The sequence below is a fragment of the Amycolatopsis sacchari genome (assembly GCF_900114035.1).
Classification (GTDB): Bacteria; Actinomycetota; Actinomycetes; order Mycobacteriales; family Pseudonocardiaceae; genus Amycolatopsis_E; species Amycolatopsis_E sacchari.
On the sequence record NZ_FORP01000022.1, the window covers coordinates 1 to 111,683 of the forward strand.

The window sequence follows — 111,683 nt, forward strand, 5'->3', positions numbered from 1 at the left end:
CCACCCGATACGACAAACTCGCCACCGTCTACCGAGCAGCCATCCTCCTGCACGCCGTCATCACCTGGACCACAACATTGTCAGACATGACCTAGCCCGCTGAGACCTCGCGGAGGTCCTTGCCCGCACCTTCGCGGTAGAACTCGGCGAAGGATCCCCCGAGCGCGGCTTCGAGCTTGTCGCGCACGGACTGCTCCTCGAGGAACTCGTCCGGGTCGAGGACGAGGTTCGCGGCGGCCAGGAAGCTGTCGATCGCGCCCAGAATCCTTGCGGCACGGGCGAATTCGCCGTCCAGGGTGGCGACGGCGGCGACGCCGAGCGCGAGTTCGGGCACCAACTCGTCGGCACCGGCTTTCGCGGCGTTCTCGCGGGCGCTCGCGAACAGTTCGCGCGCCCGGTCGACCTGGCCGTCGTGCAGTTCGAGGTGCCCGAGGTTGTGCTGCTCGATCGCGAGCATGCGGAGGTCTCCGAGCGCTTCGTGGGCCGCGATGGCTTCCGCCGCCAGGGGACGCGCCCGGTCGAGGTCCCCGGCCAGCCGGGCGACGCCGGCGAGCAGGTGCAGCGGCTGCTGTGCGAGGCCCTTCTCCCCGGTTCGCCGGGCCACCGCCAGCGCCTGCTCCGCGTGCGCCCGGCCTTCGTCGAGGTGCCCGAGGCGGATGGCGACGCGCGCGAGCATGTCCAGCGCCTAGCCGGTTCGCCCTGCGCGGAACGCCTGCCGGAAAGCGCTTCCCGGGCGTAGCGTCAGTAGCGATGTAATCGTGTAATCAACGGAGGTCACGATGCGAGGGCACAGAGGCTGGAAGGGCCGGGGCGGCTGGCAGCAGGGTGAGGTCCCGTCGGCGGCGGACGCGGCGGGCTGGTTCGCCGGGCGGCTGCCCGACGGCTGGTTCACCGGCGCGCCGGAGCTGACGGTCGACCGGGAGGAGATCCTGGTCGTGGGCGAGCTGCCGCCGCTGACCGAGGAGTTCGCCGACGACGCGGCCCGCGCGGCGGCCGAAGCCGGGCGGATCAGCCGGTTCCGGGAGGAGACGCGCGAGCAGCGCATCGAGATCGCCCGGCAGGCCGAACACCGCTACCAGCGCAAGGTCGCGTGGGGCGCCCGGATCGGCGGAACCGAGGAGTTGTTCACCACACTCTCCGTGCCCGTGATGACGCGGCTGCGCCAGCCGGAGCGGCAGGTGCTCGACACGCTCGTCGACGCCGGGGTCGCGCGCTCGCGTTCCGACGCGCTGGCCTGGGCCGTTCGGCTCGTCGGGCAGCACGCGGACAGCTGGCTGGCCGAGCTGCGCGAGGCGATGTCCCACGTGGACGATCTCCGCGCGAAGGGGCCTGACCTGGGCTGAGCGCTGCGAAGATCCGCTGTCTGGGTGAAGCTTGGGAGATGAAGCCCGATGCGTTGACGGTCGTTCTGGATGGACAGTGGGCGGCACTGCGGCGTGACGTCCGGGAGAAGATGGCGGAGAACGCCTACGAGGAGCCTCGTGACCTGAGTACCGAGGAGTACCGGGAGTGGGTGCTCGACCAGCTGCACGTGCTGGCGAAGACCGGGCACCCGCGGCTCGGCTTCGCCCGGGAGTACGGCGGCGGTGGGGACATCGGCGGCTCCGTGGTGTCGTTCGAGATCCTCGGCTACGGCGACCTGTCGCTGATGGTCAAGTCCGGGGTGCAGTGGGGGCTGTTCGGCGGGGCGGTGCAGCTCCTGGGCACCGAGCAGCACCACCGGCGCTACCTCTCGCGGATCATGGACCTGGACCTGCCCGGCTGCTTCGCGATGACCGAGACCGGGCACGGCTCGGACGTGCAGCACCTGCGCACGACCGCGACGTACGACCCCGGGACGCGCCAGTTCATCATCGACACCCCGGATGAGCTGGCGCGCAAGGACTACATCGGCAACGCGGCGCGTGACGGCCGGATGGCGGTCGTGTTCGCGCAGCTGATCACGCGGGGCGAAGGCCGTGGCGTGCACGCGTTCCTGGTGCCGATCCGCAACGAGCTCGGCGAGCCGATGCCGGGCGTGGAGATCGGCGACTGCGGCCGCAAGGCCGGGCTCAACGGCGTCGACAACGGGCGGCTGACGTTCCGTTCGGTCCGGGTGCCGCGCGAGGCGCTGCTCAACCGGTACGGCGACGTCGCCGAGGACGGCACGTATTCGAGCCCGATCGAAAGCGACGGCCGCCGGTTCTTCACGATGCTCGGCACGCTCATCCGCGGCCGGATCAGCGTCGCCGGCGCGGCGATCAGCGCGACGGAACGGGCGCTGGCGCTGGCCGTCCGGTACGGCGAGCGGCGCCGGCAGTTCGAGCGGCCGGATGGCTCCGGCGAGGTGGTCCTGCTGGATTACCTCGCGCACCAACGGAAACTGCTGCCCGCGCTGGCGCGGACGTACGCGCTGCACTTCGCGCAGGAGGAGCTCGTCCGCACGCTGCACGAGATCCAGGGCGCCGATGACGTCGACGACCACACGCAGCGGGAGCTGGAGTCGCGTGCGGCGGGTATCAAGGCGACGGCGACGTGGAACGCGACCCGCACGATCCAGACGACGCGGGAAGCCTGTGGAGGCGCGGGGTACCTCGCCGCGAACGTGCTCGCCGGGCTCAAGGCCGACACCGACGTGTTCACCACGTTCGAGGGTGACAACACGGTGCTGCTGCAGCTCGTCGCGAAGGGCTTGCTCACCAACTACCGCGACCACTTCGCCGACCTGAGCCCGCTCGGCACCGCCCGGTTCGTCGCCGAGCAGGTCGTGGGGACGGTGATCGAGCGGACGGCCGCGCGGAAGGTGATCGACCGCCTCGCCGACGCGGCGCCGGGCCGGGACGACGAGGGCGTGCTGTTCGACCGGGCGTGGCAGGTGACGTTGTTCGAGGACCGGGAGAAGCACGTGCTGGAAGGCGCGGCCCGGCGGTTGCGGGCGGCGGCGGACGGCGATCCGTTCGAGGCGTTCAACTCCGCGCAGGACCACATCCTGCGGGCGGCGCAGGTCCACGTGGACCGGGTGGTGCTGGAGGCGTTCGTCGCGGCGATCGAACGGTGTGGCGACGCCGAGGCGCGGGAGTTGCTGAGCAGCCTGTGCGACCTGTACGTGCTGTCGAACATCGAGGAGGACCGCGCGTGGTTCCTCGAACACGGCAGGCTCACCGCGGCGCGGGCGAAGCAGGTCGTCGCCGCGGTCAACGACCTGTGCGGCCGGCTGCGCCCGCACGCCCGGCTCCTGGTGGACGCGTTCGCGATCCCGGAGGCGTTCCTGAAGGCGGAAATGCTGGAACCATGAACGATTTCCACGCGTTCCGGTCGATCGTGCGGCGGCTCGGCGTGCGGACCGATCCGGCCAAGACGGCGCTGGCCGTCGCGGCGGAACGCGTCGAGCGCCTCAAACCGAACGGGCGTCTGCTGTCCTACTCGCCGCTGAGCCGGTTCCTGGAGCTCGAAATCCTGGTCATGGGCGTCGACCGCAATGTGTACGACGCTGCGGGACCTCGCGGATTTCGGGACCCCGCTGCCGGACGTGGACTTCGACGAGCTGATCGAGCGGGCCGCGCGGCAGCGGGCGGAGCTGGAGCCGTTCCGGGTGCGGGCGGGGACCGAAGCGTTCAGCTGAGGGCGGCGGAAGCGACCCTCAGCTCCTCCAGCGCCTCGCGCGCGAGTTCGGCGTACGGGCGGTTGTTGTCCGGGGCGATCCAGCGGGCGAAGCCCGTCGTGAAGGCGAGGCTGCCGACTTCCGCCGTCAGGCGCGCCACGGGCCCGGGCAGGCCGCGTTCGCCGAGCGCGGCCGCCATCACCGTGGTGACGGTGGCGAGCTTGAGCAACTCGCGTTCCTGCAGGTCGGTGTTGGCCGCGATGATCGCCTGCCGGCGCCGGACCAGCTCCAGCCGTTCGGGTGGGAAGAGCACCGACACGGCGTCCAGTCCCGCCGCCATGACTTCGATCGGTGTCGCGGACTCCGGTGCGCCCTCGATCGCGTCCGTGAACAGCTGGGAAAGCGCTTCCTGGCCGGAGAACAGGACCTCGCGCTTGTCGGCGAAGTAGCGGAAGAACGTCCGCTTCGTCACCCCCGCCCGCTCAGTGATCTCGGCGACCGTCGTGCTCTCGTACCCGCGCTCGGCGAACAGCTCGAGCGCGGCCAGCTCCAGCCGCTGACGCGTGTTCGGCTCCCATCGGCCCATGTGCCCAGCCTAGGTCATGACACCTGGTGTCGTCGCGTGCTATAGTCATGTCACCAGGTGTCATCACTGCTCGGAAGGATTTGTGTCATGCGTGTTTTCGTCACCGGAGCGACCGGACACCTCGGCTCGGCGGTCGTACCCGAACTCCTGCGGGCCGGGCACGAGGTCGTCGGCCTGGCGCGGTCGGACGCCTCGGCCGCCAAGCTGGAGGCGGCCGGTGCGTCGGCGCGCCGCGGCGACCTGTTCGACCTGGACGGTCTGCGGGAGGCGGCGGTGGAAGCCGACGGTGTCATCCACCTCGCGTTCAACCATGAAGCGATGGTGGCCGGGGACTACGAGAAGGCGGTCGCCGACGATCTCGCCGCGGTCCGGGCGATCGCAGACGGCCTCGGCAGCAGCGGCAAGCCGCTGGTCGGCACGTCGGGGACGCTGATGCTGACCTACGCCGGGCTGGACCGCGCCGGCACCGAGGACGACGTGGTGCCCGCGGGACCGCGCGTGGACGCGGAGAACCTCGTGATCGGGCTCACCGAGCACGGGGTGCGGTCGTCGGTCGTCCGGCTGCCGCCCGTGGTGCACAGCGAGTTCGACAAGCACGGCTTCATCCCGACCCTGATCGGCATCGCGCGGGCGAAGGGCGTGTCCGGCTACGTCGGCGACGGCTCGAACCGGTGGCCCGCGGGGCACACGCTCGACGCCGCGCACGTCTACCGGCTGGCGCTGGAGAAGGCCCCGGCGGGCTCGCGCCTGCACCCGCTGGGTGACGAGGGGATCCCCGTGCGGGAGATCGCGGAGGCCATCGGGCGCCGCCTGGACGTCCCGGTGAAGCCCATCCCGGCCGACGAGGTGCAGTCGCACTTCGGCTTCCTGGCCGGCGCGGTCACCCTCGACAACCCGACGTCCGCCGAGCGGACCCGGCAGGCGCTGGACTGGAAGCCGGCGCACCCGGGCCTGCTCGAGGACCTCGAACAGGGGCACTACTTCGGCTAGTATCCGCCGGTGGTAGCCAGCCGGGACCTGGCGCGGATCGACGAGCACTCCGTGACGGTCGGCGCGCCGCCGTAAGCCGTGTGGGACGCGCTGTCGCGCGTTGTGGAGCAGTCGTTTTCGTCTTTCGGGTCGTTGGTGGTCCGCGCGCTCGGCTGTCGTGATGTCGTCGCGCGCGGGCCACGTCCGCTCGCCGCCGGGTCGGCGTTCCCGGGTTTTCACGACTGCGCGCGGCCGTGGAACGACAGGCCGAGGCAGTTTCCGGCTAGCCGAACACCGCCAGGCAGATCGCGATATAGTGGGACATCGCGGCCAGCACGGTGCACGCGTGGAAGAACTCGTGGTAGCCGAAGGTGTTGGGCCAGTGGTTGGGCCAGCGGACGCCGTAGAACACCGCGCCCACGGTGTAGAACAGGCCGCCGACCAGGAGCAGCACCAGCGCGGCGATCCCCGCGCTGCGCGCCAGTTCCGGCAGCACGAAGATCGCCACCCAGCCGAGCGCGATGTAGATCGGCACGCCCAGCCAGCGCGGCGCCGTCGGCCACAGCATCTTCAGCGCCACGCCCGCGACCGCACCGCCCCACACCACGCCGAGGATCACCCAGCCCGTCGGCTTCGACATGGACAGCACGGTGAACGGTGTGTACGTCCCGGCGATGAACAGGAAGATCATCGAGTGGTCCGCGCGCTTCATCCACTGGTAGGCGCGCGGGCTCCACAACCGGCGGTGGTACAGGGCGCTCACGCCGAACACCCCCATCACCGTCAGTCCGTAGACGGCGGTGGCGGCCGCGGCCACCCCGGACACCGCCACCGCCGCGCACACGACGAGCGCCACGGCCGCCGCGAACGCGACGAAGAACGACCAGAAGTGGAGATGGCCGCGCAGGCGCGGACGGGTGTCGACGAACTCGGAATCGGTTGCTGCGGTCACGTTCTCAGGTTACGCAAGCGTAGGTTGAGCGCCAGTCCCCGTGGTCGGGACCACGTCCGGGGCGCGTACGCTCGATCCACGTGAGTCTTCGCTCCATCGGGTCGCGCCTCGTCTACAGCATCTACAGCAAGCGGCTGATCCAGCAGGCCGCCGGGCGGCATCCGCGGCACATCGCGATCATGCTCGACGGAAACCGCAGGTGGGCGCGGGAAGCGGGCTTCACCGACGTCGCCGACGGGCACCGCGCCGGGGCGAAGAAGATCGCCGACTTCCTGTGCTGGTGCCGCGAAGCGGACGTCGAGGTGGTCACGCTGTGGCTGCTGTCGACGGACAACCTCGGCCGCGCGCACGAGGAGGTCGAAGCGCTCCTGAAGATCATCGTCGACGTGGTCGACGAGCTCGCCGCGCCCGAGAACCCGTGGCGGCTGCGGATGGTCGGCGCGCTGGAGCTGCTGCCCGCGGACATGGCCCGCAGCCTCAAGGCCGCCGCGGCCCGCACCGAGGACCGCCGCGGCATGGAGGTCAACATCGCGGTCGGCTACGGCGGCCGCCAGGAGATCGCCGACGCGGTCAAGAAACTCCTGCTGCAGCACGCCGACGAGGGCACCTCGATCCGCGAGCTGGCGAAGATCCTCGACGTCGACCACATCTCCGAGCACCTCTACACCTCCGGCCAGCCGGACCCGGATCTCATCATCCGGACGTCGGGCGAGCAACGCCTGTCCGGGTTCCTGCTCTGGCAGTCCGCGCACTCAGAGTTCTGGTTCACGGAGGCCTACTGGCCCGCGTTCCGCCGGGTGGATTTCCTGCGCGCGCTGCGTGATTACGCGTGGCGGCACCGCCGGTTCGGTACTTGACATCACCGCTCGTGATCGAACGCGGGTTGTCGATCTACCGTCGGTGAAACGACCATTCGGCGAATCACCTGCCTGGCTGCCTGCACGATTCCCGATTCGCAGGTAACTTCCGAAGTGATGGTCCGTGACCTTGCGGGCCATCCCGGGAGGCCCTGGACGTGGCGGTAGTTGAGGGAACGACGGCGGTACCAGCCGTGACGTCGTTCGCGCAACGCACGAGGGGGCCGGCACCCGGCCCTCGTGGCCGTACCCGCTGAACAGCGGGAACGACCAGCCAGGGCGGTGCCCGGCCCAGCGAGTGCGGGCGTGGTGCCACGCCCACGAGGGAGATGCCGTCGTGACTGCGCAGCGTTCGCCCCGAATGGCCTCGAACGGTGCCGAAAGCACCGGAGACTCAGCGGCTGGTCCGCTATCCCCCGACTCCCAGCGGCACACCTACGTGCTCGACACCTCGGTCCTGCTCTCGGACCCGTGGGCGGTCACCAGGTTCGCCGAGCACGCCGTCGTGCTGCCGCTGGTCGTGATCAGCGAACTGGAGGCGAAACGGCACCACCCCGAACTGGGCTGGTTCGCGCGGGAGTCCCTGCGCCTGCTCGATGACCTGCGCCGCACCCACGGCCGCCTGGACGCGCCCGTGCCGATCGGCGACGCCGGGGGCACCCTGCACGTCGAGCTGAACCACTCCGACCCGACCGTCCTGCCGCCCGGCTTCCGCACGGACTCCAACGACCACCGGATACTGGCGTGCGCGCTCAACCTCGCCGTGGAGCGCACGACGGTCACCCTGGTCACCAAGGACATCCCGCTGCGGGTGAAGGCCGGTGCCGTCGGACTGGACGCCGACGAGTACCGCGCACAGGAGGTCACCCCGTCCGGCTGGACCGGGATGGCGGACGTCGAGGTGCCGGTGGAGGCCATCGACGCGCTGTTCCAGCACGGCAGCATGGACCTCGCGGACTTCGGCCTGCCGGAGATCGGTGAACTGCCCTGCCACACCGGCTTGCGGCTCCTCGGCGGCGGTTCCGCGGCACTGGGCCGCGTCACCGCCGAGAAGCAGGTGCGGCTGGTCCGGGGCGATCGCGAGGCGTTCGGCCTGCACGGGCGGTCCGCCGAGCAGCGCATCGCGCTGGACCTGCTGCTCGACCCCGAGGTCGGCATCGTGTCGCTCGGCGGCCGGGCCGGTACCGGCAAGTCGGCGCTCGCGTTGTGCGCCGGCCTGGAGTCGGTGATGGAGCGGCGCGAGCACCGCAAGGTGGTCGTGTTCCGGCCGGTCTACGCCGTCGGCGGGCAGGACCTCGGCTACCTGCCCGGCTCCGAGAGCGAGAAGATGCAGCCCTGGGCGCAGGCGGTGTTCGACACCCTCGGCGCGCTGGTGAGCCAGGAGGTGCTCGACGAGGTCTTCGACCGCGGGATGCTGGAAGTCCTGCCGTTGACGCACATCCGCGGCCGCTCGCTGCACGACGCGTTCGTCATCGTCGACGAGGCGCAGTCCCTGGAGCGCAACGTGCTGCTCACCGTGCTCTCGCGGCTGGGCACCGCGTCACGTGTGGTGCTGACGCACGACGTGGCGCAGCGCGACAACCTGCGGGTCGGGCGGCACGACGGCGTCTCGGCGGTGATCGAGAAGCTCAAGGGCCACCCGCTGTTCGCGCACGTCACGCTGACGCGGTCCGAGCGGTCCCCGATCGCCGCGCTCGTCACCGAGATGCTGGAGGACCACGGCTGACGGCCGGGGCCGTCCCCTGCTCACCAGCCGGCGGGCAGGGGGCGGCCCTCCGCGAAGCCCGCGGCGGACTGGATGCCCAGTGTCGCGCGCTCGTAGAACTCCTCGACGTTGCGCGCGCCCGCGTACGTGAACGAGGAGCGCACGCCGGAGCAGATCGAGTCCAGCAGGTCCTCCACGCCGGGGCGGGCCGGGTCGAGCAGCATCCGCGACGACGAGATGCCCTCCTCGAACAGGGCCTTGCGGGCCCGGTCGAAGACGTTGTCGGTGCGCGTCCGGCCCGCGACGGCCCGCTTCGACGCCATGCCGAACGACTCCTTGTACGGGCGGCCCTGCTCGTCGTAGCGGAGGTCGCCGGGGGACTCGTGGGTGCCGGCGAACCAGGAGCCCACCATCGCGGCGGAGGCACCGGCGGCCAGCGCCAGCGCGACGTCACGCGGGTGCCTGATCCCGCCGTCGGCCCACACGTGCTTGCCCAGCTCACGCGCGGCGGCCGCGCATTCGGCGACGGCGGAGAACTGCGGGCGGCCCACGCCGGTCATCATCCGCGTGGTGCACATCGCGCCGGGGCCGACGCCGACCTTCACCACGTCCGCCCCGGCCTCGATGAGGTCGCGGGTGCCCTCGGCGGTGACCACGTTGCCCGCGACGACCGGCACCTGCGGCGAAACCGACCGCACGGCCTTGAGCGCCGCGATCATCTTCTCCTGGTGCCCGTGTGCGGTGTCCACGACGAGCACGTCGACCCCGGCGTTCAGCACGGCCTCGGCCTTGGCGGCGACGTCCCCGTTCACCCCGATGGCGGCGGCGACCCGCAGCCGGTTCCGGTCGTCCACGGCAGGCGTGTAGATCTCGGCGCGCAGGGCCGCGGTCTGGGTGAGGACGCCGACGAGCTTCCCGTCACCGTCCACGCCGAGCGCGAGCCGCGCACCCGCGGCGTGCAGGCGCTCGAAGACCTCGCGAGCGGGGGTGTCCAGCGGCAGCGTGACGGCGGGCGGCTCGGCCACCTCGGACAGCCGGGAGAACCGGTCGACACCGGCGCAAGCGTTTTCGTCCACGATCCCGACGGGCCGGTTCTCCTCGTCGACCACGACGACGGCGCCGTGCGCGCGCTTGCCGACGAGGTTCAGCGCGTCCGCGACCGCGTCCCCGCCGGTGAGCACGAGCGGCGTGTCCCAGACGGTGTGGCGGCTCTTCACCCAGCCGACGATCTCCGCGACGGCGGCCGGGTCGACGTCCTGGGGCAGGACGACGAGCCCGCCGCGGCGGGCGACGGTCTCGGCCATCCGGCGGCCGGCGACGGCGGTCATGTTGGCCACGACGATCGGGATGGTCGCGCCCGTGCCGTCCACGGTCGAGAGGTCGACGTCGAAGCGGGATTCCACGTCCGACCGGTTGGGGACGAGGAAGACGTCGTCGTAGGTCAGGTCGTGGGCGGGCCGGTGGCCATCGAGGAAGCGCACGAGTCCCCAGATTACGTCATGCGACAGTGGGGGCATGTCTGACCGGGATCGTGACACCGAAGGCCGTGCCCGCAACGCCCGTCCGCGTGACGGGCTCGGCAGGCCGTTGCCGTATGGCGCGCCGGGCGTACCGAGGCAGCCGGAAGGCGTCGTGCGCACCCCGGACGAGACGATCGCCGAGGCCCAGAGGCTGCTGGACGAGGGCAAACCGTTCCACGCGCACGAGGTGTTCGAGGACGCGTGGAAGTCCGCCGACGGCCCCGAGCGGGACCTGTGGAAGGGGCTCGCGCAGGTGGCGGTCGGCCTCACCCACCGGGCGCGCGGCAACGCGAAGGGCGCGGAGGCGCTGCTGGCCCGCGGCGCCGAGGCAATCGAGCCGTTCGCCTCGGACGCGCCCCACGGCCTCGATGTCCGCGGGCTGGTGGCGTGGGTGCGTGCGGGCGCCGCCGAGGGGGACCGGCCGCGGCTGCGGTGAGCCCCCCTCGGCGCCTACGCCTCGTCCGGGACGTTCGCCTTCTCGGCGCCGATCGTCGTCGAGGGGCCGTGCCCGGTGTTGACCACGGTCTCGTCGGGCAGCTCGAACAGCTTCCGGCGGATCGACCGCACGATCGTCGGGTGGTCGGAGTACGACCGGCCCGTCGCGCCGGGACCGCCCTGGAACAGGGTGTCGCCGGTGAAGACGACCCCCAGGTCCCGGGAGTACAGGCACACCGCGCCTGGTGCGTGCCCCGGCGTGTGCAGCACCGTCAGGTCCGTGCCGGCGATGGTCAGGATCTGCCCGTCCGCCAGCTCGGCGTCCGGCACGATGCCGGAGTGCGTGAGGTCCCACAGCACGCGGTCGTCGGGGTGCAGCAGGATCGGCGCACCCGTCCGCTCCGACAGCGCCGGCGCGGCGTTGACGTGGTCGTTGTGGGCGTGGGTGCAGATGATCCCGCGCACGGTCCGGCCGCCCACCGCCTCCGCGATCGCGTCCGCGTCGTGCGCCGCGTCGATCACCAGGACCTCGCTGTCGTCCCCGACCAGCCACACGTTGTTGTCGACGTCCCACTTGCCGCCGTCGAGTTCGAACACGCCCGACGTGACCACGTTCCGCACCGTTGCCGTCATGCTCCGACCCTACGACTCACTGGAGCGCGCCCACAGGTTCAGACCCGCGTCGGTGGCGTACTCGTCGATCTCGGTCAGCTCGTCGTCGGTCAGTGCCGGGCCCCGCAGTGCGCCCACGTTCTGCTCCAGCTGGCGCACGGAGGACGCGCCGATGAGCGCGGAGGTGACCCGCGAGTCGCGCAGCAGCCAGCTCAGCGCCAGCTGTGCCAGGGACTGGCCCCGCCGCTGGGCGATCTCGTTGAGCTTGCGCAGTTTGTCCACGTTCTGCTCGACCGCGGCCGGGTCGAGCGACTTGCCCTGCGTGGCGCGGGAACCCTCGGGGATGCCGTTGAGGTACCGGTCGGTGAGCAGCCCCTGCGCGAGCGGCGCGAAGCCGATGCAGCCCACGCCCTCCTCCGCGAGGACGTCGAGCAGGCCGTCCTCCTCGACCCAGCGGTTGAGCATGGAGTACGACGGCTGGTGGATCAGCAGCGGCACGCCCTGCTGGCGCAGCAACGCGGCGGCCTCCCTGGTGCGGCGCGCGTTGTAGGAGGAGATGCCGACGTAGAGCGCTTTTCCTTGCTGCACGGCGGAAGCGAGCGCGCCCATCGTCTCTTCGAGCGGGGTCTCGGGGTCGAAGCGGTGCGAGTAGAAGATGTCGACGTAGTCCAGGCCCATGCGGGTCAGCGACTGGTCAAGGCTCGCCAGGAGGTACTTGCGGGAGCCCCATTCGCCGTACGGGCCCGGCCACATGTCGTAACCGGCCTTGGTGGAGATGACCAGTTCGTCCCGGTACGGCAGGAAGTCCTGCTTCAGCAGCTTCCCGAAGTTCGCCTCCGCGGAGCCGTAGGGCGGGCCGTAGTTGTTGGCGAGGTCGAAGTGCGTGATGCCCAGGTCGAACGCGCGGCGCAGGATCGCGCGCTGTGTCTCGAGGGGACGGTCGTCGCCGAAGTTGTGCCACAGGCCCAGGGAGATTTCGGGCAGCTTCAGCCCGCTACGGCCGGTCCGGCGGTAGCGCATCTCGTCGTAGCGGTTCTCGGCCGCGGTGTACGTCACGTGGCGAGCGTAGCTCTGAAGGTTCAACTCGCCGTCACTCGCTGGACGGCTGCGGATGAAAACGTGCGGGCATGTGCATGAATTGCGGGGAAGGTCTGTCGCGCCGTGGTTTTCTGGCGGCGGCGGGAGCGGGTGCGGGGATGGCGCTCGCGCCGGTGAGCTTCGCGGAGGCCGCCGAGGGCAGCCAGACCAAGGTGATCACAGGGCACCTGGAGCCGGGCGTGCCGGACTTCGTGTACCTGCCCGTGCAGGTGCCGCCGGGCGTGCGGGAGATCTCGGTCGTCTACAGCTACGACAAGCCGGCCGTGCCCGCGGGGACGCCGGGGAACTCGTGTGACATCGGGGTGTTCGACGCACGCGGCACCGGGCTCGGCGGTGCCGGGTTCCGCGGCTGGTCCGGCGGGTTCCGCGACCGGTTCTCGATCAGCCGCACCGAGGCGACGCCGGGGTACCTGCCCGGCGACGTCATGCCGGGGACGTGGAACATCGTGCTCGGGCCGTACCAGGTGGCGCCGCAGGGGATGAACTACCACGTCGAGGTGACGCTGACCTTCGGCGCGCCGGGCGAGCCGTTCAAGCCGGCTTATCCGCCGAAGCGGGCGCGGGGCCGTGGGCGCGCCTGGTACCGCGGGGACTGCCACCTGCACACCGTGTACTCGGACGGGAAACGCCTGCCGGAGGAGGTCGCCGCGGGCGCGCGTGAGGCGAAGCTGGACTTCATCACGTCGACGGACCACAACACGTCGTCCTCGCACGGGGTGTGGGGCCGGTTCGCCGGGCCGGATCTGCTGATCATGCTGGGCGAGGAGGTCACGACCCGCAACGGGCACTGGCTCGCGCTCGGGCTGGAGCCGGGGCAGTTCATCGACTGGCGGTACCGCGCGACGGACAACAAGATCGACGACTACCAGCGCGCGATCCGCCGCGTGGGCGGGCTTTCGGTCGCCGCGCACCCGTACTGCCCGTGGGTCGCGTGCAACTTCAAGTTCGGTTACGAGGAGTTCGACGCCGTCGAGGTGTGGAACGGCCCATGGACGTGGGACGACGACGCGACAGTGTCCACTTGGGACAACCTGCTCGTGGATTCGGTGCGGGGCAAGGGACGTTGGCTGCCGGCGATGGGCAACAGCGACGCGCACAACCCGGGCAACGTGATCGGGCTGCCGCAGAACGTCGTACTGGCCGACGATCTCAGTCGTGACGCGATCCTGGCTGGGATCAAGGCGGGGCGGAACTGGCTCGCCGAGTCCGCCGACGTCGAGCTGTCCTTCAGCGCGTCGGGTCCGCGCGGCCAGTCGGCGGGTATCGGCGAGCGGCTGGCGGTCGCGGACGGGGACAAGGTCGCGGTGCGGCTGGACGTGCGCGGCGTGCCGAACGGCACGGTCCGGTTGATCACCGATGAGGGGCAGATCCTGCAGCAGAGCCTGCCCGCGAGCGGCACCGGAACCGTCACCTGGCTGACGACGCCCGCGGTGTCGAAGTACGTGCGCGCCGAGGTGCGACACCCACTCGCGGACGGCACGGCGGGCGCGCCGGCGCTCTCGCCGGGCCTGAACTTCGGCCCCATGGCGGCGATGACGAACCCGATCTTCCTCGGGAGGTAGGGGGTTCGGGGTGGCCGCCTGCCCTGGGGGAGGCGGCCTGCCCTGGCGGCCGCTGAGGCTGCGGGCGCCGGGACGGTGTCAGGGCACGGCGAAGCGCGCGACCACCGTGTGGTGGCCGCGGGGCGGCGAGGTGGGGGCGCGGTGGCATGCGCGACCGCCGGACGGTGGCCGCGTGTGCCTGTGGCTGCGCCGCGGTGCCGGTTCGGGCGCGAGGCGAGGCCAGGCCACGCCCCGGGCGGGGACGACGCCGCGCCCCAGCCCGCGGACGACGCCGTGCCTCGGCCGCGGATCACGCCGCGCTCCGGTGGCGGGCCGTCCCGCGCTCTGGTGGCGGCCGTGTCACGTCCGGATCCCGCCGCTGCGGCCTGCTCCGGTGGCGGGCCGTGCCACGTCCGGACCCGCGCTGCGGCGCGCTCCGGCGGCGAGCCATGCCATGTCCGGACCCGCGCTGCGCCCCGCTCCGGTGGCGGGCCGTGCCACGCGCGGACCCGCGCTGCGGCGCGCTCCGGCGGCGGGCCCCGCCACGTCCGGAGCCCGCGCTGCGCCTCGCTCCGGCGGCGAGCCGTGCCGCGCTCCACTGGCGGGCCGTGCCACGTCCCGGCCGCTGGCCACGCCACGTCCCCGCGCGGGCGACATAGGGCCCCTGCGTGCCGACGCGCCAGCCGTTGCCCACGCTGCAGGGCCCCCACGAACCCCCTCATGCACCTCCGACGAAAGCCATCGCCTCCTCTGCCAGGGCACGCCACGGCAGGGCCGAGTCCGGGTGCAGCGCCAGCCACTCCTTCATCGGCGTGCCCTTGTTCGCGTCGAAGCGGGCGCCTTCGCCTGCGGCGACGAGGTCGTCCACGCGGGACTTCGGCAGCTTGAGCACCAGCTGCCCACGCACGTACATCGCGAAGATCCTGTTCCGCACCCGCAGCGCCTGCGTGCCGAAGCGCCCGTCCGCTGCTCCGGGTGAGGTGACCTCCGGGAGCCCGGACAGCTCGCCCACCAGCTCCTCGAACCGTTCCTCCGGCCTCATGCACCCCCTTTCAGCGTCGCGCGGACGGCGTCGATCGTGTCGGCGTCGGCCGGTTCCTTGTCCGGCCGGTACCGCACCACCCTGGCGAACCGCAGCGCCACGCCACCGGGATAGCGAGGACTGACCTGCGCGCCGTCCAGCTCGATCTCGACCACCAGCTCCGGGCGCACGTACACGGTCCAGTCGTCACGCCGGGCCTCGATCTCCTGCAACCGCTTCGTCTGCCACGCCAGCAGCTCGTCGGTGAGCCCCTTGAACGTCTTGCCCACCATGATCGGCGGCCCGCCGTCCGGATCACGGGCACCGAGGTGCAGGTTCGACAGGTACCCGGTGCGCCGCCCGTGCCCCCACTCCGCGCCCAGCACCACGAGGTCCAGCGTGTGCACGGGCTTCACCTTGAGCCAGGCCCGCCCTCGCCGGCCCGCCGCGTACACCGAGTCCAGCGACTTCACCATGACGCCCTCGTGCCCGGCGTCGAGCGCCGCGTCCAGGATCGCCGACGCGTCCTCCGGTTCCACCTCGCCGGGGATCAGGTGCTCGCCGACCACCGACCGCAGCGCGGCATTGCGTTCCCGCAACGGGGCGTCCAGCAGATCCACCCCGTCCAGGTGCAGGCAGTCGAAGAAGTACGGGCGCAGCAACAACTCCCGCACTTGTTCCTCCCGGCTGCTGCCGAACCGGCTCATCGTCTCCTGGAACGGCCGCGGCCTGCCGTCGTCGGTGAGCGCGAGCGTCTCGCCGTCGAGCACGACCGACTCGCACGGCAGCTCCCGCACCAGCCGCACCAGCTCGGCGACGTTCGCGGTGATCTCCCGCAGCGTGCGCGTGTACACGTGCACCTCGTCACCCTGCCGGTGCACCTGGATGCGCGCACCGTCCATTTTGTACTCGACGAGGACGGAACCGTGCTCCCGCAACGCCTCGTCGAGCGACTCGGCGGGCGAGGCCAGCATCGGCCGCAGCGGCCTGCCCAGCCGCAGCCGGAACTCGCCCAGCGCCTGCTCGCCGCCGGTGACCGCCGCCAGCGCCGTCACCGGCAGGCGCCCGGACAGCATGAAGGCACGCCGCACCGCCTCGCCGGGCACTTCCGCCGCGGCCGCGATGGCGTCCACCATCACGCCCTCCAGCGCGCCCTGCCGCAACTCCCCGGTGAGCAGCCGGAACAGGAACCGCTGCTCGTCCGCCGTGGCACGGGCGAACAACGCGTGCAGCGCCTCGGCGCGGCGTTTCGCCGAGCCGCTGCCCGACAGGCCCGCGACCTCGCCGAGTGCCGCGTCCACCTCGGCGACCGCCAGCCCGGGCTCGGCCGCCGGCGCCGCCCCCAGGTCCGCGAGCGTGCGCCAGCCGGTGCCGATCCGCCCCTGGCTGGGCTGACCGGTCAGGAACGCGACGACGGCGGGCAGCTCATCTTCCCCTGCACGGTTGATGAGCTCCGCCAGCGTCGCGATCTTCGCCTTCCGCGAGCGCGTGGCGGCGAGCGCCGCGGAGGCGAAGACGACATCGGCGAGCAACACGGGAACATCATGCCCCCGGGCACCGACAATTTCCGCGCGCGAGCCCGGCGCTCACCCGCCGGAGGACGCCTCAGCGACCGCCGCGCGCCATCCGCAGCACGTCGAGCGCCTCGTCGAGCTGGGCTTCGGTCAGCTTGCCCTGCGCGATGTACCCGCGCTCGAGCACGACCTCGCGGATCGTCTTCAGCTCCTTCAACGCCTGCTTCGCGACCGCCGCCGCTTCCTCGTACCCGATGTACTTGTTCAGCGGAGTCACGATCGACGGCGAGCCCTCGGCGTACGCCTTGGTGCGCTCGGTGTTCACGGTGACCCCGGCGAACACCTTGTCCGCCAGCAGCCGCGACACGGCGGCGAGCAGACGGGCCGACTCCAGGACGTTTCGTGCGATCACCGGCAGGTTCACGTTGAGCTGGAAGTTGCCCTGCGAGCCCGCGAACGCGACCGCCGCGTCGTTGCCGATCACCTGGGCGACGACCTGCAGCGTCGCCTCGGGGATGACCGGGTTCACCTTGCCCGGCATGATCGACGAACCCGGCTGCAGGTCGGGCAGCGCCAGTTCGGCGAGACCCGTGCGCGGGCCGGAACCCAGCCACCGCAGGTCGTTCGCGATCTTGTGCAGCGAAACCGCGACCGTGCGCAGGTTCGCGGAGGTCTCGACCACGCTGTCCTGCGTCGCCTGCGCCTCGAAGTGGTTGCGCGCCTCGGTCAGCGGCAGCCCCGTGACGCGCGCCAGCTCCGCGGCCACCGAAGCGCCGAAGCCCTCGGGCGCGTTCAGCCCGGACCCCACGGCGGTGCCGCCGATCGGCAGCTCACCCAGCCGCTCGAGACCCGACTGCAGCCGCTCGATGCCGTAGCGCACCTGCGCCGCCCACGCACCGGCTTCCTGCCCCAGCGTGATCGGCACGGCGTCCATCAGGTGCGTGCGGCCGGACTTCACGACGTCCTGCCACTCCGCCGCCCGCTGCTCGATCGTCGCCGCGAGGTGCCCGAGCGCGGGGATCACGTCGGTCAGCACGGCCTCGGTCGCGGCGACGTGGATCGTCGTCGGGAACGTGTCGTTGGAGGACTGCGACGCGTTGACGTGGTCGTTGGGGTGCACGTCGGTGCCCAGCTTGCGGCTGGCCAGCGTCGCGATCACCTCGTTGGCGTTCATGTTCGACGAGGTGCCGGACCCGGTCTGGAACACGTCGATCGGGAAGTGCTCGTCGTACTTGCCCTCGGCGACCTCGTCCGCGGCCTCGGCGATCGCCTCGGCCAGCTCGGGCTTGAGCACCCCGAGGCGGGCGTTGACGCGGGCCGCGGCGGCCTTGAGCAGGCCGAGCGCGCGGATCTGGGCGCGCTCGAGGCCGCGGCCGGAGATCGGGAAGTTCTCGACGGCGCGCTGGGTCTGTGCCCGGTACAGCGCGTCGACGGGCACCTTCACTTCGCCCATCGTGTCGTGTTCGATCCGGTATTCCTGTTCAGCCATGACGCCAGTTTCGCGCAGCCGCGAAGCGTTCGCTCCGTGTGCTTGGGCACGCGACATGGCTACGATCGAAGTGGGCCTGATCACAACGGAAAGGGTGGCGCGGCGATGGAGCTATCGGTGGACGTGCTCATCGTCGGAGCCGGGCCGACCGGTTTGTTCGCCGCCTACTACGCGGGGTTCCGCGGGCTGTCGATGGCGCTCGTCGACTCGCTGCCCGAAGCGGGTGGCCAGGTCACGGCGATGTACCCGGAGAAGATGATCTACGACGTGGGCGGTTTCCCCGCCGTGCGCGGGCGGGACCTGGTGAAGGGGCTGGTGGAGCAGGCGGCGCCGTGGCAGCCGACGTACCTGCTGGGCCGCAAGGCGGAAGCCCTGCGGGAAACCGGGGACGGCCTCGACGTGCTGCTCGACGGCGGGGACGTCGTGCACGCTCGCGCGGTGCTGGTGACGGCGGGCATCGGCGAGTTCACGCCCCGCCCCCTGCCCGCCGGTGACGGCTGGCTCGGCCGCGGCATGGTGCATTTCGTGCCGTCGCTGGACGCGCACGCGGGGCAGGACGTGGTGGTGGTCGGCGGCGGGGATTCGGCGTTCGACTGGGTGCTCGCGCTGCACCCCGTCGCGGCGAGCGTCACCCTCGTGCACCGGCGCGCGAAGTTCCGCGCCGCCGAGTCGATCGTGCGCGAAGCCCGGGGCCTCGGCGTCCCGCTGATCACCGACGCCGAGGTGGCCGAGCTGCGGGCCGACGCCTCGGGGGCGCTCTGCGAGGTGGTCGTGACGACCAAGGACGGCCCGCAGGTGGTGCCCGCGCAGACCGTCGTGGCGGCACTGGGGTTCACCGCGGATCTCGGGCCGATCGAGAACTGGGGACTGGAGATCGACCACCGCGCGATCACCGTCGACTCGACGATGGCGACGGCGCGGCCCCGCGTCTACGCGGCGGGTGACGTCGCCGCCTACCCGGGGAAGGTCAAGCTGATCGCGACCGGTTTCGGCGAGGCCGCGACGGCGGTCAACAACATCGCCGTGGCGCTGGACCCGCAGGCGCACCTGTTCCCTGGGCACTCCAGCAACGTGGAGTGAGGCTCACGGCGTCGGAGTGGGCGTCGGGGTCGGCGTCGGAGGCGGTGGGGGCGCGAGCTGCTGGTTGATCCACCCGGCGTAGGCGACGGCGGAGGTGTAGATCGACGGTGCCGTCGCGCAGGTCGAGGAGTTGTTGCCGGGACGGCTCGTCACGCCCAGCAGCACCCAGTGCCCGTCCACCTGCGAAACCTCAGGGCCCCCCGAGTCGCCGTAGCAGGCGCCCGCGTTGCCACCCGGGTTGTCCGTGCACAGCTCCACGCTCGCGTTGATCGGCGCGGTGCACTTCGTCGCGTCGACGAGCTGGGTGTCCAGCTGCTGCAGGACGTTCGGGCTCGTCCCGCAACCGGGCGTCGGGCAGGTCTGCCCCCAGCCCAGCAGGCGCACCGGCGTACCGACCGCGGTCGCGGTACCGAGCGGGACCGGCGCGGCCTGCACCGGCGCGGGGAAGTGCACCAGGGCGATGTCCCCGCCGGTGCCGGTGTCGGTGTAGTCCGGGTGCGTCACCAGCCTGTCCGGCGTCACGAGCTCACCGCCCTGCGTCCGGTCGTTGCTGCCCACGCGCACGGTGAACGACGTCGCGGCGCGTCCTTCCACGCAATGCGCGGCGGTCACCACCCAGGACGGGTTGACCAGCGAACCCCCGCAGAAGAACTCGCCCTGGGTGGTCTGCAACGCGGCCGTGAACGCGTGCGGCTGGTCCGCGGCGACGCCACCGACCAGCCGGGGTTCCGCGGCGGAACCCGGCTGCACCAGGACCAGCACCGCGAGCAGGCAGGACGCGGCGCAGACGAGCGCTCGTTTCACGGCAGCGGCGGGACGGAGTCTTCGTCCTCGGGCTGGCCGTCGAAGTCGATCGACGAGTAGGCACGCAGCTTGGTCAGCCGGTGGTAGCCGTCGATCATCCGCACTGTGCCGGACTTCGACCGCATCACGATCGACTGGGTCGTGGCGCCACCCGCCCGGTAGTGCACGCCCCGCAGCAGGTCACCGTCGGTCACGCCGGTCGCGCAGAAGAACACGTTGTCGCCACGCACCAGGTCGTCCGTGGTGAGGATCCGGTCGAGGTCGTGCCCGGCGGCGAGCGCCTTCTCGCGCTCGGCGTCGTCCTTCGGCCACAGGCGGCCCTGCAGCTCACCGCCGAGGCACTTCATCGCGCAGGCGGCGATGATGCCCTCGGGCGTGCCGCCGATGCCCAGCAGCAGGTCGACGCCGGTGGTCGGCCTCGCCGCGGCGATCGCGCCCGCGACGTCGCCGTCGGAGATGAACCGGATGCGGGCGCCCGCCTCGCGGACCTCCTTGATGATCTGCTCGTGGCGGGGGCGGTCGAGGATGCAGACGGTGACGTCGGAGACGCTGCTGTTCTTGGCCCTGGCGACGCGGCGGATGTTCTCGGCGATCGGCGCGGACAGGTCGACGCTGCCCGCGGCCTCGGGCCCGACGGCGAGCTTCTCCATGTAGAAGACGGCGGACGGGTCGAACATCGCGCCCCGCTCGGCGACCGCCAGCACGGCGAGCGCGTTCGGCATGCCCTTCGCCATCAGCGTGGTGCCGTCGATGGGGTCGACCGCGACGTCGCAGGCCGGGCCGTCGCCGTTGCCGACCTCCTCGCCGTTGTAGAGCATCGGCGCCTCGTCCTTCTCGCCCTCGCCGATGACGACGACACCGCGCATCGAAACGGTGGAGACGAGCTGGCGCATCGCGTCGACGGCCGCGCCGTCCCCGCCGTTCTTGTCGCCCTTGCCGACCCAGCGGCCCGCCGCCATGGCGGCGGCCTCCGTGACCCGCACCAGCTCCATGGCGAGGTTGCGGTCCGGGGCTTCCTTGCGCCTGGGGGAGCTGGGGGACGGGGTGACGCTGGACATCGGTGGCCTCCCGGTTGGGTGCTGGGCGGACACCGATTCTCTCAGACCGGACGCGTCGTGCAGGACATCTGCCGCATGGCGAAGGTCACTGGGCGTTTTCGCCGTCCTCGTCCTCGACGGACTTCAGCGCCGCCTCGATGCGCTCACGCGCGCCGTCCAGGTGCCGCTCGCAGACCTTCGCGAGGTGCTCGCCCTTCTCCCAGAGCGCCAGCGACTGCTCCAGCGACAGCCCGCCGGCCTCGAGTTCCCGCACTACCTCGACGAGCTGGTCACGGGCCTGTTCATAGCCGAGCTCTGTGTTTTCCGCGGCCTCGCTCACCGGTGCAGACTAGCGCGCTCGCCAGCGCGTGGTCGTAACCCATGAAGGACTGCGCGAACTCCTGTCCGTCACCCTCGGTGATCGCGTCCTCGATGAAGCCCTGGGCCCGCGCCACCCGGCGGCGGTACGTGGAGCCCTCACGGAACCACCACCGGGTGCCCACGTAGTCCGACGTGGCCTCGGACAGGCGACGCAACCGCACGTCGAGCCCGCACCGGCTCGCCTCGGCGCCGGCCAGCAGCGAGGACCAGCACGCGTCGGCGGCGCGGTCGGCTTCGGTGGCGCGGTGCAGCACGGCGTGGGCGCCGGCGTGCACGGCCGCCTCGGTGGTGAGCGGCAGGAACGTGGGGCAGCGCACTTCCTACTCTCCCGGTTCGACGGACTGGGCCACCGCGTGCACGGCGCCGTCGACGACGCGCACGCGCAGCGGAGTTCCCTCCGCTACTTCAGAGATGGATCGGAGCACCTGAAGGTTGCCTGCCTCGTCGGGGTACTGCACCACGGTGTAGCCGCGGGACATGGTCGCCGCCGGTCCCAGCGCGGTCAGCCGCGCCCGGGCGGAGGCCACCGCGGCCTGCTCGTGGGACAGCGTGTTCAGCATCGCGCGCCTGCCGCGTTCGCGGTGCAGCTCGACGTCGTCCGCGCGCCGGTCGATCGGGCCGAGCGGGTCGGCGAGCACGGGGCGGCTGCGCAGCTGGTCGAGCAGGCGGCACTGCGTGTCCACCCAGCCGTGCAGTGCGCGGCGCGCGCGGTCCCGCATCTGGTGGACGCGCGCGGTCTCCTCCTTGACGTCGGGCACGATCCGCTTGCCCGCGTCGGTGGGCGTGGAGCACCGCAGGTCGGCGACGTGGTCGAGCAGCGGGGTGTCGGGCTCGTGCCCGATCGCGCTGACGACGGGGGTGCGGCACGCGGCCACGGCGCGGCAGAGCGCTTCGTCCGAGAACGGCAGCAGGTCCTCGACGCTGCCGCCGCCGCGGGCGATCACGATGACGTCGACGGTCGGGTCGGCGTCCAGAATGGACAGTGCTTTGCGGATCTGCGGCACCGCGGTCGGCCCCTGCACCGCGGTGTTGACCACCTGGATCGGCGCGGCGGGCCAGCGGTTGTGCGCGTTGACGAGCACGTCGTGCTCCGCGACGGACGCCCGGCCGGTGATCAGGCCGATTCCCTTGGGCAGGAAGGGAAGTCTGCGCTTGCGTTCCGGTGCGAACAGGCCTTCCGCTTCGAGCAGGCGGCGCAGCCGTTCGATGCGCGCGAGCAGTTCCCCGATGCCGACGGCGCGGATCTCGGCGGCACGCAGGCTGATCGTGCCCCGACCGAGGAAGAAGGTGGGCTTCGCGAAGACGACGACGCTCGCCCCCTCGCGCAGCGGAGGTTCGATGGCGCGCACGAGCCGCATCGGGGCGGTGACGGTCATCGAGACGTCGGCCGAGGGGTCGCGCAGGGTGAGGAAAGCGGTCTGCGTGCCGGGGCGGGCGGAGATCTGCGTGACCTGGCCCTCGACCCAGACGGCGCCGAGCCGGTGGATCCAGTCGGCGATCTTGCGGGCGACCGTGCGGACCGGCCAGGGGTTCTCCGCACTGGTCTGATCCTTGGCCGTGGCCTGCTCGGTGCTCACTGGGAGGAGGTGTCCGGGCCGGAGGTGCCGCCCGCGTCGCTGTTGCCGGACTGGCGCTGCACGTTGCCGATCCGCCGCGCCAGCATCCCGACGAAGGAGGGGCGGTTCTCGTGGGCGCGCTCGTAGGCGAGGAGTTCCTCCAGCTGTTCCAGGGTGAGGTGTCGCAGCCGGGCGCGCAGCTGCGGCAGGGTCAGTTCGTCGTAGTTGCCCAGACCGCTCGGCCCGACGATGCTCTCGGGATCGGACTCGTCGAGGTCGTCGTCCGAGGTCGCGGGGGTGGCCCCGCTGCTGCCGAAATCCGTGCTCGGGGCGGGTTTCTCCGCGGGTTCGGTGTCTGCGAGCGGCGTGCTGCCGGTGTCGATGGGGGTGCCGTTGGTCTGCGGGAGGTCGCTGGGGCTGGTGGCCCCGGGTGCGTCGCCCTCAGCGGTCGCGGAGGTGTCGTCGTCGAAGTCGCCCTCGGCGAGCGCGCGCTCTTCCTGCTCCCACTCCTGCTCCCACGGATCGCGGGAGGCCTCGCTCACGCTGCCCGGCGTCTGCCCGTTGCGGCGGGCGGGCGCGTCGTCGGCAGGGGGCAGGTCCTCGTCGAAGGTCGCCCAGCTGGGCGTCTCCTCGACGGGGCGCAGTGCGGACAGCACCTCGTCGCCCTTGATGGCCAGCTCGGTGACGTGCTGCTGCAGCCGCATGGAGAACTGCAGCACCTGCGAGACGACGGTGACCGGCAGGCCCACCACGTTCTTGGGCAGCTCGCGGGCGCGCTCGGCGGCCGTGACGGCGAGGCCCGCGGCCACGCGGAGGGGGAGCGGGAGCGGCTTCATGCGTACAGCGTGCCGCACATGCGCCATCCTGCCCAACCCGGCGAGGGAAACGGCGCACCTGACGTGATCGGCCGCACACGACGGCGGGCCGTACCCTGGGGGCATGAGTGCAGCGAGCCCTGCCACCAAGCGCGTACTGCTGGCCAAACCCCGCGGCTACTGCGCCGGGGTCGACCGCGCGGTGATCGCCGTCGAGAAGGCCCTCGAGCTGTACGGGCCGCCGGTGTACGTGCGCAAGGAGATCGTGCACAACCGGCACGTGGTGGACACGCTGCGGGAGCGCGGCGTGATCTTCGTCGACGAGACGTCCGAGGTGCCGGAGGGCGAGCTGGTCGTGTTCTCCGCGCACGGGGTCTCGCCGGCGGTGCACGCCGAGGCGGCCGAGCGGAACCTGCGCACCATCGACGCCACGTGCCCGCTGGTGACGAAGGTGCACAAGGAGGTCAACCGGTTCGCCAAGGAGGACTACGACATCCTGCTCATCGGTCACGAGGGGCACGAGGAGGTCGAGGGCACGTCGGGGGAGGCGCCCGACCACGTCCAGCTCGTCGACACGGCCGAGGACGCGGCGAAGGCCGAGGTGCGTGACCCGTCGAAGGTGGTGTGGCTCTCGCAGACGACGCTGAGCGTGGACGAGACGATGGAGCGGGTCGACCAGCTGCGCGCCCGGTTCCCCAACCTCATCGACCCGCCGAGCGACGACATCTGTTACGCCACCTCGAACCGCCAGACAGCGGTCAAGGCGATGGCGGGCGAGTGCGATCTGGTGCTGGTGGTCGGTTCGCGCAACTCGTCGAACTCCAAGCGCCTCGTCGAGGTCGCGCTGCAGGCCGGTGCCCGCGACGCCCACCTGATCGACTACGCCAGCGAGGTGGACGAAGCCTGGCTGGAGGGCGTCGGGACTGTCGGCGTCACGAGTGGGGCGTCGGTGCCGGACGTCCTGGTGATGGACCTCCTGCAGTGGCTAGCCGACCGCGGCTGGGGCGAGGTCGAAGAGGTCACCACGGCGAACGAGAAGATCGCCTTCGCGCTGCCGCGGGAGCTTCGCAAAGCGGCCAAGTAGGTGGGGCCTGGAGTGTGAGATGGCGGCTGCCCTGGCTCGGGCAGCCGCCATCGTCGTTTCGTGCGGTCGTTGAGGGAGCTGTGGCGTTGGGTTGAGCGGTGCGGCGGGGTGACGCCTGCTGGGGCCGTGGGTAGGGCCGCAGCCAGAGGCGGCGACCGTCCGCGGCGTGGGACGGGAGCAGCGGCCCGCGGCCTGGTCGGGATCCGGCGCCGCCGCAAGCCGTAGCGCTGCTGCCGATCTGCCTTGCCGCCACTAGCCGCTCTGCGGCCGTTGCTTCAGGCAGCTACCGAGCCGAGCTGGGTGAGACGGACTGGGCGCTCACCGACCCGGCGGCGAGCAGAGCGCGCTCCCGGCCGCACGACCCACCCTGTCCCCGGCCGCAGCACCAAGGCGAGACGGCACCCGGGGCGCGGCACGTCAAGACGCCGCCCGGGGCGCGGCACGTCGGGACGTCACCCGGGGCGCGACGCGCCGAGACGCCGCCCGAGCGGCGACACGTCGAGACGTCACCCGGGGCGCGACGCGCCGAGACGCCGCCCGAGCAGCGATGCGCCGAGACGTCACCCGGGGCGCGACAGGGCGAGACACCACCTGGGCGCGGCACGGCGAGATGCCACCCGGGGCGCGACACGTCGAGACGCCCCCGAGCCGCGGCGTGGGTCACGACGTCAGGCTTCGTCCTCATCCCAGGGACGGCGGCCGCGCGGAGGAGGCCCGCTCCGGCGCCCTGGCGCGCGGCGCGGAGGTTCGCCGGCGCCGCCACGCGAGCTCCCGCCCCGCGGCGGTAGCCGTCGTGGACGGTCGCCGGGCACGCCCCGGCCCTCGCCGCCTCGGCGGCGGTCGGCGTCGTCTGGCGAAGCGCCGCGACGGCGGTCGCCTTCGTCCGGGGACGCACCACGGCGACGGTCTCCTTCGTCGCGCGGGGCACCGCGCCGCCGCTCGCTGTCGTCCCTGGCGCCGCGCGGGACGCGACCCTGCCGCCCCTGCGGCGACTTGCCGCGCGCTCCGGGCTCACCGCCGCGTTCCCTGCGGTCGCCACGAGCGCCGCCCTCGCCCCGCCGCGGCGGGTCCTCCGGGCGACGGCGAGGTGTCAGCGGCAGCGACGGGTGCGGATCACCGGCGACGGGTCGCCCGGCTGCGCCGCGCCCGTCCGCGGGACGACGAAGGCGCGTGGCACCCGCACCACGCTCAGCGGCGTCCTCAGCCACCGCCGCGTCGCGTGCCGACTTGCCTGGACGGTCAGCGGCTCCGGCACGCGGCCGGCCCTGGCGAGCCGGACGCTTCTTGTCCGGGTCCGACGTTCCGTCGGCGCCCTTCGCGGCGGCCTCCGGGTTGCGTTCCCGGTACAGCCGGAAGATGCCGATGACCAGCGTGAGGCCCGTGGTGATCGCCATCACCGGGAACCCGTTGATCAGCGGGGTGCCGACCGCGAGCGCCTTGGCGAGCGTGTCGCTGTTGGCGGGCACGCCGGTGATCAGCAGCACGACGAGCGGAACCGTGATCGCCAGGATCAACGGCGGCTGCACCATCGGCCCGAACAGACTGCGCCGCTGCACCGCGCAGATCGCGACCACCGCGCCGACGACGTAGCAGAGGTTGAACACCCAGCCCAGGGCGTTCTGCAGCTGCATGTCGGCAATCGCTCCCACCAGGGCGAGCCCGAAGGCCAGCAGGACGGCACCCCACCACGGCAGGCCGCGGCGCTCGCCGACGACGGGACGCGCGTCCCAGGGAACGGCTACCTCGTCGGCGTCGGTGTCGCTCTGCCGATCGCGAATGGCGGTCACAGGGCAACACGGTAACTCGTTCGAGCCGCCAACCGCCCGCCCCACCGTGCAGTTGGGCCTCCAGGCAGGCCAAGATGGACCGTTCGGACCACCACGACCAGCGGTTTTGCCGGTGCCGACGCTGTCGGCAATGTGCTGGTTACACGATCGACCCCGGTCAGCAATGGTCTGGACCCGGTTCGGTCGCGTTTCAGCTCGCGGCCAGTTCGTCCCCCTTCCGCACGGTCGGCAGTTCCGTCGGCGATCCGGATGCTTCGGACAGCGGGGCGACTGTCGCCCGGAATCCCTCCAAAGCCTCCAGCTCACGCCGCCGGGCGGACAGGAAACGCTGCAGGTGCGTGCTCGACAGGTTCAGCGCCTCCACCGCGTTCCCCGCCGCCCGGTGTGCGGCACTGGCCCCGGCCCGGACCCGTTCGATGTCCTCGACGACCGCCCGGTCGCTCGCCGCGAACAACGCGGCCGAAGCCAGTACCGCGAAACCCGTCGGGCCACACAGGAAGACCCGCCGGTCGAGCATCCACCGCAACAGCTCGGGATCGGTGTCGAGCGCGGCCACCACGGCCGCGTCGGAGGGAACGAACATGATCGTGCCGTAGATGGCGTCCGCCCAGCGCTGGTAACCCTTGCCCGCCAGCTCCGCGGCGCGCGAGCGCAGGTTGCGGACGTGCACCCGGAGTGCGTCGAGCCGTTCGTCGGCGTCGTCCGTCTCGACGGCCTCGGCCCAGCACGCCATGCTCGCCTTCGCGTCCACCGGGACGGTGCGATCGCCACCGACCCGGAGCACCATGTCCGGTTTCGCCGCCCCGCCGCCGGCGAGGTCGGTCTGCAGGGTGAAGTGCAGCCCCTCCCGCAGACCCAGCGCGCGTGCCGTCTCCACCAGAACCTGTTCCCCCAGTTCGCCCCTGCCGCTGATCGAGGCGAACGCCACCTCGTACCGGCGCAGGGCCGCCTGCTGCTGATCCACGCGTGAACGCTCGACCTCGACCTGCCGCGCGGCGGCGTCCGCACGGCGCATGCTGTCCGTGTAGAGCCGCCACAGCAGGGCGATCGCCACCAGCGCCGCCAGAGCGATGACGACGGCCGCCGTGCTGATCACGGTGGATGCCACGCCTCGCCTCCTTCCTCTCGTTCTCCTCGGTCGCACGCATCATGTCGGATGCCACCGACAAAAACGGCGATGTCACGGAGTCGAACACACGTTCGAGTGAACTACTCCGGCATGTCTCCGTCGTTCTGTCGGTGATCGCCTCTAGCTTGGGCGACGTGAGATTCCTGCACACCTCCGACTGGCACGTCGGACGCACCTTCCACGGCGCGGATCTGCTCGCCGAGCAGGCCGCCGTGCTCGACCACCTCGCGGACCTCGTCGCCGCCGAGGCGGTCGATGTCGTGCTGGTGTCCGGGGACGTCTACGACCGCGCCGTGCCCTCGGCCGAGGCGGTGCAGGTCGCCAACCGGGCGCTGGCGCGGCTGCGCGAGGCAGGCGCGCAACTGGTGCTCACGTCCGGGAACCACGATTCGGCGCCACGCCTCGGTGCCTTCGGTGATTTCGCCGCCGCGGGCGGGCTGCACCTGCGCACGACGATCGCCCGGATCGCCGATCCCGTGCTGCTGCGGGACGAACACGGTCCGGTCGCCGTCTACGGCATCCCCTACCTGGAGCCGGAACCGGCCCGGCACGCGCTCGGCGTGCCGGAAGCCAAGGGGCACAACGGAGTGCTGACCGAGGCGATGCGCCGCATCCGGGAAGACCTGCGGGGCAGGGAGCGCGGCACGCGGTCCGTCGTGCTCGCGCACGCGTTCGTGACGGGCGGGCAGGGCACCGATTCGGAACGCACGATCGCCGTCGGCGGTGTCGAGCAGGTGAGCGGTGACGTCTTCGCGGGAGTCGACTACGTCGCACTCGGCCATCTGCACGGGCCGCAGACGCTCGCGGAACACCTCAGGTATTCGGGAAGTCCGCTGGCCTACTCGTTTTCCGAGGCGCAGCAACGGAAATCGGTGTGGCTCGTGGACTTCGACGCGAACGGGCTCGCGGAGGTGCGCAGGCACGAGCTGCCCGTGCCGCGGCGGCTCGCGACGCTGAGGGGCGGTATCGAGTGGCTGCTCACCGCGGAGGAGCACGCGGATCTGGCCGACTGCTACCTGTCGGTGACGCTCACCGACTCCGTCCGGCCGATCGACGCGATGCGCCGGCTCCGCGAGCGCTTCCCGTACGCCGTGCACCTGGAATGGCAGCCGGAGAACGGAAAGGCGACCGCCACGTTGCGGTACGCGGAGGCGGTGCGCGGGCGGTCGGACGCCGAGATCACGCGGAACTTCCTCGACGACTGCCGGGGCGCGCCACCCAGCGAACGCGAGGAACGCTTGCTGCGCAAGGCATTGGAAGTCGCGGGCAGAGGTGAGTCATGAGGCTGCATCGACTGGAGGTCGCCGCGTTCGGGCCGTACCGCAAGCGCGAGGTCGTCGATTTCGACGCACTCGGCTCGGACGGGCTGTTCCTGTTGCACGGGGACACCGGCGCGGGCAAGACCACGCTTCTCGACGCGGTGGCCTTCGCGTTGTTCGGCGTCGTTCCCGGTGCCCGCGGCGAGGTGAAGCGCCTGCGCTGTGACTTCGCCGAGCCGGACGAGCCCACCGAGGTCGTGCTCGAACTGACCGTGCATGGGCAACGGATGCGGCTCGTGCGCAGTCCGGAGTACGAGCGTCCGAAACGTCGTGGCGAGGGAACGACCACCCAGCAGGCCAAGGCTTCGCTCACCTGGCTCGACGGCGCTCCGGCCGGGCATCCGCCGGAGGGTCTCGTGCGGATCGACGAGGTCAGCCGCACAGTGCAGGGGCTGCTCGGCATGACCCACCAGCAGTTCTTCCAGGTCGTGCTGCTGCCGCAGGGAGATTTCGCCAAGTTCCTGCGCGCGGACACCGACGAGCGCGAGAAGCTGCTGGAGCGGTTGTTCGGCACCAAGCGGTTCGCCGACGTCGAAGCGTGGTTCCGGGACCTGCGCGTGCACAAGCGGCGGGAGCTGGAAAGCCGTCGTCAGGGGATTCGCGAGTGGGTGGCCCGGTTCGCCCAGGTGGCGGGGCAGGACATCCCGGAGGACAACCTCGCCGAGTGGGTCGGGGAAGTCAGGCTGCATACGGAAAAGGCCGTCGAGGAGGCGCAATCCGCTGAGCGCCAAGCTCGGTCTGCTTTGGACAGTGCCGAGAAGGTGTTGCAGGCGCGACGGACAGCCGCCGAACGCGTACAACGCCTGCGCGCCGCGCATCATCGTTTGTCCACATTGGCCGAGCAGGAACCGGAACGCCTGCGCTGGAAGGAGGAACTCGCTGCGGCCCGTCGTGCGGCGACTGTCCTACGTGTGGCGGCACAGGCCGAACGCTGTGCCGGGCAGCTGGAGGATGCCCGGACCGTCGAGCAGCAACGCGTCCGGAAGCTGGCTGCTCTGGGATACGCGGACACGGACGCTGACGCCGTCGAGTTGCGCAGACAGGCCGGGAAACTCCGTGAGGAGGCCGGGGCGCTGGCGGGGCTGGTCGCGGAGGCGGAGCAGCAGTCGCGTGATCGCCGGATGATCGCCCAGCTGGCCGAGCGAGCCGACCAGGCCAGGTCGACGGTGCTCGTGCTCACCGACAAACTCGACGGGATTCCCCAGCTGGCGGCGGAACTGCGCGAACAACTCGACGCGGCGACGACCGCGGCCGGTCGGCTGGAGGGGTTGCGAACCAAAAAGGCTGAACTGACCGCTGCCGTGCAGGACGCGACCGGTCTGCCCGCGGCGGTGCGAGCGGTCGCCGAGGCCGAGGAACGGGTGCGTGCCGCGGTCGACGCCCACCAGGAAGCCCGCGAGCACCAGCTGAAGCTGCGTGAGCTGCGGTTGGACGGGATGGCGGCGGAGCTGGCGGCCGGTTTGGTCGACGGCGGGGCTTGCCCGGTCTGCGGGTCCGCCGAGCATCCGGCGCCTGCGCGGCCCGCCTCGGGTTCGGTCGACCGTGAGCAGGAAGCCGAGGCCGAAGCGGCGGTCCGGCGCGCGGAAGAGGCGCGCAGTGCCGCGGAAGCCGCGAAACACCGTGCGGAGACCGCGCTCACCGCCCTGCGGGAGCGGCTGCGGGGGCGCAGCGGCGAGGAACTCGAGGCCGAGCTGCACCAGGTGACCACGCAGTTGGCGGAGGTGGAAGGCCAGGCGCAGCGCCGGACCCGGCTCGCTGCGGAGCTGCGGTCCGCCGAAGCGGAGAAGAGCTCGCTGACCGACGACTTGGTCGCTGCGAAGGAGGCCGTCGCGGCGGCGGAAACCCAGCGCCTGGCCCTGCAGGAGCAGGTCGAGAAGCGCGAGCGGCGGCTGGACGAGGCGCGCGGCGAGCACGCGGACGTGAGGACGCGGCGGGCGCACCTCGTGGGCGTCGTGCAGGCACTCGACGCGTTGACGGAGGCGCGCCTGGCCAGGGCGACCGCCGAGGAGCAGGTGGCGGAGCGCGAGGAGGAGCTGCGTTCCTGCCTCGCCCAGGCGGAGTTCGAGACGGTCGACGAGATGCGTGCGGCGGCGCGTCCCGACGACGTGATCGCCCGGCTGGAGAAACGGCTCACCGACGCGGCGAACGAGGAGGCCGCCGCCCGTGCCGTGCTCGCCGAACCCGAGCTGGCGGACGTATCCCCGGACGACGAGGTCGACGTGGGTTCGGCGGTCGAAGACGCACGCGCCGCCAGGGCCGCCGCGGAAACCGCGGTCGCGCAGCTGGAGGCGGCCACGACCCGCGCGACGGAGCTGGAGCGGCTGGCCGGGCGGCTGACGGAAGAAACCGAAGCGATCAGGCCGCTGGAAGAGGAGTTCGAGGAGCTCGACGCGCTGACCGACGTGGTCAACGGCCGGGGCCAGAACGCCCGGCACATGTCGTTGCGCTCGTACGTGCTCGCCGCCCGGCTGGAGGAGGTCGCCGTCGCGGCCACCGCGCGCCTGCAGGCGATGAGCCAGGGGCGCTACTCCTTCGTGCACTCGGACCGGGCCGGGGCCCGTGGGACGCGAGGCGGACTCGGTCTCGACGTGCTCGACGACTACTCCGGCACGGTCCGGCCGGCGAAGACACTGTCCGGGGGCGAGTCGTTCCTCGCGTCGCTCTCGCTCGCGCTCGGCCTGGCGGACGTGGTCGCCGCCGAGACCGGCGGAGCACTGCTGGACACCCTGTTCGTCGACGAGGGTTTCGGCACGCTGGACGCCGAAACCCTCGACGTCGTGATGAACATCCTCGACGAGCTGCGGGCCGGTGGGCGGGTCGTCGGCCTCGTCTCGCACGTCGAGGAGCTGCGTCAGCGCATCCCGACCCGGCTGCGGGTGCGCAAGGCGCGGACCGGATCGACGCTGGAGGTGCAGATGTGAGCTAACGCAGCTCGGGGGACTCGTGGTCGAGCAGCCAGCGCTTGACGTCGACGCCCCAGCGGAAGCCGCCCATCGCGCCACCGATGCGCAGCACCCGGTGACAGGGCACGAACAACGCGGCCGCGTTGCGGGCGCAGGCGGACGCGGCCGCCCGGATGGCCGCGGGCCGTCCGGCGAGCGCGGCGTAGTCGCTGTACGTGACCGGTTTGCCTGCGGGCACGGTCCGCAGCACGTCCCACGCGTGTTGCAGGAACTCGCCGGACCGCTGGCGGACGGGGATGTCGTCGATGGCGTCCAGTTCGCCCTCGTGGTAGCGGCGGGTGGCCGTGCTGACGGCACCGAGGTCGCGCTTTTCGCGCAGCTCACCCGGTAGGAGGGAGCGCGAGATCTGCGGCGTCAGCTTGTCGAGGTCGGCGGTCCAGCCGGAGGCCAGCACGGCTCCATCGCTCGCGACGATCGCGGTGAAGGGGCCGATGGGGGTGTCCATTGTGGACCAGTGGGCGATGCTCATGGGGGTCTCCTTCGATCGGGTCAGGCGCTTCGCCAGAGGTACATGCCGGCGTACGAACGCCAGGGGCGCCAGGCCTGCGAGTGCCCGGCGAGGTCGGTGATGCCGAGTGCAGCCGCGCCTTTGCGGACCACGAGGTCGTCTGCGAGGAGCAGGTCGGGAACGCCGAGGACGCGCATGAGCACGTAGTCCGCGGTCCACGGTCCGACGCCGGGCAGAGCCAGCAGCTCGGCGCGGAGTTCGTCCGGGTCGCGGCCGACGTGGACCTCGAGGCTGCCCGTGGCGAGTGCCTCGGCGGCGGCGAGGATCGCCTCGACGCGGCGGCGAGGGCCGCGGAGCACGTCTTGACCGTGTTCCGCGACAGCCTCCGGCGTGGGGAACAGCGTGCCCCAGGGCAGCTGCTCGCCGAGGGCTTCCGCGAGCCTGCCCGCGGCCGTCCGAGCGGCGGCGACGGACACCTGCTGCCCGAGCATGGTGCGGAGCAGCAGCTCCGAGCCGTCCACCGCGCCCGGCACCCGGATGCCCGGTGCGGCGGCGACCGCGGGCGCGAGCGCCGGGTCCTCGCCGAGCACACGCAGGACGGCCTCGGGATCGGCGTCCAGGTCGAGGAGCCTGCGCGTGCGAGCCACGGCGCTCCCGAGGTCGCGCACGTCCGCGAGCCGGAGTTCGCAGCGGATGTGACCGTCCTGGGGAGTCAGGTCGACGGTCGCGGGGCCGTGGGGCAAGCGCAGGGTGCGCCCGTAGCCGCCGTCCTCCGCCCACTCGACGCCAGGCACTGCGCGGGCGGCGAGGAAGCCGAAGATGCCCGCGGCGTCGAACGGCTTGCGGTAGGGCAGGCGCAGGCTGAGCCTGGTGCCTGCGGGCTCGTCGGCGAGCGGGGTGCCCTGGCGTCCGCGCGCGGCCGTCGCGGCGGCACGCAGCTGCGATGGCGTGCGCGCGAAGACCTCGCGGATCGTGTCGTTGAACTGGCGGACGCTGGAGAACCCCGCGGCGAAGGCGACGTCGGCCAGCGGCAGCTCGGAGAGCTCGATCAGCAGGCGGGCCGAGTGGGCGCGGTGCGCGCGGGCCAGGGCGAGCGGGCCCGCGCCGAGTTCTGCCGTCAGCACCCTGCCGAGCTGGCGCTCGGAGTAGCCGAGGTGCCTGGCCAGACCGGGCACGCCTTCGCGCTCGACGACGCCGTCCGCGATCAGGCGCATCGCGCGGGCGGCGAGGTCCGCGCGGAGGTTCCACTCCGGCGAGCCGGGGACGGCGTCGGGCAGGCAGCGGCGGCACGCGCGGAAGCCCCCCGACTGGGCGGCGGCCGACGTGGGGTAGAACCGCACGTTCGAGGCCTTCGGGGTCAGTGCGGGGCAGGAGGGGCGGCAGTAGATGCCGGTGGTCTTGACGGCCACGATGAACTGCCCGTCGAAGCGGGCGTCGCGCGAGGCGACGGCGCGGTAGCAGCGCTCGGCGTCGCGCCAGAGCGCCTGCCCGGCGGAGGTGGCTACGGCTGTCATGGCTTCGATACTGCCAGCAGGCCAGGGCCCTGACTGGCGGAAAACCGACATGGCCGTGGCGGGGGTCCCGGGGGTGCTTTCGCGGGCTCGGCGACGGGCGTGCGACTGGGCGAGGAGGTCGGTGGGTGGCGGAGGCGGGGGCGACCGATGAGCTGAGCCGGGAGCGAGGGCGGGCCTGGTGGCGAGTGAACTCGCTGGTGGGCGGGGTCAGGTGAGGAGCTAGCTCGGGCCGGGTGTGCGGGGCCGGTGAGTGATGGCGGCGGCTGTCGGGGAGGTGGCTGCGCGAGCCAGGGCAGGGTGAGCCGCCGCAGCCCTCGCCAGCCGGGCCGCTGCCGCAGCCCTCGCCAGCCGGGCCGCTGCCGCAGCCCGGCCGTCGCCCAGCCCTCGAGCCAGGACAGGGCGAGCCGCCGCAGTCGTAGCCGCCGCTCTCGCCAGCCCGGCCGCTACCGCCGCCCCGCCGCCTCGCCGCCCAGCCGTCGGCCAGTCCTCGGTCGGGCTGGGCGAGTCGCCCCGGTGTGGACCGGCCCCCGGCCACGCGGCCCGATCGGGGCCTCGGCGACCGGGGCGGGGTGGTGGTCTGTGCGCAACTAGACTGTTCGTCCGTGAGCCTCACCCTCGGCATCGTCGGGCTGCCCAACGTCGGCAAGTCCACCCTGTTCAACGCGCTGACCCGCAACGACGTCCTCGCGGCGAACTACCCGTTCGCGACGATCGAGCCCAACGTCGGCGTCGTGCCGCTGCCCGACGCGCGGCTGGACAAGCTCGCCGAGCTGTTCCACTCCGAGAAGATCGTGCCCGCCACGGTGTCCTTTGTGGACATCGCGGGCATCGTCAAGGGGGCTTCCGAGGGCGCGGGGCTCGGGAACAAGTTCCTCGCCAACATCCGCGAGGCCAACGCCATCTGCCAGGTCATCCGCGTCTTCGACGACCCCGACGTCGTGCACGTCGACGGCCGCGTCGACCCCTCGGCCGACATCGAGACCATCAACACCGAGCTGATCCTCGCAGACCTGCAGACCCTCGAAAAGGCCCTGCCGCGCCTGGAAAAGGAAGCCCGCACCAAGAAGGAGAACCGGCCCGCGCTGGAAGCCGCGCAGCAGGCCAAGGACATCCTCGACAGCGGCCGCACCCTGTTCTCCGCCCAAAAGGAGGTCGACACCACCCTCCTGCGTGAGCTGAGCCTCCTGACCACCAAGCCCTTCCTGTACGTCTTCAACGCCGACGAGGGCATCCTCACCGACGAAGCCAAGCGCGAGGAGCTGACGAAGCTCGTCGCGCCCGCGGACGCCGTCTTCCTCGACGCGAAGATCGAGGCGGAGCTGCTGGAGCTGGACGACGAGGAGTCCGTGCGCGAACTGCTGGAGTCGGTCGGCCAGCACGAGCCCGGGTTGTACGCCCTCGCGCGGGCCGGGTTCCACACGCTCGGCCTGCAGACCTACCTCACGGCGGGGCCGAAGGAATCGCGCGCCTGGACGATCCCCAAGGGCGCCACCGCTCCGCAGGCCGCCGGCGTCATCCACACCGACTTCGAGCGCGGGTTCATCAAGGCCGAGATCGTGTCCTACGACGACCTGATCGAGGCCGGGTCGATGGCCGCCGCCCGGGCCGCGGGCAAGGTCCGCATGGAGGGCAAGGACTACGTCATGGCCGACGGCGACGTGGTTGAATTCAGGTTCAACGTATAAGCACGTGCGAGTTGCTCTTGCGATGTCTGCATGAATTCTCTCCGCAGGTGGCCGCAGAGTGCGTGCCGCGATGGGCGGCTTCTTGTTCGCTCGGACAGATGCCGGGCTGGGAAGTTCGCTGACGCGAGGGCCGTGCGAATCGCGGGTCACGACCGTTCGAGCGTGCGGGCCCAGAGCCGATCAAGGCCCAAGCTTGCAGGTCATTCAGGTCGCTGCGGTGACGCGGAGGAGATCGAGCTTGTTCTCGTCCGTAGAACCTGCGGCAGCGGTATGAGCGACGATGCGCAGATCGGCTCCCGGGACGGAGAGGACGTCGCAGTCGAGTGTGATCGCACCGACCTCGGGGTGCTCGATCGTCTTGCGGCTGCTGGTGTGCTCGGCCGGCCTTCTACGACGTCGAGGGCGAGCACACCGCCGCCAACCGCGCTGCCGGTCTGCGGGATGCGCGCCGCATCGGCGCGGTCTTCCTCTCGCCGGACCGCGTGCCCTGGGATGCGAAGGCCGAGCACCTCGAGGCGCGGCGGGCCGGGAAGGCCGCCTGACGCCGGTCGTGACGGCCGACGGCATCACCATCGTCCACCGCGTTGGTCCTCCGGTGCAGAGGTCGGCCGTTGATCGGCGGCCGGCAGTCGTACTTCGACCCGAATGCCGCCAGCTGTGCGGGCCCGCAATGTCAGGGTGCCGTCGTGGCCGTCGACGATCGCGCGTGCGATCGCCAGGCCGAGTCCCGTTCCCGAGTGGTCGTCACGTCGTGTGCGCTCGGATCCGCGCTGGAACGGCTCCGCAAGCGTCGACACGGTCGCGTCGTCGAGGACCTCGCCGGTGTTCTCCACCACGAGGGTGACCTCGCCATGGGTCGACGACGTCGCCACGCGTGCCCAGCCGCCCGCTGTGTTGTGGACGATCGCATTGTGCAGCAGGTTCGTCGCCAGCTGGCTCAGCAGGGCAGGGTCCCCGCGCACGTCGGCGCGGTCGCCTGACAGGTCCAACGTGACGTCGCTGCGCTCGGCAAGCGGCAGAAGCTCTTCGGCCGCCGCCTCGGCAGCCAACGACAGATCGATGGGTTCACGCTTGTCGATGCCCCGCTCGGCAGAAGCGAGAGCGAGCAGCGCCTCTGCCACGGCGATGGCGCGGTCATTCGTCGCGGCGAGGCGCTCGAGGGCGACGCGCGGATCCGCGTCAGGGTCGTCACGTGCGACGTCGAGCACCGATCGCATCACCGACAGGGGCGTGCGCAGCTCATGTGAGGCGTTCGCGGCGAAGCGCCTCTGCTCGGCGACGTGTGATTCGATGCGGGCGAGCATGCTGTCGAACGCGTCCGCGAGCTCGCCGAACTCGTCGTCGCGCCCGGTCATCCGGATTCGGTGCGACAGGGACCCCGCGGCCGTGGCTCTCGTCGCGGCGGTGATGCGCTGCAGAGGCGAGAGCATCCGTCCGGCCAGGAACCATCCGCCGATGAGCCCGAACGCCACAAGGAAGGCGAAGGCCCACGTAGCGCGCGGCCAGAACGCGCGGCCCAGGTCCGACCGGTTCGGCACGAACCCGCTTCGCATGGGAATCGCGTCGTCGGGCACATAGCGCAGCAAGAACAGCCACACGAGCGCGAGCAGGATCACGCCGGCGACGATGACGATCAGCGCGTAGCTGAGGGCGAGGCGCGCACGGGCGCTGCGTAGAAGCGTCATGACGGCACCGCGATGCGGTATCCGACGCCAGGCACTGTTTCGATGAGCATCGGTTCGCCGAGGCGTTTGCGCAGGGATGACACGGTGATGCGCACGGCGTTCGTGAACGGGTCGGCGTTCTCATCCCATGCGCGTTCGAGCAGCTCCTCGGCGCTGATCACGCCCCCGGCGGCGTCGACGAGCACTTCGAGGACGGCGAACTGCTTGCGGGTGAGGGCGACGTAGCGGCCGTCACGGTAGACCTCGCGGCGGAAGGGATCCACGCGCAGTCCTGCGGCTTCGAGGATCGGCGGTCGCCGTCGGTCTCTGCGTCGGGCGAGGGCGCGGATCCGCAGCACGAGCTCGCGCATCGCGAACGGCTTCGTGAGGTAGTCGTCGGCTCCGAGCTCGAAGCCGGTCTCCTTGTCGTCGAGCCGGTCGGCGGCCGTCAGCATGAGGATCGCCGGTCCTTCCCCTGAGGCGACGATCCGGCGGGCGACCTCGTCGCCGGATGGGCCTGGGATATCGCGGTCGATCAGCGCGATGTCGTACTCCGTGACCGACAGCGCCTCGAGCGCCGAGTCGCCGTCGCGCGCGATGTCGGCGCTGATCGCTTCCAGGCGCAGCCCGTCACGGACCGCTTCGGCGAGGAGGGGCTCGTCTTCGACGATCAGCACGCGCATGCGCCCATCGTACGAACGCGCACATATCGTCCGCGTATCGAAAACGGCATACGCTCTCGCAACACGCGCTTGCGTGAGCTGGGGGTATGACATTCACGAAGCGCATCTTGTCTGCCAGTGCCCTTGTGGCAGTGATGCTCGGCGCGGCCGCCTGCGGGGCGGCTCCCGACTCCGCGGATCCGCGGTTCGCCGACGGGACCCTGCCGGAAGAGGCGACGCTCGACGACACGTATCCCGGCATCACGAACCTCGATCCCGACCTCGTCGCGGCCGTGCGGGCGGCCTCCGCCGACGCCGCCGAGGAGGGCATCGAGTTCTTCGTCAACAGCGGCTGGCGCTCGGTCGAGCATCAGCAGCGCCTCTATGAGGAGGCGGTCCAAGAGCACGGGTCCGAGTCGGCCGCCGCCCGCTGGGTCGCGACGCCCGAGGGATCGGCGCACACGACCGGCGAGGCCATCGACATCGGCTACTGGGATGCCGCCGCGTGGCTCCAGGAGAACGGCGCGCGCTACGACCTGTGCCAGATCTTCGACAACGAACCGTGGCACTTCGAACTGCGCGAGGGGGCGAGTGCCGACGGGTGCCCGAAGCCGTACTGGGACGCGAGCTTCGACCCGCGCAACAGCGCCTGAGGCCTGACCCGAGCTCATGACGCCGGCAACGAAAGCGCCGCCAGTGCATGAGGGCCGAGTCGCCCCGCCTGTCCCGTGGGGTCTGCTTTTGCCGACAGCCAATCAGGAAATGGTGCCTGAGGGCCGGATCCGCGAGGGCGAGCATGAGCTCGTGCAGGCCGAGGTGGCCCTGGCGATGGCCGAGGGGTACCTGCAGAACCTGAAGTCGCGGAGGACCGGCCGAGTAGCCGGCACTGATAGGGTCGAAGGCGTACGCCCCGGTGACTAGTCGGGCCTTCGGGTCCGGACTCTCGGGGCCACAGTTTTTCCGGGTTCATATTCGTGGCGGGTGTCGCCTCGCAAGTAGCACTCGAAGGCTCGGTCGGGCGCACCGAGGCGCGTGCCGAGCCTCCGTGATCGGCGAACTTGGCAGGCCTTCTGCAATGAGTCGTACAACGGGCGTTCGGTCTCGCCGATGAAATGATCAGCTCATGGACATCGCCGCCCTCATCATCTCGGGCCTCTCCTTGGTCGTCGCCGGCATCGGCACCTACTGGTCCAACAGGCGCTCGAAGGAGGCGCTTGCTGGGTCGCGACGCGCCGCCGCCGACGCTCGTTGGTCGGCGCGGCAGGAAGCGGTGCAGCGGCTCACATGCCCGGGCACCCGGAACCCCGACTGGCGGACTTCCTTCGCGCAGCACGGGGTCGTCTGACACCCGAGCGTGCTGGGATCTCCGATGCTGCCGGGCGTCGCCGGGTGGAGGGGCTGCGGCGGGAGGAGCTCGCGATACTGGCCGGCGTGAGCGTCGACTATTACACCCGCCTGGAACAGGGGCGCAGCAAGAGCGCATCACCAGAGGGTCCTTGACGCGATCGCCGGAGCGCTTCAGCTCGACGACGCCGAGCGCATGCATATGCACGCCATCGCCAGGCAGCGGCCAGCCCGTCCGCGCTCGGACAAACCGCAGCGGCTGCATCCGGAGACACGGGCGCTCCTGGACGTGTTCGAGGCCTCGTTGCGACCGGCCTTCGTCCTCGGCCGACGCCTGGACGTTCTGGCGCACAACCGCCTCGCCGGCCTGCTCATCGCGGACTTCGAGGGCATGCCCGTGTCCGAGCGCAACCAGGCCAGGTTCGTCTTCCTTGATCCGCATGCACGAGACCTGTACGCCGACTGGGGACAGGTCGCGGCCGATACCGCCGCGATGCTGTGCATGGACGCCGGGGACCACCCCGATAATCCGGCGCTCGGCCGCCTGGTCGGCGAGCTAGCGATCCACAGCCCCGACTTCTGACGCATCTGGGCGCGCAACCGCGTCCACCGACGCAGCGCCGGCACCAAGAGTTACCGCCATCCGCTCCTCGGCGAGCTCACCATCACCTATCAGGCGCTCACGCCCGGAGACGACCCCGAACAGACGGTGTTCGTCTACCGCGCTGAGACGGTAAGCCCGTCGGAGCACGCGCTGCGGCTTCTCGCGTCGGCGCCGACCGCGAGCGCGCCGGCCGGCGCCGACCGGCGGATCAGCCCTTCGAGTGCACCGTGACGATGTAGCCGTCGGGGTCTCGGAAGGAGAACTGCGTGCCGAACGGTCCTTCGAGTGGCTCCTGCACGATCACCACGCCCTGGGTGCTCAGGCGCTCGTGGAGGCCAGCCGCGTCCTCGTTGCGAAACCAGACGCCGATGCCGGCGCCCGGTTGAGGGATGGCGTCGAGGTCGACACCAGGCAATGGGACGCGCACTGCGAAGGTCGCGTCCCCTGCCGAGAACACCGCGGCGTCCGGGTTCGGCGCAGGCAGCCGCACCATGCCTACGGTGTGCTCGTAGAACGCTGCGGAGGCCTCGAGATCGCGCACCTGAAACGAGACGAAGTCCGGGCCGCTGGTCGTGCTGTTCATGAGTTTCTCCAATCATCGGGGTGTCAACATACTGACACTGACTGGATTGTGTGTCAAACTGTTGACATGAAGTCGGGAGGATACGTGTCTCCGGATCAGCTGGGCGTGCTGATCAAGGAGACCCAGGCCGTCTTGAACCAGCGGATGGATGAGGTGCTGCGTCCACTCGGGCTCAGCGTCTCTCAGTACGCCTGCCTGCGGAACCTGCACGAAGAGCCCGGCATCACCGGATCAGAGCTGGCTCGGCGCACCTTCGTGTCGCGCCAGTCGATGAACGTGCTCGTTCAAGGGTTGGAGAGGCAGGGCCTCGTTGAGCGGGCCCCCGAGCCCGGCCCGCGTCGTGAACGCGGAGCCATGCTCACTCACGCGGCAACCGAGATCCTGGCACGCGCCGACAACGCGGTGTCGGACGTCGTCGGCGCCATGACCGAGCACCTCGGGCAGGAGCAGCGCAACGAGCTCCACGCACTGCTCAGCGCATGTCGGGATGCACTTGCCAGAGAGTCATCGCGGTGACCTTCTCGGCGTCGATGGCGGGCTACTTGCCGGCTCTGTCTGCCGGCCTGTCCTGTGTTGTTTGGAGTCGCCCATTCCCGGGCCCACAAGCATCCGGCGGATGCAGTCGCGTCAGATCGGGGCGAGCGTTCTCCAACTGTTCCCCCAGCGTGAGTATGAGCTCGTCGTCACCGATGGCGGCGCCGAGGTGGATTCCCACAGGCAGACCACGCTGATCGAGGCCCCACGGGACGGAGAGAGCGGCACCCCCGGTGACGTTGAAGATGCCAGCGAACGGAGAGACCGAGAAGAGCTCTGCGAAGTGCACCGCTGCGGGGCGGTCCGTGCTCATCGTCCCGATGAGCGGCGGAGGCTGAGCTGTCGTGGGGGACAGGACGACGTCGACGCCCGAGAAGTGATCGGCGAAGGCGTAGCTGAGAGCGTGCAGTTCCGTCAGGACACGCAGGAGTTCGACGGCTGTCATGCTCCGCCCCGCCCGCACGACCTCTGCAGTCACCGGTTCGAGCACGTCCGGATCGAGGCCTTCTCCATCGCTCAGGAGCCTGGCCAGATGTGCCCCGGCGATCGCGCCGAAGACGGAGCCGACCCTCCTGGCCTCTTCGGTGGGCCGCACACGCACGACACGATGCCCTATTGCAGACAGCACCTCAGCGGCATCCGACGTGGCCTGCACGTAATGAATCGCCCTGGGTTTCGTTCCTACCTGCTTCCCTGTCCAGCGAGCGCTGGCTGGGCTGATTCGAGGCCAGCGTAGTACGCCTCCTCGACCTCGACCGGCGTGCGGTAGTCGAGCTCGCCGTGGAGACGAGCGTTGTTCCACCACCACACGTACTCGAGCGTCGCGAGCTCGACCTGCTCGACCGTCCGCCACGGGCCCTTCCGACGGATCAGCTCGGTCTTGTAGAGCCCGTTGACGGCCTCGGCGAGGGCGTTGTCGTAGCTGTCACCGACGCTCCCTGTCGACGGGGTCGCGCCGATCTCGTTGATGCGATCCGTGTAGACGACCGAGAGGTAGTTCGACCCATGATCGGCGTGGTGGACGAGGTCATCGAGCGACCCGCGCGCGCCCCACGCGGCCATGTTCAACGCCTGTAACGGCAGCACCTCCGCGCGCAGCGTCCCGGCGACGGAGGGCACGCGCGTCTTCGCCGCGCGATACCCGCGCGAGGTGAGGAACCTCGGCACCGCGTCGCGGAGGACGCGGCAGAGAAACTCGACCCCGAACTGATCCCTGTGTTCGTCGATGAAGCGGATCATGCTCGTCAGGGACGGTCGAGTTCCTTCGCGAAAGACACGCTCGCGGCTTTGAGGACCTCGTTCGCCTTCTTCAGCTCGGCGTTCTCACGGCGAAGTCGCTTGTTCTCCTCGGCGACGTCGGTCGGCACGCCGGGGCGCTGCCCGGCGTCGATCTCGCGGCGGCGGTGCCACACGCGCAGCGTCTCCGGGCTCATGCCGAGCAGGCTCGCGACATGTCGCACCGCGGACATGAGGTTCGGATGCTCGAGCTTGGCCTCGGCGAGCATCCGCAGCGCGCGCTCGCGCATCTCGGGCGAGTACTTCTGATTCATCGCATTCCATCCTTGCTCGAAGAACGGAACGAAACCCAGGGCGATTCACGTCCACAAGTCGATTCACGCTGCACGCTTCGAAGCCGTGCTCGGCGAAGGTGCGCGCGGAGGACAGCAGCATCTCGTGCCGATCGAACTGCGCAACCCCGACCATGCTCCAAGAACAGCCATTCTTGAATGACCGGTCAAGTTTGCTGTGGAGAGTCCTCTTGCGCCTGGCGTCGCGCGGTGTAGGCCGTGTGTGCTGCGAGGGTGGCGGTCACGGCGAGCACGGCGACGCTGAAGGCGCTCACTGGGAGGTGTCTGGCCAGCGGCATCGCGACGAATGTCAGCACCATGAGCACTGCGGCGGCGATGAAGCGGGATCGGGCGAGGCGTCCGAAGCGGGATCGGAGGAAGAGGATGTTGCCGACGAGGTAGACGAGCGGTCCGGCCGATGTCACCAGGACGGTGGCAGGGGTGAGGTGGTCGTGCGAGAGTCTCAGCTCGATCGACACCGCGACGAGGATTGCGCCGAGGACCATGAGCGCGTGAGCGTACGCATACGCCGAACGCAGTGCCGCCGTCGAGGAATCGCCGCCGCGAGTCTCCGGGCCTGCGAGTGCGAAGTAGTTCCACCAGAGGACGAACAGCGACGCGAAACCGATCACTGCGCTCAAGGCAAGTGATCCAGTGAGCTGTCCGCTGGCGACAATGCTGCCGCCCATGAGCAGAATCGACTCTCCGAGCGCGATGATGAACACGAGGCGGTTGCGTTCGGCGAGGTGGTCGGCATCGGTGTCCCAGTGCTCCATCGGAGCGGAGCCGAGCCCCGGGATGCGGTACTGCGCGAGGGGCGCGGCATAGTCGACCACGACCGCAACCACCCACAGGGCGAGTCTCGATTCTGCGGGCAGTGCCGCCCCGAGCACCCAGAACACACCCGCCAGGAGGGTCCACAGCAGCAGCATCCGGTAGTTGGCCGCGAGACGGTGACCGCGGTACGCGATCATCATGAAGACCGGGCGGATGACGCCCATGAGCAGGTAGCAGCCGACGAAGAGCCAGGCCGCATCCTCGAACGCACGTGGGATGGCGATGGACATGCCCAGCGCCGTGAGCATGAGCACTCCGCAAAGCAGTTGGACCTGTGTGCGACCGGGGTCGAGCCAGTTCATCGCCCAGGTCGTGTAGTTCCAACCCCACCACACCGCGGCGAACACCACGACGGTCTGTGCGGCCCCCTCCCAGGAGAGATGCTCGATCAGCAGGTGCGACAGCTGGATGATCGCGAAGACGTAGACCAGGTCGAAGAAGAGCTCGACGGGGCCCACCTCGGAGCGGCGGTGCCCGGGGCGGGCGAGTGCAGCGGTGGCCATCAAGGATACCTCCGGGTCGTGGGAAAAGCTGTGGTGGCGCACCTCGAGCGGGCGTCCGGATGCTAGACGCCCGCTCGAGGTACGAAGAAGCGTTCTCAGCCCTCGCGGATGGTCATCTTCGCGAGCTTGTCGCCTGCGATGTCGAAGATGAACGTGGAGCGTCCGTTGGCGTAGTTCGAACGCCAGTCGCCGACGACGGTGATCGTGCTGCCCGCGACGTCGACCTCCTCGACGGCGAGCGTGCCGCGCGCCCCGATGAACTCCTTGTCGCTCCATCGTTTGATCTCGTCGCGTCCGGTGAACACGCGGCCCCAGTCGTCGACCGCGCCGTCCGGGGTGAACGCTCCGAGGAACGCCGCCTCGTCGTGTCGGTTGACGGCGTCGATGAACGACGACACGGGCTCGGGGATCGTCAGGTCCGTCATCTCATCCCTCCCTGTCAGCGAGTGGTGTAGCCGCCGTTGGCGAAGATCGTCTGCCCGGTGATCCACCAGCCCTCGGTCGCGAGGAAGCGCACGATGGGTGCGATGTCCTCGATCTTGGTCAGCTGGTTCCCCATGCCCTGCGACTTGTGGAACTCGACCCGCTCAGGGGTCTCCTGCCCGTAGAAGAACGGGGTGTCCATCGGCCCCGGCGCGATCGCGGTGACCGAGATGCCCCGCTCAGCGAACTCCTTCGCCGCTGCACGGGTGAAGTGCTCCACAGGGGACTTGCCGCCGGCATAGGTCGAGTACCCGCCGGTGAACGCCGCGAGCAGCGAGGTGACGATTGTGATGACCTTCCCGCCGTCGGCAAGCTTCCTGCCGGCCTCCTTGATGAAGAAGTACGAGGCCTTGGAGTTGATGTCAAACATCGAGTCGTACTCGTCTTCAGTCGTCTCGACGATCGGCTTGCGCAGCACCTTGCCGACCGTGTTCACGGCGACGTCGATCTTCCCGATCGCCGCCTCCGCATCGGCGAACAGCCGCTCGACGTTGGCCGGGACGGTGAGATCACCCTGGAACATCGCGCCCTTGACCCCGGCGGCCTCGACAGCGGCAAGGGTCCGCTCAGCGTCCGGGCGCGTCGAATCGGAGTTGTAGTGGATCGCGACGTTCGCCCCGGCCTCGGCCGCCTGGCGGGCGATCAGGCCGCCGAGGTTCTTCGCGCCCGCGGCGATGAGGACGTTCTTTCCTGCGAGAGTGTGCTCGGTCATCGTGCTTCCTCTGTGTCACCAGTATGTATCAATGTAGCGTGGCTACATACGGTACTATAGCGACATTATGGAGATGGCGTCGAGTGATACACGGGAGAGGCTGATCTCCGCTGCCGCTGACCTCATCGCCGCCTCGCCCGGCGAGGACTTCTCCCTGCGCGCGGTATGCGACGCGGTGGGCGTGAAGATGCCGACCCTGTACCACTTCTTCGGCTCCAAGCAGGGGTTGATCGACGCCGTCGTCGAGCACGGCTTCGACCTCTACCTCGGCGAGAAGGCGGCGATGGAGTCCTCAGGAGACCCGATCCAGGACATACGGGCCGGATGGGATGCCCACGTCGCATTCGGCCTGACCAACCCGGGCTTCTACACCCTCATGTACGGCAAGGTCAGCCCGGGCCACCCGCCCGCCGGCCAGTCGAGAGCGAACGAGATACTGAAGGGGCTCACCTCGCGGGCCGCTGATCAGGGTCGCCTGGCGGTGTCGCCGGATCAGGCCGCAGCCCATGTCCTCGTCTCGAACATCGGCGTCACCCTGCGCCAGATCATCCTTGCGCAGCCGGACCCGGAGTTGAGCCACGCTGTGCGCGAGGGAGTGATGGCGGCGATCACCGGCACGGCGACCGGACAGGGAGACGCCCTCAACGCGGCGATCGAGGTTGCCGCTGCACATCCACACATCCTGGGCGCCACCGAGACTCAGCTGCTCGTCGAATGGCTGGGCAAGTTGAGCAGGGAAGTCTCCTGACCGCCCGCATTGATCGAGAGGCGAGCACACGTTCGACTCCACAGCGCCTCGCCGTGGACGCCGCCGACGCCCTCGAGGTCTCGCGGCGGTCCTGGCCCGTAGCGCCGACCTGCAAGTCCGTGACGCGGTCCACGATCGAGGCCAGGCCCGCGGATCGGACGCGCCCCAACGGCGTGCATAAGGAGCGGAAGTTGGCCGAGGTCCCGGACTCCGTCACGGGCGAGCTACGGAGCCACCGGGGCGCGAGGTCAACAAACATTCGCCAACCGCGGCGACGTGGTCGAGTTCCGCTTCAACGTCTGAACCGAGGCTGTTCGCCCAGGTCAGGCGCCGACGCGACTTCCGGATGCGTCAGTGGATCGTCAGAGCGACCCACAACGTCCGTAAACAACCGGGCAGACGCGAGCCGGGTTCGGTCCTCCGCGCTCGGCCACAGATGCGCGTAGGTGTTGAGTGTCACAGTCGCGCTGGAGTGCCCTCTGAACGGTGACGACGTCACATCCTTCCGCAATGACCCCCGAGGCGAAGGAGTGTCGAAGGTCGTGCAGGCGGAGCGTCGGGCATCCAGCCGCCTTGCGAGTCAGCCGCCACCAGTAGCCCACGGTGTTCTGATGAGGTGGATTTCCGCTTTCGCCCTCAAACAGCCACGAGTCCGGCTCACCCGTCGATCGATGCATGGCGACATAGTCCTCGATCAACGCCAGCAGGTCGTCTGAGACGTGTACCACACGCTCTGACCCGTATTTCGGTGCTCGAATCTCCACACCGCCGCGACCTTCGCGCTGGACCTGCCGAGCAACCCTGATGCTGCCCTGGTCGAAGTCGAAATCTGCGAGCCGGAGAGCGGTAGCCTCACCGAGCCGGAGCCCGGCGAACGCGCAGAGCGCGACGAAGGGCTTGAACTTCGAATCAACCGCAGCCAGTAGAGCCCTGACCTGTTCGGGCGTGGGGAGGGCCATCGCAGCCTCGGAACGACGGGTACGGGGAAGCCGAACACCGTCTGTGGGATCGGACGCGATCAGTCGGTCTCGAACCGCACCGCGAAACACCGCCCGGATGTTGTTGAAGCGTGTCTTGATTGTGCCCGGTGCCAGCCCGCGATCTCGTCGCTCTCCACGGTCAAGGCGGCCCCTGCGGGGCCGCTGATCCGGCCCTCATCCTGTCGAACCGCCAGACGCGGGCGTGCGGCTGGCGCCGGTCCCGCGTGGCGGTTCGACGGAGGCCAGGCGGCCCCACAGCCGCCGCAAGAGGAAAAGATGCCCTCGCCGGGCAGGCAATACCGCTAAGTTTAGGCGAGTTTCCGCAGCTCAGAGGCGTTTGGAGGCGTCGCCCACAGAGCGGTCACACCCCGACAGAACAGTTGCCTCAATTGAAGATTCCCCTCAACCGCAACGGCGACTGTCTCAAGTGGAGAACCGCCTAACCGGCGGGAACGACTGAACAGAGCCTCCGGTAACGCCCTGACCAGGTAAAACGTACTAACTTAGCGGTATTGGCCGGGCAGGCAGGCTCCGGGATGGCCGGGATAGCGCAGGCGGGGTTGCGTTGGCAGGGTGAGGGCGCTTGGTGGTCATCCCGTCGCCTGACTGATGGCTATCACACCGCGCCGGAGCCGCAAGCTTGGCGAATTCGGCCGGCGGATCGGACGAGGGATGCGGCTCCGCCACGGTGTGATCGAGACGCCATCAGGCGACGGGATGACCCCCAAGCTAACGGGTTCAACGATGCCGGGCGGATCGTTGGAGGTTGCGCACGACGTTCCAACGTTGGTTGCGCAGCCGCGCGTGGATTCCAACGATGCCGGGCGGATCGTTGGAGGTTGCGCACGACGTTCCAACGTTGGTTGCGCAGCCGCGCGTGGATTCCAACGATGCCGGGCGGATCGTTGGAGGTTGCGCACGACGTTCCAACGTTGGTTGCGCAGCCGCGCGTGGATTCCAACGATGCCGGGCGGATCGTTGGAGGTTGCGCACGACGTTCCAACGTTGGTTGCGCAGCCGCGCGTGGATTCCAACGATGCCGGGCGGATCGTTGGAGGTTGCGCACGATGGCTTAGCCGACGATCTGATATATGTCTTCGGCAAGCCAGAAAATTCGACCACCTCGGCCGACGCTACCTATTTTTCTGAGAATACCCTTTTCCTCTATTGAGGTCAGTAGATTTCTTGCCCCTTGATTTGTGATGCCTAGATTGGTCTCAACCCGTTTCACGGTGACGAACGGGTTCGAGAACAAGAGATCGACCACCTCGACTGCTCGGCTTTTGGTCCCCGCGAGCATCGATCGGTACGATTCTCGAAGCTCAACCAGTCTCCCTGCTCGCTCTTCGGCGTCAGTTGCTTGACGATATACCGCAGTCAGGAAGAACTGAATCCATTCCTGGACTTCCCCTCGCTCGCGAACGGCTTGCAATCGGTCGTAGTACTCCTGCCTGTTGGTCTCCATGTATGCGCTGACATACAGTAGAGGTAGCTCAAGAACTTTCTTCTCGATAAGGAGAAGTGTTATTAGGAGCCTTCCAATGCGCCCATTTCCATCCAAAAAGGGGTGAATCGTCTCAAATTGGTAGTGCATCAAAGCGCATTTGATCAGAATTGGGAGCTTGTCGTCTTCATGTACGAAGTTTTCCCAGTCCTTCAGGTGATCTCCGAGTAGTTCTGGCAGTGGTGGCACAAAGACCGCCGTGTCGGGCGAGTCTGTGGGGGACCCGATCCAAACTGGGCTGGTTCGCAGTTCGCCCGGCCGCTTTTCTTGGCCTCGAACGCCAGACAGTAGAATGGCGTGAATTTCCCGAATCAATCGAGTGGATATCGGCAGCGATTCGAGGAGCCTAATGCCCTCGTTCAATGCTCTCTGGTAGTTGAAAACCTCAGCAATGTCATCGCTTTCGGTCGGCTCCACTGCTGCTTCAGCCTGAAGCACGTCTGAAAGCGAAGCTTCTGTTCCCTCGATTCGCGAGCTGGCCACAGCTTCTCGCCTTTGATAGGGCTGTACCAAGATGCCAGGGTTACTCAATAGTCGACCTACGCCAGAGAGTCGTCCAAGTGCCGCGTCGGCCCTCGATAGTGCCAAGACGGTGTCAAGCGACAGATCGAGATAGCGTGGCAGGTCGGCAGGCTCGAAGTACCAGAAGGCCCACTTGTCGCCGGGCTTCTTAACTGGTCGACCGAACTCGGGGGCGACAAAGCGAGCTGGATCCATGGATGCAGGGTACAACGGAAGTGCCCTCTTTGTTGGAGTTGCCCCGGCTGCACCTCCGTGGATGATTGACCCGTTCGTGAGGACGACTCACGAGCGAGGGCAAACCGCCATCGTCGCCGACATGCTCCTGCGAGTCTCGGCCCAAGGCAAAAGTCAGCGACATCACTCGGGCGCGCTCACCCCTGTTCGTCAGCCGTTCGTCAGGACAGCCATCGAGCACGGCAAACGACCACCATCGACGAGCGAGGAACACCCAGGTCAGGCCGCTAACCCGGGCGTTCCCGCAGGTCGCGATTTGTTCCGCTTCAACGTCTGAACCGGGCCGCCCCAAAAAAGAAGCCCTCCCCGCGCGCACGGGGAGGGCTCCGGAGAAGCGCTCAGCCGGCGAGGCCGAGCAGGATGACGGCCAGCAGGGTGACCGTCGTGGCGATCGCGGTGACCCAGGTGCGCTGGGCCGAGGACAGGGTGCGGTTCATGGCGATCCTGAGGGGCTGGTGCGGACGTTCCGCGCGTGGAAGCGCCTTGATCAAGACCACCGTTAACACCCTGTGACGCAAATCACTCCGGGGAGTGCCTGCTGCGGGCGGTGTACCAGAACACCGCACCCGCGGCCCCGAGCATCAACACGAACGCCAGCGACCCGACGACGACCGCGCGCGTCTCGCCCGTCGACTGGACCGCGGCGCTCTCCTGCTGCTGACGGGTGCCGGCCTCGGCCGCCTGCGCGACCCCGCCGAACAGCACCGCGAACACCACCGCCAACCCTGCGACCTTGACAAGGATCTTCGACATCGTGCGTTCCCTCCACTCCGCCAACGCACGAGGTCACCGCGGATGTTGCCGCGGTAGCGAAGATCACAGCGCGTCGACGACCCCGTCGATCTCGGCGGCGAGCGAGACGTCCTTCTCGGTCAGCCCGCCCGCCGAGTGGGTGCTCAGCCGGAACGTCACCGTGCGCCAGCGGATGTCCATGTCGGGGTGGTGGTCGACGCTCTCCGCGATCTCGGCGACCCGGTTGACCACCTGGATCGCCTGCGGGAAGCTGCCGAGCTCGGCCGTGCGCTCGAGCGCGTCCCCCTCCCGCTTCCAGTGCGGCAGCCGCGTCAGCGCGTCGGCGATCTGGTCGTCGGTCAGTAGCTCTGCCATGTCTCCATGGTGGTCCCGCGCCCGGTACGCTGCACGGTTGCCACGGGAGTCCGGGACCAGACCGGGCTGAGAGGCGGGTGCGAACCCGCGACCGTCCGAACTTGATTCCGGATAACGCCGGCGCAAGGAGGCCTGATCCCCTCCTGCCGGTGAGCACAAGGAGGGGCCATGAGAGGCAAGTGGAGCGCGGTGGTCGTGCTCGGCCTGACCGCCGTACTCACCACCGGCTGCACGCTGGTGGGCGGCGGCTCGAACGACGACGCCGGCGCGACCGTCACGCTCGTCACGCACGATTCGTTCGCCGCCCCGCAGCAGGTGCTCGACGCGTTCCAGCAGCAGACCGGCATCAAGATCGCCGTGCTGAAGAAGGGGGACGCAGGCGCGCTCACGAACTCGCTCGTGCTGACGAAGGCGAACCCGATCGGCGACGTCGCGTACGGCATCGACTCGACCTTCGCCTCGCGGGCGCTCAGCGAGGGCATCTTCGAGTCGTACACGAGCCCCGAGGCCGATCGTGGGCCGCAGCGCTACGCGGTCGACAGCGAGCACCGGATGTCGGCCGTGGACCTCGGTGACGTGTGCCTGAACGTCGACACGAACTGGTTCACCGAGCGGAACCTCCCGGCGCCCACGGGCTACGACGACCTCACCGACCCGCGGTACAAGGACCTGCTGGTGGTGGAGAACCCCGCGACGTCCTCGCCGGGCCTGGCGTTCCTGCTGGGCACCATCGCCAAGTACGGCGAGCAGGGCTGGCAGGCCTACTGGCAGAAGCTCAAGGACAACGGCGTGCAGTCGGTCAGCGGCTGGGAGGAGGCCTACGGGCAGGACTTCTCCGGCTCCTCCGGCAAGGGCCCGCGGCCCATCGTCGTCTCCTACGCCTCCTCGCCGGCCGCCGAGATCGGTGACGACGGCAAGCCGCGCACCAAGGCACTGCTCGACACCTGCTACCGGCAGGTCGAGTACGCCGGGGTGCTGGCGGGCACGAAGCAGGCCGACAAGGCGCACAAGGTGATCGACTTCCTGCTGTCGCAGCAGTTCCAGGCGACGGTGGCGGACAGCATGTACGTCTACCCGGCGCGTGACGGCGTGGCGCTGCCGAAGGCGTGGGCGGACGCCGCGCCGCTGCCGCGCGACTCCGCGAGCCTGCCCGCCGACCAGGTGCAGAGCGGGCGTGAGCGGTGGATCGGGCAGTGGCGGTCGTTGCTCGGCCAGTGAGCCGCGCCGGCCTGGGGCTGCTGGCCCTGGTGCCGCTCGGGTTCCTGGTCGTCTTCTTCGCCTGGCCGGTGCTGGCGATCCTGCGCCGCGGGTTCGCCGACGGCGGCGTGGGTGCCGCGCTCGTGGCGGGCGAGACGTGGCGGCTGGCCGGGTTCACCGTCGCGCAGGCGGCCGGCTCGACCGTGCTCGCGGTGGTCGCCGGGATGCCGCTGGCCTTCGTGCTCGCGCGGGTGCGGCTGCCGGGCGTCGGGCTCGTCCGCACGCTCGTGCTGGTGCCGTTCGTGCTGCCGACCGTCGTGGTGGGGCTCGCCTTCCGCGCGCTGTGGCCCGACGGCGGGGTGCTCTCGATCGTGCTCGCCAACGCGTTCTTCAACGTCGCCGTCGTCGCGCGGACGGTGGGCGGGCTGTGGGCGCATCTCGACTCGCGGGCCGAGGACGCGGCACGTTCGCTGGGGGCCTCGCGGGCGAGGGCCTTCCGCTCGGTGACCCTGCCCGCGCTACTGCCCGCGATCACCTCCGCGGCGGCGGTGGTGTTCCTGTTCTGCGCCACCAGTTTCGGCGTGGTGCTCGTGCTCGGCGGCGGCCGGTTCCGCACGCTGGAGACCGAGATCTACCTGCGCACCGAGAACCTGCTCGACCTGACCGGCGCCGCCGCGTTGTCCCTGGTGCAGATCGCAGCGGTGCTCGCCGCGCTGCTGCTCGGGGCCGCGGCCCGGCGCCGCCGGGAGACCGCGCTCAAACTCCGCGCCCGTGGGGAAACCGCGCGGCGCCCGACGGGCGGCGAGTGGTGGGTCGTCGGTGCCGCGGGCGTGGTGCTCGCGTTGCTGCTGACCCCGATCGTCGCGCTGCTGCTGCGTTCGGTGTCCACTGAGGACGGTTGGAGCCTCGCGGGCTACCGCGCGCTGGCCACCACCGGCAACGACGGCACGTTGCAGATCTCCGGCTGGGGTGCGGCGGTGAACTCGCTGCTCACCGCGACCGACGCGACCGTGCTGGCCCTGCTCGTCGGGGTGTCCGCCGCGGTACTGGTCGTGGCGCTGCGCCGGGCGCCCGGTCGCCTCCAGCACGGGCTCGCGGAGGGCATGGACGCGGCGTTGATGCTGCCGCTCGGCGTGTCCGCGGTGACCGTCGGGTTCGGCTACCTCATCACGCTCGACGCGCTGCCGGGCGACCTGCGGACCTCGCCGATCCTCGTGCCGCTCGCGCAGGCGCTCGTGGTGATCCCGCTCGTCGTGCGGATGGTGCTGCCGGTGTTGCGGTCGATCGACGACCGGCTGCGCCAGGCCGCGGCGACCCTCGGCGCGGGCCCGCTGCGGGTTTGGCGGGAGATCGACGTGCCGCTCGCGATCCGGTCCGTGGTCGCGGCGGCGGGCTTCGGGTACGTCGTCGCGCTCGGCGAGTTCGGCGCGACGAGCTTCCTCGCCCGGCCGCAGACACCGACGTTGCCGGTGGCGATCGCGTCGCTCATCGCGCGGCCGGGCGAGCTGAACAACCAGATGGCCTACGCCGCCTGCGCGCTGCTGATGCTCGTGACAGCGGCCGCCGTGGTCGTGATCGACCGGATCGGCTCCGGCCGGGTGGGAGAGTTCTGATGTCGTTGTCGGTGCACGGCCTGACTGTCCGCTACGGCTCGTTCACGGCGGTGCGGAACGCCGAGCTGGACATCGCCGACGGCGGGGTGCTCGCGCTGCTCGGCCCCTCCGGTTCGGGCAAGTCCACGCTGCTGCGCGCCATCACCGGGCTGGAGCCGCTCACCGCGGGCAGCGTCCGGTGGGACGGCGAGGACCTCGCCCGCGTGCCGGTGCACGAGCGCGGGTTCGGGCTGGTGTTCCAGGACGGGCAGCTGTTCCCGCACCGGGACGTCGCGGGCAACATCGCGTTCGGGCTGAGGATGCGCAGGATGCCGGCTAAGGACCGCGAGGACCGCGTCAGGCAGCTGCTGGAACTCGTGGGCTTGAGCGGGTACGAGCGGCGTCGCGTGACGGAGCTGTCCGGCGGTGAAGCGCAACGGGTCGCGCTGGCGCGGGCACTCGCGCCCGAACCCCGCCTGCTGCTGTTGGACGAGCCACTGTCCGGTTTGGACGCCGGTCTGCGCGAGCAGCTCGCCGTTGACCTCGCCGAGGTGCTGCGCAACGCCAAGATCCCCGCGCTGCTCGTCACGCACGACCAGGAGGAGGCGTTCACGCTCGCCGACCGCGTGGCCGTGTTGCGGGCGGGCGAGATCCGGCAGGTGGGCGCGGTCCGCGAGGTGTGGCGACGCCCCGCCGACGACGAGACCGCCGCCTTCCTCGGCGTGACGACGTTCTTCGACGGAACCGCCGAAGACGGCGTGATCCGGTTCCCGCTGGGCGAGTTCACCCGCGACGAGCCGGACGGCCCGGTCCGGATCGGGCTGCGCCCGCACGCCCTGCGCGTCGCGGAGCACGGCATCGCAGGCGAGGTCCTCACGAGGGTGCACCGGCGGGACCACGTGCGCCTGCGGGTCCGGACCGGGCACGGGGTGGTGGACGCCGTCGCCCCGGTGGACGCCGAACTCCACCCGGGTGACGGAATCCGGCTTGAGCTGGATGATCAAGGGGTAGTCCTGCGGCCGACGAAAGGGAACGCATGATCCACTGGCCGGTGCCCGAACCCGAGATCCCCGCCGGGACCCACCCCGCGCTCGCCGCCGTCGCCCGCGCGGCGGTGGCCGCCTTCCGCGACGCCCGCGGCCGGTTCGACCGCACGCAGCTCGCCGAGAAGGTCGACATGGGCGCCGACGGCACTCCCACCACGAGGCTCGACCAGCTGGTCGACACCGCGGTCGCGGAGACGGTGGACGCGCACCGGGTCAACCTGATCAGCGAGGAGATCGGGGTCATCGACAACGGCTCGGCCGTCACGCTCGTGGTCGACCCCGTCGACGGCACGTCGAACGCCGTGGCGGGGGTGCCGTTCTCGGCGTTCGCCGGCGTGGTCGCGGTGGACGGCGAGGCCGTCGAGTCGCTGACCACGTGGCTCGACACCGGGCGCAGCTGGCACGCGAAGGCCGGGGAGACGCTGCCGTACCGGACGACCGGCCGCCGCGAGCTGGACGGCGCCGCGGTGAGCCTGCTGCGGCCGCACCCGAAGAGCGAGGACGCGTGGCTTCGGGTCAGCCGCCGTGCCGGGCGGGTGCGGGTGTTGTCCAGCAGCTGCCTCGAAGCCGCGCTCGTCGCGGAGGGCTCGCTGGACGCTTTCGCCGACCCCGGCTCGGACACCCACCGGATCATGGACATCGCCGCCGCGGCCGTGTTGCTGCCCGCCGCCGGCGGAGCCCTGATCGACGCCTACGGCCGTCCCGTCGAGATCGACCCGGACCTCAGCCGCCGCTGGTCCGGGATCGCCGCGGCGACCCCGGACCTCGCGGAGGAGCTGGCCGAGGAGATCAACCGTCCTTCGTCGTGATCCGGGCGTACGCCAGCGCCAGCCCGACCACGACGTAGGAGGCGGCGCGGAGCGCGCCCTCGCCGAGCGCCGCGGTCGGCATCGGGTCCCGCAGCACGTCGGCCAGCGCGTCCCAGGACTTCGGCAGCAGGAACGGGTGCAGCCAGTCCACAGCGGACAGCAGGAGCAGCACGTTCGACACGATCGTGCCCGCCAGCACCGACACCACGACGAGCATCGGGTGCTCGGTGCACGCCGAGATCGCCAGCGCCACCGCGCCGACCGCCCACAGCTGCAGCGTCACCCAGCCGACGGCGATCGCGATCTTGCCCAGCGCCGCGCCGAAGGACAACGTGGTACCGGACAACGTGAACAGCGAGCCGGTGCCGTTGAGCACCAGCCCCGCGACCACGGCGACCACGGCCATCAGCGCCACCGAGGCGAGGGTGAACGTCGCCACGCCGAGCGCCTTGACCGCCAGCAGACGACCACGGCTGACCGGCGCGAGCAGCCAGCCGCGCAGCGTGCCGTTCGCCAGCTCGCCCGCGATCGCGTCACCCGCCGACATCGCGGTGGTGAGCGGCAGCAACAGGGTGAGCGTCATGGTGAGGATGGCGATCGGCAGCACGAACGCGTTGGCCGCCGCCGTGGTGAACAGGGCCTCGGGCCCGCCGCCACCGTCACCCGACCCGCCGATCCGGAGCGCGATCGCGACGATCACCGGGATCAACGCGAGTAGCCCGAGCACGATGAGCGTGCGTGGCCGCCGGAAGATCCAGCGCAGTTCCGCCAGGTACAGGCGCGGCAGCGGCACCGCCGTGCGCTGCACGGGCGCTGTCAGTGTCGCGGTCGTCATGCGCTCACCTCGTCCACATCGGACAGTCCGTCCGGCTCTGCCTCGTCCTGCGTGAGCCGGGCGAACAGGTCCTCCAGGCCCGTGCGCTCCCGCCGCACCTCGTGCACCGCGACCCCGCCCCGCACGAGCGCCTCGACCACCTGCGGCGCCGCCACGGCCGTGAGGTCCGCCCGGACGCCGTCCGGCACGAGTTTGCCGGGAATCCGGTGCTCCCGCAGGGTTTCCAGCGCGAGGTCACCGTCCGGTGTGGACACCACGAGGCCCGGGCTGCCGGACTCCAGCAGGTCGTCGAGCTCGCCCTGCGCCACCACCGTCCCGTCGTGCAGGACCGCCACGTGCGTGCACGTCGCCTCCACCTCGGCCAGCAGGTGCGACGACACCAGCACGGTCACGCCGTCGGCGTGCAGCTCGCCGATGATCCGCCGGATCTCCCGGGTGCCCGCCGGGTCGAGGCCGTTCGTCGGCTCGTCCAGCACCACCATCCGCCGCGGCACGAGCAGCGCCCCGGCGAGGCCGAGCCGCTGCTTCATGCCCAGCGAGTAGCCGCGGTACCGGCGGTGCGCCGCCGCGGCGAGCCCGACCCGCTCCAGCGCGTTCTCGACGGCCTTCGGGATGTCCGAAGTGGACAGGCGTGGTTCCGCCGCCGCGAGGCGCCGCAGGTTCTCCCTGCCCGACAGGAACGGGTGGAAGCCAGGCCCCTCGACGAGGGCGCCGACGTCCGGCAGCGCGTGCGCCGACTCGTCCGGCATGCGCCTGCCCAGCAGTTCCACCTCGCCCTCGGTCGGGCGGACCAGGCCGAGCAGCATCCGGATCGTGGTGGTCTTGCCGGACCCGTTCGGGCCCAGCATCCCCAGCACCGCCCCCGCGGGCACGTCCAGATCGACCTGGTCCACCGCGACCGTGCTCCGGTACACCTTGCGCAACCCCCTGGTCCGCGCCGCGAGTGCCGGAGCCGGGGCGGACGTGGACACGCCCGCCCCGAGCTCGAGTTCCGGGGACGTCGTCACTTCGCGCTCAGCGCGTCGATCAGCGTCTGCTCGGTGACCGCACCGGCGGCGAACCGCCCGTCGGCCGTGACCAGCGCGCTACCGGCCTTGGTGCTGATCAGCCAGCCGTTGCCGAAGGCGCCGCTGACCGGCTTGCCGAACTGGCTCAGCAGCTTCCGCGGGTCCACCTGCCTGCCGCCGCCCTGCTTCGGCGCGAGCGCCTCGGCCGGGTACGTGCCGGTGACGACGGTGTCCCAGCCGTCGCCCACGACCTTCAGGTCGCCGGCGGCCTCGTGCTGCTCGGGCTTCGCCTGCCGCTCGGTGACCTTCGCCCCCTGCGGCGGGGTGAACTGGAACTCGCTCGCCGGCTGCGGGGTGAACTCGATGTCGCTGAACGCCACCTGCAGCGCCGGGTCGGCCGAGCCGTACGTCATCACGGCGAGCCGGAGCGGCACGCGCTTCTCGGCGTCGACCGCGACGCGGACCTCGCGCAACACCGTGTGCTCAGTCGGCTTCGGCGTCAGCACCAGCTCGTACGCGGCCCGGCCCGCGACGCGCGCGGTGCCCTCCACGGTCACCGTGCTGCTCTCGCGCACCTTCGCCAGCAGCTGCGTGGCCGCGGCCGCCGGATCGCTCTGCACCCCGGGAGGCGCCTCGTGCTCGGTCGCCGTCGTCTTGGTGACGGAGTTGTCCTTCGAGCTGTACTGCCACACCGTCGTGCCGTTGCGGATGATGGTCGTGTCGGCGGTGCCCTGCTCGATCGACAGCTTGCTGTTGCCGTTGCCGTCGTTGTAGACGTGCGCCGCGTCCACGTTCACGCTCACACCCCCGGGCAGCGTGGACGTCGGCAGGCCGAGGTTGTTGTCCACCCGCACGGTGCCGTCCAGCGCGGGCGTCTTCGTCGCCAGCACCGACTGCACCAGCTCCTCGGCACTGATCGACGGCAGCACGGGTGCCTCGCCCGCGCTCGCCGGCATGGCCAGCCAGGCGAGCCCGGCCGCGCCGAGCGCCGAACCGGTGACAGCCGCCGTGATGGCCTTCGTCTTCGGTCGCATCGTGATCTCTCCCTGGTCGTGGCGAGCACCAGTGTGCTCCGTCCCCGCCGCAAACGCTCCCTCCCCGGCACTGAGATCGGGCTGAGACGCTGAGAGAGCGCTGAGAACGGGCGCACGGCCAGCGAAAACGGTGCATTCTGGGCAGCGTGAAGCCTCGGGTGCTGGTGGTGGACGACGAGCCGGGTGTGCGCAAGGCGCTGCACCGCGGCCTGCGTGCGGAGGGGATGGACGTCCTCACGGCGGCCGACGGGCCGTCGGGGCTGCGGCTGGCGCAGACCGGCACCTTCGACGTGCTGCTGCTCGACATCATGCTGCCCGGGTTGTCCGGCTACCGCGTCCTGCAGCAGCTGCGGGCGCAGGGGATCGGCACGCCGGTGCTGATGATCTCGGCGAAGGACGGCGAGGTGGACCAGGCCGACGGGCTCGACCTCGGTGCCGACGGTTACCTCGTCAAGCCGTTCTCGTTCGTGGTGCTGGTCGCGCAGGTCCGGGCCGTGTTGCGGCGCGCGCAGAGCGAGGCCGTCCGCGGTCCGCTGCGGATCGGGGGCCTGGTGGTGGACCGCGCGACGCGTGAGGTGCGCTGGCACGACGAGCCCGTGGCGCTGAGCCCGCGGGAGTTCGGGCTGCTGGAGGTGCTCGTCGGCCGGGCGGGCACGGTGGTGACGAAGGACGAGCTGCTCCGCGCGGTCTGGGGCGACGAACAGGCCGCGACGCGCAACGTGGTCGAGGTGTACGTCGGGTACGTGCGCCGCAAGCTGGACGCCGTCGGCGCGGGCTCGCTCGTGCGCACCGTGCGCGGCCACGGCTACCTCGCCTCGGACGCCCAGCTCGACGAGGTCCTGCCGGGGTGATCGCCCGCTGGCCCATGTGGCTCCGCATCACCCTGCCCGCCGCCGTCGTCACGCTCGCGGTCCTGGTCGGGTTCGCGGTGCTGGCCGGGCGCGGTCTCGGCCCGTTGCGGCTGGCCTCCGCGGACGCCGAACTCGGCGCCGCGCTGGGCCCGGCCGGTGCCGCGGTGTCCGCGGGCCGCCCGCCCGCGCCGGTGGACGGCATGGTCGTGCGGGTGCTCGACACCGCGGGCGCCCCCGTCGACGGCGGTGGTCCCGTCCCTGGGCTCGGGCAGGGCGAGGTCAGGGCGCTCAAGGCCGGCACGTCCGTCCACAGTGGAGCGATGGCGTGGCGCGGGACGGTGGTGCCCACACCCGACGGCTCGCTGCGGCTCGTCGTCGCGGGCACGGGCCTGGTCGGCCTCGACTCCGCCGTGCGGACGGGCTCGACGTGGTTGCTGTGGGCGGCGCTCGTCGGCGCCGTGCTGGCCGCGATCGCGACGTGGTTCGTGGTGCGCATGGCCCTGCGGCCCGTCGAGCGGATGCGCCGGTCGCTGCGGGCGCTGCCGCCCGGCGAACGCCTGCCCGTGCCGCGCGCGCACGACGAACTCCGCGCCCTCGCCGAGGACTTCAACGCCCTGCTCGCCCGGCAGGAGGAGAGCAGCAGGCGGCTGCGCCGGTTCACCGGCGACGCCGCGCACGAACTGCGCTCGCCGGTCGCGTCGATCCGGGTGCAGGCCGAGGTCGCGGTCGCCAACCCCGATCCCGAACTGGCGCAGGAAACGCTCGCCGACGTGCTCGACGAGGCGGAACGCCTGTCCGCGCTGTTCGACCAGCTGCTGGCGCTCGCCCGGTCCGACGCGGGGGAGGTACCGCCCGCGGAACCGGTCGAACTGGTCACCGAGGCCAGGGACGCGGTCGCCAGGATGCCGGCGGGTGCGCCCCCCGCGCGGGTGAACGGCGTCGTCGGCTCGGCCTGGGCGCACGCCGCGCACGCGGAGGTGGAACTCGTGCTGAACAACCTGCTGCGCAACGCCTGCCGGTACGCGCGCTCGCAGATCGTGGTGTCCGTGGTGCCGGGCCGCAGCAGCGTGCGGGTGGTCGTCGACGACGACGGGCCCGGCGTCCCGCCCGAGCACCGGGACCGCGTGTTCGACCGGTTCTACCGCGTCGCCGACGACCGGTCCCGCAGCTCCGGCGGCAGCGGGCTGGGGCTCGCGATGGTCGCCGAAGCCGTGCGGCGGCGGGGCGGGCGGGTGACCGTCGGGGAGTCGCCGGAGGGCGGTGCCCGCTTCCAGGTGACGTGGCGGCGTGCCGGTAACGTCTCCGCTTCGTGAAGGCGCGAGTGATCGTCGGGGCGGCCATCGTGCGGGGTGGTTCCCTGCTCGTCCAGCAGCGGGCGTACCCACCCGAGGTCGCGGGGCGGTGGGAGCTGCCGGGCGGCCGCGTGGAACCGGGCGAGACCGAGCCGGAGGCGCTGCGCCGGGAGTGCGTCGAGGAGCTGGGCGTGGAGATCACCGTCGGCACGCGTGTCGGGGCCGACGTGCCGTTGCGCTCGAACCTCGTGCTGCGGGTGTACTCCGCCGAGCTAACCGACCCGGACGCGCGCCCGAAAGCCTTGGAGCACAAGGGAGTCCGGTGGATCGACGCCACCGCGCTCGACGACCTGCGGTGGCTGCCCGCGGACCTCGAACTGCTCCCCGCGCTGCACGAGCTGCTGGAAGCCTGAGGTCCGCGGGCCACCGGTCCTTCAGCCCGCGCCGATCAGCCGCAGCGCCGAGCTGAGCCGGTGCTCGCCGCGCTCCGCCGCTCGGGCCGCGCCCGCCTTGCGGATCCGGTCCAGCTCCGCCGGATCCGCCAGCAGCGCCAGCGTTCCTTCGCGGACCGGGCGCAGCGTCTCGATCACCGCGTCCGCCACGGCCTCCTTCAACGCGCCGTACGAGCCGTACGCCTCCGCCACGTCACGCGGGCTGGTGCCGGTGCAGGCGGCGAGGATCTCCAGCAGGTTCGACACCCCCGGCCGCCGCTCGGGGTCGTAGGCGGGCACGGACTCGGCGTCGGTGACCGCGCGGCGCACCTTGCGGCGGATCAGGTCCGGCTCGTCGAGCACGAACACCACCCCGGCCGCGTCCCGGCCGGACTTCGACATCTTCCGCGCCGGGTCGGCGAGGTCCCGCACGCGCGCCCCGGTGGGCGGCAGCACCGCCTCCGGCACGGTGAACACCTCGCCGTAGGTGGAGTTGAACCGCTTCGCGAGCGCGCGGGCCAGCTCCACGTGCTGCCGCTGGTCCTCGCCGACGGGCACCTCGTCCGCACCCAGCAGCAGGATGTCGGCGGCCATCAGCACGGGATAGGTCAGCAGGCTGAGCCGCACCCCGCTCTGGCCACCCGCCTTCTCCTTGAACTGGATCATCCGCGCGGCCTCGCCGAAACTGCACGTGCATTCCAGCAACCACGTCAGCGCGCCCAGTTCCCGCGCGAGATCGGATTGGACGAAAACGCGTTCCGGGGCGATTCCGGACGCGATCAGCACGGCGAGCATCTCGCTGGTGCGCGCCCGCAGCCCGGCCGGGTTGTGCGAGGTGGTCATGGCGTGCAGGTCCGACACGAAGTACAGGTCCCGCGCCCCTCCTGCCGCGGCCCAGTGCGAGATCGCGCCCAGGTAGTTGCCGAGCTGGGCGTGCCCGGACGGGGTGATGCCGGAAAACCTCATGGGGTCTGCTCCTCGAAGGTCGGTGCCGCCCGCGCGGACCGCCTCCCCGGACACGGAAAAGGCCGCCCTCGCGGGGCGGCCTGGATGTGTCAGCGCACAGCGATTCAGCCGCCCGGGGGCGGCCACCACAGTCCGGTGAAGCTGCGCATGGGAGCACTTTAACGCCGGTCCGCGGTTCTTTACCACCGCATGACCGATGTGATCGACCAGTCCCGAATCGAAACCGCCGGTATGCCGCGACGGAGCTACCGTCAATTCATGTATGTGGTTCTGCTGACCTTCACGGCCCCGATGGAAGAAGTCGACTACGCATTGCCCGATCACGCGAAGTGGCTCGAAAAGCACTTCCAGGCGGGCGAGTTCCTCGCCGCCGGGCGCTGCAACCCGCGGGAGGGCGGGGTGATCCTCACGCGCCCCATGTCGCGGGCGAAGCTGGAGGCGATCCTCTGCCTCGACCCGTTCGCGCTCCAGCACCTCGCGACGTACGAGATCGTCGAGTTCGCGGCGACCCGCACCGCGCCGGAGCTGAGCGCCCTCAACGAGGCGGTGCTGGCCTAAGCGGCCGCCTTCGCCTTCTTCAGTGCGAGCACGGGGCACTTCTTGCAGCGGCTCGAAGACCGGCAGCACTTCTTCTTCACCTTGCCGGCCTTGATGAGCTTGCGGACGACCGCCTGGGGGTCCGCGTTCTTCTTGCCCATCCAGTTAGGTTAGGCGCACCTAACTGGAGATGCAGCGTGGCGGGGGTCACAAAGGGGCGGAGGGTATCCTGGAGAAGACTGCCCGTTGGCCAGAGCCGGCGCGGGGGTCTTCCCCCTTCAGACCTTTTAGTACTTCAGGAGCCTTCGCGTGCCCGCAGCAACCGCCGAGAAGGTCCGCACGGACCTGCGCAACGTGGCCATCGTGGCACACGTCGACCACGGCAAGACCACCCTGGTCGACGCCATGCTCCGCCAGTCGGGAGCCTTCGCCGAGCGCGCCGAGGTCGTCGACCGGGTCATGGACTCCGGCGAGCTCGAGCGCGAGAAGGGCATCACGATCCTGGCCAAGAACACGGCCATCCACCGCCAGACGCCGGACGGCGCGGTCACCATCAACGTGATCGACACCCCCGGCCACGCCGACTTCGGTGGCGAGGTCGAGCGCGGCCTCGCGATGGTCGACGGCGTGGTCCTGCTCGTGGACGCGAGCGAGGGCCCGCTGCCGCAGACCCGCTTCGTGCTGCGCAAGACCCTCGAAGCCGGGCTGCCGGTGGTCCTCGTCGTGAACAAGGTCGACCGCCCCGACGCGCGGATCGCCGAGGTCGTCGAGGAGACCCACGACCTGCTGCTCGACCTCGCGGGCGACATCGAGGACGCCGACCTGGACGCGGTGCTCGACCTGCCCGTCGTCTACGCCTCCGCCCGCGCCGGCCGCGCGAGCCTGGAGCGCCCCGCCGACGGCGACCTGCCCGACAGCGAGAACCTCGACCCGCTGTTCGAGACCCTGCTGCGCCACGTCCCGCCGCCCCAGGCCGACGTCGACGGCCCGCTGCGCGCGCTGGTGACCAACCTCGACGCGTCGAACTTCCTCGGCCGCATCGCGCTCATCCGCATCCACTCCGGCAAGCTGCGCAAGGGCCAGACCGTCGCGTGGCTGCGCGAGGACGGCACGGTGCAGAACGTGCGGATCTCCGAGCTGCTGGTCACCGAGGCCCTGGAGCGCGTGCCCGCGCAGGAGGCCGCCGCGGGCGACCTCGTCGCGATCGCCGGCATCCCGGACATCACGATCGGTGACACCCTCGCCGACGTCGAGAACCCCGAGGCCCTGCCGCGGATCACCGTGGACGAGCCCGCCATCTCGATGACGATCGGCGTCAACACCTCGCCGCTGGCGGGCCGCAACGGCGGGGACAAGCTCACCGCCCGGCTGGTCAAGGCCCGGCTGGACGCCGAGCTCGTCGGCAACGTGAGCATCAAGGTGCTGCCCACCGACCGCCCCGACACGTGGGAGGTCCAGGGCCGTGGCGAGCTGGCGCTGGCGATCCTCGTCGAGCAGATGCGCCGCGAGGGCTTCGAGCTGACCGTCGGCAAGCCGCAGGTGGTCACCAGGACCATCGACGGCAAGTTGCACGAGCCGTTCGAGCGGCTGACGATCGACTCGCCGGAGGAGCACCTCGGCTCGATCACGCAGCTGATGGCGGCGCGCAAGGGCCGCATGGAGCACATGGGCGGCAACGGCACCGGCCGCATCCGGCTGGAGTACGTGCTGCCCGCGCGCGGCCTGATCGGGTTCCGCACGGACTTCCTCACCGAGACGCGCGGCACCGGCATCGCCAACCACGTGTTCGAGGGCTACTTCCCGTGGGCGGGCGAGATCCGCACGCGGCACACCGGTTCGCTCGTCGCCGACCGCTCCGGCCCGGTGACGTCGTACGCGATGATCCAGCTGGCCGACCGCGGGACCTTCTTCGTGGAGCCGGGCGCCGAGGTGTACGAGGGCATGGTCGTCGGGGAGAACCCGCGTGCCGAGGACCTCGACATCAACATCACCAAGGAGAAGAAGCTCACGAACATGCGCTCGTCCACGGGTGACGAGCTCGAGCGCCTCGCCCGCCCGCGCAAGCTGGGCCTGGAGGAGGCGCTGGAGTTCTGCGCTGCCGACGAGTGCGTCGAGGTGGCGCCGGAGGCCGTGCGCGTGCGCAAGGTGACGCTGGACATCAGCCAGCGGGCCAAGGAGCGTTCGCGCGCGAAGAGCCTGCCCAAGTAAGCCCTGATCGGGAACCCGCCGGGGGTGGCGGACGTCCACCTCACGGCGGTACCCGATACGGTGCCGGACGGCTCCGGCGTCTTCGGGAATTCCGTACCGGGGTGCGGGGCCTTGTGGCACCATCGTGGGCTCATCGCCTGGGGAGGCAGCGTGCGGACGAGCAGAGCGGCGGCACTGGTCCTGGTGCTCGTTGCCGTGCTGACCGCGTGCACCTCCACGCCGCCGCCCCCGGTCGTCACGTCGCCGGTGGCGCAGTCCACCACGCCGGTGCCCGGCCCGTCGCAGATCGTGGTCGGCGTCGACGACATCGTCGGCGGCTACAACCCGCACAACCTCGCCGACCAGTCGACGATCACCACGGCGCTCTCGCAGCTGCTGCTGCCGTCGGTGTTCCGGCAGTCCGACGACGGCCAGTACCAGCTCGACACCACGCTGATGCGCTCGGCCGAGGTGACGTCGGAGAGCCCGTTCACGGTCACCTACCTCATCCGTCAGGACGCGTCGTGGTCCGACGGCGCCCCGATCGCGGTCGAGGACTTCGTTTACCTCGCCGACGCGATGCGGGACCAGCCCGGCGTCGTGCAGCCCGCGGGCTACCGCCTCATCTCCGCGATCCAGCCCAGCGAGGGCGGCAAGGGCGTTCAGGTGACGTTCTCACAGCCTTATCCCGGCTGGAAGACGTTGTTCTCCAACCTCCTGCCCCAGCACCTGCTGAAGGACGCCCCAGGAGGCTGGCAGGGGGCTTTGCAGGGCAGTTTCCCGGCCTACGGCGGCCCGTTCTCCATCAAGCAGCTCGACACCGCGCGCGGGGAGATCATCCTGGAGCGCAACGAGCGGTACTGGGACAAGCCGGCGGCCGTGGACCAGATCGTCCTGCGCCGGTCGGACGAGGCCGGCCTGGCGGCGGCGCTGCGCAGCGGCAACGAGCAGTTCGTGCTCTCGCGCACGGACGCCACCGGCCTGAAGCTGCTCCAGGACCTCGGGGCGGGTGTGCGGCTGCACACCGTGCCCAGCCCCCGCGTGGCCGACGTGCTGTTGCGCCCGGCGAACGGCGTGCTGGTCAACGACAACGTGCGGGCGGGCGTCGCGGCGCTGCTCGACCGGAACAAGCTGATCGACGAGGGCGCCGCGGGCGGTCCGTCCGCGGGCTTGCGGGCCGACGCGGAGGTGCTCGCACCGGCCATGCCCGGCTACGCCGCGACAATTCCCGCGAACGTGTCAACGCCCGATTCGGGGACAGCCGATCAGTTGTTGCGGAGCGCGGGCTACACCAAGGACGCGGGCACCTGGCGCAAGGACGGCAAGGCGCTCTCGCTCGTCGTCGCCTCGCCGGGGCAGCAGGAGCCGTACGCGAGCGTCGCGAAGGAGCTGGCACGCCAGCTCACGGCGGCGGGTGTGCAGGTCACGACCATCAACCCGGAGCCGAGGGACCTGTTCTCGAACCTGCTGGCCATGCCGGTATCGAGGGCGGGTCAGCCGGGCTCGGACGGCTCCGGGAACGTCGGCGTGGACATCGCGGTCGTCCCGCTGCCGACCGGCGGTGACCCGGCCACCGTGCTCGCCTCGACCTTCGGCTGCCGCCCCGGGCAGACCGGCGGCAGCACGTCGGGCAGCACCGCCGTCGTGCCGGCCAACCCGGCCGCGGTGTGCGACTCCGAGCTGCAGTCGACCATCGAGGAGGCGCTCACCGGCACGAAGACGATGGCCGAGGCCCTCACCGAGCTCGAACCGAAGCTGTGGGCGCAACACACGGTGATCCCCCTGTTCCAGCTCGCAGACACGCTGGGGCTCGGAAACGGCATTTCCGGCGTGACGCCGGGGCCGCCGATGGCTGGGCCGTTCGGGTCAGCCGTGAACTGGACACGTGGCGGCAAGTAACCAACGTATGTCCTCGTGTTAGCGGGAAGTCACCCTTTGGTCACAATCGTTCCCGGAGTGGTGACTCCTCGTGTTGAGGTTCCTAGCGTTCTCCGGCAGTGCGCCGACGCGTGCATTCGGTGTGACATAAGCTCCCGCCTAACGCGCAGGAGCGGTGTGGGCGCGAGCCCAGTGCTAGGAGGGCACACATAAATGAGGAGATGGAAAGCAGCTTCGGCCGTCACAGTGGCCGCGGCTGCCGCGCTCGTGCTGAGCGCCTGCAGCGGCGGCAGCGACGGCGGGTCGGACCAGAACGGTTCGAGCACCGACGTCAAGAGCATGGCCGTCGGCAAGGCGGAAAACGCCAACGCCGGCACGTACAAGCTGGGTGACGTGCCGAGCTGGCCCGGGCCGGTCACCATCGGTATCGACGACGCGTACTCGGCGTACAACAACCAGACGCCGGACAGCAACACGTCGTACAACACCTACATCCTGACTGCCGTCCTCGCCGGCTCCGACGTGCTGGACGGCAACAACAAGGTGTTGCTGAACAACGACGTCCTCGACTCCTGGGACGTGACCTCCACCAACCCGTACACGGTCACCTACAAGATCAAGCCGGGTGTCAAGTGGTCCGACGGCGTTGCCTGGAACTGCAAGGACTTCTACCTCGCGTGGCTGTCCGGCAGCGGCAAGGTCAAGGCGTTCAACGCCGCGTCGACGACGGGTTACGACCTGATCAACGACGCGAAGTGCGTTGACGACCAGACCTTCGTCACCACCTACTCGCAGCCCTACGTCGACTACAAGGGCCTGTTCGACAGCGCCCAGATGCTGCCGGCGCACATCCTCGAGAAGCAGACCGGCATCGCGGACATCACCAAGCTCACGCCGAGCAGCGACCCGGCCGAGCTGACAAAGGCCGGCGACTTCTGGACCAACGGCTGGAAGGGCTTCAAGGCCGACATCATGCCGGCGTCGGGCCCGTACATGATCTCCGCGTTCGACGAGAACCAGGGTGTCGTCACCCTGAAGAAGAACCCGCAGTGGATCGGCGCCAAGGGCGGTCCGGAGACGGTCATCGTCAAGAAGTTCTCGGACACGAAGGCGATGGCCACCGCGCTCCAGAACGGTGAGATCAACGTCGTCGCGTCGACGCAGCCGGACGCCACCGCCGCCGACACCCTCAAGGGCCTCTCGGCGCAGGGCGTGATCTACGGCTCCGCGCCGCAGCTGACGTACGAGCACCTGGACATGAACTACAAGAATGCGATCCTCAAGGACGAGGCAGCGCGCAAGGCGTTCTTCCAGGTCGTGGACCGCAAGGAGATCACCGACAAGCTCCTCAAGGAGGTGCAGTCGGACGTCGCCCCGACCAACAGCCTGATCTGGACCCCGGCCGAGGCCGGCTACAAGGACGCGGGCTACGGCACCACCGCCGGTGTCGGTGCGGCCGAGGCGAAGAAGACGCTGGAGGCCGACGGCTGGACCCTGGGTGCCGACGGCATCTACCAGAAGAACGGCCAGCGCTTCTCGGTGACGATCTCGCACAACAACAACTCGCGTCGTGACCAGACGGTCGAGATCATCCAGTCCCAGGCCAAGGCCGCGGGCATCGAGATCAAGAACGACAACGACCCGACGTTCCTCTCCGGTGGCCGCGTGAGCACCGGTAACTGGGACATCGCGTTGTTCGGCTGGTCGCAGGCGCCGTTCAAGTCGCAGTCGCAGCCGATCTACTCGACCGGCGGCAGCCAGAACTACCAGGCGTACAGCGACCCGAAGGTCGACGACGCGTTCAAGCAGGCCGTCGTGGCCACCGACGAGACCACGGCGAACCAGCACTACGCGGAGGCCGACAAGGGCATCGCGGCGGACTACGCTTCGCTGCCGCTGTTCGCGACGCCTTCCATGTGGGCGTTCCAGGGCGTGGACCGCGTGTACATGCAGTCGTACAACGGTGCGCTGTGGAACGTCGGTGAGTGGGAGCAGCGGAAGTAATCTTCCCGGCTGACCGACATCCCTGGTGGAGTCCGGGGGCGCGGGGTACGAACCCCCGGCCCCCGGACTTCCTCCGGAAGTAGCTGTCGACCGTTGGGCGACCCCCAGTACGGTGGACACCGGGCGCGGCTGCATACTTCCGGCCAGGCCCGGATGAGGAGCTATCTCGTTGAACCTGGTTATTTACATCCTTCGCCGGCTGGCGATTTCGATCCCCGTGTTGTTCGTCGGGACCTTCCTGGTGTTCCTGATGGTCGCCGCGACCGGGGATCCGCTGGCCGAGCTGCGGGGCCGCCCGAACATCAACCCCGAGGCGATCGCGCAGACCGCGCAGCAGCTGGGGCTCGACCTGCCGCTGGTGCCCCGCTACTTCCACTGGCTCGGGAACTTCCTGACCGGTGACTGGGGTGTCTCGGTCGCGCAGGGCAACGCCATGCAGCCCGTGTTCCCCAAGGTGATGAGCGCCTTCGAGGTCACCATCAAGCTGGTGGTCGGTGCCGAGATCCTCGCGCTGGTCGTCGGTGTGGCGGTGGGCGTGCTGGCCGCGGTCAAGCAGTACTCGATCGTCGACTACCTCGCCACGACGCTGGCGTTCTTCCTCTTCTCCATGCCGATCTTCTGCGTCGCGGTCGTCCTCAAGACGTACGCGATCCAGATCAACGGCTGGGTGCGCGATCTGGGCCTGACGGACTGGCTCGGCAACCCGTGGCTGAGAACGACGAGTCCGGAGAACCTCACATCGACCGGGTTCGGGGACTTCCTCGCGAAGTACTCGGGTGCCTACCTGCTGCCCACCCTGTCGATCATGGCGATCAGCTTCGCGGCGTACAGCCGGTTCCAGCGTGCTTCGATGCTGGAGACGCTGAACATGGACTACGTGCGCACGGCGCGGGCCAAGGGCATCTCCGGTTCCCGCGTCATCTTCCGGCACGCGTTCCGCAACGCGCTGATTCCGGTCGCCACCCTGTTCTCGGTGAACTTCGGCCAGGTCCTGACCGGTGCGATCATCACCGAGACCGTGTTCAACTGGCACGGCATGGGGACCCTGCTCGTCGATGCCGTCAACCACAACGATCCGAGTGTGCTGATGGGCTGGCTGGTCGTCGTCGCCGTCATGGTGGTGCTGGCCAACCTGGTCGCGGACCTGTTGTACGGCATCATGGACCCGAGGATTCGCGTTGGCTGACATGAATTCGCTGGTTGCCGGCGAGGCCGCCTCGTCCGCCCAGCGCGAAGGCACCCTTCCCCCCGAAGCGCTTCCGGAACCCGCCAGCCAGGGCAAACTGGTCCTGCGGAAGTTCCTGCGGCACAAGCTCGCCATGATCTCCACGGTGGTGCTGCTCGTCATCGTGCTGATCGCGGTGATCATGCCGATCTTCTGGCCGCACGCCTACGAGGACGCGGGTTCCCGTCGTTCGCGAAGCCGAGTGGCGACTTCCCGCTCGGTACCACCCAGGTCGGCAAGGACATGGTGTCGCAGATCCTGCGCGGTACCCAGTTCTCGCTGCTGATCGCGGTCGTGGTGTCCGTGCTGGGCACCCTGATCGGCGTGATCTTCGGCTCGCTCGCCGGGTACCTGCGGGGCTTCACGGACTCGGCGCTGTCCCGGCTGACCGATCTGTTCCTGATCGTCCCCCAGATCGCGGCCGCGGCCATCATGGCGAAGATGTTCGGGCACGGCAGCTGGTTCGTGGTGGCGATCGTGCTGGCGCTGTTCGCGTGGATGCCGATCGCCCGCATCACCCGCGCCGAGGCGATGGCCCTCTCCCAGCGCGAGTTCGTCGAAGCGGCGCGCGCGGCGGGCGCGGGCACGGGCCGGATCATCTTCCGGCACCTGGTCCCGAACATGGTCGGCAGCATCACGGTGAACGCGACGCTGGCCGTGGCGCAGGCGGTGCTGGTGGAGGCCGCACTGAGCTTCATCGGCCTCGGTGTGCAGCCGCCGGACACCTCGCTGGGCCGGATCATCCTGGAGAACTACGCGCAGGTCCAGACCCGCCCCTGGCTGTTCTTCGGCCCGTTCGTGGTGCTGGTCCTGATCTCGCTGTCGATCAACTTCATCGGTGACGGTCTGCGAGACGCCTTCGACCCCAGGCAACGACGGATGAAGGCATAAAAAAGCACAGTGGAAAAAAGGCGCCCGCCCCGACAAGGCAGGGCGCCTTTTTCTTTACTACACCCACACCAAAACCACCACCGAGCGACGCGAACGCGAGCGGCCCCAGGCCCCGCTCCTCCCCCGCCTCGATCCCCAGCTGCCTGAGCCAACCGTTAAACACTCAAGGATCGGGGCGGGGGAGGGGCCGCGCGGGCAGGGCGTTCACGCCCGGGGACCCCGGTACCCGGGCAGGCGGCCGGACCAAAGACACAAGATCAAAAGAATGCCTCGCCGGCGGGCAATACCGCTAAGTTAGTACGTTTTACCTGGTCAGGGCGTTACCGGAGGCTCTGTTCAGTCGTTCCCGCCGGTTAGGCGGTTCTCCACTTGAGACAGTCGCCGTTGCGGTTGAGGGGAATCTTCAATTGAGGCAACTGTTCTGTCGGGGTGTGACCGCTCTGTGGGCGACGCCTCCAAACGCCTCTGAGCTGCGGAAACTCGCCTAAACTTAGCGGTATTGGCCGGCGGGCAGGCTCCAGGATGATCGGGGCCCAAAGGGATCTCACCTGGGGTGGGTGGTCGAGTTGAGTGATCATCCCGTCGCCTGCGGTTTGTGCATGGACCACCGGTTTCAGGCGACGGGATGATCACCCAACTCTGGGGTTGCTGCGCGAAGGGCCCCTTCCGCTGGCGCGGAAGGGGCCCTTCGCCGCTCGGCTCTCAGTCGGCCACTGGGGCCAGTTTCCCGGCTTCCCAGGCCGCTCGCCGTTCGGCCTGGAGGACCGGGTCCGCGACCGGGGCGGCCGACAGCAGGCGCCTCGTGTACTCCTGCTGCGGGTTGTGCAGCACCTGGTCCCGCTCGCCGACCTCGACGAGCTTGCCGCGCTGCATCACGGCCACCCGGTCGGCCAGGAGGTCGACGACCGCGAGGTCGTGGCTGATGAACAGGCACGCGAAGCCCAGGGACTGCTGCAGCCCGAGGAACAGGTCCAGCACGCGCGCCTGCACCGACACGTCCAGCGCGGAGGTCGGTTCGTCGGCGATCAGCAGTTGCGGGTCCAGCGCCAGCGCACGGGCGATGGACACGCGCTGCCGCTGCCCGCCCGACAGCTCGTGCGGGTAGCGGTTGCGGTACTGACCAGACAGCTCGACACTGTCCAAAAGCGACACAACACGATCGTTGAGTTGCTTGCCCTGGAACATCTTGTGCAGCACCATCGGCTCGGCGATCGATTCACCGATGGTCATCTTCGGGTCCAGTGTGGACGCCGGGTCCTGGAACACGATGGAGAAGTACCGGCGCAGCGGCCGCAGCTCCTTCGTGGACAGGTTGGTGATGTCACGACCCGCGATCGACACCGTGCCCTGCGTGGGCTTGAGCAGGCGGATCGCGCAGCGGCCGACCGTGGACTTGCCCGAACCGGACTCGCCCACGAGCCCCAGGATTTCGCCCTTGTTGATGTGCAGCGACACCCCGTCGACGGCCCGGTTCTTCGCCTGGCCGCGCTTGCCCGGGTACTCCAGCACCAGGTCCTTGATCTCCAGCGCGGGCGCGTCGGTCTGGATCTGGCCTTCCAGCTCGCTGTCGGACAGGCGGATCTTCTCGTCCACGTCCTCCTGCACCGGCGTCTCGTCCAGCAGGCGACGACCGGCGGGGCGCTGGCCGAGGACCGGCACGGCGGCCAGCAGGCGCCGCGTGTAGTCCTCCTTCGGCGAGGCGAACAGCTCGTGCACCGGGGCCTGCTCGACGATCTCGCCCTGGTACATCACGACGACCCGGTCGGCCAGGTCCGCGACGACACCCATGTCGTGCGTGATCAGCACGATCGCGGTGTTCAGGGTGTCCCGCAGCTTCCGCAGCAGGCCGAGGATCTCCGCCTGCACCGTGACGTCGAGCGCCGTCGTCGGCTCGTCCGCGATGATCACCTTCGGGTCGCACGCGATGGCCATCGCGATGACCACGCGCTGGCGCAGACCACCCGACAGCTGGTGCGGGTACTGCCGGAAACGCTCCTCCGGGCTGGGGATGCCGACCATGTCGAGCAGCTCCACCGCCCGCTTGTCGGCGGCCTCGCGCGAGATGTCCTGGTGCGCGCGCAGCGCCTCCCGGATCTGCCAGCCCACCGTGTACACCGGGTTCAGGGCGCTCATCGGCTCCTGGAAGATCATCGCGATGTCGTTGCCGCGGACCTTCCGCATGTCCTTGTCCTTGAGCCCGACCAGCTCGCGGTCGTCGAGGCGCAGGTCACCGGAGATCTTGCTCGTCTTGGGCAGCAGGCCGAGCACCGACATCGAGGTGACCGACTTGCCCGAACCGGACTCGCCGACGACCGCGACGATCTCGCCGGGCTTGACGTCGAAGCCGATGCCCTTGACCGCCTCGACCACGCCGTCGTCGGTCGCGAAGGAGATCTTGAGGTCCGCGATGGACAGGACGGAACCCGAGGCGGCCAGCCTCGCCGTCGTCGCTTCAGTGCTCACCAAGTGGCCCTTCGTGGGGGAAAACGTTCCACGCTGTACAGCGCAACTTCGCGCGAGGATATCCGAGGATCCCCCGACGAAGGTCGGCAGACTGTAAATATTCTGAATCAGTGCCAAAGCGATTACTGCTGGTCCACGCCCATCCGGACGACGAAACCATCACCACGGGCGGCACCATGGCGCGCTACGTGGCCGAGGGTGCCGAGGTCGTACTGGTGACCTGCACGCTGGGCGAGGAGGGCGAGATCATCCCGCCGGAACTCGCCGGGCTCGGCTCCTGGGCGGCCGACCAGCTGGGCGGCTACCGCTCCGGTGAACTCTCCGCCGCCCTGCGGGAACTCGGCGTGACCGAGCACCGCTACCTCGGCGGCATCGGTGGCTGGCGCGATTCCGGCATGGCGGGCACCCCCGCCGCCGAGCACCCCCGCGCGTTCGCGAGCGGCTCCCTCGAAGACCAGGTGCTCCAGCTGCAGGTGATCGTCGACGAGGTCCGGCCGGACGTGCTCGTGACGTACAACTCCTTCGGCGGCTACGGCCACCCCGACCACATCCGCGCGCACGAAATCACGATGGCCGTGGCCGACTCCGCCCGCCGCGTCTTCCACATCGCCGCCGGCGGGGGTGCCGTCCTGCCGCCCGAGGCGCCGCCGAACGAGATCACCACGACGATCGACATCCGCCCGTACCTGGACCGGAAGATCGCCGCCCTGCGCGCCCACGCGACCCAGGTGACCGTGGACCCGCCCGAGTTCGCGCTGTCCAACGGCGTGCCGCAGCCGATCGGCGAGGAGGAGTACTTCACGCTGGTCAAAGGCCCGCGCGAGGGCGCGGAAACGGACCTGTTCGGAGGCCTGGAATGAGCGTGTTCCAGCGGGTCCTCCTGGTGCTGCTGCTCCTCGACACCGTCCTGCTGGCGACGCTGGAACTGTTCTTCCTGCCGCTGCGCGTCGGCGGCACGGTGCCCCTGCCCATCACGGTGCTGGTCGCGATCGCCACCACGCCGCTGCTGGTCATGCTGGCCGCGCGGCTCGTGCACCCCAAGGCGGCGTTTGCCCCGCTGGCGTTGTGGGTACTGACGATCGTGGTGCTCGGCCTGACGGGACCGGGCGGTGACCTCGTGCTGATCCAGGACTGGCGCGGCCTGCTGCTGATCGCGGGCGGGGCTCTGCCCGCGGCGCTCACGCTCGGCGGCTCGCTCGCCGTGCCGGGAAGGAAGTGACGTGGCCGAAGCCATCTCCGACCGGCAGATCGTCAGGGTGCTGCGCCCGTTCGTCCGCGCGGCGCAACCCGTGCTGCGCGCGATGTGCCGGCCAGGGCGCATCGAAGGCCTAGCCAACGTGAAGCTCCCCGGCTCGGCGGCCTGGGACGCGATGGACCGGCAGCAGCACATCGACTGGTGGATCAACCGCGTGGGCAGGCTCACGTCGCTGGTGACCGCGATCCCCGGCATCGGCGGCGCGCTCGCGGACCGCCTCCCCGTGCAGGACGCGCTCGGCGCGAGCGCGCAGGGGCTGCTGCTGTGCGCGATCGCGGGCGAGCACGGCATCGACGACGTGGGCGAGCGCGTGCGGTTGCTCGCTTGGGTGTTGTTCCAGCGCGACATCGATCCGACGCTCGCCGCGGGCAGGCACGGCGAGGCGGAGGACGCGAAGACCGCCGAGCTCGCCGGGGAGTTCGACGAGCACGACGGCAAGCGGTTCAGCGCGAAAGCGGCGGCGACGACCTTGTGGCGCATGGGACGTTCGCTGTTGGCGGTGTCCGGCGAACTGGAGAAGCGGCCGCGCGGCCGCTTCTACCAGCGTGCGCTCGGGATGCTGCCCGTCGTCGGCATCGCGGGCGACTACCTCGCCGAGCGCTCCGGCCTCAAGCGCGTCGCGAAGCGGGCCGACGCGTGGCTCAGTGGCGCCAGAACATGAACGCGTAGTTGCCCGCGCTGGCGTCGAAGGTGCTGCCGCCGATGGCGCGGAACACGAAGTCCGAGAGGTCCCAGAACACGTTCGCCACGGCGGGCACGGCGAACAGCAACGCGAACAGCGCGAGCGGTGCCCACGGCCGCACCTTCGCGGCGAACTCGCGCGTCTGCGGCGACAGGTACGGCTCGATCGCGCCGAACCCGTCGAGCCCCGGCACGGGCAGGATGTTCAGCACGAACGTCAGGATCTGCAGCAGTGCCAGGTACGACAGGCCGTAGGACAGCCCGTCGGCCATCGGGATGAAGGCCACGGCCAGCGACAGCAGCAGGCCGATCACGAAGTTGCTCAGCGGCCCCGCCAGCGAAACCCAGGACGACGCGGCACGCGAGCGCAGTGCCCACCGGTTGATCCACACCGCGCCACCGGGCAGCGGGATGCCGCCGATCGCGAGCAGGATCAACGGGAGCACGAGCGACAGCACGGGATCGGTGTAGCGCCGGACGTCGAGGTTCAGGTAACCCTTTCCGACTACGGAGTGATCTCCGCCCTTGTACGCCAGGAAGGCGTGCCCGAACTCGTGCAGGGTGAGTGAGGCTGCCCACCCCGCGACTACGAGAACGAAGATCCCGCCGATCACCATCGGGTCTTCGTTCGCCGAGCCGAGGGAGTCCGCGTCACCGAACGCGGCCAGTAGGCCACCCACTACGGTGAGCGCGAGGATGCCGAGGAACACGGGACTGGGTCTGACCGCTGATCGCTGCACGCGCACAGTCTGTCGTATCCGTCCGGGTAGCTGTCGGCGTGTCCCCTTGCGCGAATAGGCATCAGGGTCCCCCGAACTCGCTACTCGGCTTGACCTGGCCGCATTACACGGGTGTAATCACATTGCTGTCATTCGACGCGGCAAGGGGGTGTCGGATGCGGCTTCAACACCGCCAGCCTGGGGAGTGCGTGGAAGCAGAGGAGGCGGAAGTGCGGTTGGAAGCAGACGGAAGGGAATGGGGGCAGGTCGTGGAGTGGGGAGCGAACCCGGACGAGGAACTGGGTGAGCTCATCGACATCTTCGACCCGGCCGAGCCGCCGGAGTGGCAGGACCGCGCGCTCTGCGCGCAGACCGACCCGGAGGCGTTCTTCCCCGAGAAGGGCGGATCGACCCGCGAAGCCAAGCGGATCTGTCAGGGCTGTGAAGTGAAGAGCGAGTGCCTCGAGTACGCGCTGGCCCACGACGAACGCTTCGGCATCTGGGGCGGACTGTCCGAACGGGAGCGTCGCAAGCTCAAGAAACGCGCGGTCTGAAGGAGAAACGAGCTGGGCGGGCTCTGCTCGCGGAGTGCGCTCGCCGCGCTCGTTCCTCGGTGCGCTTCGGGGGTCGAACCCCGAGCCCCCTGGGCCCCGGTGCTTGGTCCTGTTGCGTAGTTTGGTGCGGTGCAGCAGGCGGGAGAGTCGTTGGCAGGGGACCGGGCCGGGCAGTCGTTCAGCCGGAGATTCGCCCCTCCGGCAAGCCTTTTCGTCGTCCTCACCGCGCTCGGGCTGGCCGTCAACGGCGGCAGGCTCGGACTCGATCTCGCCGGCGGGCGGTTGCTGCCCGTCGGTTCGCTGGGCGAAACCTGGTCGACCTACCTCGCGGGCTGGCACCAGACCGGCGGCGGCACGGCCAGTGCCGCGCCCACCTCGCTCGCCATCCTCGGTGCCCTCGGCGCGATCTTCGTACCGCTGGGCGGTCCGCCCGCGCTCGTCGCGGTGCTGCTGATCGGTGACGCACCGCTCGCCGGTTTGTCCGCGTACGCCGCCACTCGACGGCTGCCCGTTTCACGCTGGACGCGTGCCGCTGTGTCCGCCGCGTACGCCTTGCTGCCCGCCGCGACGGCGTCCGTCGCGCAAGGGCGGCTCGACGTCGTGGTCGTGCACATCGTGTTGCCGCTCGTGATCTCCGGAATCGCGGGACTGCTCGCCAACACGGGCGCGCGCTGGCTCTACCGCGCGTCCGCCTGCGCCGTCGGCGTCGCGGTGCTGGGCGCGTTTTCCCCGCTGGCACACGGACTCGCGTTGCTGGGTCTCGTCGCGGGGTTCGTCGTCCTCCCGCCGGGCGAGTCCATCCTGCGCCGCATCGCGTCGGTGGGCATCGTCGTGCTGCTGCCGCTCGCGCTGTTGCTGCCCTGGCCCACGGTGCTGGTCAACCAGCCCGCGTTGCTGCTGCACGGGCTCACCGGTCCCGCACCCGCGCCGCCCGCGGCGGATCTCGTCGGGCTGTACCCGGGTGGTGCCGGAGCGTGGCCGATCGGCGTCGCGTTGCTGGTGGCCGTGATCTTCGCCGTCGCGGTGCGCCCGAGGGCCTTGCTGAGCGCCGGGCTCGCGCTCGTCGTGCTGGGCGCGTGCGGGCTCGCCGTCGTGTTGCTGGTGCCGGTGAAACCGTTGCAGGGCGGGGCGGAAGCGGTCGGTTACACCGGCGTTCCGTTGCTGGTGCTGAGCGCCGGGTTGCTGTGGATCGTGCTCAACGCGTGCGCCGCGGGTACCGCGCTCGCCGTGCTCCCGCGGATCGCCGCGGTCGCGGCGGTCGTCGTCGTGCTCGTACTCGGCACGGGAGCGGTGCTCGCGGGACGCGGCGGGCCCCTGCACTCCGGCGGTGGTGACCGGCTGGTCGCCGCTCAGTCCGACGAACTCGCCCGCACCGGCCGGTCGGTGCTGGTCGTCGGCTCGGGCGAGGAGCCGACGCGCCAGGCGGGCGGGCGGCTGCCGTTGTTCGGAGACGACCAGCTGGCGCTGACCGCCGCCACCCCGGGCCGGCTCACCTCGTGGGAGGCGGCGCTCACGCAACCGTCGACGGGAGCGACCAGAGCGGCCCTGTCCGGGGCGACCGCCGCGGGGGTGCTGTTCGTGGTGCTGCCGCCGGGGCAGACCGCGGCCCCCATCGTCGCGCTCGCCCCGGATCTCGCCGTGGCCGCGCAACCCACCGCCAATGGACGAGCCGTGCTGCGGTTGCTCGCGCCGTCGGGTCAGGTGGTGCTCGTGCCCGCGGCGGTGGCCAAGCAGGCGGTCACGTCCTCGTCGCCGTCGAACACCTCGGGTGTCACGCCCGTCGACGCCGACCTCCCGGACGTGCACGTGCGGGTGTCGGACGGCACCGCGGGGCGGCTGCTGGTGCTGTCGGCCGAGCAGGAGGCCGGCTGGCAGGCGACGGTGAACGGCAAGGCGGAGCCGATCGTCCCGGCGTGGGGCCACCAGGTGGCCGTGTCGGTGCCGCCGGAGCCCTCCGAGGTCACCATCGAACACCCGTCGACGCTGCGTGACGTGCTGCTCCTGGTGCAGGTGGCGGCGGTGCTGTTCGCCGCGCTGACCGCGATCCCCGGCCCGGCCCGCCTTCGATGACGCGACCCTCGTGGTGGTGAGCGGGCCGCCCGGCGCGGGCAAGACCACGCTGGCCCACGCGCTCGCCGCGCGGATCGGCTGCCCGGCGATCTGCCGCGACGAGATCAAGGAGGGCATGGCCCACGCCACGCCCGACCCCGCCCCCGGCCCGCGCGACGAGCTGAGCGTCCGCACCCTGCCGGTCTTCTTCGGCGTGCTGGACCTGCTGCTGCGCGCGGGCGTGACCACCGTGGCGGAGGCGGCGTTCCAGGACCGGTTGTGGCGTCCGGGGCTGGAGCCGCTGCGGGAACTGGCGCGGCTGCGCGTCGTCCACTGCACCGTCGACGCCGAGGTGGCCGCCATGCGCATCCGCCGCCGCCGCGAGCAGGACGCGCGGCGCGCGGTCCACGAGGCGTCCGACCCGCTCGACGCCGCGCAGCAGGCACTGCTCCACGACGCCTTCCAGCGGGTCGCCGTCGACGCGCCGTGGCTGGAGGTCGACACGACCGATGGCTACCGGCCCGGGCTCGACGAGATCGCGGCCTTCGTCCGCTGAGGTGGCTACTCGCCTTCGATGACGTCCGGCTCCACGTTCAGGTAGCCCGCGACCTGCTCGACCAGCACGTCGTGCACCAGCTCGGCCAGCTCGTTCGGGTCCTTCGCGCGGGCCTCCAGCGGCCGCCGGTACAGCACGATGCGGGCCCGCGTGGGCATGCCCGTGCGGTCCACCCCCGCCGGGACCAGCCGCGACAGGGGCACCGACCCGTCGTGCAGCACGCCGTCGGCCTGCGCCTGGCCGTTGCCGCGGACCTCGGGCACGTCGTCCACCGCGACGTCGAGCTTCGTCAGCTGGTCACGCCAGCGGGCCTCGATGGGCTCCAGCGCGTCCAGGACCAGCTGGTCGAACTTCTCCGCCCGGCTCGCCGCCGCGGGCAGGGACGCCGGGTACAGCGGACCGCGCAGGCCGCGACCGTGGCGGTCTCGGCGGACGCGCCGCTGTTGCCGGGAACTGCGAGCGGTGGACACACGAGGAAGGTTACCGCCCCCATCCGGTGTGCCTGCGCACACTTGTCGGTGGGAGGCAGTATCGTCCGTGTTCGTGTCGAGCGTACGAAAGTGTTCGCGGACGGGGTGCCTCCAGCCCGCTGTCGCCACGCTGACCTACGCCTACAGCGATTCGACCGCGGTGGTCGGTCCCCTCGCGACGGCGTCGGAGCCGCATTCCTACGACCTGTGTGAAGAGCACGCGCTCCGGCTGACCGCGCCCAAGGGCTGGGAAGTCGTGCGGCACGAGGGCTCCTTCGCCGAACCGGACCGGTCGGACGACGAGCTGACCGCGCTCGCCGAAGCCGTCCGCGAGGCGGGCCGTTCCGACCGCCCCGCGCCGCCGCCCGCCGAGCCGGACGGCACCTCCGGTCGTCGCGGGCACCTCCGTGTCCTCCCGGACCCGATCTCGTAGCTTCCCCCGGTACGCTTTCCGGCATCCGAACCTGTCGAACTGTCGGGGAGAAGCGCGTGTCAGACCTGTCCGCCATCGTCAAGGCGTACGACATCCGTGGGGTGGTCGGCGAGCAGTTGAACGCCGACCTGGTCCGGGACTTCGGAGCCGCCTTCGCGCTGCTGATCAAGCCCGAGTCCCCGGCCGTCGTCATCGGCCACGACATGCGCGAGTCGTCACCGGAGCTGGCCAGGGCGTTCGCGGACGGGGTCACCTCGCAGGGGCTGGACGTGGTGCTCATCGGTCTCGCCAGCACGGACGAGCTGTACTTCGCCTCCGGCTCGCTCAACCTCCCCGGCGCGCAGTTCACCGCCAGCCACAACCCCGCCCAGTACAACGGCATCAAGATGTGCCGCGCCGGCGCCGCCCCGGTCGGCCAGGACTCCGGCCTCGCCGAGATCCGCGACACCGTCGAGCAGGGCGTCCCGGCCTTCGAGGGGCAGCCCGGCACGGTCACCGAACGCGACGTCCTCGCCGACTACGCTGCCTACCTGCGCGAACTCGTCGACCTTTCGGGCATCCGGCGGCTGAAGGTCGTCGTGGACGCGGGCAACGGCATGGGCGGGCACACCGTGCCCACCGTGTTCGAGGGCCTGCCGATCGACCTCGTGCCGATGTACTTCGAGCTGGACGGCAGCTTCCCCAACCACGAGGCGAACCCGCTCGACCCGAAGAACCTCGTCGACCTGCAGGCCAAGGTGCGCGAGGTCGGGGCCGACGCGGGGCTGGCCTTCGACGGTGACGCCGACCGCTGCTTCGTGGTCGACGAGAACGGCGACCCGGTGTCGCCGAGCGCGATCACCGCGCTGGTCGCCACGCGTGAGCTGGCCAAGGAGCCCGGCTCGACGATCATCCACAACCTGATCACCTCGCACGCGGTGCCCGAGATCGTCACCGAGCACGGCGGCAAGCCGGTCCGCACGCGCGTCGGGCACTCGTTCATCAAGGCGGAGATGGCCCGCACCGGGGCGATCTTCGGCGGCGAGCACTCGGCGCACTACTACTTCCGCGACTTCTGGCGCGCCGACACGGGCATGCTCGCCGCGATGCACGTGCTGGCCGCGCTCGGCGAGCAGGAGCGCCCGCTGTCCGAGCTGACCAGCGAGTACAAGCGCTACGAGGCCTCCGGCGAGATCAACTCCACGGTCGACGACCAGGTCGCCCGGCAGCTGGCGGTCAAGGACGCCTTCGTCGCCCGCGAGGGTGTCATCACGGACGAGGTGGACGGGCTGACCGTGCAGCTGCCCGACGGCTCGTGGTTCAACCTCCGCCCGTCCAACACCGAGCCGCTGCTCCGGCTCAACGTCGAGGCGCCGACGAAGGAAGCCGTGCAGGCGCTCACCGACGAAGTCCTCGCGATCGTCCGTGGTTGACCACCCGATCGCGTGGTAAGGAGAAGATATGGCTCTCGCGCTTGACCCGCAGCTGCTGGAGATCCTGGCGTGCCCGTCGCCGGACCACGCCCCGCTGCGCCCCGGCACGCCCGACGATGCCGACGCGGACGCGCTGACCTGCACGTCGTGCGGGCGCGTCTACCCGGTGCGCGACGGCATCCCCGTCCTCCTGCTCGACGAAGCGACCCAGCCCACCAGCGCCGATGGTGCTTGACGACGCGCTCCTGGACGACCCCGCGCGGCTGGCGGAGGCGGACACCACGGGGCTGCTGCGGGCCGCGGCGATGGCGGGCGCCCAGGTGCGCTCCACGACGGAGCTGGCTGCGGACATCGAGCTGGCCGACCGGCTCGACGTCGGCAGGCCGCGGGCGCTCGTGCTGGTGGTCCGGCCCGGTGTCGGCCGGGCGCTGACGAAGCTGCTCGCCGCGTTGCTCGCGCCGTCGTGCCCCGTGCCGGTGGTGATCTCCGACGCCGTGCCCAGCTGGATCGGGGCGCTGGACGTCGTGTTCGCCCACACCGACGACCCGGCCGACCGCGAGCTGGCGGCAGGGGTCGAACGGGCCGCCCGGTTCGGCGCGGGCGTCGTGGTGTCCGGCCCGCAGGAGGGGCCGGTAGCGGCGGCCATCGCGGGCAAGGGTGCGCTGCTCACCCCGCGGATCCCGGTGCCGCCGGAGCTGACCTTCTCCCGCGGCCTGGCCGCCGGGTTGCTCACCGCCAACGCGCTCGGCCTGCTCGTCGCCGACGTCGAGGCGCTCGCCGACCAGCTCGACGCCGAGGCCGAACGCGGGCACCTCGGCCGCGACTCGTTCGCGAACCCGGCCAAGGCGCTGGCGCTGCGGCTGGCCGACCGCGTGCCGATGCTGTGGGGGCTGGATCCCGCCGCCGTCGCGGTGGCCGAGCACGCCGCCTACGAGCTCGGTGCCTACGCGGGCATGGTGTGCGACGCCGCCCACTACCGGCAGGCGCTGGCCCGGCCGGCGCTGCACCGCGCCGCCGTCGTGAACTCCGGTGAGCAGGACATCTTCGCCGACCCCGACTTCGACGACGTGGGCCCGAAACCGCGCGTGCTGCTGCTCGCCGTGCACGGCGGACCGACCGCGGACGCGGCCCGGTACGAGGCCTCACATACCCTTCCCGGGGCCGGAACCATCGCTCCCGGGGACGAGATCCCCGGGGACGAGCCTGTGCGCGCGGGCGTGCTCGCGCTACGGTTCGAGCTGGCCGCCGTCTACCTCGGGCTCGCGGCGGGAAGCTTGGGCGGAGCCGGTCACTACGCGCCGGCCACGGCGTGACCCCGAGCCTCTGGACGAAGAACAGCGCCCCCGACGGGGCGCCGAGGAGTTGAGAACACAGTGGAGCTGCTCCGCAATGCCGTGCGGCCCTACGCGTGGGGTTCGCGGACGACGATCCCGGAGCTGCTGGGCCGCGAGGTGCCCGCGCCGCACCCGGAAGCCGAGCTGTGGATGGGCGCGCACCCGGGAGACCCGTCGCACGTGGTCGGGCCGGACGGGAGCGAGCGCAGCCTGCTGGAGCTCATCGAGGCCGATCCGCACGCCCACCTGGGGCCGGAGTGCTCGCAGCGCTGGAACAACCGGCTGCCGTTCCTGCTGAAGATCCTCGCGGTCGAGGAGCCGCTGTCGATGCAGGCGCACCCGTCGGCCGAGCAGTCGGCCGAGGGCCACGCGCGCGAGGAGGCGGCGGGAATCCCGCGCGACGCGCCGAACCGCAACTACCCGGATCCCACGGCGAAACCCGAGCTCGTGTGCGCGCTGACGGAGTTCCACGCGCTCGCCGGGTTCCGCGAGCCGGAGCGGACGATCAAGCTGCTGCGCGCGATCGAGACGCCGGGGCTGGCGAAGTACACTGAACTGCTGGCCGCGCAGCCCGACCCCGACGGCATGCGGGCGCTGTTCACCACGTGGATCACGCTGCCGCAGGCGATCCTCGACGAGCTGCTGCCCGAGGTGCTCGACGCGTGCGTGCTGCACGTCAAGGACCACGGCGAGTTCGACACCGAGTGCCGCACGATCCTGGAGCTGGGCGAGGCGCACCCGCGTGACGCCGGCGTGCTGGCGGCGCTGCTGCTCAACCGGCTCACGCTGAGCGCGGGCGAGGCGATCTACCTGCCAGCCGGGAACCTGCACCTGTACCTGCACGGCACCGCCGTGGAGATCCTGGCCAACTCGGACAACATCCTGCGCTGCGGGCTCACGCCCAAGCACGTGGACGTGCCGGAGCTGCTGCGCGTCGTGGACTTCACCTGCTGCGACATGCCGGTCCTGTCCGGCGAGCCCAGCGACTGCGGCGCCGTCTACCACACGGACGCGCCGGAGTTCGAGCTTTCGCGCTGCGACTGGGCCGCGGGCGAGCGGGGCGACCTGCGCGTCACGACCGGAGTGCCGCAGATCCTGCTGTGCACCGCGGGCCGCGTCCTCGTCACCGCGGACGACGGCAAGGAGCTGGAGCTGGGCCGCGGCCAGTCGATGTGGCTGCCCGCGTCCGATCCCGCCGTGCGTGTCCGGCCGGTCGGCGAGGGCCGCACGCAGCTGTTCCGCGCCACGTCCGGGCGGTAGTCACTTCTTCTTGACCGGCGTGATCACGCGCGGCCGGATGTGCTCGTAGACGACGCTCGTGCGCACGTCGGCGACCTCCGGCCGCTGCGTGAGCCGGTCGATGACGAACGCGTACAGCGCGTCGTTGTCCGGCACCGCGACGTGCACCAGGAAGTCCTCGCCGCCGGAGACCACGAACACGCCCACCGTCTCGGGTAGCAGCGTGACCCACTCGCGGAACGCCTCGATCACCCGGCGCGACGGCGGCCGCACGCGCAACGCGATGAGCGCCTGCACCGGTCGGCCGATCTCCGCGAGGTCCACGTCGAGCAGGAAGCCGCGGATGATGCCCCGCTCGCGCATCGACCGCACGCGCTCCAGCGACGTGGAAGGGGAAACCCCGGTCGCGGCGGCGAGTTCGCGGTTGGTCCGCCGTGCGTCGCGCTGCAGTTCCCGCAGAAGTGCCTGATCTAGTTCGTCCAACTCGGCCATGCCCGCTCCTTCGTCGAATTAAGTTTGGCGCTGGTGGATCTCTGCTACATCTTTACCTAGCTTCTGCGGACGTGAGCACAGAACATCAGGAACTACAGGCGTTGATCGAGGCTGACGTTCGGCGGGGCGCGGGCACGCGCACGGCGAAGGTGAAGTGGGTGATCGTCGCCGACCAGTCGCTCGGGCCGGGGCTGGTCGCCAACGCCACCGCGTGCCTGGGCGCGTCCGTGGCGGCGGTGTTCCCCGGCCTCGTCGGCGAGCCGGTCGAGGACGGCTCGGGGCAGGCGCACCCGGGGCTGCCGTGGAGCGGGTGCTCGATCCTCGGCGGCGATGCGGCGAAGGTGCGGGAGATCCGGACGAAGGCGATGAGCAAGGAGGGGCTGTTCGTCGCGGACATGTCGAAGCACGCGCAGGCGAGCCGGAACTACGAGGAGTACCGCGCCGCGGTGGGCGGCGGCGAGGAGGCGGACCTCAGCTACTACGCGGTGAGCCTCGTCGGGCCCCGCAACAGGTCGACAAGCTGGTCGGAGGCCTCCCACTGCTGCGGTGATCCCCGGGGGTGGTTGGGGGTTGTCTGGGGGTCGGCCGGTGCGCCACGGTTTGGCTGTGGTGGCTCGGCTTCGGGGTGGCGTGGGAAGCGGCCGCGCCTGCCGGATCGGGGCCTACCGGCCGCGCCGATAGGGTCTGGGCGCTTCCTGGCCGATTCTCCTGCCTGTCGTGGCCTGTGGGGAGGCCTCGCATCGCTGCGGTGATCCCCATGCTGCGCCGGGATGCTTGCCGCGACGGCGGCCCGTCCTGGCGAGGCCGTGGCGGCTCGGCTCCGGGATCGGGTGGGAACCAGCCGAACCCCGCCGATCCGGGCCTACTCGCCGCGCCGTCGATCGGGCCCGGGCCGCCTCCTGGCCGATTCTCCGGTCCCTCGCGGCCTGGTCGGAGGGCCTCGCGCTGCCGCGGTGATCTCCGGCCCCGTAGGCTGCATCCCGGACATTTCGGGAGATCGGACCTCAGGGAGTCAGCGTGTCGGCAGGCGGGGGAACCAAGGCGATTCTCGCGGCGCTGGGCGCCAACGCCGGGATCGCGGTGGCCAAGTTCGTCGGGTTCCTGTTCACCGGGTCGTCGTCCATGCTCGCCGAGTCGGTGCACTCGCTCGCCGACACGTCCAACCAGGGGCTGCTGCTGCTCGGCCAGCGCACGTCCCGCCGGCGGGCGACGCGCGAGCACCCGTTCGGCTTCGGCCGGGACCGGTACTTCTACTCGTTCATCGTGGCGCTGATGCTGTTCACGCTCGGCTCGGCGTTCGCGCTCTACGAGGGCATCCACAAGGTCGAGCACCCCGAACCGCTGACGTCGCCGCTGGTCGCCGTGGTCATCCTGGTCGTCGCGATCTGCCTGGAGGGCTACAGCTTCTTCACCGCGATGGGTGAGTCGCGCAAGATCAAGGGTGACGTTTCGTGGTGGGGCTTCATCCGGCAGTCCCGTACGCCGGAGCTGCCGGTCGTGCTGCTGGAGGACACCGGCGCGCTGCTCGGTCTGGTGTTCGCGCTGGCGGGCGTCGGGCTGGCGGAGCTGACCGGCGACCCGGTGTGGGACGGTATCGGCACCATCGCGATCGGCTCGCTGCTCGGGGTGATCGCGATCATCCTCATCGTCGAGATGAAGAGCCTCCTGATCGGCGAAGGCGCCACGGAGCAGCAGCTCGACACGATCTGCACCGAGCTGGCGGCGGGCAAGGTCGAGCGGGTGATCCACATCCGCACGCAGTACCTCGGCCCGGAGGAGCTCCTCGTGGCGGCCAAGCTGGCCCTCGCCCCGAACCTGACGGTCGCCGAGGTGGCCCAGGCCATCGACGACGCGGAGGCCCGAGTGCGGGCGAAGGTGCCGATCGCGCGGCTGATCTACCTGGAGCCCGACCTGGACCGGCAGCCCGCCTGATTCGCGGGGATGGCCGTCGTGGATGGAGCGCCGAGGCGGCCGACGTGGGGCGGTGGGGGCACGTCTGGCAGCCAGACAGGGGCCCGTCCGCCTGATCCGCGCGGGCCCACCGCCTGAAAACCCGACCCCCGCCCCGGACCGGCCCCCGCCTGATTCGCCGCTTTCACCCTGCCGGGTTAAGGTGACCAACCAGACCTGAGATCCAGGTGACCGGGAGGAGCGTACCTTGCCAGGCAACGGGTTGTGGCGGACCAAGTCCATCGAACAGTCCATAAAGGACACCGATGAGCCGGAAACCAGACTGCGTCGCAACCTCTCCGCGTGGGACCTGACGGTCTTCGGCGTCGCGGTCGTGATCGGGGCGGGGATCTTCACCCTGACCGCGCGCACCGCGGGCGACTACGCCGGGCCGTCGGTGTCGCTGGCGTTCGTCTTCGCCGCGATCGCGTGCGGGCTCGCCGCGCTGTGCTACGCCGAGTTCGCCTCGACGGTCCCCGTCGCGGGCAGCGCGTACACCTTCTCCTACGCCACGTTCGGCGAGTTCATGGCGTGGGTCATCGGCTGGGACCTGGTGCTCGAACTGGCCGTCGGCGCGGCGGCCGTCGCCAAGGGCTGGTCGGTCTACCTCGAGACCGTGCTCGGCTACCTCTTCGGCGACGGCGCGAAGACCACGTTCTCGATCGGCGGCCTCGACGTCGACTGGGGTGCGTTGCTGCTGGTCGTCGTGCTGGCGACCGTGCTGGCGGTGGGCACGAAGCTGTCCTCGCGGGTGTCGATGGTGATCACCGCCGTCAAGGTGCTGATCGTGCTGTTCGTCATCGTGCTCGGGATCTTCTACATCAAGGGCGCCAACTACTCCCCGTTCATCCCGCCCGCCGCCGGCAGCGGGTCCGGTGAGTCCGGCGTCAACCAGTCGCTGTTCTCGCTCATCGCGGGCGGCGCCAGCAGCTCGTTCGGCGCGTTCGGCCTGCTCGCCGGTGCCTCGCTGGTGTTCTTCGCGTTCATCGGCTTCGACATCGTGGCCACGACGGCCGAGGAGACGAAGAACCCGCAGCGCGCCGTGCCGCGCGGCATCTTCGGCTCGCTCGCGATCGTCACCGTGCTCTACGTCGCCGTATCGCTCGTGGTCGTCGGCATGGTGCCCTACACCGACCTCGCCACCAAGGCGGGCGACGGCAGCCACAAGACGCTGGCCACCGCGTTCTCCGCGAACGGCGTCGACTGGGCCGCCAACGTGATCTCCGTCGGCGCGCTCGCCGGCCTCACCACGGTCGTCATGGTGCTGATGCTGGGCCAGGTCCGGGTGCTGTTCGCGATGTCGCGCGACGGCCTGCTGCCGCGCAAGCTCGCCCGCACCGGCCGCAACGGCACCCCCGCCCGCGCGACGCTCCTCGTCGGCGCGCTCGTGGCCGTCGCCGCGACCTTCTTCCCCGCCGACAAGCTGGAGGAGATGGTCAACGTCGGCACGCTGTTCGCGTTCGTGCTGGTCTCGGCGGGCGTGCTCGTGCTGCGGCGGACGCACCCCGACCTGCCGCGTGCCTTCCGCGTGCCGTGGGTGCCGGTGATCCCCGTGCTCGCGATCCTCGCGTGCCTGTGGCTGATGCTGAACCTCACCGTGCTCACCTGGCTGCGGTTCGCCGCCTGGATGGTGCTCGGCGTGGTGATCTACTTCGCCTACGGACGCCGCCATTCCCTGCTGGGACAGCGGATGTCACAGGACCAGGTCGGCTAGACGGTCCACTTCGGACACGTCGGCGAGCGTCGGGGTGAACGTCAGCTCGTTGCACCCCACCGACTCGAAGTCCCGCAGGATCCCCCTGATCGCCGAGGGCGTGCGCACCGCGCCCTCGGCGATCGTGTTCGCGTGGTCCCCGGCGTAGGCGTAGTAGGAGCGCAGGTAGCGGTCGGAGTCGTCGGCCCTGCTGTCGTCGGCGGAGAAGTACGCCAACCCCAGCAACCGCGGCTCGCCCTCGCGGCCCGCGTCCTGCCACGCCTGCCGGATCTCCTTGATCGTCGGCTCCGCGCGGCGCGGACCACCGCCGGCACCCGTCCACCCGGCGCCCCACCGCGCGGTCCGCCGCACGGCCCGCTTGCCGTGCCCGCCGATCAACACCGGGACGTCCTCACCGGGAGGCGCCACCGGCCGCTGCTCGCCGGGGAAATCGCCCGTGGCCACCGGTTCGCCGCGCCAGGCCCGGTGCAGGAACTCCAGCTGCCGGTCGAAGGCCGCGCCCCGGCTCGCGAAATCACGCTCGGCCGGCAGGTAGTCGGACTCGCGGGCACCGACACCGAGACCGAGGGTGAGCCTGCCGCCGGACAGCTGCGCGACCGTCATGGTGATCTTTGCCAGCACCGCGTCCGGGTACGTCGGGCCCAGCACGGCGTTGGTCATCAGGCCGAGCCGGGTGGTCGCGCCCGCGACCGCGGCGAGCGCGGTCAGCGAGTCGTACGACGGGTAGCCGACCCGGCCGATCGTGGACACGAACGCGAAGCCACGCTCCTCCGCGCGCCGCGCCCAGTCGAGGATCAGCGGGCCGGTGACGCCGGGGACGGTGTTGGGGATGCCGATACCGATGCGCATGATCCGACTGTCGTCACCGCGCGACACCGAGGTTGAACCGGGGTAGGTCGGGGAACAGCGGCACCTGCTCGCCGAACGGGCGCGACGCGGGCCGGCCGGGGAACTCCAGCCCCGCCGCCATCGCCACCGCGCGGTCCCACTCCGGGTCGACCTCGTAGTCCGCGTGCCCCAGCACCCCGGCCGCGTAACGCCGGGTGCCCGCCGGGTTCGCGATCGGGTCCGGCAGCCAGTGGTCGCCGCCGAGCACGAGCGCGCCGGTGGGGCCGGACAGCGCGGGGGCGAGGTCACCGACCCCGCCCTCGGGCAGGTAGCCCACGCCGCGCAGCTCGCCGTCCACGACCTCCTGCCGCCACGTGGTGACGCCGCCGCCGAGGATGTCCGTGCCGCGCGCGAGCCCGCGCCAGCGCCCCTCCAGCTCACCGAAGAGCCGGGCCAGCGAGTCGCGGGACAGCACCGCGGGGAACGCCCGCTGGTAACCCCACTGCAGCGGCGAGCCCGCTGTGAGCAGCCCGACCCGGGTGCGTTCGCCTTCGGGCAGCGCGTGCACGAGCCGCGCCGCCGCCAGCACCGCGAGCAGGCTGCCGATCTGGTGCCCGGCCAGCACGACCCGCGTGTTCGGCTCGGCGAGGTGCTCCTTCGCCCGGGCCGCCAGCTCGGGCACGACCTTGAGCGCGTAACACGGCGGCACGACCGGGTGGGCGGCACGCGGCCAGAAGCACACGAGGTCCGCCAGCGCGCCGAGGTGCCTGTTCCGCCCCGGCTTGCGCGCCGCCGTGTACACCACCCGCAGCAGCCCGACCGCCAGCGCGCCCAGCGCGAACACCCCCAGCGCGGACAGTGGTTCGAACCAGCCGGGCCGGACCCGCAGGACGAACCGGACGACCAGCAGCGCCGCGGCACCGGCCGACATGCCGAACACCACCCCGAACGCGAGGTGGTGCAGATGCCGCCGCTCCCACGCCGAACGCGCCCACGCCGCCGCGGCGCGGGGCTGGTCGGCGGGCTCCTGCAACAGTTTCACGGCCTCCGGCACCCCGCGCCGACGCCGCCGCAACGGCACCGCCACGGCGAATCCGAGCACGCCCAGCACCGCGGCGAGCGCGAGCCCGCCGCCCCACAACACGGTCACCGGCGTGTAGCTGTCGGGCAGCCGAAGCCAGGACACGCCGGTCAGCCTGCGCACGCCGATGGCGAGCCCGGCACCGAAACCGCCGCCCAGCAACACCGCGAGCGCGAGGACCGGCGCCGCGGCCCAGCCGCCCAGCCACGGGCGCAGGCGCTTCGGCTGCTCCCGCCACGTGCGGCGCGCCACGAGCGCAGCCGGGACCAGCAGGACCGCGAACAGCACCGACACGAGCAGCAACGCGGCCCCGAGCGCCTGCACGGTGGCGTCGGAACCCGCCGGCAGCGCGGGCCGGAACGCGGCCACCGCAGCGAAAACCAGCACCGCGAACGTGAGCAGCCCGCCGCGTGCCCAGCGCGGCAGGGAACTCCCCGTGCCCGCGAGGACCAGCGCCACCAGCACCACGGCGAGCGCGCAGCACCAGACGACCAGCTCGCCGACAGCGTGCGGCACGCGCAGCGGCCCGCCCAGCGCCAGCAGCACCACGGTGGCCAGCGCGGCCGCGGTGTGCAGGCTGCGCAACGTCGGCGAATCGAGCCCGTCGCGCACCGCGTCACCGGGCAGGGGACCACGCCGGGCGGGCGGGTCCTCGCACGTCACGGTCCACCGGGTGCACGAGATCCGGTACAACACGAAGATCACCACGGCCGCGGGCACGAGCCCGGCGACCGTCCGCGCGACCTGACCCCGCAGCCCTACCGGCACCGAGGGCAGGCAGGCCGAGCCCGGCGACAGGCACTGCGTGGCGAACAGGTCCAGCGACAGCACCGCGAGCTGCCCGACGAGCAGCATCGTCAGCAGCAGCCCGGCCACCCGCAGCAGGCTGCGGCACAACCCGCCCAGCGCGGCGGCGCTCCGGCTGCCCTCCGGTACCGGCGGCAGCATCCAGAAGGCCACGTTCGAGAGTGAGAAAGGGAACAACAGCGCCCACGCCGCCTTCGCCGCGCCGCCCGACGTCATGCGGCCCCACAGGTATCCCTCCAGCGTGCGCGGCACCGACCGGCCCAGCGCCTGCAACACCGGCCCCGGCGCCGGGCGGCGCAGCCGGTCGGACGGGCGGATCAGCGTGCCGACCCCGTCGCCCGCGACCTCGACCGTGCTCACCACGTCCAGCAGCGCCTCCCCGCCCGTGCCCGACAGACCGGGCACGCGCAGCTCGACGACGCGGGTTTCCGGGCCGGGGATGGGCACGTGGACGCCTCCTTCTTCGAGGGTGTTCGCGGCTGAACGGACAACGGTACTGTTCAGGGGTCGCCGATTCTTGGAGGAAGTGCCTTATGACCCCCGAAAGCGTTGCCAAGCGGCACGACACCCGCAACGGGGTGGAGTTCGCGGTGGCGGATCTGGAGCTGGCCGAGTTCGGCCGGAAGGAGATCCGGCTGGCTGAGCACGAGATGCCGGGGTTGATGGCGTTGCGCCGCGAGTACGCGGAGGTCTTCCCGTTGCGGGGGGCGCGGGTGTCGGGGTCGCTGCACATGACGGTGCAGACGGCGGTGCTGATCGAGACGCTGGTGGCGCTGGGCGCGGAGGTGCGCTGGGCGTCGTGCAACATCTTCTCCACCCAGGACCACGCGGCGGCGGCGGTGGTGGTGGGCCCGCACGGCAGCGTCGAGGCCCCGCAGGGGGTGCCGGTGTTCGCCTGGAAGGGCGAGTCGCTGGAGGAGTACTGGTGGTGCACCGAGCGGATGCTCACCTGGGACGGCGAGGGTCCGAACATGATCCTCGACGACGGCGGGGACGCCACGATGCTGGTGCACCGGGGCACCGAGTACGAGGCCGCGGGCGTGGTGCCGCCGGCGGAGGAGGACGACCCCGAGGAGTGGCAGGTCTTCCTGAACCTGCTGCGGGAGTCGCTGGCCGCGGACGGGCAGAAGTGGACCCGGATCGGGCAGGGTGTCCGCGGGGTGACGGAGGAGACCACGACGGGTGTGCTGCGGCTGTACCAGCTGGCGGCGCAGGGCAAGTTGTTGTTCCCGGCGATCAACGTCAACGACTCGGTGACGAAGTCGAAGTTCGACAACCGCTACGGGATCCGGCACTCGCTGATCGACGGCATCAACCGGGGCACGGACGTGCTGATCGGCGGCAAGGTCGCGGTGGTGTGCGGCTACGGCGATGTGGGCAAGGGCGCGGCGGAGTCGTTGTCCGGGCAGGGCGCGCGGGTGATCGTGACCGAGATCGACCCGATCTGCGCGTTGCAGGCGGCGATGGACGGCTACCAGGTCACCACGCTGGAGAAGGCGCTGCCGGTGGCCGACATCGTGATCACCACGACCGGGAACAAGGACGTGGTGATGGCCGAGCACATGGCCAAGATGAAGCACCAGACCATCGTGGGCAACATCGGTCACTTCGACAACGAGATCGACATGGCCGGCCTCGCCCGCTACCCCGGCATCCGGCGGATCAACATCAAGCCGCAGGTCGACGAGTGGGTCTTCCCCGATGGTCACAGCATTCTCGTGCTGTCGGAAGGCCGCCTGCTGAACCTGGGCAACGCCACCGGGCACCCGAGCTTCGTGATGTCCAATTCCTTCTCCAACCAGGTGATCGCGCAGATCGAGCTGTTCACCAAACACGAGGAGTACGACAACGAGGTTTACCGGCTGCCCAAGAAACTCGACGAAAAGGTCGCCCGCATCCACCTGCAGGCACTCGGCGGCGAGCTGACCAAGCTCACCAAGGAGCAGGCCGAGTACATCGACGTGGACGTCGAAGGCCCCTACAAGTCCGAGCACTACCGCTACTGAGGTCCCCCGGCCCACGCCCCGTACCCTGCGGGGCGTGGGCCGACTGGTAGTGATCGAAGGGCTGGACGGGGCGGGCAAGCGCACCCTGACCGAGGGGCTGACGAAGGCGCTGCACGACCTCGGCAAGACCGTCTCGACGCTCGCTTTCCCGCGCTACGGCGAAAGCGTGCACGCCGACCTCGTCCGCGAGGGGCTGCACCGCGAGCACGGCGACCTCGGCGACTCCGTTTACGGCATGGCCCTGCTCTACGCGCTCGACCGGCGCGGCGCCGCCGCCGACATCCAGCGCGGCCTGGCCACCTCCGACGTCGTCCTGCTCGACCGGTACGTCGCCTCCAACGCCGCCTACGGTGCCGCCCGGCTGCACCAGGACGCGGACGGCGAGTTCGTGCGCTGGGTGCGTGAGATCGAGATCGGCCGCTTCGGCCTGCCCTCGCCGAGCACCCAGCTCCTGCTGCGCGTCAGCCCCGAGGTCGCGGCGGAACGCGCCGAACGCCGCGCCCGCACCGAAGCGGACCGCCCGAAGGACTCCTTCGAAGCCGACGACGACCTCCAGGTCCGCTGCGCCCGTGTCTACGACCAGCTCGCCGAGCGGTCGTGGCTCTCGCCGTGGCACGTCGTCGACGGAACGACCGGCACCGATACGGCCGCTCTCGCCCTGTCACTCGTCCATCCGGAGTAAGCTGCCGCGATCTTGGCAGCCAGATGCCGGGTCGGACGTTCCATCCGGTGTCCGTAGTGCGAACATGTGCACCTGAAGGCACGTGTCCTGGTGGTCGACGACGACCCTGCGCTCGCAGAGATGCTCACCATCGTGCTCCGTGGCGAGGGATTCGACACCGCCGTCGTCGCCGACGGTTCCCGAGCGCTGCCCGCGCTCAGAGAGCTCAAACCGGATCTGGTCCTGCTCGACCTGATGCTGCCCGGGATGAACGGCATCGACGTCTGCAAGGCGATCCGCGCCGAGTCGGGCGTGCCGATCGTCATGCTCACCGCCAAGAGCGACACCGTCGACATCGTGCTGGGGCTCGAGTCCGGTGCCGACGACTACGTGGTCAAGCCGTTCAAGCCGAAGGAGCTGGTCGCCCGCGTCCGCGCGCGGCTGCGCCGCACCGAGGCCGAGCCCGCCGAGTCGCTGTCCATCGGCGACCTGACCATCGACGTGCCGGGGCACGAGGTCACCCGCGAGGGCAAGGCCATCCCGCTCACCCCGCTCGAGTTCGACCTGCTGGTCGCGCTGGCCCGCAAGCCGCGCCAGGTGTTCACGCGCGAGGTCCTGCTCAAACAGGTCTGGGGTTACCGGCACGCCGCCGACACCCGCCTGGTCAACGTGCACGTCCAGCGCCTGCGGTCGAAGGTCGAGAAGGACCCCGAGCACCCCGAGGTCGTGCTGACGGTCCGCGGTGTCGGCTACAAGGCCGGCCCGCCGTAAAACCCCGATGAAGCAACAGATCCTCGCCTTCGCGTTGCGGGTGCTGCGGCTCGCCCGCCGCGCCGGGGCTTACGGCAGGAGCCGGGTCGTGGCGTTCGGCACGCTGTGGCGGCGGTCCCTGCAGTTCCGGGTCACGGCGTCCACGCTCGCGCTGTCGTCCGCGGTGGTCTTCGTGCTGGGCATGGTGCTGCAGAACCAGATCATCACGCGCCTCACGGAGACCAAGCGGCAGGCGGCGATCGCGCAGACGCTCCAGGTGGTCTCGACCGCGGAGAGCGAGCTGGTCGGCATCAGCGACCAGGACGCGCTGCCCGACCGGCTGCAGAACGTGCTGAAGAAGATCACCAGCACGTCCTCGGACGACCAGGGCTCCGGCGCGTCCGCCGCGGGTGCCTTCGAACCCGTGCTCACCGCGGGCGGCACCAGCTCGACGGACTCCGCGGGCCCGATCTGGAAGGTGCCCGATGGCCTGCAGCGGTTCGCCGAGGCCAACCAGGTGGCGTACCAGACGCACACGGTGGACGACGCCGGCACGCGCACGACCTACCTGATCGTCGGCGCGCCCGTCACGAGCACCGGCAGGCCCATCCAGCTGTACCTGCTGTTCCCGATGACCGCGGAGCAGAACACGGTGCAGACGGTGCAGAACACGCTGCTCGTCGGCGGGCTCGTGCTGCTCGTCCTGCTCGCGGGGATCAGCAACATCGTGACGCGGCAGGTCGTGCGGCCCGTGCGCTCGGCCGCGGCCGCCGCCGCCCGGTTCGCCGGCGGGGAGCTGGACGAGCGCCTGCCCGTCACGGGCGAGGACGACCTGTCCCGGCTCGCCGTGTCCTACAACGAAATGGCGGCCAGCATCCAGCACCAGATCCGCCAGCTCGAGGAGTTCGGCACGCTGCAGCGCCGGTTCACCTCCGACGTGTCGCACGAGCTGCGCACCCCGCTGACCACGGTCCGCATGGCGGCCGACGTCCTGCACGCCTCCCGGGAACAGTTCCCGGCCGGGCTGGCCCGTTCCACCGAGCTGCTCGTCGACGAGCTGGACCGGTTCGAGGCGCTGCTGGGCGACCTGCTGGAGATCAGCCGCCTCGACGCGGGTGTGGAGGAGCTGGCGGCCGAGCTGATCGACGTGGCCCCGATCGCGCGGCGCGCGGTCGAGCAGGTGCGGGCGATCGCGCGCAACGCCGGTACCGACGTCGAGCTGGAGCTGCCGGAGGGCGAGACGGCCGCCGAGATCGACGCGCGGCGCGTCGAGCGGATCCTGCGCAACCTGCTGGCGAACGCCGTCGACCACAGCGAAGGCCGTCCGGTGCGGCTCACGCTCGGCGCGAACGACACCGCCGTCGCGATCACGGTCCGCGACTACGGCGTGGGGCTGCGGCCCGGCGAGGCGGACCTGGTGTTCAACCGGTTCTGGCGCGCGGACCCGTCGCGCAACCGGCGCACCGGCGGCACGGGGCTGGGGCTCGCGATCAGCCACGAGGACGCCCGCTTGCACGGCGGCCTGCTGGAGGCGTGGGGCGCGCCGGGGCACGGCGCGTGCTTCCGGCTGACGCTGCCGCGGCGGCAGGACCAGCCGGTGGCGGAGTCGCCGCTGCCGCTGGTGCCCCCCGACGGCGAGGCCGTCAACGGGCAGGCCAGCATCGGTTCCGGCGCCGACTACAGCGTCGTCGTGCCGGAGCTGCGCAAGGAGGACGTCGGATGAGGACCTTCCGCCGCCTGCTCGCCGCGCTCGCCGGGGTGGTGCTCGTCGCGGGCTGCGCGACCGTGCCGGAGGAATCGCAGCCGGTCGCGGTGCAGCAGCAGGAACTCGGCGAGATCGCCAACCCGGACGTGCAGCAGCCCGCCCGCGACCTCGACCCGCTGACCGTGGCCCGCGACTTCGTGCGGGCCAGTGCCCAGCCCGTCAGCAACAACGCCGCCGCGCGGATGTACCTCGACGACGGGGCGGCGAAGGCGTGGCAGCCGGGCAAGGTCATGAACGTGATCGACGACCAGTTCAACACCGTGTACGCCACGGGCGTCGACCTGCCGGCCAACCCGAACGAGCGCGTCGTCGTGGTGCGGGGCACGAACCTCGGGATGCTCGGTGGGGACAGTTCGTTCATCCCGTCGAAGAGCCCGTACGAGCTGCGGTTGCTGGTGCGCAAGCAGTCCGACGGGCAGTGGCGGGTGACGAACCCGCCCGCGAACATCGTGGTGCCGTACAGCGATTTCACGGCGAACTACGTGCGCGTGCCGGTGTACTTCTTCGCGCAGGACTCGAACACGATCGTCCCGGACCTGCGGTACGTGGCGGGGAAGCCGCAGCTGGGCTTGCCGGCGCGGGTGGTTTCGCTGCTGCTGTCGGGGCCGTCGGACCAGCTGGTGGGCGCGGTGCGCACCCCGCTGCCGGAGGACGCGAACATCGAGGGCAACGTGACGGTGACGCCGGATGGGGCGCTGATGGTGCCGCTGACCGGGGTCGCCGACCAGACGCCCGAGGTCAAGAAGCTGATCGCGGCGCAGATCGTGTTGTCGTTGCAGGCGGTGACGACGAACCGCGTGCGGTTGCTGTCCGACGGGAACGCGCTGGTGGACGGCCACGAGGACTGGCTGCCGAGCGACGTGCCCTCGTACACGTCGATGGCGTCGCCGGGCGCGGACCTGCCGGGGTTGATGACGGTCAACGGCAGGATCCGGTCGCTCGCCGATGGGGCGTTGATCCAGGGGCCCGCGGGGCAGGGCGCGTACCAGGTGGTGAGCGCGGCGCAGTCGATCGACGGCAGGCAGCTGGCGATCGTTGACAACGCCGACGGGCGGCAGCAGCTGCGGATCGGCTCGTTCGGGTCGTCGGCGCAGCTGGTGAACCTGTTCGGGGGCACGCTGACCCGCCCGACGTGGCGCCCGACGGCGACGGCGGACGGGACCGCGGGCGAGGTCTGGACGGTGGTCGACGGTTCGGCGGTCGTGCGGGTGCTGCGCACGTCGGACGGCGGGTGGACCGGGCAGGCCGTGAACGCCGAGGAGGTGCTCGGCGTCGGGCCGATCAGCGTGCTGCGGCTGTCCAGGGACGGTGCGCGCGCGGCGATCGTGGTGAACGGGCAGCTGCTGGTGGCGTCGGTGGTGCGGACGCAGGATTCGGTGACGCTGCGCAGTCCGCGGATCCTGCAGACGGGCACGCTGACGGGCGTCGTGGACGTCGACTGGCTGAGCCAGGACAGCCTCGTCGCCGCGACGACGATGCCGTCGCAGCCGGTGGTCAAGGTGCCGATCGACGGGCTGCGGCTGGACACGTTCAACAGCTCCAACCTGACGCCGCCGGTGTACGCCATCACGGCGGCGCCGGGCAGACCCATCGTGGTCGCCGACGCGGGCGGCCTGTGGACGGCCTCGGACGTCGGCGAGGTCTGGCGCCCGCACCAGAGCTCCCTCGGCGCCCGCGCAGCGCCGTTCTACCCAGGCTGATCCGCGGCGCGGGGCGGCGGCCCGGTGGCGCATGACCGGGGTGGCGACGCGGGGTCGCGCTGGCCGGTGGCGGCGATCGGCCGCGGTGGCGGCGCGGGGCGTGGGGCGGTGACGGGCCGGGTTGACGGTGGCGACCGGCCCAGGTGGCGACGCCGAGCAGCCGTGGCGGCGACCCGTGGGGTGGCGACGCGGGGTCGCGTGGGGCGGTGGCGGTGATCGACTGCGGTGGCGGCGCGGTGGCACGGCGGTTCCAGGGCGCGTGGGATGGCGACCGGCCGCGATGGGTGCGCGGGATGACCTTCGGGCACAGCAAGGCAGCGGGGCGTGGCGGTGTGGCGCGGCGCGCGGGTAGCTTCGGGCGCCGCAAAGCAGCGCGATGGGGCGCGGCGCCCGGGTGGCTTCCGGGGTGGCGCGGTCGTTGGTTGCGGCGGGCTGGCCTGCCGCTCTGGGCCGTGCGCGGCCTCACCAACCGCGCCATTCCCCGCCGCTTGGGCGAGTGTTTCCGCCCCAGTCCAGTCGGCGCCCGCCACCAGGTAGCACCCGCCTCCGGCCCGCCACCTGCGCACGGCAAACCCCGCACCCGGCAGCCCCCACCCTGCACCCGAGGCAACACCCGACCCCACCCCGCCACCCGCCCCCGGCCCGGCGACCCCCACCCCGGCCCGTCATCCCCGGCAAACACCCGACCCCACCCCACCGCGGCAGCCCCACCCCTCACCCCGTCGCCGTCAGGGTGAGGACCGCCGTGACCTTCTGGCCTCCTTCCGTCAACATCCGGGCACAGGCGGCGGCCGTCGCGCCCGTGGTCAGGACGTCGTCGAGCACTACCACCCTCGTGTGGACCGGCGGCAGACCGCGCGGATCCAGCCGTAGGCGGCCCGCCAGGTTCGCCGCGCGCTGGGCGTGCGTCAGGCCCACCGCGTCCCGCGCTCCGGCCGCCAGCCGGAGTGCTGGGGCCACCGCGGCGGACGACCCCGCCTCCGCGAGCGCCGCCGCGCACGCTCTCGCCAGGCGCAGCATGTGCGGCCCGCCCCGGACGCGGGACGCGGTGCGGCGCGAGGGCGCCGGCACGAGCCACCACACGCCTTCGTCGTCCGGGCTCGCCCCCGGCAGGTGCGGCAACGCCGCGGCGAGCACCCGGCCCAGCGGCGCCGCCAGGTCACGCCGCCCCCGCTCCTTGTACGACAGCACGAGCCGCCGCGGGATGTCCTCGTACCGGGCCAGCGCGTAGCAGCCCACCCCACCCGTCGGCCCGCGCGCCACCCGCTCCGGCCTGCCGAAACCGGCCAGGCAACGCGCGCAGCACGCGGCTCCCGGTGCACCGCAGCCCGCGCACGTCGCGGGCAGCACCAGCTCGAGTACTCGTTCCCCCAGTCCCACGCCCAGCAGTCTGCCCGTGCCCACCGACAGTTTCCGGTCCTCCGCCGATCACTCACAAAGGTGCATCTCCGGGAACGGTCCGGGCCCGTGGGCCGTTGTCCGGGTATGAGGCAGCTCGGCGAAGACCCGCCTCCGGCGCAAGCGACCACCCGGGTGGCGTGCGGCGCCCCCCGCGCGGTCACGCTCGGCCCTCGACGTGCGGAAACCCTTGTCCGTCAAGGTGAAACGCACATCCCCGCACTGCTCCGTCCGAGCTGCGCGACGGCCCGCCCCGCCGGGCCGCGGCCGCGCAGCGTGACGGTTTCCCATCCACCGGCATCCCCCGGCCCGGGGGGTTTTGTGATGCGCGTTACCGGGCTAACGTGCACCGCTATAGCCATTCGGCGGCAGGGAGGTGAACAACCGATGACCCTGGTGCCGACGAAGACCTAAATCCCCGTGCAGGGCAAGGCGTCGGCGCCCTCGTCAATTCCGAAAGAGCAGCGGACTCAGCAGGAGTTAGGGAGGTCGTGTATGGACATCGTCGTTAAAGGTCGCAACGTGGAGGTGCCGGACCACTACCGGGAGCACGTGAGCGCCAAGCTCGCGCGACTGGAGCGGTACGACAAGAAGGTCTTCCGTTACGACGTGGAGCTCTTCCACGAGCCCAACCGCAGGCAGGCGAAGAACTGCCAGCGGGTGGAGATCACCGGCAAGGGCAAGGGCCCCGTCGTCCGCGCCGAGGCGTGCGCCGGCGACTTCTACGCCGCCCTCGACGCCGCCGTGAACAAGCTCGAGAACCGGCTGCGCCGCATGGCCGACCGCCGCCGGGTGCACTACGGGCGCCGCTGCCCGGAGTCCGTCGCCGAGGCGACCGCCCCCATCTCCGCCGGCCCCGCCGACGTGCGCCGGCCCGCTTCGGGCACCGCCGTGCTCGAGGCCCCCGCCCCCGTCGAGACCGTCGAGCTCGACGCCGAGGCGCTCGAACTGCCCCTGCAGCGCTGGGAAGCCGACGCGGTCGACGACCACCAGCCCGGCCGGATCGTGCGCGAAAAGCAGCACTCCGCCGAACCGATGACCCTGGACCAGGCCCTCTACCAGATGGAGCTGGTCGGGCACGACTTCTACCTCTTCAACGACGCCGACGCCGGCACCCCGAGCGTCGTGTACCGCAGGAAGGGCTTCGACTACGGCGTGATCAGACTCCGCTGAGAAACCTGCCCCGGAAGGGCCCGCGCACACCCGTGCGTGGGCCCTTCCGCTACTTAGGTCGCGGCGTGCGTGCACGTCGGGGCCCACCTTCCCTACGATGGAGGAGGCGCACACCTCCGCCCGGGAACAGGCCTGGGCGCATTTCCACAACAGCTAGTGAGGTCGACCGGATGGTTCTCAACCGCCTGCTGCGCGCGGGCGAGGGCAAGATGCTCAAGCGGCTGCGCAACATCGCCGACCACATCAACTCCCTCGAAGACGAGGTTAAGGACCTCACCGACGCCGAGCTGCGGGCGAAGACCGACGAGTTCCGCAAACGGAACGAGGACGGCGAGTCGCTCGACGAGCTGCTCCCGGAGGCGTTCGCGGTCGCCCGCGAGGCGGCGTGGCGGGTGCTCGGCCAGCGGCACTTCGACGTCCAGCTCATGGGTGGTGCCGCGCTGCACCTCGGGCAGGTCGCCGAGATGCGCACCGGTGAGGGCAAGACGCTGACGTCGGTGCTGCCCGCGTACCTCAACGCGATCTCGGGCAAGGGCGTCCACCTGGTCACCACCAACGACTACCTGGCGAAACGCGACGCCGAGTGGATGGGCCGCGTGCACCGCTTCCTCGGCCTGACCGTGGGCGCGATCCTCGCCGAGCTGCCGCCGGACCAGCGCCGCGAGGCGTACAACGCCGACATCACGTACGGCACGAACAACGAGTTCGGCTTCGACTACCTGCGCGACAACATGGCGTGGACGCTCGACGACTGCGTCCAGCGCGGGCACAACTTCGCCATCGTCGACGAGGTGGACTCGATCCTCATCGACGAGGCCCGCACCCCGCTGATCATCTCCGGCCCCGCGGAGCAGTCGGCGCGCTGGTACGTCGAGTTCGCGCGCATGGCGCCGCTGATGAAGAAGGACGTGCACTACGAGGTCGACGAGCGCAAGCGCACCGTCGGCGTCACCGAGAAGGGTGTCGCGTTCGTCGAGGACCAGCTGGGCATCGACAACCTGTACGAGGCCGCGAACACGCCGCTGGTCGGCTACCTGAACAACGCGCTGAAGGCCAAGGAGCTGTACAAGCGCGACAAGGACTACATCGTCCGCAACGGCGAAGTGATCATCGTCGACGAGTTCACCGGCCGCATCCTGGCGGGCCGCCGCTACAACGAGGGCATGCACCAGGCGATCGAGGCCAAGGAAGGCGTCGAGATCAAGGCCGAGAACCAGACGCTGGCCACGATCACGCTGCAGAACTACTTCCGGCTCTACGACAAGCTGTCGGGCATGACCGGTACCGCCGAGACCGAGGCGGCCGAGTTCCACCAGACCTACAAGCTCGGTGTGGTGCCGATCCCGACGAACCGGCCGATGATCCGCAAGGACCAGACGGACCTGATCTACAAGAGCGAGCCCGCGAAGTTCGAGGCGGTCGCGGACGACATCGCCGAGCGGCACGAGAAGGGCCAGCCGGTACTGGTCGGCACGACGAGCGTCGAGAAGTCCGAGTACCTGTCGAAGCTGCTGGTCAAGCGCGGGGTGCCGCACGAGGTGCTGAACGCGAAGTACCACGAGCGCGAGGCGCTGATCGTGGCGCGCGCCGGGCGCAAGGGCGCGGTCACGGTCGCCACCAACATGGCAGGCCGTGGTACCGACATCGTGCTGGGCGGCAACCCGGACATCATCGCCGACGAGCGGCTGCGTGAGCGCGGTCTGGACCCGGTCGAGCACTCCGAGGCCTACGAGACCGCGTGGCCGAAGGTCCTCGAAGAGGTCAAGGCCGAGGTGAAGGCGGAGGCCGAGGAGGTCCGCGAGGCCGGCGGCCTGTACGTGCTGGGCACCGAGCGGCACGAGTCCCGCCGCATCGACAACCAGCTGCGCGGTCGTGCCGGCCGCCAGGGTGACCCGGGCGAGTCGCGGTTCTACCTGTCGCTGGGCGACGACCTGATGCGGCGGTTCAACGCGGTCATGGTCGAGCGCGTCATGACCACCATGCGGCTGCCGGACGACCAGCCGATCGACCACAAGATGGTGTCGCGGGCGATCAAGAGCGCGCAGACGCAGGTCGAGCAGCAGAACATGGAGATCCGCAAGAACGTCCTCAAGTACGACGAGGTCATGAACGAGCAGCGCAAGGTGATCTACGCCGAGCGCCGCCGCGTGCTGGAGGGCGAGGACCTCTCCGAGCAGATGCACCACATGCTCAACGACGTCGTGACCGCGTACGTGCAGGGCGCCACCGCCGACGGCTACGCCGAGGACTGGGACCACGAGCAGCTGTGGACGGCGCTGCGCCAGCTGTACCCGGTGTCGGTGACCTGGGAGGAGCTGACCGAGGAGGACGAGGACCTCACCTCGGAGTACCTGCTCGAGCGGCTGTTGGAGGACGCGCAGGAGGCGTACGCGCGGCGCGAGGCCGAGATCGACGCGAAGGTCGGCGAGGGCGCGATGCGGCAGCTGGAGCGGCAGGTGCTGCTGTCGGTGCTGGACCGCAAGTGGCGTGAGCACCTCTATGAGATGGACTACCTCAAGGAGGGCATCGGCATGCGGGCGCTCGCGCAGCGGGACCCGCTGATCGAGTACCAGCGCGAGGGCTACGACATGTTCAACGCCATGCTGGACTCGCTGAAGGAGGAGGCGGTCGGCTTCCTGTTCAACCTGCAGGTCGAGCAGGCCGAGCCGCCGCAGCCGGCGGCCCAGCCCGCCGCGGCGGCCGTGCCGGCGTCCGGTGCGGGGCGCCACGCGCAGCCGACGCCGCCGCAGCCCCCGGTGGAGCCGCAGCCCGAGCCGGTGCCGACGGCGCTGCGGGGCAAGGGCCTCGGCAGCGACGGCAGCCAGCAGGGCGGCCTGACGTTCTCCGGCCCCGCGGAACAGGGCGGCGTGCAGCGCCGCGGTGCGGCGCCGAAGCCGTCGTCCGGCGGCGCCGCGGCGGCCGGCGGAGGCGCGGCGGCCGGCGGAGGCGGCACCCGGCGCGAGCGCCGAGCCGCCGCCCGCGCGGACGCGAAGCGGAGCAAGAAGGGCAACCGCTGAGGTCTGTTGCCTCGGTGCGCTGAGGGGCCCTCCCCGGGTGGGGAGGGCCCCTTTGTCGTTGGGGTGGGGTGGTTGGTGGGGGTTGGGCCGGGCCTAGTGTGGCGGGGCTCGTCGGCCGTGGACGCCCGGCGGGGCGTGCCGGGAGGCCGGGGCTGCGGGGCCGGGCCTGCGGGGCCGGGCCTGCGGGCTGGGTTCAGTCGACAGCAGGCTGCGGTCCCGCAAACGACCGGCGTGAGCGGTCCATCCAGCGATCTCGCTGGGGCAACCGCCGATCCGGCTGCGGAAACGGCTGCTCGGGGCGCCGCCGAGCCACCGCTGCGGCGGGCCCCTCACGTCCACCCCGGTGGCCGGTGCGCCCGGTCCAGCCCCGCGTGCTGCGGCGCCCAGGCCCGGCCCTCGCCGCGCTGCAAGCCCGCTTCAGCCCCGCCCCTGCTGGGGCACCGGGCCCCCACCCCAGCCCCACCGGCCGTCCGGCGGGAGCCGCGCCCCCACCGGACGGCCCGAACTCACCGATGTTCCCCCGATCGGGGGGAACGGCCGGGGCGGAGGATGTCGAAGAAGGTGCAGCGCCAGCCGACCTCCGTGAAGTCAAAGCGGGCTGTCACGGCGTACGTCCTGGTCGCCGTTGTTGCGGTCGCTGTCGCTTCCCACGTCGTCGGGGTCACTGGGCACGCCCGGACCCGCTGCACGGTGAACCTGACGCTCGGCACCGGCGGGCGCAGGCCGAGTTGTGCGTACAGCTGAGCGCTCACCACGCCCTGCACGTGGCTCAGCGCCCGCCGCCCCGTCCGCACCTCCAGCACCGCGTTCAGCACCGACCGCATCTGTGCGGCCGACAGCACCGCACCGGCACCCGGCGACGCCCCGCTGTCGCCTCCAGCGCCAGCCACGGCACCGTCCGCACCGCCAGCCACGGCGCCGTCCGCACCGCCAGCCACGGCGCCGTCCGCACCGCCAGCCACGGCGCCGTCCGCACCGCCCGCCACGGCGCCGTCCGCGGGCACCGCAGGAGCGCCGGTCCGCGCCTCCGGGATCCGCGCCGCCCCCAGCTCCAGCCGCAACTGGCCGCCGACCTCGGCGAACCGGTGCAGGTCGCGCAAAGGTTCGTACTGTTTGAGCGGAATGATCGTCCGCATCGTCCCCCCAGGATGTGTGGCAACTTCCACCCTTAAGGAGGGCCGCGGGGATCCGATCCGGTCAGGATGGACCCGACTCAGTGACGACTATCGTCGGATCATGCTGAGCGGATTGGTCGTCGACTACGCGGGCGTGCTCACCGATCCCGACGCCGCCGACCTCTTCACGACCATCGACCGGCTGCGCGAACGCGGCGTGCGGACCGCGCTGCTGTCGAACGCTGCGGGCGGCGGGACCGCGAAGGCACGCCTCGGTCGCTGGTTCGACGCGCTCGTGTTCTCCGGCGAGGTCGGCCACGCCAAACCCAGCCCGCAGGTCTACCTGCTCACCGCCGACCGCCTCGGCCTGCCCGCCACCGCCTGCGTCTTCGTCGACGACTCGCGCCGCAACGTCGACGGGGCCGTCGAGGCGGGCATGGTCGGCGTGCACCACACGTCCGTGCCCGCCACGCTCACCGAGCTGGCCGCGCTGTTCCCCGCCTGACCAGGTCGAAGCACAGCACCGCCGCCGCGGCGGACACGTTCAGCGACTCCACGTCGCCCGGCATCGGGATCGTGAGCCAGCCCGTCAGCAGCTCCGCGACGTCGTCCGAAACCCCGCCGGTCTCGCCGCCCAGCACGAACGCCGCACGCGACGGCAGCTCCGCCTCGAACAGCGGCTCACCGCCGGTGGCGCCGAGCCCGTACAGCCGGTACCCCGCGTCCGACAGCATCCCCGCCGCCTCGGCCGCCGTCGCGCAGCGCAGCACCGGCGCGCGGAACGCGACGCCCGCGGAAGCCTTCACCACCAGCGGGTCCAGCGACGCCACCCCGCGCCGCGGCACCACCACGCCGTCGATCCCGGCGGCCGTCGCGGTCCGGAGGATCATCCCGACGTTCGCCGGGGTCGTGATGCCGTCCAGCAGCAGGACCCGCGGCGGCAGCGGCGCGTTGGCCAGCGCCGTCGCCAGCGGGCGCATCCGCGGCGCGACGACGTCCGCCAGTACGCCCTGGTCCTGCTTGCCGTTGCCCGCCAGCACCTTCACGCGGTGCGCGCTCGCCCGCTGCACCGGCACCCCCGCCCTGCGCGCGGCCTGCACGATCTCCGGCGCACGGGCGTTGTCCGCGAGGATGATCTTGTCGACCCGCAGCTCCGGGTCGTCGAGCGCCTCCAGCACCGGCTTGCGGCCGTACACGGTCAGGAAGCGGTCCTTAGGGGACACAGTGTTGGTTTCGCGCACCAGACAAGGCTAGTGACAGGATCGGCTCATGCCCGACCGGCTTTCCGCGCTCGACGCGTCGTTCCTCTACCTCGAGGACGCCACCACGCCGATGCACGTCGGTGGCGTGGCGGTGTTCGAGCGCCCGCGCGAGGGCTTCGACTTCGAGCAGCTGCTGTGCCTGGTCACGCAGCGCCTGGGTTACCTGCCGCGGTACCGGCAGCGCGTGCTGAACGTGCCCGGCCACCTCGCCAGGCCGGTGTGGGCAGACGACCCGGACTTCGACCTGAACTACCACGTCCGCCGGTCCGCGCTGCCCGCCCCCGGCCGCGAGGAGCAGCTGTTCGACCTGGTCGCGCGGCTGATGGCCCGCCCGATGGACTCCGAACGCCCGCTGTGGGAGGCGTACTTCGTCGAGGGCCTGGCCGGTGACCGCGTCGCGCTCGTCACCAAGACGCACCAGGCCGTCGTGGACGGGATGGGCTCGGTGGAGCTGGGACAGCTGATCCTCGACGCCACGCCCCAGCCCTGCGAGCCGTACGAGGACACGTGGGTGCCGCGCCGGATGCCGTCGGCCGCGCAACTCGTGCTCGACGCCCTCAGCGAAACCGTGCGGCAGCCGGGTGAGCTGGTCGAGAACGTGCGGGCCTTCGTCGGGGACGCCGCCGCCACCGCGGGCAAGGTCGCCGACGCCGTCGGCGGTGTCGTGCGCGCGCTCGCCCGGCCGGCGCCCTCGGGGCCGCTGAACACGCACGTCAGCGGCGGCCGCGTGTTCGCCGTCGTCCGCACCAAGCTCAGCGACTACCGCGCGGTCCGCGCCCTGCACGGCGGCACGGTCAACGACATCGTGCTCGCGGCGCTCACCGGTGCCCTGCGTGAGTGGCTGCTGTCGCGCGGTGAGACCGTGCAGGCCGAGACGGTGTTGCGAGCGCTGGTGCCGATGGCCGTGCTCGAACCCGGCACGGTGGAGTTCTCCCCGGCCGGGCTGGTGAACAACCAGGTCGAGGCGCACCTGGTGGACCTCCCGGTCGGCGAGCCGGACCCGGTGCTGCGGCTGCAGCACATCAGCCACGCCATGCGCCGCTACACCGACTCCGGCCGCTCGGTCGCGGCGCGTGCCATGCTGAAGGTGGGCGGGTTCGCGCCGGCGACGATGCACTCGCTGGCGGCGCGGGCCGCCGGGTCCTTCTCCGGCCGCATCTTCAACCTGGTGATCACCAACTCGCCGGGGCCGCAGCAGCCGCTGTACGCGGGGCAGGCGAGGATGACGGAGATGTACCCGGTGATCCCGCTGGCGCGCAACCAGGCGCTGGCCATCGGGGTCACGTCCTACGCCGGAAACGTCTACTTCGGCCTGAACGGCGACCGCAAGGCCGTGTCCGACGTGGGGAACCTGGCCGCGATGGTCGAGGATTCGCTGGACGAACTGAAGGGGACGCACTGGTGAGGGTCTATCTGCCCGGGACGATCGGGATGCTGCGCAGGCTCGTGGCCGAGGGCAAGCTGCAGCCGCTCGGCGGCACCGGGTTCGCGCTCACCCCGGCGCTGCGCGAGTCCTACGTGAGCGGCGACACCGAGGAGCTGGAGTACGCGGCCCTGCTCGACGCCGCCCGCGCCTCGCTGCGGCTGATCGGGGATGACGAGAAGGAAGTGGCGCGCCGGGTCGTGATCTCGGTGGACGTGGACAACGCGACCCCGCGCCCGGATCTGGACGCCGCCGTGGTGAAGCTGTCCGGGCCGATCGTGCTGGACGACGTCGCCGCGGTGCACGTGGACACCGAGGAGGCGGAGGACGCCGTCCGCGCCGCCGCCGCGGTCATCGACGCCGCCGACCTCGGCGACCTGGACGCGGAGTTCGCGCTGGGCGAGGCCGAGGACCACGAACTGGCCTGGTACGCGCCCCAGGAGCTGCCGTTCTTGTTGGAACTGCTTTAGCGTGGAGGCATGGACGCCGTCACGAACGTGCCCCAGCCGTCGAACGAACCCGTCCTGACCTACGCCCCCGGCACGCCCGAGCGCGACTCGCTCCAGCGGCGGCTGGCGGAGCTGGCGGCTGAGAAACACGAGCTGCCCCAGACCATCGGCGGCCGGCGGCGGCTCGCGGGCGGGGAGGCGTTCGACGTCGTCGAGCCGCACGACCACGGGCACGTCCTGGGGGTGTCCGCGCAGGCGACGCCGGAGGACGTGGCGGACGCGGTCGAGGCCGCGAAGCTCGCCGCGCCCGGCTGGCGCGAGCTGCCCTTCGACGAGCGCGCCGCGATCTTCCTGCGGGCGGCCGACCTCATCGCGGGCCCCTACCGGGACACGCTCAACGCCGCGACGATGCTGGGGCAGTCGAAGTCGGTGCAGCAGGCCGAGATCGACGCCGCGTGCGAGCTGATCGACTTCCTGCGCTTCAACGCGCACTACGCCCGGCGCATCCTCGCCGAGCAGCCGAACTCGGTGCCGGGCAGCTGGAACCGGATGGACTACCGGCCGCTGGACGGGTTCGTCGTCGCGATCACCCCGTTCAACTTCACCGCGATCGCGGGCAACCTGCCCACCGCGCCCGCGCTCATGGGCAACACGGTGGTGTGGAAGCCGACGCCGACGCAGCAGCTCGCCGCGCACTACACGATGCAGGTGTTCGAGGAGGCCGGGCTGCCGCCGGGGGTGGTCAACCTGGTGACCGGCGACGGCCGCGCGGTCAGCGAGGTCGCGCTCGCCGATCCCGGGTTCGCCGGGCTGCACTTCACGGGGTCCACCGCGACGTTCAAGCTGTTGTGGCGGCGCATCGCGGAGAACCTCGACACCTACCGCAGCTACCCGCGCATCGTCGGCGAGACCGGCGGCAAGGACTTCGTCGTCGCGCATGCGTCGGCGAACCGCGAGAAGCTGCTCACCGCGCTCGTGCGCGGCGCTTTCGAGTACCAGGGCCAGAAGTGCTCCGCCGCGTCCCGGGCGTACGTGCCGCGATCGTTGTGGGACAACGGTTTCCGTGACGAGCTGGCGGACCTGACGTGCACCGTCGAGTACGGCGACGTCAAGGACTTCTCGTTGTTCGGGGGTGCCGTGATCGACGCGCGGGCGTTCGCGAAGCACCGCAAGCTGCTGTCCGAAGTGGACAGTGATCCGGCGATGCACGTGCTCGTGGGCGGGCACTGCGACGACTCGGTCGGCTACTTCGTCGAACCCACGGTCCTCGTCGCGGAGGACCCGGCGCACGAGGTGTTCTCCACCGAGTACTTCGGCCCGATACTCGCCGTCCACGTGTACGAGGACGGCGAGTACCAGCGCATCCTGGAGCAGGCGGACACGGTTTCGCAGTACGCGCTGACCGGCGCGGTGTTCGCCGACGACCGCGTCGCGATCCAGCAGGCGCACGAGGCGCTGCGGTTCACGGCGGGCAACTTCTACGTCAACGACAAGCCCACCGGGTCGGTGGTCGGGCAGCAGCCGTTCGGCGGTTCGCGGGGTTCGGGCACGAACGACAAGGCCGGCTCGATGTTCAACCTGCTCCGCTGGACGAGCCCGCGCTCGATCAAGGAGACGTTCGACGCGCCCGTCGGCATCCGCTACCCGCACATGGGCTGAGCCTCGTCGAGGATCGCGGCCAGCTCACCGGGCCGGTCGAGCATCGGCCAGTGGGAGCCGGGCAGGTCGCGGTGCGTCCAGCCGCCCTCGCGCATGTGCTGGAAGGCGGGCACGCTGTCGGCCATCGCGTGCACCTGCTCGACCGTGAAGCTGCACAGGACGTGCAGCCTCGGGACCTTTTCCCAGTCCCCGCCGAGCCGGACCGGCGTGGTGGCCGTGGCCCACGGCTGAGGGGCGGATTGCCGCTCCAGCTCCTCGACGGGCAGGCCGGGCGCGACCTCCCGCCACGCGGGCGGGGGCAGCCGCCAGCCGTCGCCCTCGGTGCGGACCAGTTCGGCGTCGTGGGCCTGCTGGTCCGGCGGGGCGAACTCGGCCTGGGACATGCCGTCGGGCAGCGGGCCGGTGTCGACGAACACCAGCTTGCCGATCCGATCCGGCAGCCGGTCCGCGACGGCGGGGATCACCGCCGCGCCTGCGTAGCTGTGGCCGACCAGCACCACGTCGTGCAGGTCCTCGTACCGGATCAGCTCCAGGACGTCGGTGATGTGCGTCTCGAGGTCGGTGTCCGGGCGCGCGAGGTGGGCGCGTTCGCCGAGACCGGTCAGGCTGAGCGGGTGGACGTCGTGGCCGCGACCACGCAGGTCGGCGGTGACGGAACGCCAGGCGCGGGCGCCGAGCCAGAAGCCGGGAACGAGCACGTAAGTAGCCATACCGGAGACGTTAGGAGTGATACCGGGCAGAAACCGCCCGGTATTCACGGCACAATTTCCGGTATGACCCGACCGACCGCCCGCGTGCTCGCGTTGCTGGAGATCCTGCAGACCGGCGGCACGCGCACCGTGGCCGAACTCGCCGACCGACTCGGCGTGGACGAACGCACGGTACGCCGCTACGTCAGCCACCTCGTCGACCTGGACATCCCGGTGCGGTCGACGCGGGGCCGGTACGGCGGCTACCGCCTCGCCCCCGGCTACCGGATGCCGCCGTTGATGCTCACCGACGAGGAGGCGCTCGCCGTGCTCCTCGGGCTGGTCGCCGGACGGAGGGCGGGCCTGGTGACGACGTCGGTGGCCGCGATGGAGAGTGCCGCGGCCAAGCTGCGGCGGGTGCTGCCCGAGGCCCTCGGGCGCAGGCTGGACGCGTTGCTGGACACCGCCGACTTCACCGCCCCGGCCAGGCCCGTGGTCAACGCGGAGACGCGCGTGCTGTTGACCCTGGCGGAGGCGGCGCGGCACCGCAATCCGGTCGAGCTGGCGTACACGGCGTGGAGCGGCAGGCGCAGCGAGCGCACCGTGCACCCGTACGGGATCGTCGCGCACTCCGGGCGCTGGTACGTCACGGGCGCGGACTCGGACAGCGGCGAGGTGCGCACGTTCCGGCTCGACCGGGTCGAAAGCGCGTCCGTGCTGCCGGGAAGGTTCGAGGTGCCGGAGGGCTTCGACCCGGCCGCGCGAGTGCTGGCGGGCCTTGCGGAGGTGCCGTACACGCACGAGGTGTCGGTGCGGATCCTGGCGCCGGCGGAGGAAGTGCGGGCGCGGATGCCCGCCGGGGTGGCCGCGGTGGAGGAGGGCGACGGGGACTGGGTGCGGTTGCGGCTGCGGGCCGAGCGGCTGGAGTGGGTCCCGTCGGTGCTGGCGTGGCTGGACAAGCCGTTCGAGATCGAGCACCCGGAGGAACTGCGTGAGCACGTCAAGGCGCTCGCGGACCGGCTGCACGCGTGCGTGGCCGGCGCCCGCGACGCGGACGCCGGCCCGGGAAGTCAGTTGGGCAGCTGAAGCTCGCCGACCTCGTCGGCGGGCGGTGCCTGCACGTCGACCGGGGTTCCCCAGTCGCTGTACTTCATGGTCATCTTCAAGGTCTGGGCGCTCGCGGGCGCCCCGGCGGCGACCATCATCGGCGACATGTCCTGGAACACCTGGACCGGCAGCTGATCGCGGTCGAGCCACAGCTCGGCGGGCAGCTTGCCGACCTTGTCCTTGATCTGCTCGAGCTGTTCGAGCGGCATCTGCGTGCCCCGGTACCGGTCCATCGCCTTCGCGAAGTCGATGTCGATCCAGTAGTGGGTGACCGGCTTCCCGTCGAGCGTGGTCTGCTCGCTGCGGGTGATCGTGCCGGCTTCCTGGATCTGCTGGAGCGTCTTGCTCGGGTCGTTCTGCTGCGCCTGCGCGGCACCGAGGGCCTTCGCCGTGTCGCTGTCGGCGGGCACCTTCCCCCACGGCTTACCACCGGGGACGCGGGCGCGCAGCTGCTCGGGCAGGCGGATGTAGAGGGTGTTGCCGACGTACCGCAGTTCCTGGTCCATGCCGCCGACGGTCATCGACATCTGCATGGTGGTGTTGTCACCGTCGAAGGTCCCCGCGCCCTCGGCGGTCATCGTCTGGCCGGCGACGTCCATGTCCATCGAGAACTTCGCCGACTTGGCCTTCTCGGTCTGGCTCGTGGCGGCCCGCACCAGTTCCTGCGCGTTGCTGAACAGCGGCGAGTTCCCGGCCGCGGCCGCGTCCCCGTTCGCCGTGCCGGTCACCGGACGCTGTCCGCACCCGGCCAGTGTCAGCACCAGCGCCAGCGCGCCCACGGCCAGCATGGGTCTTTTCATGTGCAGCCCCTTCGTGAAAAAGACGTGAAGTGGCGCTCATGTTTCCAGACCGGCGCGCGACGCCAGCAACCGGCGCAGCGATGGCAGCCTGCGCTTTTCCGGCACCTCGTCGAGCATGCAGTCCGGGTCCTCCGGCGGCCCGAGGTGCCCGCACCCTGGGGGGCATTCCTCCGCGGCCTCGGTGAACTCCGGGAACGCCGACACGATGTCGTCGGCGGTGATGTGCGCGAGGCCGAACGAGCGCACCCCGGGCGTGTCGATCACCCAGCCGTTTCCACCCGGCAGGGGGAGGGCCACCGCGGCGACCGACGTGTGCCTGCCCTTGCCGACCGCGCTCACCTCACCGGTCGCGAGCGCGGCGTCCGGGACCAGCCGGTTCACCAGTGTCGACTTACCGACACCGGAGTGCCCGACGAACGCCGACACTCGCCCGTGCACGGTCTCGACGAGCTCCTCGGACTCCTGGTCGTGCCGGGTGACCAGCGTGGGCACGTCCAGCTCGCCGTAGCGGGCCAGCAGGTCGTCCGGGCTCGCGAGGTCCGCCTTCGTCAGGCACAGCACGGGCTGCAGGCCCCCCGCGTAGCAGGCGACGAGGCAGCGGTCGATGAACCCGGTGCGGGGCGGGGGATCGGCCAGCGCGGTCACGATGAGCAGCTGCTCGGCGTTGGCGACGACGACCCGTTCGTACGGGTCGGTGTCGTCGGCCGTGCGGCGCAGCACGCTCGACCGCTCCTCGACGCGCACGATCCTGGCGAGCGTGTCCGGTTTGCCGCTGACGTCCCCGACCAGCCCGACCCGGTCACCGACCACGATGGGCGTG

At 70.9% G+C, this 111,683-nt stretch carries 104 protein-coding genes, 4 pseudogenes and 1 riboswitch (1 of these 109 running past the window's edge); of the genes and pseudogenes, 58 read left to right on the plus strand and 50 right to left on the minus strand.

Annotation, left to right across the window (positions count from 1 at the left end; translation table 11 throughout):
* Positions 1–91: 91 nt before the first annotated feature.
* Complete coding sequence (locus BMZ92_RS28070; RefSeq protein WP_091513593.1) at positions 92–676, minus strand: hypothetical protein; 585 nt, start codon at positions 674–676, stop codon at positions 92–94.
* Between the two features lie 103 nt (positions 677–779).
* Here BMZ92_RS28070 and BMZ92_RS28075 point away from each other — a divergent pair, with 103 nt between their 5' ends.
* From BMZ92_RS28075 to BMZ92_RS37580, 3 genes are all read left to right on the plus strand, one after another.
* Positions 780–1,343, plus strand: coding sequence for a hypothetical protein (locus BMZ92_RS28075; protein WP_091513596.1), 564 nt, complete (start codon positions 780–782; stop codon positions 1,341–1,343).
* Between the two features lie 38 nt (positions 1,344–1,381).
* The gene (locus BMZ92_RS28080) at positions 1,382–3,274 is read left to right on the plus strand and encodes an acyl-CoA dehydrogenase family protein (RefSeq protein ID WP_091513598.1); all 1,893 of its coding nucleotides are present in this window, start codon (positions 1,382–1,384) and stop codon (positions 3,272–3,274) included.
* A 183-nt stretch (positions 3,275–3,457) separates the two neighbouring features.
* Positions 3,458–3,601: a hypothetical protein gene (locus BMZ92_RS37580; protein ID WP_177228901.1), complete on the plus strand. Its 144-nt coding sequence runs from the start codon at positions 3,458–3,460 to the stop codon at positions 3,599–3,601.
* Here BMZ92_RS37580 and BMZ92_RS28085 read toward each other — a convergent pair.
* Positions 3,594–4,166: a TetR family transcriptional regulator gene (locus BMZ92_RS28085; RefSeq protein ID WP_091513599.1), complete on the minus strand. Its 573-nt coding sequence runs from the start codon at positions 4,164–4,166 to the stop codon at positions 3,594–3,596. The two genes, BMZ92_RS37580 and BMZ92_RS28085, sit on opposite strands and share 8 nt — an antisense overlap.
* An 87-nt stretch (positions 4,167–4,253) precedes the next feature.
* On the opposite strand from BMZ92_RS28085, the gene BMZ92_RS28090 reads away from it, so the two are divergent.
* Positions 4,254–5,156, plus strand: a complete 903-nt coding sequence (locus BMZ92_RS28090; RefSeq protein WP_091513601.1) for an SDR family oxidoreductase — start codon at positions 4,254–4,256, stop codon at positions 5,154–5,156.
* 262 nt (positions 5,157–5,418) lie between these two features.
* Here the strand turns inward: BMZ92_RS28090 and trhA are convergent, their stop codons facing one another.
* Positions 5,419–6,087 carry a PAQR family membrane homeostasis protein TrhA gene (trhA, locus tag BMZ92_RS28095; RefSeq protein WP_091513604.1) on the minus strand — a complete coding sequence of 223 codons (669 nt, stop codon included), beginning with the start codon at positions 6,085–6,087 and terminating at the stop codon, positions 5,419–5,421.
* 80 nt (positions 6,088–6,167) lie between these two features.
* Here trhA and BMZ92_RS28100 point away from each other — a divergent pair, with 80 nt between their 5' ends.
* The gene (locus tag BMZ92_RS28100) at positions 6,168–6,944 is read left to right on the plus strand and encodes an isoprenyl transferase (protein ID WP_091513605.1); all 777 of its coding nucleotides are present in this window, start codon (positions 6,168–6,170) and stop codon (positions 6,942–6,944) included.
* 439 nt (positions 6,945–7,383) lie between these two features.
* Positions 7,384–8,670: an RNA 5'-3' helicase PhoH2 gene (gene phoH2, locus BMZ92_RS28105; protein WP_091513814.1), complete on the plus strand. Its 1,287-nt coding sequence runs from the start codon at positions 7,384–7,386 to the stop codon at positions 8,668–8,670.
* Between the two features lie 20 nt (positions 8,671–8,690).
* Here the strand turns inward: phoH2 and guaB1 are convergent, their stop codons facing one another.
* Positions 8,691–10,130 carry a GMP reductase gene (gene guaB1 / locus BMZ92_RS28110; RefSeq protein WP_091513608.1) on the minus strand — a complete coding sequence of 480 codons (1,440 nt, stop codon included), beginning with the start codon at positions 10,128–10,130 and terminating at the stop codon, positions 8,691–8,693.
* Positions 10,131–10,164: 34 nt separating this feature from the next.
* Between guaB1 and BMZ92_RS28115 the strand changes: the two genes are divergently transcribed.
* On the plus strand, positions 10,165–10,605 hold the full coding sequence (locus BMZ92_RS28115) for a DUF309 domain-containing protein (RefSeq protein WP_091513610.1): 441 nt from the start codon (positions 10,165–10,167) through the stop codon (positions 10,603–10,605).
* 14 nt (positions 10,606–10,619) lie between these two features.
* Here the strand turns inward: BMZ92_RS28115 and BMZ92_RS28120 are convergent, their stop codons facing one another.
* Entirely contained in the window at positions 10,620–11,237 is a 618-nt protein-coding gene (locus tag BMZ92_RS28120; protein ID WP_091513612.1) for an MBL fold metallo-hydrolase, read from the minus strand.
* A gap of 9 nt (positions 11,238–11,246) precedes the next feature.
* The gene (mgrA, locus tag BMZ92_RS28125; RefSeq protein ID WP_091513615.1) at positions 11,247–12,272 is read right to left on the minus strand and encodes an L-glyceraldehyde 3-phosphate reductase; all 1,026 of its coding nucleotides are present in this window, start codon (positions 12,270–12,272) and stop codon (positions 11,247–11,249) included.
* A 77-nt stretch (positions 12,273–12,349) separates the two neighbouring features.
* Between mgrA and BMZ92_RS28130 the strand changes: the two genes are divergently transcribed.
* Positions 12,350–13,876: a CehA/McbA family metallohydrolase gene (locus tag BMZ92_RS28130; RefSeq protein ID WP_218153564.1), complete on the plus strand. Its 1,527-nt coding sequence runs from the start codon at positions 12,350–12,352 to the stop codon at positions 13,874–13,876.
* Positions 13,877–14,573: 697 nt separating this feature from the next.
* Here the strand turns inward: BMZ92_RS28130 and BMZ92_RS38340 are convergent.
* The 3 genes from BMZ92_RS38340 to BMZ92_RS28145 all read right to left on the minus strand — a co-directional run bounded on the left by BMZ92_RS38340 (position 14,574) and on the right by BMZ92_RS28145 (position 17,879).
* On the minus strand, positions 14,574–14,897 hold the full coding sequence (locus BMZ92_RS38340; protein WP_091513618.1) for a hypothetical protein: 324 nt from the start codon (positions 14,895–14,897) through the stop codon (positions 14,574–14,576).
* Positions 14,894–16,411, minus strand: a complete 1,518-nt coding sequence (locus BMZ92_RS28140) for an ATP-dependent DNA ligase (RefSeq protein ID WP_091513621.1) — start codon at positions 16,409–16,411, stop codon at positions 14,894–14,896. Before BMZ92_RS28140 ends, BMZ92_RS38340 begins: the two co-directional genes overlap by 4 nt.
* A gap of 70 nt (positions 16,412–16,481) precedes the next feature.
* Complete coding sequence (locus BMZ92_RS28145; protein ID WP_091513622.1) at positions 16,482–17,879, minus strand: class II fumarate hydratase; 1,398 nt, start codon at positions 17,877–17,879, stop codon at positions 16,482–16,484.
* Between the two features lie 105 nt (positions 17,880–17,984).
* On the opposite strand from BMZ92_RS28145, the gene BMZ92_RS28150 reads away from it, so the two are divergent.
* Entirely contained in the window at positions 17,985–18,959 is a 975-nt protein-coding gene (locus BMZ92_RS28150; protein ID WP_091513625.1) for an NAD(P)/FAD-dependent oxidoreductase, read from the plus strand.
* A 3-nt stretch (positions 18,960–18,962) separates the two neighbouring features.
* Here BMZ92_RS28150 and BMZ92_RS28155 read toward each other — a convergent pair whose 3' ends face one another.
* The 6 genes from BMZ92_RS28155 to BMZ92_RS28180 form a co-directional block, all read right to left on the minus strand.
* Positions 18,963–19,763, minus strand: a complete 801-nt coding sequence (locus tag BMZ92_RS28155; protein WP_091513627.1) for a S1 family peptidase — start codon at positions 19,761–19,763, stop codon at positions 18,963–18,965.
* On the minus strand, positions 19,760–20,821 hold the full coding sequence (gene glpX / locus BMZ92_RS28160) for a class II fructose-bisphosphatase (protein WP_091513630.1): 1,062 nt from the start codon (positions 20,819–20,821) through the stop codon (positions 19,760–19,762). Before glpX ends, BMZ92_RS28155 begins: the two co-directional genes overlap by 4 nt.
* A gap of 85 nt (positions 20,822–20,906) precedes the next feature.
* Entirely contained in the window at positions 20,907–21,140 is a 234-nt protein-coding gene (locus tag BMZ92_RS28165) for an exodeoxyribonuclease VII small subunit (protein WP_091513633.1), read from the minus strand.
* The gene (locus BMZ92_RS28170) at positions 21,103–21,498 is read right to left on the minus strand and encodes a hypothetical protein (RefSeq protein ID WP_091513637.1); all 396 of its coding nucleotides are present in this window, start codon (positions 21,496–21,498) and stop codon (positions 21,103–21,105) included. Before BMZ92_RS28170 ends, BMZ92_RS28165 begins: the two co-directional genes overlap by 38 nt.
* 3 nt (positions 21,499–21,501) lie before the next feature.
* Positions 21,502–22,758 (minus strand): exodeoxyribonuclease VII large subunit, encoded by a 1,257-nt coding sequence (xseA, locus tag BMZ92_RS28175; RefSeq protein WP_091513639.1) that lies wholly within the window; start codon positions 22,756–22,758, stop codon positions 21,502–21,504.
* Complete coding sequence (locus BMZ92_RS28180; RefSeq protein WP_091513641.1) at positions 22,755–23,573, minus strand: lipid droplet-associated protein; 819 nt, start codon at positions 23,571–23,573, stop codon at positions 22,755–22,757. Before BMZ92_RS28180 ends, xseA begins: the two co-directional genes overlap by 4 nt.
* A gap of 103 nt (positions 23,574–23,676) precedes the next feature.
* On the opposite strand from BMZ92_RS28180, the gene BMZ92_RS28185 reads away from it, so the two are divergent.
* The gene (locus BMZ92_RS28185) at positions 23,677–24,636 is read left to right on the plus strand and encodes a 4-hydroxy-3-methylbut-2-enyl diphosphate reductase (RefSeq protein ID WP_091513644.1); all 960 of its coding nucleotides are present in this window, start codon (positions 23,677–23,679) and stop codon (positions 24,634–24,636) included.
* 668 nt (positions 24,637–25,304) lie between these two features.
* Here the strand turns inward: BMZ92_RS28185 and BMZ92_RS28190 are convergent.
* Both BMZ92_RS28190 and rmuC read right to left on the minus strand, forming a co-directional pair.
* On the minus strand, positions 25,305–26,423 hold the full coding sequence (locus BMZ92_RS28190; RefSeq protein WP_091513646.1) for a DUF6542 domain-containing protein: 1,119 nt from the start codon (positions 26,421–26,423) through the stop codon (positions 25,305–25,307).
* A 190-nt stretch (positions 26,424–26,613) separates the two neighbouring features.
* The gene (gene rmuC, locus BMZ92_RS28195; protein ID WP_091513650.1) at positions 26,614–27,531 is read right to left on the minus strand and encodes a DNA recombination protein RmuC; all 918 of its coding nucleotides are present in this window, start codon (positions 27,529–27,531) and stop codon (positions 26,614–26,616) included.
* A gap of 155 nt (positions 27,532–27,686) precedes the next feature.
* On the opposite strand from rmuC, the gene BMZ92_RS28200 reads away from it, so the two are divergent.
* On the plus strand, positions 27,687–28,835 hold the full coding sequence (locus BMZ92_RS28200; protein WP_177228902.1) for an exonuclease SbcCD subunit D: 1,149 nt from the start codon (positions 27,687–27,689) through the stop codon (positions 28,833–28,835).
* Entirely contained in the window at positions 28,832–31,792 is a 2,961-nt protein-coding gene (locus BMZ92_RS28205; RefSeq protein WP_091513654.1) for an AAA family ATPase, read from the plus strand. Before BMZ92_RS28200 ends, BMZ92_RS28205 begins: the two co-directional genes overlap by 4 nt.
* Before the next feature lies 1 nt (position 31,793).
* On the opposite strand, the gene BMZ92_RS28210 is transcribed toward BMZ92_RS28205, so the two are convergent.
* Positions 31,794–32,303, minus strand: coding sequence for a methylated-DNA--[protein]-cysteine S-methyltransferase (locus BMZ92_RS28210; RefSeq protein WP_091513655.1), 510 nt, complete (start codon positions 32,301–32,303; stop codon positions 31,794–31,796).
* Positions 32,304–32,323: 20 nt separating this feature from the next.
* On the minus strand, positions 32,324–33,796 hold the full coding sequence (locus BMZ92_RS28215) for a DNA-3-methyladenine glycosylase 2 family protein (protein ID WP_091513658.1): 1,473 nt from the start codon (positions 33,794–33,796) through the stop codon (positions 32,324–32,326).
* 602 nt (positions 33,797–34,398) lie between these two features.
* Between BMZ92_RS28215 and ychF the strand changes: the two genes are divergently transcribed.
* The gene (ychF, locus tag BMZ92_RS28220) at positions 34,399–35,481 is read left to right on the plus strand and encodes a redox-regulated ATPase YchF (protein ID WP_091513661.1); all 1,083 of its coding nucleotides are present in this window, start codon (positions 34,399–34,401) and stop codon (positions 35,479–35,481) included.
* Between the two features lie 204 nt (positions 35,482–35,685).
* On the opposite strand, the gene BMZ92_RS38710 is transcribed toward ychF, so the two are convergent.
* Genes BMZ92_RS38710 through BMZ92_RS28235 form a run of 3 tightly spaced genes read right to left on the minus strand, consistent with a single transcriptional unit; the run spans position 35,686 to position 37,828 of the window.
* On the minus strand, positions 35,686–36,054 hold the full coding sequence (locus tag BMZ92_RS38710; RefSeq protein ID WP_342743523.1) for an MmyB family transcriptional regulator: 369 nt from the start codon (positions 36,052–36,054) through the stop codon (positions 35,686–35,688).
* Positions 36,048–37,166 (minus strand): sensor histidine kinase, encoded by a 1,119-nt coding sequence (locus BMZ92_RS28230; RefSeq protein WP_091513662.1) that lies wholly within the window; start codon positions 37,164–37,166, stop codon positions 36,048–36,050. Before BMZ92_RS28230 ends, BMZ92_RS38710 begins: the two co-directional genes overlap by 7 nt.
* The gene (locus BMZ92_RS28235; protein ID WP_091513665.1) at positions 37,163–37,828 is read right to left on the minus strand and encodes a response regulator transcription factor; all 666 of its coding nucleotides are present in this window, start codon (positions 37,826–37,828) and stop codon (positions 37,163–37,165) included. Before BMZ92_RS28235 ends, BMZ92_RS28230 begins: the two co-directional genes overlap by 4 nt.
* A 134-nt stretch (positions 37,829–37,962) precedes the next feature.
* Here BMZ92_RS28235 and BMZ92_RS28240 point away from each other — a divergent pair, with 134 nt between their 5' ends.
* The 4 genes and pseudogenes from BMZ92_RS28240 to BMZ92_RS28245 all read left to right on the plus strand — a co-directional run bounded on the left by BMZ92_RS28240 (position 37,963) and on the right by BMZ92_RS28245 (position 39,986).
* Entirely contained in the window at positions 37,963–38,460 is a 498-nt protein-coding gene (locus BMZ92_RS28240) for a M15 family metallopeptidase (RefSeq protein WP_218153565.1), read from the plus strand.
* Positions 38,461–38,930: 470 nt separating this feature from the next.
* The gene (locus BMZ92_RS37040) at positions 38,931–39,152 is read left to right on the plus strand and encodes a hypothetical protein (protein ID WP_143249958.1); all 222 of its coding nucleotides are present in this window, start codon (positions 38,931–38,933) and stop codon (positions 39,150–39,152) included.
* A complete protein-coding gene (locus BMZ92_RS38345) occupies positions 39,092–39,307 on the plus strand; it encodes a helix-turn-helix domain-containing protein (RefSeq protein ID WP_245783295.1) in 216 nt (71 codons plus the stop codon). The genes BMZ92_RS37040 and BMZ92_RS38345 overlap by 61 nt, the downstream gene beginning before the upstream one ends.
* A gap of 46 nt (positions 39,308–39,353) precedes the next feature.
* Positions 39,354–39,986 (plus strand): annotated as a pseudogene (locus BMZ92_RS28245) (MmyB family transcriptional regulator).
* Here the strand turns inward: BMZ92_RS28245 and BMZ92_RS28250 are convergent.
* Entirely contained in the window at positions 39,964–40,338 is a 375-nt protein-coding gene (locus tag BMZ92_RS28250) for a VOC family protein (RefSeq protein WP_067243721.1), read from the minus strand. The pseudogene BMZ92_RS28245 and the gene BMZ92_RS28250 overlap by 23 nt on opposite strands.
* Before the next feature lie 66 nt (positions 40,339–40,404).
* Between BMZ92_RS28250 and BMZ92_RS28255 the strand changes: the two genes are divergently transcribed.
* The gene (locus BMZ92_RS28255; RefSeq protein WP_091513669.1) at positions 40,405–40,854 is read left to right on the plus strand and encodes a MarR family winged helix-turn-helix transcriptional regulator; all 450 of its coding nucleotides are present in this window, start codon (positions 40,405–40,407) and stop codon (positions 40,852–40,854) included.
* Between the two features lie 22 nt (positions 40,855–40,876).
* Here the strand turns inward: BMZ92_RS28255 and BMZ92_RS28260 are convergent, their stop codons facing one another.
* The 6 genes and pseudogenes from BMZ92_RS28260 to BMZ92_RS28280 form a co-directional block, all read right to left on the minus strand.
* Positions 40,877–41,527, minus strand: coding sequence for an amidase family protein (locus BMZ92_RS28260; RefSeq protein ID WP_177228903.1), 651 nt, complete (start codon positions 41,525–41,527; stop codon positions 40,877–40,879).
* A 26-nt stretch (positions 41,528–41,553) separates the two neighbouring features.
* Positions 41,554–41,889 (minus strand): annotated as a pseudogene (locus tag BMZ92_RS38350) (integrase core domain-containing protein); the annotation flags it as partial.
* A gap of 227 nt (positions 41,890–42,116) precedes the next feature.
* Positions 42,117–42,422, minus strand: a complete 306-nt coding sequence (locus BMZ92_RS38355) for a transposase (protein WP_245783297.1) — start codon at positions 42,420–42,422, stop codon at positions 42,117–42,119.
* Positions 42,423–42,607: 185 nt separating this feature from the next.
* A complete protein-coding gene (locus tag BMZ92_RS28270) occupies positions 42,608–43,780 on the minus strand; it encodes a low temperature requirement protein A (RefSeq protein ID WP_091513674.1) in 1,173 nt (390 codons plus the stop codon).
* Between the two features lie 95 nt (positions 43,781–43,875).
* Positions 43,876–44,205 carry a nuclear transport factor 2 family protein gene (locus BMZ92_RS28275; protein WP_091513676.1) on the minus strand — a complete coding sequence of 110 codons (330 nt, stop codon included), beginning with the start codon at positions 44,203–44,205 and terminating at the stop codon, positions 43,876–43,878.
* Positions 44,206–44,219: 14 nt separating this feature from the next.
* Complete coding sequence (locus BMZ92_RS28280; RefSeq protein WP_091513679.1) at positions 44,220–44,975, minus strand: SDR family oxidoreductase; 756 nt, start codon at positions 44,973–44,975, stop codon at positions 44,220–44,222.
* Positions 44,976–45,042: 67 nt separating this feature from the next.
* Here BMZ92_RS28280 and BMZ92_RS28285 point away from each other — a divergent pair, with 67 nt between their 5' ends.
* Positions 45,043–45,723 (plus strand): TetR/AcrR family transcriptional regulator, encoded by a 681-nt coding sequence (locus BMZ92_RS28285; protein WP_091513681.1) that lies wholly within the window; start codon positions 45,043–45,045, stop codon positions 45,721–45,723.
* A gap of 362 nt (positions 45,724–46,085) precedes the next feature.
* Here the strand turns inward: BMZ92_RS28285 and BMZ92_RS28290 are convergent, their stop codons facing one another.
* The 4 genes from BMZ92_RS28290 to BMZ92_RS28305 form a co-directional block, all read right to left on the minus strand.
* A complete protein-coding gene (locus BMZ92_RS28290; RefSeq protein WP_245783298.1) occupies positions 46,086–46,682 on the minus strand; it encodes a tyrosine-type recombinase/integrase in 597 nt (198 codons plus the stop codon).
* Between the two features lie 1,093 nt (positions 46,683–47,775).
* Positions 47,776–48,924, minus strand: coding sequence for a Fic family protein (locus BMZ92_RS28295; protein WP_091513683.1), 1,149 nt, complete (start codon positions 48,922–48,924; stop codon positions 47,776–47,778).
* A 558-nt stretch (positions 48,925–49,482) separates the two neighbouring features.
* Positions 49,483–49,716: a hypothetical protein gene (locus BMZ92_RS28300; protein ID WP_091513686.1), complete on the minus strand. Its 234-nt coding sequence runs from the start codon at positions 49,714–49,716 to the stop codon at positions 49,483–49,485.
* A 63-nt stretch (positions 49,717–49,779) separates the two neighbouring features.
* Positions 49,780–50,070, minus strand: a complete 291-nt coding sequence (locus BMZ92_RS28305) for a 4a-hydroxytetrahydrobiopterin dehydratase (RefSeq protein WP_091513687.1) — start codon at positions 50,068–50,070, stop codon at positions 49,780–49,782.
* A 32-nt stretch (positions 50,071–50,102) separates the two neighbouring features.
* Positions 50,103–50,216, plus strand: a riboswitch (TPP riboswitch).
* Positions 50,217–50,238: 22 nt separating this feature from the next.
* Here BMZ92_RS28305 and BMZ92_RS28310 point away from each other — a divergent pair.
* The 4 genes from BMZ92_RS28310 to BMZ92_RS28325 are packed head-to-tail and all read left to right on the plus strand — an operon-like array spanning position 50,239 to position 54,714.
* Positions 50,239–51,288: a thiamine ABC transporter substrate-binding protein gene (locus tag BMZ92_RS28310; RefSeq protein WP_091513690.1), complete on the plus strand. Its 1,050-nt coding sequence runs from the start codon at positions 50,239–50,241 to the stop codon at positions 51,286–51,288.
* Positions 51,285–52,880, plus strand: a complete 1,596-nt coding sequence (locus BMZ92_RS28315) for an ABC transporter permease (protein WP_245783299.1) — start codon at positions 51,285–51,287, stop codon at positions 52,878–52,880. The genes BMZ92_RS28310 and BMZ92_RS28315 overlap by 4 nt, the downstream gene beginning before the upstream one ends.
* Positions 52,880–53,899, plus strand: coding sequence for an ABC transporter ATP-binding protein (locus BMZ92_RS28320; RefSeq protein ID WP_091513692.1), 1,020 nt, complete (start codon positions 52,880–52,882; stop codon positions 53,897–53,899). Before BMZ92_RS28315 ends, BMZ92_RS28320 begins: the two co-directional genes overlap by 1 nt.
* Positions 53,896–54,714: an inositol monophosphatase family protein gene (locus tag BMZ92_RS28325; RefSeq protein WP_091513696.1), complete on the plus strand. Its 819-nt coding sequence runs from the start codon at positions 53,896–53,898 to the stop codon at positions 54,712–54,714. The genes BMZ92_RS28320 and BMZ92_RS28325 overlap by 4 nt, the downstream gene beginning before the upstream one ends.
* Here BMZ92_RS28325 and BMZ92_RS28330 read toward each other — a convergent pair.
* From BMZ92_RS28330 to BMZ92_RS28340, 3 genes are read right to left on the minus strand one after another with little or no spacing between them, the layout of a single operon-like run.
* A complete protein-coding gene (locus BMZ92_RS28330) occupies positions 54,695–55,549 on the minus strand; it encodes an ABC transporter permease subunit (protein ID WP_091513698.1) in 855 nt (284 codons plus the stop codon). The two genes, BMZ92_RS28325 and BMZ92_RS28330, sit on opposite strands and share 20 nt — an antisense overlap.
* The gene (locus BMZ92_RS28335) at positions 55,546–56,556 is read right to left on the minus strand and encodes an ABC transporter ATP-binding protein (protein WP_091513700.1); all 1,011 of its coding nucleotides are present in this window, start codon (positions 56,554–56,556) and stop codon (positions 55,546–55,548) included. The genes BMZ92_RS28330 and BMZ92_RS28335 overlap by 4 nt, the downstream gene beginning before the upstream one ends.
* A complete protein-coding gene (locus tag BMZ92_RS28340; protein ID WP_091513703.1) occupies positions 56,553–57,590 on the minus strand; it encodes a LolA family protein in 1,038 nt (345 codons plus the stop codon). Before BMZ92_RS28340 ends, BMZ92_RS28335 begins: the two co-directional genes overlap by 4 nt.
* A 146-nt stretch (positions 57,591–57,736) precedes the next feature.
* On the opposite strand from BMZ92_RS28340, the gene BMZ92_RS28345 reads away from it, so the two are divergent.
* Genes BMZ92_RS28345 through BMZ92_RS28355 form a run of 3 tightly spaced genes read left to right on the plus strand, consistent with a single transcriptional unit; the run spans position 57,737 to position 60,146 of the window.
* Positions 57,737–58,441, plus strand: coding sequence for a response regulator transcription factor (locus tag BMZ92_RS28345; protein ID WP_177228904.1), 705 nt, complete (start codon positions 57,737–57,739; stop codon positions 58,439–58,441).
* 14 nt (positions 58,442–58,455) lie between these two features.
* Positions 58,456–59,754 (plus strand): ATP-binding protein, encoded by a 1,299-nt coding sequence (locus BMZ92_RS28350; RefSeq protein WP_091513819.1) that lies wholly within the window; start codon positions 58,456–58,458, stop codon positions 59,752–59,754.
* Positions 59,751–60,146 (plus strand): (deoxy)nucleoside triphosphate pyrophosphohydrolase, encoded by a 396-nt coding sequence (locus BMZ92_RS28355; protein ID WP_091513709.1) that lies wholly within the window; start codon positions 59,751–59,753, stop codon positions 60,144–60,146. Before BMZ92_RS28350 ends, BMZ92_RS28355 begins: the two co-directional genes overlap by 4 nt.
* Positions 60,147–60,167: 21 nt before the next feature.
* Here BMZ92_RS28355 and trpS read toward each other — a convergent pair whose 3' ends face one another.
* Complete coding sequence (gene trpS, locus BMZ92_RS28360; RefSeq protein WP_091513712.1) at positions 60,168–61,130, minus strand: tryptophan--tRNA ligase; 963 nt, start codon at positions 61,128–61,130, stop codon at positions 60,168–60,170.
* Positions 61,131–61,388: 258 nt separating this feature from the next.
* Between trpS and BMZ92_RS28365 the strand changes: the two genes are divergently transcribed.
* Positions 61,389–61,688, plus strand: coding sequence for a YciI family protein (locus BMZ92_RS28365; protein ID WP_091513714.1), 300 nt, complete (start codon positions 61,389–61,391; stop codon positions 61,686–61,688).
* Here the strand turns inward: BMZ92_RS28365 and BMZ92_RS37590 are convergent.
* Positions 61,685–61,828, minus strand: coding sequence for a hypothetical protein (locus BMZ92_RS37590; protein ID WP_177228905.1), 144 nt, complete (start codon positions 61,826–61,828; stop codon positions 61,685–61,687). The two genes, BMZ92_RS28365 and BMZ92_RS37590, sit on opposite strands and share 4 nt — an antisense overlap.
* Before the next feature lie 148 nt (positions 61,829–61,976).
* On the opposite strand from BMZ92_RS37590, the gene typA reads away from it, so the two are divergent.
* The 5 genes and pseudogenes from typA (at position 61,977) to BMZ92_RS28390 (ending at position 69,852) form a co-directional block, all read left to right on the plus strand.
* Positions 61,977–63,875 carry a translational GTPase TypA gene (gene typA, locus BMZ92_RS28370; RefSeq protein ID WP_091513716.1) on the plus strand — a complete coding sequence of 633 codons (1,899 nt, stop codon included), beginning with the start codon at positions 61,977–61,979 and terminating at the stop codon, positions 63,873–63,875.
* 150 nt (positions 63,876–64,025) lie between these two features.
* Positions 64,026–65,753: an ABC transporter family substrate-binding protein gene (locus tag BMZ92_RS28375; protein WP_177228906.1), complete on the plus strand. Its 1,728-nt coding sequence runs from the start codon at positions 64,026–64,028 to the stop codon at positions 65,751–65,753.
* Positions 65,754–65,945: 192 nt separating this feature from the next.
* The gene (locus BMZ92_RS28380) at positions 65,946–67,736 is read left to right on the plus strand and encodes an ABC transporter family substrate-binding protein (protein ID WP_091513719.1); all 1,791 of its coding nucleotides are present in this window, start codon (positions 65,946–65,948) and stop codon (positions 67,734–67,736) included.
* 169 nt (positions 67,737–67,905) lie between these two features.
* Positions 67,906–68,922 (plus strand): ABC transporter permease, encoded by a 1,017-nt coding sequence (locus BMZ92_RS28385; protein ID WP_091513720.1) that lies wholly within the window; start codon positions 67,906–67,908, stop codon positions 68,920–68,922.
* Position 68,923: 1 nt separating this feature from the next.
* Positions 68,924–69,852: pseudogene (locus BMZ92_RS28390) on the plus strand (ABC transporter permease).
* 702 nt (positions 69,853–70,554) lie between these two features.
* On the opposite strand, the gene BMZ92_RS28395 reads toward BMZ92_RS28390, so the two are convergent.
* Entirely contained in the window at positions 70,555–72,315 is a 1,761-nt protein-coding gene (locus BMZ92_RS28395) for an ABC transporter ATP-binding protein (protein ID WP_091513723.1), read from the minus strand.
* A 110-nt stretch (positions 72,316–72,425) separates the two neighbouring features.
* On the opposite strand from BMZ92_RS28395, the gene mshB reads away from it, so the two are divergent.
* From mshB to BMZ92_RS28410, 3 genes are read left to right on the plus strand one after another with little or no spacing between them, the layout of a single operon-like run.
* Positions 72,426–73,175, plus strand: coding sequence for an N-acetyl-1-D-myo-inositol-2-amino-2-deoxy-alpha-D-glucopyranoside deacetylase (gene mshB / locus BMZ92_RS28400; protein WP_091513725.1), 750 nt, complete (start codon positions 72,426–72,428; stop codon positions 73,173–73,175).
* Entirely contained in the window at positions 73,172–73,534 is a 363-nt protein-coding gene (locus BMZ92_RS28405; protein ID WP_091513727.1) for a hypothetical protein, read from the plus strand. Before mshB ends, BMZ92_RS28405 begins: the two co-directional genes overlap by 4 nt.
* 1 nt (position 73,535) lies before the next feature.
* Positions 73,536–74,231, plus strand: coding sequence for a hypothetical protein (locus BMZ92_RS28410; RefSeq protein WP_091513728.1), 696 nt, complete (start codon positions 73,536–73,538; stop codon positions 74,229–74,231).
* On the opposite strand, the gene BMZ92_RS28415 is transcribed toward BMZ92_RS28410, so the two are convergent.
* Positions 74,212–74,991: a site-2 protease family protein gene (locus BMZ92_RS28415; protein ID WP_091513824.1), complete on the minus strand. Its 780-nt coding sequence runs from the start codon at positions 74,989–74,991 to the stop codon at positions 74,212–74,214. The genes BMZ92_RS28410 and BMZ92_RS28415 overlap by 20 nt on opposite strands.
* A gap of 209 nt (positions 74,992–75,200) precedes the next feature.
* Here BMZ92_RS28415 and BMZ92_RS28420 point away from each other — a divergent pair, with 209 nt between their 5' ends.
* The 3 genes and pseudogenes from BMZ92_RS28420 to BMZ92_RS28430 all read left to right on the plus strand — a co-directional run bounded on the left by BMZ92_RS28420 (position 75,201) and on the right by BMZ92_RS28430 (position 78,129).
* Positions 75,201–75,524, plus strand: a complete 324-nt coding sequence (locus tag BMZ92_RS28420; RefSeq protein WP_245783300.1) for a WhiB family transcriptional regulator — start codon at positions 75,201–75,203, stop codon at positions 75,522–75,524.
* A 189-nt stretch (positions 75,525–75,713) separates the two neighbouring features.
* A pseudogene (locus BMZ92_RS28425) lies at positions 75,714–77,594 on the plus strand (glycosyl transferase); the annotation flags it as partial.
* Between the two features lie 16 nt (positions 77,595–77,610).
* Positions 77,611–78,129, plus strand: coding sequence for a P-loop nucleotide/nucleoside kinase family protein (locus tag BMZ92_RS28430; protein WP_091513827.1), 519 nt, complete (start codon positions 77,611–77,613; stop codon positions 78,127–78,129).
* A gap of 5 nt (positions 78,130–78,134) precedes the next feature.
* Here BMZ92_RS28430 and BMZ92_RS28435 read toward each other — a convergent pair whose 3' ends face one another.
* Positions 78,135–78,599, minus strand: a complete 465-nt coding sequence (locus BMZ92_RS28435) for a metallopeptidase family protein (RefSeq protein WP_091513736.1) — start codon at positions 78,597–78,599, stop codon at positions 78,135–78,137.
* Between the two features lie 73 nt (positions 78,600–78,672).
* Here BMZ92_RS28435 and BMZ92_RS28440 point away from each other — a divergent pair, with 73 nt between their 5' ends.
* The 5 genes from BMZ92_RS28440 to manA are packed head-to-tail and all read left to right on the plus strand — an operon-like array spanning position 78,673 to position 83,038.
* Complete coding sequence (locus BMZ92_RS28440; protein WP_091513828.1) at positions 78,673–79,032, plus strand: DUF3499 domain-containing protein; 360 nt, start codon at positions 78,673–78,675, stop codon at positions 79,030–79,032.
* A gap of 56 nt (positions 79,033–79,088) precedes the next feature.
* Positions 79,089–80,444 carry a phosphomannomutase/phosphoglucomutase gene (locus BMZ92_RS28445; RefSeq protein WP_091513738.1) on the plus strand — a complete coding sequence of 452 codons (1,356 nt, stop codon included), beginning with the start codon at positions 79,089–79,091 and terminating at the stop codon, positions 80,442–80,444.
* 28 nt (positions 80,445–80,472) lie between these two features.
* Positions 80,473–80,679: a Trm112 family protein gene (locus BMZ92_RS28450; protein ID WP_091513741.1), complete on the plus strand. Its 207-nt coding sequence runs from the start codon at positions 80,473–80,475 to the stop codon at positions 80,677–80,679.
* Positions 80,669–81,757 (plus strand): SIS domain-containing protein, encoded by a 1,089-nt coding sequence (locus tag BMZ92_RS28455; RefSeq protein ID WP_177228907.1) that lies wholly within the window; start codon positions 80,669–80,671, stop codon positions 81,755–81,757. The genes BMZ92_RS28450 and BMZ92_RS28455 overlap by 11 nt, the downstream gene beginning before the upstream one ends.
* A gap of 60 nt (positions 81,758–81,817) precedes the next feature.
* Positions 81,818–83,038 carry a mannose-6-phosphate isomerase, class I gene (gene manA / locus BMZ92_RS28460; protein WP_091513742.1) on the plus strand — a complete coding sequence of 407 codons (1,221 nt, stop codon included), beginning with the start codon at positions 81,818–81,820 and terminating at the stop codon, positions 83,036–83,038.
* Here the strand turns inward: manA and BMZ92_RS28465 are convergent, their stop codons facing one another.
* A complete protein-coding gene (locus tag BMZ92_RS28465; protein ID WP_177228908.1) occupies positions 83,039–83,509 on the minus strand; it encodes an Lrp/AsnC family transcriptional regulator in 471 nt (156 codons plus the stop codon).
* Between the two features lie 71 nt (positions 83,510–83,580).
* Between BMZ92_RS28465 and BMZ92_RS28470 the strand changes: the two genes are divergently transcribed.
* From BMZ92_RS28470 to BMZ92_RS28480, 3 genes are all read left to right on the plus strand, one after another.
* Positions 83,581–84,261: a DUF2000 domain-containing protein gene (locus BMZ92_RS28470; protein WP_245783301.1), complete on the plus strand. Its 681-nt coding sequence runs from the start codon at positions 83,581–83,583 to the stop codon at positions 84,259–84,261.
* A gap of 265 nt (positions 84,262–84,526) precedes the next feature.
* On the plus strand, positions 84,527–85,441 hold the full coding sequence (locus tag BMZ92_RS28475) for a cation diffusion facilitator family transporter (protein WP_091513745.1): 915 nt from the start codon (positions 84,527–84,529) through the stop codon (positions 85,439–85,441).
* Between the two features lie 226 nt (positions 85,442–85,667).
* Complete coding sequence (locus BMZ92_RS28480) at positions 85,668–87,173, plus strand: amino acid permease (RefSeq protein WP_091513748.1); 1,506 nt, start codon at positions 85,668–85,670, stop codon at positions 87,171–87,173.
* Here the strand turns inward: BMZ92_RS28480 and BMZ92_RS28485 are convergent.
* Both BMZ92_RS28485 and BMZ92_RS28490 read right to left on the minus strand, forming a co-directional pair.
* Positions 87,153–88,022: an LLM class flavin-dependent oxidoreductase gene (locus BMZ92_RS28485; protein WP_143249960.1), complete on the minus strand. Its 870-nt coding sequence runs from the start codon at positions 88,020–88,022 to the stop codon at positions 87,153–87,155. The two genes, BMZ92_RS28480 and BMZ92_RS28485, sit on opposite strands and share 21 nt — an antisense overlap.
* Before the next feature lie 13 nt (positions 88,023–88,035).
* Positions 88,036–90,330, minus strand: coding sequence for a hypothetical protein (locus tag BMZ92_RS28490; protein WP_091513835.1), 2,295 nt, complete (start codon positions 90,328–90,330; stop codon positions 88,036–88,038).
* 92 nt (positions 90,331–90,422) lie between these two features.
* On the opposite strand from BMZ92_RS28490, the gene ahcY reads away from it, so the two are divergent.
* From ahcY to BMZ92_RS28515, 5 genes are all read left to right on the plus strand, one after another.
* Complete coding sequence (ahcY, locus tag BMZ92_RS28495) at positions 90,423–91,895, plus strand: adenosylhomocysteinase (protein ID WP_091513753.1); 1,473 nt, start codon at positions 90,423–90,425, stop codon at positions 91,893–91,895.
* Between the two features lie 34 nt (positions 91,896–91,929).
* Positions 91,930–92,577, plus strand: coding sequence for a dTMP kinase (locus tag BMZ92_RS28500; RefSeq protein ID WP_091513756.1), 648 nt, complete (start codon positions 91,930–91,932; stop codon positions 92,575–92,577).
* Between the two features lie 72 nt (positions 92,578–92,649).
* Positions 92,650–93,327, plus strand: a complete 678-nt coding sequence (mtrA, locus tag BMZ92_RS28505) for an MtrAB system response regulator MtrA (RefSeq protein ID WP_091513836.1) — start codon at positions 92,650–92,652, stop codon at positions 93,325–93,327.
* Positions 93,328–93,334: 7 nt separating this feature from the next.
* Positions 93,335–95,029, plus strand: coding sequence for an MtrAB system histidine kinase MtrB (gene mtrB / locus BMZ92_RS28510; protein ID WP_091513758.1), 1,695 nt, complete (start codon positions 93,335–93,337; stop codon positions 95,027–95,029).
* Positions 95,026–96,771 (plus strand): LpqB family beta-propeller domain-containing protein, encoded by a 1,746-nt coding sequence (locus BMZ92_RS28515; protein ID WP_091513761.1) that lies wholly within the window; start codon positions 95,026–95,028, stop codon positions 96,769–96,771. The genes mtrB and BMZ92_RS28515 overlap by 4 nt, the downstream gene beginning before the upstream one ends.
* 714 nt (positions 96,772–97,485) lie before the next feature.
* On the opposite strand, the gene BMZ92_RS28520 is transcribed toward BMZ92_RS28515, so the two are convergent.
* Entirely contained in the window at positions 97,486–98,175 is a 690-nt protein-coding gene (locus BMZ92_RS28520; RefSeq protein ID WP_245783302.1) for a ComF family protein, read from the minus strand.
* A gap of 489 nt (positions 98,176–98,664) precedes the next feature.
* Between BMZ92_RS28520 and hpf the strand changes: the two genes are divergently transcribed.
* Positions 98,665–99,342 (plus strand): ribosome hibernation-promoting factor, HPF/YfiA family, encoded by a 678-nt coding sequence (hpf, locus tag BMZ92_RS28525; RefSeq protein ID WP_091513764.1) that lies wholly within the window; start codon positions 98,665–98,667, stop codon positions 99,340–99,342.
* A 170-nt stretch (positions 99,343–99,512) separates the two neighbouring features.
* Positions 99,513–102,359, plus strand: a complete 2,847-nt coding sequence (gene secA, locus BMZ92_RS28530; RefSeq protein ID WP_091513765.1) for a preprotein translocase subunit SecA — start codon at positions 99,513–99,515, stop codon at positions 102,357–102,359.
* A 506-nt stretch (positions 102,360–102,865) separates the two neighbouring features.
* Here the strand turns inward: secA and BMZ92_RS38620 are convergent.
* Complete coding sequence (locus BMZ92_RS38620) at positions 102,866–103,495, minus strand: Rv3235 family protein (protein ID WP_091513768.1); 630 nt, start codon at positions 103,493–103,495, stop codon at positions 102,866–102,868.
* Positions 103,496–103,595: 100 nt separating this feature from the next.
* Here BMZ92_RS38620 and BMZ92_RS28540 point away from each other — a divergent pair, with 100 nt between their 5' ends.
* Complete coding sequence (locus BMZ92_RS28540) at positions 103,596–103,979, plus strand: HAD-IA family hydrolase (protein WP_091513771.1); 384 nt, start codon at positions 103,596–103,598, stop codon at positions 103,977–103,979.
* Here the strand turns inward: BMZ92_RS28540 and BMZ92_RS28545 are convergent.
* The gene (locus BMZ92_RS28545) at positions 103,948–104,715 is read right to left on the minus strand and encodes a TrmH family RNA methyltransferase (protein WP_091513773.1); all 768 of its coding nucleotides are present in this window, start codon (positions 104,713–104,715) and stop codon (positions 103,948–103,950) included. The two genes, BMZ92_RS28540 and BMZ92_RS28545, sit on opposite strands and share 32 nt — an antisense overlap.
* 28 nt (positions 104,716–104,743) lie before the next feature.
* On the opposite strand from BMZ92_RS28545, the gene BMZ92_RS28550 reads away from it, so the two are divergent.
* The 3 genes from BMZ92_RS28550 to pruA are packed head-to-tail and all read left to right on the plus strand — an operon-like array spanning position 104,744 to position 108,267.
* Positions 104,744–106,141: a WS/DGAT/MGAT family O-acyltransferase gene (locus BMZ92_RS28550; RefSeq protein WP_091513776.1), complete on the plus strand. Its 1,398-nt coding sequence runs from the start codon at positions 104,744–104,746 to the stop codon at positions 106,139–106,141.
* Positions 106,138–106,629 carry a DUF6912 family protein gene (locus tag BMZ92_RS28555; protein WP_091513779.1) on the plus strand — a complete coding sequence of 164 codons (492 nt, stop codon included), beginning with the start codon at positions 106,138–106,140 and terminating at the stop codon, positions 106,627–106,629. Before BMZ92_RS28550 ends, BMZ92_RS28555 begins: the two co-directional genes overlap by 4 nt.
* Positions 106,630–106,638: 9 nt before the next feature.
* Positions 106,639–108,267 (plus strand): L-glutamate gamma-semialdehyde dehydrogenase, encoded by a 1,629-nt coding sequence (gene pruA / locus BMZ92_RS28560; RefSeq protein WP_091513781.1) that lies wholly within the window; start codon positions 106,639–106,641, stop codon positions 108,265–108,267.
* Here the strand turns inward: pruA and BMZ92_RS28565 are convergent.
* On the minus strand, positions 108,249–108,977 hold the full coding sequence (locus BMZ92_RS28565) for an alpha/beta fold hydrolase (protein ID WP_091513783.1): 729 nt from the start codon (positions 108,975–108,977) through the stop codon (positions 108,249–108,251). The two genes, pruA and BMZ92_RS28565, sit on opposite strands and share 19 nt — an antisense overlap.
* A 63-nt stretch (positions 108,978–109,040) precedes the next feature.
* On the opposite strand from BMZ92_RS28565, the gene BMZ92_RS28570 reads away from it, so the two are divergent.
* Positions 109,041–110,042: a helix-turn-helix transcriptional regulator gene (locus BMZ92_RS28570; RefSeq protein WP_091513785.1), complete on the plus strand. Its 1,002-nt coding sequence runs from the start codon at positions 109,041–109,043 to the stop codon at positions 110,040–110,042.
* Here BMZ92_RS28570 and BMZ92_RS28575 read toward each other — a convergent pair.
* Both BMZ92_RS28575 and rsgA read right to left on the minus strand, forming a co-directional pair.
* Positions 110,027–110,863: an SCO4651 family lipoprotein gene (locus BMZ92_RS28575; protein WP_091513788.1), complete on the minus strand. Its 837-nt coding sequence runs from the start codon at positions 110,861–110,863 to the stop codon at positions 110,027–110,029. The genes BMZ92_RS28570 and BMZ92_RS28575 overlap by 16 nt on opposite strands.
* A gap of 36 nt (positions 110,864–110,899) precedes the next feature.
* On the minus strand, positions 110,900–111,683 hold the 3' portion of the coding sequence (gene rsgA, locus BMZ92_RS28580) for a ribosome small subunit-dependent GTPase A (protein WP_091513790.1). Its footprint extends 209 nt past the window's final position; the window shows 784 of its 993 coding nt (coding positions 210–993); its start codon lies off the right edge, out of view; it ends in the stop codon at positions 110,900–110,902.

What these genes read in the sequence shown, in the direction of transcription:
- BMZ92_RS28070 (WP_091513593.1), bottom strand. Translation starts at nt 676, where the DNA reads ATGCTCGCGCGCGTCGCCATCCGCCTCGGGCACCTCGACGAAGGCCGG.
- BMZ92_RS28075 (WP_091513596.1), top strand. Translation starts at nt 780, where the DNA reads ATGCGAGGGCACAGAGGCTGGAAGGGCCGGGGCGGCTGGCAGCAGGGT.
- BMZ92_RS28080 (WP_091513598.1), top strand. Translation starts at nt 1,382, where the DNA reads ATGAAGCCCGATGCGTTGACGGTCGTTCTGGATGGACAGTGGGCGGCA.
- BMZ92_RS37580 (WP_177228901.1), top strand. Translation starts at nt 3,458, where the DNA reads ATGTGTACGACGCTGCGGGACCTCGCGGATTTCGGGACCCCGCTGCCG.
- BMZ92_RS28085 (WP_091513599.1), bottom strand. Translation starts at nt 4,166, where the DNA reads ATGGGCCGATGGGAGCCGAACACGCGTCAGCGGCTGGAGCTGGCCGCG.
- BMZ92_RS28090 (WP_091513601.1), top strand. Translation starts at nt 4,254, where the DNA reads ATGCGTGTTTTCGTCACCGGAGCGACCGGACACCTCGGCTCGGCGGTC.
- BMZ92_RS28115 (WP_091513610.1), top strand. Translation starts at nt 10,165, where the DNA reads ATGTCTGACCGGGATCGTGACACCGAAGGCCGTGCCCGCAACGCCCGT.
- BMZ92_RS28120 (WP_091513612.1), bottom strand. Translation starts at nt 11,237, where the DNA reads ATGACGGCAACGGTGCGGAACGTGGTCACGTCGGGCGTGTTCGAACTC.
- BMZ92_RS28130 (WP_218153564.1), top strand. Translation starts at nt 12,350, where the DNA reads ATGAATTGCGGGGAAGGTCTGTCGCGCCGTGGTTTTCTGGCGGCGGCG.
- BMZ92_RS38340 (WP_091513618.1), bottom strand. Translation starts at nt 14,897, where the DNA reads ATGAGGCCGGAGGAACGGTTCGAGGAGCTGGTGGGCGAGCTGTCCGGG.
- BMZ92_RS28145 (WP_091513622.1), bottom strand. Translation starts at nt 17,879, where the DNA reads ATGGCTGAACAGGAATACCGGATCGAACACGACACGATGGGCGAAGTG.
- BMZ92_RS28150 (WP_091513625.1), top strand. Translation starts at nt 17,985, where the DNA reads ATGGAGCTATCGGTGGACGTGCTCATCGTCGGAGCCGGGCCGACCGGT.
- glpX (WP_091513630.1), bottom strand. Translation starts at nt 20,821, where the DNA reads ATGTCCAGCGTCACCCCGTCCCCCAGCTCCCCCAGGCGCAAGGAAGCC.
- BMZ92_RS28180 (WP_091513641.1), bottom strand. Translation starts at nt 23,573, where the DNA reads ATGAAGCCGCTCCCGCTCCCCCTCCGCGTGGCCGCGGGCCTCGCCGTC.
- BMZ92_RS28185 (WP_091513644.1), top strand. Translation starts at nt 23,677, where the DNA reads ATGAGTGCAGCGAGCCCTGCCACCAAGCGCGTACTGCTGGCCAAACCC.
- BMZ92_RS28205 (WP_091513654.1), top strand. Translation starts at nt 28,832, where the DNA reads ATGAGGCTGCATCGACTGGAGGTCGCCGCGTTCGGGCCGTACCGCAAG.
- BMZ92_RS28210 (WP_091513655.1), bottom strand. Translation starts at nt 32,303, where the DNA reads ATGAGCATCGCCCACTGGTCCACAATGGACACCCCCATCGGCCCCTTC.
- BMZ92_RS28215 (WP_091513658.1), bottom strand. Translation starts at nt 33,796, where the DNA reads ATGACAGCCGTAGCCACCTCCGCCGGGCAGGCGCTCTGGCGCGACGCC.
- BMZ92_RS38710 (WP_342743523.1), bottom strand. Translation starts at nt 36,054, where the DNA reads ATGGTGATGCCGTCGGCCGTCACGACCGGCGTCAGGCGGCCTTCCCGG.
- BMZ92_RS28230 (WP_091513662.1), bottom strand. Translation starts at nt 37,166, where the DNA reads ATGACGCTTCTACGCAGCGCCCGTGCGCGCCTCGCCCTCAGCTACGCG.
- BMZ92_RS28235 (WP_091513665.1), bottom strand. Translation starts at nt 37,828, where the DNA reads ATGCGCGTGCTGATCGTCGAAGACGAGCCCCTCCTCGCCGAAGCGGTC.
- BMZ92_RS28240 (WP_218153565.1), top strand. Translation starts at nt 37,963, where the DNA reads ATGCTCGGCGCGGCCGCCTGCGGGGCGGCTCCCGACTCCGCGGATCCG.
- BMZ92_RS37040 (WP_143249958.1), top strand. Translation starts at nt 38,931, where the DNA reads ATGGACATCGCCGCCCTCATCATCTCGGGCCTCTCCTTGGTCGTCGCC.
- BMZ92_RS38345 (WP_245783295.1), top strand. Translation starts at nt 39,092, where the DNA reads ATGCCCGGGCACCCGGAACCCCGACTGGCGGACTTCCTTCGCGCAGCA.
- BMZ92_RS28250 (WP_067243721.1), bottom strand. Translation starts at nt 40,338, where the DNA reads ATGAACAGCACGACCAGCGGCCCGGACTTCGTCTCGTTTCAGGTGCGC.
- BMZ92_RS28255 (WP_091513669.1), top strand. Translation starts at nt 40,405, where the DNA reads ATGAAGTCGGGAGGATACGTGTCTCCGGATCAGCTGGGCGTGCTGATC.
- BMZ92_RS38355 (WP_245783297.1), bottom strand. Translation starts at nt 42,422, where the DNA reads ATGAATCAGAAGTACTCGCCCGAGATGCGCGAGCGCGCGCTGCGGATG.
- BMZ92_RS28270 (WP_091513674.1), bottom strand. Translation starts at nt 43,780, where the DNA reads ATGGCCACCGCTGCACTCGCCCGCCCCGGGCACCGCCGCTCCGAGGTG.
- BMZ92_RS28275 (WP_091513676.1), bottom strand. Translation starts at nt 44,205, where the DNA reads ATGACGGACCTGACGATCCCCGAGCCCGTGTCGTCGTTCATCGACGCC.
- BMZ92_RS28280 (WP_091513679.1), bottom strand. Translation starts at nt 44,975, where the DNA reads ATGACCGAGCACACTCTCGCAGGAAAGAACGTCCTCATCGCCGCGGGC.
- BMZ92_RS28285 (WP_091513681.1), top strand. Translation starts at nt 45,043, where the DNA reads ATGGAGATGGCGTCGAGTGATACACGGGAGAGGCTGATCTCCGCTGCC.
- BMZ92_RS28290 (WP_245783298.1), bottom strand. Translation starts at nt 46,682, where the DNA reads ATGGCCCTCCCCACGCCCGAACAGGTCAGGGCTCTACTGGCTGCGGTT.
- BMZ92_RS28295 (WP_091513683.1), bottom strand. Translation starts at nt 48,924, where the DNA reads ATGGATCCAGCTCGCTTTGTCGCCCCCGAGTTCGGTCGACCAGTTAAG.
- BMZ92_RS28300 (WP_091513686.1), bottom strand. Translation starts at nt 49,716, where the DNA reads ATGTCGAAGATCCTTGTCAAGGTCGCAGGGTTGGCGGTGGTGTTCGCG.
- BMZ92_RS28305 (WP_091513687.1), bottom strand. Translation starts at nt 50,070, where the DNA reads ATGGCAGAGCTACTGACCGACGACCAGATCGCCGACGCGCTGACGCGG.
- BMZ92_RS28310 (WP_091513690.1), top strand. Translation starts at nt 50,239, where the DNA reads ATGAGAGGCAAGTGGAGCGCGGTGGTCGTGCTCGGCCTGACCGCCGTA.
- BMZ92_RS28320 (WP_091513692.1), top strand. Translation starts at nt 52,880, where the DNA reads ATGTCGTTGTCGGTGCACGGCCTGACTGTCCGCTACGGCTCGTTCACG.
- BMZ92_RS28325 (WP_091513696.1), top strand. Translation starts at nt 53,896, where the DNA reads ATGATCCACTGGCCGGTGCCCGAACCCGAGATCCCCGCCGGGACCCAC.
- BMZ92_RS28330 (WP_091513698.1), bottom strand. Translation starts at nt 55,549, where the DNA reads ATGACGACCGCGACACTGACAGCGCCCGTGCAGCGCACGGCGGTGCCG.
- BMZ92_RS28340 (WP_091513703.1), bottom strand. Translation starts at nt 57,590, where the DNA reads ATGCGACCGAAGACGAAGGCCATCACGGCGGCTGTCACCGGTTCGGCG.
- BMZ92_RS28350 (WP_091513819.1), top strand. Translation starts at nt 58,456, where the DNA reads ATGTGGCTCCGCATCACCCTGCCCGCCGCCGTCGTCACGCTCGCGGTC.
- trpS (WP_091513712.1), bottom strand. Translation starts at nt 61,130, where the DNA reads ATGAGGTTTTCCGGCATCACCCCGTCCGGGCACGCCCAGCTCGGCAAC.
- BMZ92_RS28365 (WP_091513714.1), top strand. Translation starts at nt 61,389, where the DNA reads ATGTATGTGGTTCTGCTGACCTTCACGGCCCCGATGGAAGAAGTCGAC.
- BMZ92_RS37590 (WP_177228905.1), bottom strand. Translation starts at nt 61,828, where the DNA reads ATGGGCAAGAAGAACGCGGACCCCCAGGCGGTCGTCCGCAAGCTCATC.
- BMZ92_RS28380 (WP_091513719.1), top strand. Translation starts at nt 65,946, where the DNA reads ATGAGGAGATGGAAAGCAGCTTCGGCCGTCACAGTGGCCGCGGCTGCC.
- BMZ92_RS28405 (WP_091513727.1), top strand. Translation starts at nt 73,172, where the DNA reads ATGAGCGTGTTCCAGCGGGTCCTCCTGGTGCTGCTGCTCCTCGACACC.
- BMZ92_RS28450 (WP_091513741.1), top strand. Translation starts at nt 80,473, where the DNA reads ATGGCTCTCGCGCTTGACCCGCAGCTGCTGGAGATCCTGGCGTGCCCG.
- BMZ92_RS28455 (WP_177228907.1), top strand. Translation starts at nt 80,669, where the DNA reads ATGGTGCTTGACGACGCGCTCCTGGACGACCCCGCGCGGCTGGCGGAG.
- BMZ92_RS28465 (WP_177228908.1), bottom strand. Translation starts at nt 83,509, where the DNA reads ATGGCCGAGTTGGACGAACTAGATCAGGCACTTCTGCGGGAACTGCAG.
- BMZ92_RS28485 (WP_143249960.1), bottom strand. Translation starts at nt 88,022, where the DNA reads ATGCGCATCGGTATCGGCATCCCCAACACCGTCCCCGGCGTCACCGGC.
- ahcY (WP_091513753.1), top strand. Translation starts at nt 90,423, where the DNA reads ATGACCCCCGAAAGCGTTGCCAAGCGGCACGACACCCGCAACGGGGTG.
- mtrB (WP_091513758.1), top strand. Translation starts at nt 93,335, where the DNA reads ATGAAGCAACAGATCCTCGCCTTCGCGTTGCGGGTGCTGCGGCTCGCC.
- BMZ92_RS28515 (WP_091513761.1), top strand. Translation starts at nt 95,026, where the DNA reads ATGAGGACCTTCCGCCGCCTGCTCGCCGCGCTCGCCGGGGTGGTGCTC.
- hpf (WP_091513764.1), top strand. Translation starts at nt 98,665, where the DNA reads ATGGACATCGTCGTTAAAGGTCGCAACGTGGAGGTGCCGGACCACTAC.
- secA (WP_091513765.1), top strand. Translation starts at nt 99,513, where the DNA reads ATGGTTCTCAACCGCCTGCTGCGCGCGGGCGAGGGCAAGATGCTCAAG.
- BMZ92_RS38620 (WP_091513768.1), bottom strand. Translation starts at nt 103,495, where the DNA reads ATGCGGACGATCATTCCGCTCAAACAGTACGAACCTTTGCGCGACCTG.
- BMZ92_RS28540 (WP_091513771.1), top strand. Translation starts at nt 103,596, where the DNA reads ATGCTGAGCGGATTGGTCGTCGACTACGCGGGCGTGCTCACCGATCCC.
- BMZ92_RS28550 (WP_091513776.1), top strand. Translation starts at nt 104,744, where the DNA reads ATGCCCGACCGGCTTTCCGCGCTCGACGCGTCGTTCCTCTACCTCGAG.
- pruA (WP_091513781.1), top strand. Translation starts at nt 106,639, where the DNA reads ATGGACGCCGTCACGAACGTGCCCCAGCCGTCGAACGAACCCGTCCTG.
- BMZ92_RS28565 (WP_091513783.1), bottom strand. Translation starts at nt 108,977, where the DNA reads ATGGCTACTTACGTGCTCGTTCCCGGCTTCTGGCTCGGCGCCCGCGCC.
- BMZ92_RS28570 (WP_091513785.1), top strand. Translation starts at nt 109,041, where the DNA reads ATGACCCGACCGACCGCCCGCGTGCTCGCGTTGCTGGAGATCCTGCAG.
- BMZ92_RS28575 (WP_091513788.1), bottom strand. Translation starts at nt 110,863, where the DNA reads ATGAAAAGACCCATGCTGGCCGTGGGCGCGCTGGCGCTGGTGCTGACA.